General features: G+C 71.0%; 107 protein-coding genes and 1 pseudogene. 68 read left to right on the forward strand and 40 right to left on the reverse strand.

Annotation, left to right across the window (positions count from 1 at the left end):
• Positions 1-178 precede the first annotated feature (178 nt).
• The 3 genes from ACRYCC_RS10595 to ACRYCC_RS10605 form a co-directional block, all read right to left on the reverse strand.
• Entirely contained in the window at positions 179-523 is a 345-nt protein-coding gene (locus ACRYCC_RS10595; protein WP_433810761.1) for a DUF1801 domain-containing protein, read from the reverse strand.
• A gap of 94 nt (positions 524-617) precedes the next feature.
• On the reverse strand, positions 618-1,166 hold the full coding sequence (locus tag ACRYCC_RS10600; RefSeq protein ID WP_433810763.1) for a dihydrofolate reductase family protein: 549 nt from the start codon (positions 1,164-1,166) through the stop codon (positions 618-620).
• Positions 1,167-1,220: 54 nt separating this feature from the next.
• Positions 1,221-1,745, reverse strand: a complete 525-nt coding sequence (locus ACRYCC_RS10605; protein WP_433810765.1) for a cupin domain-containing protein — start codon at positions 1,743-1,745, stop codon at positions 1,221-1,223.
• An 82-nt stretch (positions 1,746-1,827) separates the two neighbouring features.
• On the opposite strand from ACRYCC_RS10605, the gene ACRYCC_RS10610 reads away from it, so the two are divergent.
• Complete coding sequence (locus ACRYCC_RS10610) at positions 1,828-2,412, forward strand: MarR family winged helix-turn-helix transcriptional regulator (RefSeq protein ID WP_433810767.1); 585 nt, start codon at positions 1,828-1,830, stop codon at positions 2,410-2,412.
• 233 nt (positions 2,413-2,645) lie between these two features.
• Here ACRYCC_RS10610 and ACRYCC_RS10615 read toward each other — a convergent pair whose 3' ends face one another.
• Positions 2,646-3,215, reverse strand: coding sequence for a TetR/AcrR family transcriptional regulator (locus ACRYCC_RS10615; RefSeq protein ID WP_433810768.1), 570 nt, complete (start codon positions 3,213-3,215; stop codon positions 2,646-2,648).
• Between the two features lie 231 nt (positions 3,216-3,446).
• Between ACRYCC_RS10615 and ACRYCC_RS10620 the strand changes: the two genes are divergently transcribed.
• Both ACRYCC_RS10620 and ACRYCC_RS10625 read left to right on the forward strand, forming a co-directional pair.
• Positions 3,447-4,361, forward strand: coding sequence for an alcohol dehydrogenase catalytic domain-containing protein (locus ACRYCC_RS10620; protein ID WP_433810770.1), 915 nt, complete (start codon positions 3,447-3,449; stop codon positions 4,359-4,361).
• A gap of 45 nt (positions 4,362-4,406) precedes the next feature.
• Positions 4,407-5,462, forward strand: coding sequence for an aldo/keto reductase (locus tag ACRYCC_RS10625; RefSeq protein ID WP_433810772.1), 1,056 nt, complete (start codon positions 4,407-4,409; stop codon positions 5,460-5,462).
• A 50-nt stretch (positions 5,463-5,512) separates the two neighbouring features.
• On the opposite strand, the gene ACRYCC_RS10630 is transcribed toward ACRYCC_RS10625, so the two are convergent.
• Together ACRYCC_RS10630 and ACRYCC_RS10635 are read right to left on the reverse strand one after the other, a co-directional pair.
• The gene (locus ACRYCC_RS10630) at positions 5,513-5,692 is read right to left on the reverse strand and encodes a hypothetical protein (RefSeq protein WP_433810774.1); all 180 of its coding nucleotides are present in this window, start codon (positions 5,690-5,692) and stop codon (positions 5,513-5,515) included.
• A gap of 19 nt (positions 5,693-5,711) precedes the next feature.
• Positions 5,712-7,229 carry a M28 family peptidase gene (locus ACRYCC_RS10635; RefSeq protein WP_433810776.1) on the reverse strand — a complete coding sequence of 506 codons (1,518 nt, stop codon included), beginning with the start codon at positions 7,227-7,229 and terminating at the stop codon, positions 5,712-5,714.
• 387 nt (positions 7,230-7,616) lie between these two features.
• Between ACRYCC_RS10635 and ACRYCC_RS10640 the strand changes: the two genes are divergently transcribed.
• A complete protein-coding gene (locus ACRYCC_RS10640; RefSeq protein ID WP_433810778.1) occupies positions 7,617-8,012 on the forward strand; it encodes a hypothetical protein in 396 nt (131 codons plus the stop codon).
• Between the two features lie 339 nt (positions 8,013-8,351).
• Here the strand turns inward: ACRYCC_RS10640 and ACRYCC_RS10645 are convergent, their stop codons facing one another.
• On the reverse strand, positions 8,352-9,392 hold the full coding sequence (locus ACRYCC_RS10645) for a cation diffusion facilitator family transporter (RefSeq protein ID WP_433810780.1): 1,041 nt from the start codon (positions 9,390-9,392) through the stop codon (positions 8,352-8,354).
• Positions 9,393-9,749: 357 nt separating this feature from the next.
• On the opposite strand from ACRYCC_RS10645, the gene ACRYCC_RS10650 reads away from it, so the two are divergent.
• Both ACRYCC_RS10650 and ACRYCC_RS10655 read left to right on the forward strand, forming a co-directional pair.
• Positions 9,750-10,367 (forward strand): DivIVA domain-containing protein, encoded by a 618-nt coding sequence (locus ACRYCC_RS10650; protein ID WP_433810782.1) that lies wholly within the window; start codon positions 9,750-9,752, stop codon positions 10,365-10,367.
• A 70-nt stretch (positions 10,368-10,437) separates the two neighbouring features.
• The gene (locus ACRYCC_RS10655) at positions 10,438-11,346 is read left to right on the forward strand and encodes a hypothetical protein (protein WP_433810783.1); all 909 of its coding nucleotides are present in this window, start codon (positions 10,438-10,440) and stop codon (positions 11,344-11,346) included.
• Between the two features lie 15 nt (positions 11,347-11,361).
• Here the strand turns inward: ACRYCC_RS10655 and ACRYCC_RS10660 are convergent, their stop codons facing one another.
• The 3 genes from ACRYCC_RS10660 to ACRYCC_RS10670 all read right to left on the reverse strand — a co-directional run bounded on the left by ACRYCC_RS10660 (position 11,362) and on the right by ACRYCC_RS10670 (position 12,721).
• Positions 11,362-11,793 (reverse strand): ArsR/SmtB family transcription factor, encoded by a 432-nt coding sequence (locus ACRYCC_RS10660; protein ID WP_433810785.1) that lies wholly within the window; start codon positions 11,791-11,793, stop codon positions 11,362-11,364.
• A 122-nt stretch (positions 11,794-11,915) separates the two neighbouring features.
• Positions 11,916-12,368 (reverse strand): MerR family transcriptional regulator, encoded by a 453-nt coding sequence (locus ACRYCC_RS10665; protein WP_433810787.1) that lies wholly within the window; start codon positions 12,366-12,368, stop codon positions 11,916-11,918.
• On the reverse strand, positions 12,365-12,721 hold the full coding sequence (locus ACRYCC_RS10670) for a hypothetical protein (RefSeq protein WP_433810789.1): 357 nt from the start codon (positions 12,719-12,721) through the stop codon (positions 12,365-12,367). The genes ACRYCC_RS10665 and ACRYCC_RS10670 overlap by 4 nt, the downstream gene beginning before the upstream one ends.
• Before the next feature lie 113 nt (positions 12,722-12,834).
• Here ACRYCC_RS10670 and ACRYCC_RS10675 point away from each other — a divergent pair, with 113 nt between their 5' ends.
• Together ACRYCC_RS10675 and ACRYCC_RS10680 are read left to right on the forward strand one after the other, a co-directional pair.
• A complete protein-coding gene (locus tag ACRYCC_RS10675; protein WP_433810791.1) occupies positions 12,835-13,197 on the forward strand; it encodes an ArsR/SmtB family transcription factor in 363 nt (120 codons plus the stop codon).
• Positions 13,194-13,916, forward strand: coding sequence for a cation efflux transmembrane domain-containing protein (locus ACRYCC_RS10680; RefSeq protein WP_433810793.1), 723 nt, complete (start codon positions 13,194-13,196; stop codon positions 13,914-13,916). The genes ACRYCC_RS10675 and ACRYCC_RS10680 overlap by 4 nt, the downstream gene beginning before the upstream one ends.
• Positions 13,917-14,030: 114 nt before the next feature.
• On the opposite strand, the gene ACRYCC_RS10685 is transcribed toward ACRYCC_RS10680, so the two are convergent.
• The 3 genes from ACRYCC_RS10685 to ACRYCC_RS10695 all read right to left on the reverse strand — a co-directional run bounded on the left by ACRYCC_RS10685 (position 14,031) and on the right by ACRYCC_RS10695 (position 20,037).
• On the reverse strand, positions 14,031-16,262 hold the full coding sequence (locus ACRYCC_RS10685) for a hypothetical protein (protein ID WP_433810795.1): 2,232 nt from the start codon (positions 16,260-16,262) through the stop codon (positions 14,031-14,033).
• A gap of 2 nt (positions 16,263-16,264) precedes the next feature.
• Positions 16,265-18,967 carry a hypothetical protein gene (locus tag ACRYCC_RS10690; protein WP_433810797.1) on the reverse strand — a complete coding sequence of 901 codons (2,703 nt, stop codon included), beginning with the start codon at positions 18,965-18,967 and terminating at the stop codon, positions 16,265-16,267.
• A gap of 209 nt (positions 18,968-19,176) precedes the next feature.
• Complete coding sequence (locus ACRYCC_RS10695) at positions 19,177-20,037, reverse strand: dihydrodipicolinate synthase family protein (protein WP_433810799.1); 861 nt, start codon at positions 20,035-20,037, stop codon at positions 19,177-19,179.
• Positions 20,038-20,159: 122 nt separating this feature from the next.
• On the opposite strand from ACRYCC_RS10695, the pseudogene ACRYCC_RS10700 reads away from it, so the two are divergent.
• Positions 20,160-21,049, forward strand: a pseudogene (locus ACRYCC_RS10700) (LysR substrate-binding domain-containing protein).
• A 717-nt stretch (positions 21,050-21,766) separates the two neighbouring features.
• On the opposite strand, the gene ACRYCC_RS10705 reads toward ACRYCC_RS10700, so the two are convergent.
• The 4 genes from ACRYCC_RS10705 to ACRYCC_RS10720 form a co-directional block, all read right to left on the reverse strand.
• A complete protein-coding gene (locus ACRYCC_RS10705; RefSeq protein ID WP_433810800.1) occupies positions 21,767-22,054 on the reverse strand; it encodes a hypothetical protein in 288 nt (95 codons plus the stop codon).
• An 83-nt stretch (positions 22,055-22,137) separates the two neighbouring features.
• Positions 22,138-23,349 carry an amidohydrolase family protein gene (locus ACRYCC_RS10710; RefSeq protein WP_433810802.1) on the reverse strand — a complete coding sequence of 404 codons (1,212 nt, stop codon included), beginning with the start codon at positions 23,347-23,349 and terminating at the stop codon, positions 22,138-22,140.
• A 410-nt stretch (positions 23,350-23,759) separates the two neighbouring features.
• The gene (locus tag ACRYCC_RS10715) at positions 23,760-24,365 is read right to left on the reverse strand and encodes a TetR family transcriptional regulator (RefSeq protein WP_433810804.1); all 606 of its coding nucleotides are present in this window, start codon (positions 24,363-24,365) and stop codon (positions 23,760-23,762) included.
• Between the two features lie 163 nt (positions 24,366-24,528).
• Entirely contained in the window at positions 24,529-25,284 is a 756-nt protein-coding gene (locus tag ACRYCC_RS10720) for an SDR family NAD(P)-dependent oxidoreductase (protein WP_433810806.1), read from the reverse strand.
• 471 nt (positions 25,285-25,755) lie between these two features.
• Between ACRYCC_RS10720 and ACRYCC_RS10725 the strand changes: the two genes are divergently transcribed.
• The 12 genes from ACRYCC_RS10725 (at position 25,756) to ACRYCC_RS10780 (ending at position 38,826) form a co-directional block, all read left to right on the forward strand.
• Positions 25,756-26,619, forward strand: coding sequence for an amidohydrolase family protein (locus ACRYCC_RS10725; protein ID WP_433810808.1), 864 nt, complete (start codon positions 25,756-25,758; stop codon positions 26,617-26,619).
• A 9-nt stretch (positions 26,620-26,628) separates the two neighbouring features.
• Positions 26,629-28,794 (forward strand): acyl-CoA dehydrogenase family protein, encoded by a 2,166-nt coding sequence (locus ACRYCC_RS10730; protein ID WP_433810810.1) that lies wholly within the window; start codon positions 26,629-26,631, stop codon positions 28,792-28,794.
• Positions 28,795-28,970: 176 nt separating this feature from the next.
• Entirely contained in the window at positions 28,971-29,735 is a 765-nt protein-coding gene (locus tag ACRYCC_RS10735; protein ID WP_433810812.1) for an ABC transporter ATP-binding protein, read from the forward strand.
• Positions 29,732-30,442: an ABC transporter ATP-binding protein gene (locus tag ACRYCC_RS10740; protein WP_433810814.1), complete on the forward strand. Its 711-nt coding sequence runs from the start codon at positions 29,732-29,734 to the stop codon at positions 30,440-30,442. Before ACRYCC_RS10735 ends, ACRYCC_RS10740 begins: the two co-directional genes overlap by 4 nt.
• Positions 30,443-30,444: 2 nt before the next feature.
• Complete coding sequence (locus ACRYCC_RS10745) at positions 30,445-31,338, forward strand: branched-chain amino acid ABC transporter permease (protein ID WP_433810816.1); 894 nt, start codon at positions 30,445-30,447, stop codon at positions 31,336-31,338.
• Entirely contained in the window at positions 31,335-32,360 is a 1,026-nt protein-coding gene (locus ACRYCC_RS10750) for a branched-chain amino acid ABC transporter permease (RefSeq protein ID WP_433810818.1), read from the forward strand. Before ACRYCC_RS10745 ends, ACRYCC_RS10750 begins: the two co-directional genes overlap by 4 nt.
• 9 nt (positions 32,361-32,369) lie before the next feature.
• The gene (locus tag ACRYCC_RS10755) at positions 32,370-33,686 is read left to right on the forward strand and encodes an ABC transporter substrate-binding protein (protein WP_433810820.1); all 1,317 of its coding nucleotides are present in this window, start codon (positions 32,370-32,372) and stop codon (positions 33,684-33,686) included.
• A gap of 56 nt (positions 33,687-33,742) precedes the next feature.
• Positions 33,743-34,276, forward strand: coding sequence for a DoxX family protein (locus ACRYCC_RS10760; RefSeq protein ID WP_433810822.1), 534 nt, complete (start codon positions 33,743-33,745; stop codon positions 34,274-34,276).
• Positions 34,273-35,106, forward strand: coding sequence for a VOC family protein (locus tag ACRYCC_RS10765; protein ID WP_433810824.1), 834 nt, complete (start codon positions 34,273-34,275; stop codon positions 35,104-35,106). The genes ACRYCC_RS10760 and ACRYCC_RS10765 overlap by 4 nt, the downstream gene beginning before the upstream one ends.
• Positions 35,103-36,296, forward strand: coding sequence for an amidohydrolase family protein (locus ACRYCC_RS10770; protein WP_433810826.1), 1,194 nt, complete (start codon positions 35,103-35,105; stop codon positions 36,294-36,296). Before ACRYCC_RS10765 ends, ACRYCC_RS10770 begins: the two co-directional genes overlap by 4 nt.
• A gap of 60 nt (positions 36,297-36,356) precedes the next feature.
• Complete coding sequence (locus tag ACRYCC_RS10775; protein ID WP_433810828.1) at positions 36,357-38,069, forward strand: class I adenylate-forming enzyme family protein; 1,713 nt, start codon at positions 36,357-36,359, stop codon at positions 38,067-38,069.
• Positions 38,070-38,280: 211 nt separating this feature from the next.
• Positions 38,281-38,826, forward strand: coding sequence for a DUF4760 domain-containing protein (locus tag ACRYCC_RS10780; protein ID WP_433810830.1), 546 nt, complete (start codon positions 38,281-38,283; stop codon positions 38,824-38,826).
• On the opposite strand, the gene ACRYCC_RS10785 is transcribed toward ACRYCC_RS10780, so the two are convergent.
• The gene (locus tag ACRYCC_RS10785) at positions 38,740-40,233 is read right to left on the reverse strand and encodes an MFS transporter (RefSeq protein WP_433810832.1); all 1,494 of its coding nucleotides are present in this window, start codon (positions 40,231-40,233) and stop codon (positions 38,740-38,742) included. The two genes, ACRYCC_RS10780 and ACRYCC_RS10785, sit on opposite strands and share 87 nt — an antisense overlap.
• Before the next feature lie 135 nt (positions 40,234-40,368).
• Between ACRYCC_RS10785 and ACRYCC_RS10790 the strand changes: the two genes are divergently transcribed.
• The 3 genes from ACRYCC_RS10790 (at position 40,369) to ACRYCC_RS10800 (ending at position 43,579) form a co-directional block, all read left to right on the forward strand.
• Positions 40,369-41,352, forward strand: a complete 984-nt coding sequence (locus ACRYCC_RS10790) for a sigma-70 family RNA polymerase sigma factor (protein WP_433810834.1) — start codon at positions 40,369-40,371, stop codon at positions 41,350-41,352.
• Between the two features lie 140 nt (positions 41,353-41,492).
• Positions 41,493-42,005, forward strand: a complete 513-nt coding sequence (locus ACRYCC_RS10795) for a hypothetical protein (protein ID WP_433810836.1) — start codon at positions 41,493-41,495, stop codon at positions 42,003-42,005.
• Between the two features lie 311 nt (positions 42,006-42,316).
• Positions 42,317-43,579, forward strand: coding sequence for a pyridoxal phosphate-dependent aminotransferase (locus ACRYCC_RS10800; protein ID WP_433810838.1), 1,263 nt, complete (start codon positions 42,317-42,319; stop codon positions 43,577-43,579).
• Positions 43,580-43,704: 125 nt separating this feature from the next.
• On the opposite strand, the gene ACRYCC_RS10805 is transcribed toward ACRYCC_RS10800, so the two are convergent.
• Entirely contained in the window at positions 43,705-44,781 is a 1,077-nt protein-coding gene (locus ACRYCC_RS10805; RefSeq protein WP_433810840.1) for an ATP-dependent DNA ligase, read from the reverse strand.
• 105 nt (positions 44,782-44,886) lie between these two features.
• Positions 44,887-45,369: a hypothetical protein gene (locus tag ACRYCC_RS10810; RefSeq protein WP_433810842.1), complete on the reverse strand. Its 483-nt coding sequence runs from the start codon at positions 45,367-45,369 to the stop codon at positions 44,887-44,889.
• Between the two features lie 437 nt (positions 45,370-45,806).
• Between ACRYCC_RS10810 and ACRYCC_RS10815 the strand changes: the two genes are divergently transcribed.
• From ACRYCC_RS10815 to ACRYCC_RS10825, 3 genes are all read left to right on the forward strand, one after another.
• The gene (locus tag ACRYCC_RS10815) at positions 45,807-46,388 is read left to right on the forward strand and encodes a TMEM165/GDT1 family protein (protein WP_433810844.1); all 582 of its coding nucleotides are present in this window, start codon (positions 45,807-45,809) and stop codon (positions 46,386-46,388) included.
• A gap of 347 nt (positions 46,389-46,735) precedes the next feature.
• The gene (locus ACRYCC_RS10820) at positions 46,736-48,358 is read left to right on the forward strand and encodes a PP2C family protein-serine/threonine phosphatase (RefSeq protein WP_433810846.1); all 1,623 of its coding nucleotides are present in this window, start codon (positions 46,736-46,738) and stop codon (positions 48,356-48,358) included.
• Positions 48,359-48,653: 295 nt separating this feature from the next.
• On the forward strand, positions 48,654-49,691 hold the full coding sequence (locus ACRYCC_RS10825) for an alpha/beta fold hydrolase (protein ID WP_433810848.1): 1,038 nt from the start codon (positions 48,654-48,656) through the stop codon (positions 49,689-49,691).
• A 77-nt stretch (positions 49,692-49,768) separates the two neighbouring features.
• Here the strand turns inward: ACRYCC_RS10825 and ACRYCC_RS10830 are convergent, their stop codons facing one another.
• Positions 49,769-50,416, reverse strand: coding sequence for a TetR/AcrR family transcriptional regulator (locus ACRYCC_RS10830; protein ID WP_433810850.1), 648 nt, complete (start codon positions 50,414-50,416; stop codon positions 49,769-49,771).
• 55 nt (positions 50,417-50,471) lie between these two features.
• On the opposite strand from ACRYCC_RS10830, the gene ACRYCC_RS10835 reads away from it, so the two are divergent.
• Together ACRYCC_RS10835 and ACRYCC_RS10840 are read left to right on the forward strand one after the other, a co-directional pair.
• Positions 50,472-51,314 carry an alpha/beta fold hydrolase gene (locus ACRYCC_RS10835; protein ID WP_433810852.1) on the forward strand — a complete coding sequence of 281 codons (843 nt, stop codon included), beginning with the start codon at positions 50,472-50,474 and terminating at the stop codon, positions 51,312-51,314.
• A gap of 108 nt (positions 51,315-51,422) precedes the next feature.
• The gene (locus ACRYCC_RS10840; RefSeq protein ID WP_433810854.1) at positions 51,423-52,178 is read left to right on the forward strand and encodes an SDR family NAD(P)-dependent oxidoreductase; all 756 of its coding nucleotides are present in this window, start codon (positions 51,423-51,425) and stop codon (positions 52,176-52,178) included.
• A 72-nt stretch (positions 52,179-52,250) separates the two neighbouring features.
• On the opposite strand, the gene ACRYCC_RS10845 is transcribed toward ACRYCC_RS10840, so the two are convergent.
• From ACRYCC_RS10845 to ACRYCC_RS10865, 5 genes are all read right to left on the reverse strand, one after another.
• Positions 52,251-53,396, reverse strand: a complete 1,146-nt coding sequence (locus ACRYCC_RS10845; protein WP_433810856.1) for an NDMA-dependent alcohol dehydrogenase — start codon at positions 53,394-53,396, stop codon at positions 52,251-52,253.
• A gap of 161 nt (positions 53,397-53,557) precedes the next feature.
• Positions 53,558-54,580: a Gfo/Idh/MocA family protein gene (locus ACRYCC_RS10850; RefSeq protein ID WP_433810857.1), complete on the reverse strand. Its 1,023-nt coding sequence runs from the start codon at positions 54,578-54,580 to the stop codon at positions 53,558-53,560.
• A gap of 169 nt (positions 54,581-54,749) precedes the next feature.
• A complete protein-coding gene (locus tag ACRYCC_RS10855; RefSeq protein ID WP_433810859.1) occupies positions 54,750-54,995 on the reverse strand; it encodes a hypothetical protein in 246 nt (81 codons plus the stop codon).
• 153 nt (positions 54,996-55,148) lie between these two features.
• Positions 55,149-55,727: a hypothetical protein gene (locus ACRYCC_RS10860; RefSeq protein ID WP_433810860.1), complete on the reverse strand. Its 579-nt coding sequence runs from the start codon at positions 55,725-55,727 to the stop codon at positions 55,149-55,151.
• 87 nt (positions 55,728-55,814) lie between these two features.
• A complete protein-coding gene (locus tag ACRYCC_RS10865; RefSeq protein ID WP_433810862.1) occupies positions 55,815-56,717 on the reverse strand; it encodes a helix-turn-helix transcriptional regulator in 903 nt (300 codons plus the stop codon).
• Between the two features lie 233 nt (positions 56,718-56,950).
• On the opposite strand from ACRYCC_RS10865, the gene ACRYCC_RS10870 reads away from it, so the two are divergent.
• Positions 56,951-57,412, forward strand: coding sequence for a cupin domain-containing protein (locus ACRYCC_RS10870; protein WP_433810864.1), 462 nt, complete (start codon positions 56,951-56,953; stop codon positions 57,410-57,412).
• A 252-nt stretch (positions 57,413-57,664) separates the two neighbouring features.
• Positions 57,665-58,054 carry a peptidase inhibitor family I36 protein gene (locus ACRYCC_RS10875; protein ID WP_433810866.1) on the forward strand — a complete coding sequence of 130 codons (390 nt, stop codon included), beginning with the start codon at positions 57,665-57,667 and terminating at the stop codon, positions 58,052-58,054.
• 80 nt (positions 58,055-58,134) lie between these two features.
• Here the strand turns inward: ACRYCC_RS10875 and ACRYCC_RS10880 are convergent, their stop codons facing one another.
• Positions 58,135-59,052: a metal-dependent hydrolase gene (locus ACRYCC_RS10880; RefSeq protein ID WP_433810868.1), complete on the reverse strand. Its 918-nt coding sequence runs from the start codon at positions 59,050-59,052 to the stop codon at positions 58,135-58,137.
• Positions 59,053-59,763: 711 nt separating this feature from the next.
• Here ACRYCC_RS10880 and ACRYCC_RS10885 point away from each other — a divergent pair.
• The 3 genes from ACRYCC_RS10885 to ACRYCC_RS10895 are packed head-to-tail and all read left to right on the forward strand — an operon-like array spanning position 59,764 to position 62,837.
• Positions 59,764-60,255, forward strand: a complete 492-nt coding sequence (locus ACRYCC_RS10885; protein ID WP_433810870.1) for a VOC family protein — start codon at positions 59,764-59,766, stop codon at positions 60,253-60,255.
• Between the two features lie 60 nt (positions 60,256-60,315).
• Positions 60,316-62,010, forward strand: coding sequence for an FAD-dependent monooxygenase (locus ACRYCC_RS10890; RefSeq protein WP_433810872.1), 1,695 nt, complete (start codon positions 60,316-60,318; stop codon positions 62,008-62,010).
• Positions 62,007-62,837 (forward strand): fumarylacetoacetate hydrolase family protein, encoded by an 831-nt coding sequence (locus ACRYCC_RS10895; protein ID WP_433810874.1) that lies wholly within the window; start codon positions 62,007-62,009, stop codon positions 62,835-62,837. The genes ACRYCC_RS10890 and ACRYCC_RS10895 overlap by 4 nt, the downstream gene beginning before the upstream one ends.
• A 45-nt stretch (positions 62,838-62,882) precedes the next feature.
• Here ACRYCC_RS10895 and ACRYCC_RS10900 read toward each other — a convergent pair whose 3' ends face one another.
• The gene (locus ACRYCC_RS10900; protein ID WP_433810876.1) at positions 62,883-63,671 is read right to left on the reverse strand and encodes an IclR family transcriptional regulator; all 789 of its coding nucleotides are present in this window, start codon (positions 63,669-63,671) and stop codon (positions 62,883-62,885) included.
• Positions 63,672-63,845: 174 nt separating this feature from the next.
• On the opposite strand from ACRYCC_RS10900, the gene ACRYCC_RS10905 reads away from it, so the two are divergent.
• From ACRYCC_RS10905 to ACRYCC_RS10975, 15 genes are all read left to right on the forward strand, one after another.
• Positions 63,846-64,730, forward strand: a complete 885-nt coding sequence (locus ACRYCC_RS10905; protein ID WP_433810878.1) for a polysaccharide deacetylase family protein — start codon at positions 63,846-63,848, stop codon at positions 64,728-64,730.
• Positions 64,727-65,938, forward strand: coding sequence for a cytochrome P450 (locus ACRYCC_RS10910; RefSeq protein WP_433810880.1), 1,212 nt, complete (start codon positions 64,727-64,729; stop codon positions 65,936-65,938). The genes ACRYCC_RS10905 and ACRYCC_RS10910 overlap by 4 nt, the downstream gene beginning before the upstream one ends.
• Positions 65,935-67,101, forward strand: coding sequence for a flavin reductase (locus ACRYCC_RS10915; RefSeq protein WP_433810883.1), 1,167 nt, complete (start codon positions 65,935-65,937; stop codon positions 67,099-67,101). The genes ACRYCC_RS10910 and ACRYCC_RS10915 overlap by 4 nt, the downstream gene beginning before the upstream one ends.
• 594 nt (positions 67,102-67,695) lie before the next feature.
• Positions 67,696-68,511, forward strand: coding sequence for a transporter substrate-binding domain-containing protein (locus ACRYCC_RS10920; protein WP_433810885.1), 816 nt, complete (start codon positions 67,696-67,698; stop codon positions 68,509-68,511).
• 35 nt (positions 68,512-68,546) lie between these two features.
• Complete coding sequence (locus ACRYCC_RS10925; protein WP_433810887.1) at positions 68,547-69,830, forward strand: M20 family metallopeptidase; 1,284 nt, start codon at positions 68,547-68,549, stop codon at positions 69,828-69,830.
• Complete coding sequence (locus tag ACRYCC_RS10930; protein ID WP_433810889.1) at positions 69,823-70,602, forward strand: SDR family NAD(P)-dependent oxidoreductase; 780 nt, start codon at positions 69,823-69,825, stop codon at positions 70,600-70,602. Before ACRYCC_RS10925 ends, ACRYCC_RS10930 begins: the two co-directional genes overlap by 8 nt.
• A 21-nt stretch (positions 70,603-70,623) precedes the next feature.
• Entirely contained in the window at positions 70,624-71,625 is a 1,002-nt protein-coding gene (locus ACRYCC_RS10935) for an amidohydrolase family protein (protein WP_433810891.1), read from the forward strand.
• 1 nt (position 71,626) lies between these two features.
• A complete protein-coding gene (locus tag ACRYCC_RS10940) occupies positions 71,627-72,682 on the forward strand; it encodes a ketopantoate reductase family protein (protein WP_433810893.1) in 1,056 nt (351 codons plus the stop codon).
• 15 nt (positions 72,683-72,697) lie between these two features.
• Positions 72,698-73,666 (forward strand): amino acid ABC transporter permease, encoded by a 969-nt coding sequence (locus tag ACRYCC_RS10945; protein WP_433810895.1) that lies wholly within the window; start codon positions 72,698-72,700, stop codon positions 73,664-73,666.
• 8 nt (positions 73,667-73,674) lie between these two features.
• Positions 73,675-74,448: an amino acid ABC transporter ATP-binding protein gene (locus ACRYCC_RS10950; protein ID WP_433812140.1), complete on the forward strand. Its 774-nt coding sequence runs from the start codon at positions 73,675-73,677 to the stop codon at positions 74,446-74,448.
• Positions 74,449-74,531: 83 nt separating this feature from the next.
• Positions 74,532-75,725 (forward strand): LLM class flavin-dependent oxidoreductase, encoded by a 1,194-nt coding sequence (locus ACRYCC_RS10955; protein ID WP_433810897.1) that lies wholly within the window; start codon positions 74,532-74,534, stop codon positions 75,723-75,725.
• Complete coding sequence (locus ACRYCC_RS10960) at positions 75,722-76,957, forward strand: dipeptidase (RefSeq protein ID WP_433810899.1); 1,236 nt, start codon at positions 75,722-75,724, stop codon at positions 76,955-76,957. The genes ACRYCC_RS10955 and ACRYCC_RS10960 overlap by 4 nt, the downstream gene beginning before the upstream one ends.
• A 126-nt stretch (positions 76,958-77,083) precedes the next feature.
• Positions 77,084-77,599, forward strand: a complete 516-nt coding sequence (locus tag ACRYCC_RS10965) for a MarR family winged helix-turn-helix transcriptional regulator (RefSeq protein WP_433810901.1) — start codon at positions 77,084-77,086, stop codon at positions 77,597-77,599.
• Entirely contained in the window at positions 77,596-78,261 is a 666-nt protein-coding gene (locus tag ACRYCC_RS10970; protein WP_433810903.1) for an NADPH-dependent F420 reductase, read from the forward strand. Before ACRYCC_RS10965 ends, ACRYCC_RS10970 begins: the two co-directional genes overlap by 4 nt.
• A 48-nt stretch (positions 78,262-78,309) precedes the next feature.
• Positions 78,310-79,368: an LLM class flavin-dependent oxidoreductase gene (locus tag ACRYCC_RS10975; RefSeq protein WP_433810905.1), complete on the forward strand. Its 1,059-nt coding sequence runs from the start codon at positions 78,310-78,312 to the stop codon at positions 79,366-79,368.
• Here ACRYCC_RS10975 and ACRYCC_RS10980 read toward each other — a convergent pair.
• Positions 79,337-80,062 carry a TetR/AcrR family transcriptional regulator C-terminal domain-containing protein gene (locus ACRYCC_RS10980; protein ID WP_433810906.1) on the reverse strand — a complete coding sequence of 242 codons (726 nt, stop codon included), beginning with the start codon at positions 80,060-80,062 and terminating at the stop codon, positions 79,337-79,339. The genes ACRYCC_RS10975 and ACRYCC_RS10980 overlap by 32 nt on opposite strands.
• 123 nt (positions 80,063-80,185) lie before the next feature.
• Here ACRYCC_RS10980 and ACRYCC_RS10985 point away from each other — a divergent pair, with 123 nt between their 5' ends.
• From ACRYCC_RS10985 to ACRYCC_RS11005, 5 genes are all read left to right on the forward strand, one after another.
• A complete protein-coding gene (locus tag ACRYCC_RS10985) occupies positions 80,186-81,196 on the forward strand; it encodes an ATP-binding cassette domain-containing protein (RefSeq protein WP_433810908.1) in 1,011 nt (336 codons plus the stop codon).
• A complete protein-coding gene (locus ACRYCC_RS10990; protein ID WP_433810910.1) occupies positions 81,193-81,984 on the forward strand; it encodes an ABC transporter permease in 792 nt (263 codons plus the stop codon). The genes ACRYCC_RS10985 and ACRYCC_RS10990 overlap by 4 nt, the downstream gene beginning before the upstream one ends.
• 112 nt (positions 81,985-82,096) lie before the next feature.
• Positions 82,097-82,621: a PadR family transcriptional regulator gene (locus tag ACRYCC_RS10995; protein WP_433810912.1), complete on the forward strand. Its 525-nt coding sequence runs from the start codon at positions 82,097-82,099 to the stop codon at positions 82,619-82,621.
• Positions 82,618-83,340: an ABC transporter ATP-binding protein gene (locus ACRYCC_RS11000; protein WP_433810914.1), complete on the forward strand. Its 723-nt coding sequence runs from the start codon at positions 82,618-82,620 to the stop codon at positions 83,338-83,340. The genes ACRYCC_RS10995 and ACRYCC_RS11000 overlap by 4 nt, the downstream gene beginning before the upstream one ends.
• Positions 83,337-85,622, forward strand: coding sequence for an FtsX-like permease family protein (locus tag ACRYCC_RS11005; protein WP_433810916.1), 2,286 nt, complete (start codon positions 83,337-83,339; stop codon positions 85,620-85,622). The genes ACRYCC_RS11000 and ACRYCC_RS11005 overlap by 4 nt, the downstream gene beginning before the upstream one ends.
• Before the next feature lie 54 nt (positions 85,623-85,676).
• Here ACRYCC_RS11005 and ACRYCC_RS11010 read toward each other — a convergent pair whose 3' ends face one another.
• Both ACRYCC_RS11010 and ACRYCC_RS11015 read right to left on the reverse strand, forming a co-directional pair.
• Positions 85,677-87,779 carry a hypothetical protein gene (locus tag ACRYCC_RS11010; protein WP_433810918.1) on the reverse strand — a complete coding sequence of 701 codons (2,103 nt, stop codon included), beginning with the start codon at positions 87,777-87,779 and terminating at the stop codon, positions 85,677-85,679.
• A gap of 643 nt (positions 87,780-88,422) precedes the next feature.
• Positions 88,423-88,698: a hypothetical protein gene (locus ACRYCC_RS11015; protein ID WP_433810920.1), complete on the reverse strand. Its 276-nt coding sequence runs from the start codon at positions 88,696-88,698 to the stop codon at positions 88,423-88,425.
• 294 nt (positions 88,699-88,992) lie between these two features.
• Here ACRYCC_RS11015 and ACRYCC_RS11020 point away from each other — a divergent pair, with 294 nt between their 5' ends.
• From ACRYCC_RS11020 to ACRYCC_RS11040, 5 genes are all read left to right on the forward strand, one after another.
• Positions 88,993-89,247, forward strand: a complete 255-nt coding sequence (locus ACRYCC_RS11020) for a hypothetical protein (RefSeq protein WP_433810922.1) — start codon at positions 88,993-88,995, stop codon at positions 89,245-89,247.
• Between the two features lie 186 nt (positions 89,248-89,433).
• Positions 89,434-90,957: a hypothetical protein gene (locus tag ACRYCC_RS11025; RefSeq protein WP_433810924.1), complete on the forward strand. Its 1,524-nt coding sequence runs from the start codon at positions 89,434-89,436 to the stop codon at positions 90,955-90,957.
• A 448-nt stretch (positions 90,958-91,405) separates the two neighbouring features.
• A complete protein-coding gene (locus ACRYCC_RS11030; RefSeq protein ID WP_433810926.1) occupies positions 91,406-91,876 on the forward strand; it encodes a hypothetical protein in 471 nt (156 codons plus the stop codon).
• On the forward strand, positions 91,873-92,730 hold the full coding sequence (locus ACRYCC_RS11035; protein WP_433810928.1) for an AAA family ATPase: 858 nt from the start codon (positions 91,873-91,875) through the stop codon (positions 92,728-92,730). The genes ACRYCC_RS11030 and ACRYCC_RS11035 overlap by 4 nt, the downstream gene beginning before the upstream one ends.
• The gene (locus ACRYCC_RS11040; RefSeq protein ID WP_433810929.1) at positions 92,727-93,260 is read left to right on the forward strand and encodes a hypothetical protein; all 534 of its coding nucleotides are present in this window, start codon (positions 92,727-92,729) and stop codon (positions 93,258-93,260) included. The genes ACRYCC_RS11035 and ACRYCC_RS11040 overlap by 4 nt, the downstream gene beginning before the upstream one ends.
• Positions 93,261-93,309: 49 nt before the next feature.
• Here ACRYCC_RS11040 and ACRYCC_RS11045 read toward each other — a convergent pair whose 3' ends face one another.
• The 6 genes from ACRYCC_RS11045 to ACRYCC_RS11070 all read right to left on the reverse strand — a co-directional run bounded on the left by ACRYCC_RS11045 (position 93,310) and on the right by ACRYCC_RS11070 (position 98,462).
• A complete protein-coding gene (locus ACRYCC_RS11045) occupies positions 93,310-93,741 on the reverse strand; it encodes a hypothetical protein (protein WP_433810931.1) in 432 nt (143 codons plus the stop codon).
• Between the two features lie 103 nt (positions 93,742-93,844).
• Entirely contained in the window at positions 93,845-94,732 is an 888-nt protein-coding gene (locus ACRYCC_RS11050; RefSeq protein ID WP_433810933.1) for a class II glutamine amidotransferase, read from the reverse strand.
• Between the two features lie 73 nt (positions 94,733-94,805).
• Positions 94,806-95,156, reverse strand: coding sequence for an STAS domain-containing protein (locus tag ACRYCC_RS11055; protein ID WP_433810935.1), 351 nt, complete (start codon positions 95,154-95,156; stop codon positions 94,806-94,808).
• Positions 95,153-96,406 carry a PP2C family protein-serine/threonine phosphatase gene (locus tag ACRYCC_RS11060; protein WP_433810937.1) on the reverse strand — a complete coding sequence of 418 codons (1,254 nt, stop codon included), beginning with the start codon at positions 96,404-96,406 and terminating at the stop codon, positions 95,153-95,155. The genes ACRYCC_RS11055 and ACRYCC_RS11060 overlap by 4 nt, the downstream gene beginning before the upstream one ends.
• On the reverse strand, positions 96,406-97,218 hold the full coding sequence (locus ACRYCC_RS11065; protein ID WP_433810939.1) for an alpha/beta fold hydrolase: 813 nt from the start codon (positions 97,216-97,218) through the stop codon (positions 96,406-96,408). The genes ACRYCC_RS11060 and ACRYCC_RS11065 overlap by 1 nt, the downstream gene beginning before the upstream one ends.
• A 74-nt stretch (positions 97,219-97,292) precedes the next feature.
• Positions 97,293-98,462, reverse strand: coding sequence for a glycosyltransferase (locus ACRYCC_RS11070; RefSeq protein ID WP_433810941.1), 1,170 nt, complete (start codon positions 98,460-98,462; stop codon positions 97,293-97,295).
• A 325-nt stretch (positions 98,463-98,787) separates the two neighbouring features.
• Between ACRYCC_RS11070 and ACRYCC_RS11075 the strand changes: the two genes are divergently transcribed.
• The 5 genes from ACRYCC_RS11075 to ACRYCC_RS11095 all read left to right on the forward strand — a co-directional run bounded on the left by ACRYCC_RS11075 (position 98,788) and on the right by ACRYCC_RS11095 (position 105,175).
• Complete coding sequence (locus ACRYCC_RS11075; protein ID WP_433810943.1) at positions 98,788-100,512, forward strand: GTPase family protein; 1,725 nt, start codon at positions 98,788-98,790, stop codon at positions 100,510-100,512.
• On the forward strand, positions 100,509-102,104 hold the full coding sequence (locus tag ACRYCC_RS11080; RefSeq protein WP_433810945.1) for a GTPase: 1,596 nt from the start codon (positions 100,509-100,511) through the stop codon (positions 102,102-102,104). The genes ACRYCC_RS11075 and ACRYCC_RS11080 overlap by 4 nt, the downstream gene beginning before the upstream one ends.
• A 194-nt stretch (positions 102,105-102,298) precedes the next feature.
• On the forward strand, positions 102,299-103,117 hold the full coding sequence (locus ACRYCC_RS11085) for a GVDTG sorting domain-containing protein (RefSeq protein WP_433810947.1): 819 nt from the start codon (positions 102,299-102,301) through the stop codon (positions 103,115-103,117).
• A gap of 2 nt (positions 103,118-103,119) precedes the next feature.
• Positions 103,120-103,785, forward strand: coding sequence for a class F sortase (locus ACRYCC_RS11090; RefSeq protein WP_433810949.1), 666 nt, complete (start codon positions 103,120-103,122; stop codon positions 103,783-103,785).
• An 88-nt stretch (positions 103,786-103,873) separates the two neighbouring features.
• The gene (locus ACRYCC_RS11095; protein ID WP_433810951.1) at positions 103,874-105,175 is read left to right on the forward strand and encodes an acyltransferase family protein; all 1,302 of its coding nucleotides are present in this window, start codon (positions 103,874-103,876) and stop codon (positions 105,173-105,175) included.
• A 69-nt stretch (positions 105,176-105,244) separates the two neighbouring features.
• On the opposite strand, the gene ACRYCC_RS11100 is transcribed toward ACRYCC_RS11095, so the two are convergent.
• Complete coding sequence (locus ACRYCC_RS11100; protein WP_433810953.1) at positions 105,245-105,622, reverse strand: hypothetical protein; 378 nt, start codon at positions 105,620-105,622, stop codon at positions 105,245-105,247.
• An 87-nt stretch (positions 105,623-105,709) separates the two neighbouring features.
• Positions 105,710-106,276: a histidine phosphatase family protein gene (locus ACRYCC_RS11105; RefSeq protein ID WP_433810955.1), complete on the reverse strand. Its 567-nt coding sequence runs from the start codon at positions 106,274-106,276 to the stop codon at positions 105,710-105,712.
• A 242-nt stretch (positions 106,277-106,518) separates the two neighbouring features.
• Between ACRYCC_RS11105 and ACRYCC_RS11110 the strand changes: the two genes are divergently transcribed.
• Positions 106,519-106,740, forward strand: a complete 222-nt coding sequence (locus tag ACRYCC_RS11110) for a CbtB domain-containing protein (RefSeq protein WP_433810957.1) — start codon at positions 106,519-106,521, stop codon at positions 106,738-106,740.
• 20 nt (positions 106,741-106,760) lie between these two features.
• A complete protein-coding gene (locus ACRYCC_RS11115; protein WP_433810959.1) occupies positions 106,761-107,498 on the forward strand; it encodes a CbtA family protein in 738 nt (245 codons plus the stop codon).
• Between the two features lie 30 nt (positions 107,499-107,528).
• Here ACRYCC_RS11115 and ACRYCC_RS11120 read toward each other — a convergent pair whose 3' ends face one another.
• Positions 107,529-108,980: an AMP-binding protein gene (locus ACRYCC_RS11120; protein WP_433810961.1), complete on the reverse strand. Its 1,452-nt coding sequence runs from the start codon at positions 108,978-108,980 to the stop codon at positions 107,529-107,531.
• Between the two features lie 277 nt (positions 108,981-109,257).
• Between ACRYCC_RS11120 and ACRYCC_RS11125 the strand changes: the two genes are divergently transcribed.
• Positions 109,258-110,592 (forward strand): sensor histidine kinase, encoded by a 1,335-nt coding sequence (locus tag ACRYCC_RS11125; RefSeq protein WP_433810963.1) that lies wholly within the window; start codon positions 109,258-109,260, stop codon positions 110,590-110,592.
• A 45-nt stretch (positions 110,593-110,637) separates the two neighbouring features.
• Entirely contained in the window at positions 110,638-111,900 is a 1,263-nt protein-coding gene (locus tag ACRYCC_RS11130) for an aldehyde dehydrogenase family protein (RefSeq protein ID WP_433810965.1), read from the forward strand.
• Positions 111,901-111,921 lie beyond the last annotated feature (21 nt).

Consider the following 111,921-nt stretch of genomic DNA (forward strand, 5'->3'; position numbering starts at 1 on the left):
AGACTCGGGGCGTCCCTCTTGCCCGGTGGCGGCGAGTGGGGACTGTTGTAGGGCTGCGGGGACATCGTCTGCGTACAGCAGGATCGTGAGCGACTCGGTGGCCCGGGAGCAGCAGACACGGCCGCCGCCTGCGCTCGCGGTGCCAGGACCAGACCCTGCACGGCACGCACCCTGGCAGCTACAGGGCGGTCGCCGTCTCTTTCAGGATGCTGGCGAGTGCACCGTAGTCGACGGTCTGCCCTTCTCTGATGTCGACGGCTTTGCGGTCACCGTTGCCCAAGGCCCGAAGAAATCCCTTGACCTCCGGAATTCCCGCCGCGTTGAACACCATGAACGAGATCTTGTCCTTGCCCACCGCGATGACGGCCGCGAAGTGCCCGTTCTTGAGGTAGTGCGGCTTGCCGTACTGGAGCCGCTCCTCGACATCGGGAATGGTCTGGCCGACCATCGTACGTAGTTTCTCGCACACCTCGATCTGCCAGGGCTGTGCCTTGTTGATGTACTGGGTGACCTCGTCATTCATGGTGTTCTCCTTCACGTCGTTGCCGAAAATGATGGTCTATCCAGACCGTTGAACGTCGACCAGTCGGGTGTCGTCAGGACACGGCCGGCTCGTCTCAGGGGTGCGTGGGGCGGTAGGTCAGGACGACGACGCCCGATGTGAATGTGGTGCTGTCGACGAGTTCGACGGTGCTGGCGCTGTCGGGGCGGAAGAGGGTCTCGCCGCCGCCTTTGATGACGGGGTAGATCCAGACCTTGTACTCGTCCAGGAGCCCGTGCTCGGCCAGATCGTCGGTGAGTCGGCCATTGCCCCAGATGAGGATGTCCCTGCCGTCTTCGGATTTCAGCGCGGTCACGGTTTCGACGAGCTTGTCGCCCGGGATGAGGTGGGAGTTGTCCCACGCGGCCGGCTTTTCGAGGGTGGAGGACACGGCGTACTTGGCGATGCTGTTGACGTGGTCGGCGTAGGGGTTGCCGCCCATGGCCGGCCATGCCTGGGCCATGCCTTCGTAGGTGACGCGGCCGAGCAGAAGCGCGTCGCAGCCGAGCGTGAGGTTCAGGGCGTACGCCATGGCGTCCTCGCTGTTGTGCTGCATGGACCACAGGTGCGGGTTGTCGATGAAGCCGTCGAGGGTGGCGTAGGTCGAAGCGATGATCTTTCGCATGATGTCTCCCTAGGAGTGGGTGCAACCAGGTGCCGGAAAAGGGTGGGGGTGCGGTCAGGCGGCTGCGCGAGTCCGGCGCCAGGGGGTGCTGTCGACGAAGTGGGTGTCGAAGCGGTCTTGGACCGCCAGCAGATCCTGGGGGTCGGCGTGGCCGTGGCGGATGCGTTCCAGCAGGCGGAAGTAGGCGAACCGCTCCACGCCCGGGGTGATCACGATCAGCACGTCGGCGCCTGACCCGGGAGCGGCCGCGAAGGCGTGGACGGTGTGCGGCGGGACCACGAGGGTGTCGCCGGCCGCGACCTCCACCACCTCCTCGCCCGCCAGGACCTGCAGCCGTCCGTCCAGGACGAAGAACAACTCGGCCGAGCCGCGGTGATAGTGCGGGGTCGCGCCGTCCCTGCCTCGCCCCAAGGTGGTGCGACTGGTTCCCAGCAGGCCACCGGTGGCCGACGCGTCGGCCAGTAGCGCGATGGTGTCCGACCCGGCGCCGAGGAGCTCGGCGTCCTGCCGGCGTATCACCAGGGGACTGAAACCGGGCTGCTCGTCCGGGGGCGTCCCCGGCGGGTGTGTTTCGCTCATGCCGGAGATGATTACACGTCTGATAGTACGGCGTCAAACTATACGGTGGTACTTGTATCTGACCTCGAACTACAATGAGGGCATGAGCGCCGCAGACACGCACGACCACACCCCTGCTTCCACCTCACCCGGCACTGCTGCCGGCACGCGCGTGAACAATCCGGCCGCCGCCCCGGACGCGGTGGACGTGGTGGTCGCCGCCTGGCAGCGGGAACGCCCGGACCTGGACCTGGCCGCGATCGCGGTAGTCGGCCGGCTGGGCCGCGTGAACCTGCTCCTTGGCCCCGCCCAGGAGCAGGTGTTCACCGAGTTCGACCTGCAACGCGGCGAGTTCGACGTCCTGGCAGCGCTGCGCCGCTCAGGCGCCCCGTACACCCTCAGCCCCTCGCGCCTGTCCGACCAGCTGATGCTCTCCCGAGCAGGGATGACCAACCGGCTGGACCGGCTGGAATCCGCCGGAATGATCGAACGCTCCCTGGACCGCACCGACCGGCGCAGCTTCCAGATCCGCCTCACCGAACAGGGCTACGCCACCGTCGACGCCGCCATGACGAAGCACACCGCCAACGTCACCACCCTGCTGGCCGGCCTCACGCCCCAAGAACTGACCGCCCTGGACGCCCTGGCGCGCAAACTCCTGCACCACCTGACCGCCCCTGCTCGATGAAGTCCCGCAACGGCCTCCTCCGCCTGGCGCGCCGCGACTTCGGCCCTCCCGGCCCTGGGTCTGATCGGTCCAGATCGGCGATCGTGTCCGGCGGCAGTGCCTCGGCCACCGCCTCACGCACCCCCGGTGCGATGCCGTTGCGCGCGTTCAAGACTGTTCGCGGGGCGGGTCAACGTGTGTTGCGCCGCAGCGCGTTTGGACGCCGATAAGCCACGCGCGCAAGCCTGTCGCCGCTACCGGTGCGCCGCCAGTCCGTACATCGCCGTGGAGAGCAGGCGTTCCATCAGGTCGGAGGGGCCGCCCGGCTGCTGCGCCGCCCAGGCCAGGCCGAGGGCGAGCGCGATCACCTCGTAGACGGTGATGTCGGCGCGTACCTGCCCGGCCTCCTGCGCGCGTTCCAGCAGCCGTGCGCCGGAGGCCCGCATGGCGGCGCAGGAGACGTGCAGTTCGGAGCTCTCCTCGGCCAGTGCCGCCATGATCGATTGCGGTAGTCCCTGATAGGTGCGGGTGCCGGCGGCCAGGTCGTTCAGCCACGTCAGCAGCGCCTCGTGCGGCGTGTGCGACGGCGAGTCGAGCAGTTGCTCGGCGTGCTCGCGCATCGTGTCGAAGTTGCTGTTGAGGGTGGCTTCGAGCAGGGCCTCGCGGGTGGGGAAGTGCCGGTAGAGCGTGCCGATCCCCACTCCCGCCTGCCGAGCGACATCGCGCAGGGACGCATCCGTTCCGTCGGTGGCGAACGCCTCGCGGGCCGCGGCCAGGAGCCGTTCCCGGTTGCGTAGTACGTCGGCTCGGGATGTGCCGGCCACCTGCGTCTCCTCACGGTTTGACCTACGGAGCGGCGCTCCGTATTCTCCGAAGGGCAGCTACGGAGCGGTGCTCCGCCCTGTTGACCAGCATACCCATCGAGCTGAGAGCTTCCGGGCTTCGGCACCTGGCTGTCAAGAGAAGCTGCGGCAGAGGCGACTGCAGCACGCCGGCCGGAGAGCGGGCCGGACCGTACGGCCGAAATGAGCACACACGAGAAAGAGGTCACTGATATGCGCGCGATCGTCCCCGCCCATCCCGGGGCGGACGATGAGGTGGAAGTGGTGGATCTGCCCGATCCGCAGCCCGCGGCGGGGCAGATCCGCATCAGGATGGCCGGAGCCGCGATCAACGCGGCCGATCTTCACATCATCGATGCCTCGCACGGTGAGGCCAGGGCAGGGCGTCAGGCGCCGCGCCTCGGCCTGGGGCTGGACGTGGCGGGTGTCGTCGACATGGTGGGGCCCGGTGTCCGCGGCTTCGCCGTGGGCACGCAGGTCGCGGCGCTCACCTTCCCGCACGCTCCGCACGCCGCCGCGGGCACGGCCGCCGAGTACGTGATCGTCCCGGCCGCCGACGCGGCGCCGGTCCCGGACGGGGTCGAGCTACTGGACGCGGCCACCGTTCCGCTCAATTCGCTGACCGCCGCGCAGTTGCTCGCCCTGCTCGGCCCGTCCCAGGGCCGGCGGCTGCTGGTCACCGGCGCCGCGGGCGGGGTCGGCGGTTACGCGGTGGCTCTGGCCGCACACGGCGGCTGGAAGGTCACCGGACTCGCCCGCGCGGCCGACGACGCCTTCCTGACCAGGGCCGGAGCCGCGGAGACGCGCACGACCCTCGACGGGGCGGGCGACTTCGACGCGGTGCTGGACACCGCCCTGCTGAACGAGACGGCCCTGCGGCCGGTCCGCGACCACGGAGCCTACGTGGGGGTCTTCCCCGGCCTCGAACCCGCCTCCGAACGCGGCATCACCGTCACCTCTGCGGTGGTGGTCCCCGACGGCACCCTCCTACGCGAAACGCTCGCGCTGACCGCCCGGGGAGTCCTGGAACCGCGCCGGGCCGGCACGGTGCCCCTGGGGGAGGCCGCGCACGCCTACCGCACCTTCCGCGCCGGCGGACACCGCGGCCGATGGGTGCTCACCCGGTAGTCGGCGACTCAGTACGCCGATCGTTTTGCTTCAAGGGAGAATGCCATGCAACACACGACCTTCGGCCGCACGACCGGCCTCCGGGTCTCCGAGGTGGCACTCGGTACGGCCACCTTCGGCACCCGCGCCGCCACGGGAACCGAGCCCGCCGAGGCCCGCCGCGTCCTCGACCGCTTCGCGGACGCCGGCGGCACCTTCATCGACACCGCCGAGAGCTACCAGGCCGGCCAGTCCGAGGAGATCCTCGGCGAGTTGCTGACCGGGCGGCGTTCACGATTCTCGCTGGCCACGAAGTTCACCCACGGGGTCGGCGGGGACGCGGGTGTCATGGGCACCGGCAACAGCCGCAAGAACATGGTGCGGGGCGTCGAGGACAGCCTCCGGCGGCTGCGGACCGACCACATCGACCTGCTGTGGGTGCACCTTCCCGACACCGTCACCCCGGTGGAGGAGATCGTTCGCGGATTGGACGACCTCACGCGCCAAGGCAAGATCCTCTACGCGGGCCTGTCCAACTTTCCCGCCTGGCGCACCGCCCGCGCCGTCACCCTCGCCGAACTGCGCGGGCTGGCGCCCGTCATCGGAGTCCAGTTCGAGTACAGCCTGGTGGAGCGCACCGCCGACCGCGAGATCCTGCCCATGGCCGAGGCCCTCGGGCTCGGCGGGGCGCTGTGGTCACCGCTGGGCGGTGGGCTGCTCACCGGCAAGTACCGCACCGGCAGTGCGGGACGGCTGACCGACTGGGGACGCATAGTCCACACCGAGGACAGCCGGCAGAAGACCGCCGTGGTCGATGCCGTGCTGGCCATCGCGAAGGAGACCGGTGCCAGCCCCGCACACGTCGCCGTCGCGTGGGTCCGCGAGCGCGCCGCGCGCGCCGCGACACCGCTCGTCCCGGTGATCGGACCGCGCACCCTGCCCCAACTGGAGGACTACATCAGTGCTCTCGACGTCCGGCTGGACGCCGAGCAGTACCGTCGCCTCGACGAGGTCAGCCGCGTTGCCCTGGGCCAGCCGCACGACGTGGTCGCCTCCGCGCGCCCCGTGGCCCTCGGCGGCGACGCCGCGCGCTTCAACACCCCGATCCTGCCCGTCGCCTGAGCCCGCCCGCTCGCCGCTGGCCTGGTCGCCCGGCTTGTGGCAGGTCTGCGTTAGGGGATCGTGGCCGGCACCGTGCCGCAGCCGGGGCTCGGTTCGCCCAGGACCCAGTGCTGGTCCGGGGTGCCCGGGTCGGGGGTCATCGGCCTGTTGGCGGGCTTCGTGCAGAGCTGGTACTTGACCACCGAGAGGACGAGCGTGAGGGGCGTGCCCGGTCCGGGCGCGCCCCTCACGGTGTGTCGGCCGGGCCGGTCAGCGGGCCCAGAAGTGGCCGAGGCGGTCGGGCCGGGTGGCCTTGGCCTTGGTGGTGGCGCGGTTCTTGGCGAGTTCGTTGCCGTTGACGGTCAGGGTGCTGTAGGCGAACATCTCGGTCGCGAACGCGGTGGCGTCGATCATGTGGTCGAAGCCGGTGAGGTCGACGTTGTCGTAGCGGTCACAGGCCTGGTGGTAGCAGGGGTCGTACGGCTGGCCCGCGGTGCCGCCGTACCTCTGGGCCTGCTCGGCCGTCTTGATGCCTTCGGCGCCGGTGAAGATGCCGCCGGCGGGGATGCCGACCAGGATGAAGGCGTTGTAGTCCGACCGGCCGTCGAACGCGGTGGGATCGGTGGGCAGGCCACGGCCGGCGAAGTAGTCGTTGAAGGTCTTCTCGATGGCACCGGAACCGGCCGGGCCGGGCACGTTGTTGTTGCCGCTGCTGTTGTCACCGTCGTAGACGAAGTTGACGTAGTTCGGCGAGCCGAGCATGTCGAAGTCGAGCATGAGGGCGATCTTGGCCTGGTCGGCGGGGGCCAGGTGGTCGACGTAGTACTGGGAGCCGATGAGCCCTTCCTCCTCGGCGCCCCAGAACGCGAACCGGACCTTGTTGTGGATCTTGCTGCCGAGTTTGTTGATCTGCTGGGCCATGGTCAGCAGGGTCGGGGTGCCGCTTCCGTCGTCGTTGATGCCGGGTCCGGCCTCGACGCTGTCGTTGTGGGCTCCGACCACGACCACGTTGTCGGCGCGGCCGCGCTCGGTGTCGGCGATGACGTTGGCCGCCTGCTTGACCTGGTTGCGGGTGTCGGTCTTGATGTGCAGCGTGACGCCACCGTTCTGGGCCTGCTGTGCGAGGCTGACACCGATGGCGTTGGTCGGGCCGACGACCGGGATGGAGTACGGGTTGGTCAGCGTCCCGCCGACGGGTCCTTGGACGTCGGGCCGCTGGTAGATCACCACGGCGCTGGCGCCGGCGGCGACCGCGTTGTCGGCCTTCTCGGAGAAGAAGCAGCCGCCGCGCTGGATCAGCGCGATGTTGCCCGCGGGAAACCCGGTGAAGTCCGAGGCCTCGCAGCCGCTGCCGAGGCCCGCGCTGGCGAGGTCGACGGCGGTGGCGGCGGCGGTCACGTCACCGGCGCCCGAGTACTGCAGGGTGGCGAAGTCGGTGGTCGGGGTGAACGTCTTCGGGGTCGGAGCCGTCTCGGCGAAGACCGGGTCGGACAGTTCCTCCCAGTAGTTGATGTCGAAGGTCTGTACCGTCGGGGTGTAGCCGGCGCGCTTGAGCTGGTCGGCGATGTATTTGATCGTGATCTGGTTGCCCGGCAGACCCGCCAGGCGGTTGCCGCCGTTGGCGTCAGCGATCTTCTGCAGATTCAGCTGATGGTGACGGACATCTTTGAGCGTGACCAGCTTGGGCAGTTTGGGCTGGGGTGCACTGGCTTGGGCGGTGGCCAGCGGGGTCACCGCGACCGCGACTGTGAGCGTTGCCAGGATTGAGAGCGCACGTTTGCGCACCATTCGACCCTCCGGGGGTGGGAAGACTACGAATGGTGCGAAGCATGACCAGTTTAGTGCTGAAGTCATCAATAGATGACAAGGCGTTACGGCCAACCGTGGCCGACTCTGGAGAGACCCTTGCGCGCCAATGCTCAATGAGTGTCTGCAGGGCTTGGGCGGGCTCATCGGCCATCGGGGTGACCGCTCGGCCCGCGGCTGAATCGTGCGGTTCCCGGGTCCGTCATGCGCTCACTTGGCCGCTGCTGACCTGGACCTTTCTGGATAATTCGGGGTGGCGAGACGGTCTGTTCCCGCTGCCCTCGCAGCGCATTTCGTAGTCGGGGAATTACATTAAGCGTTGTGCGGGTGGGTGTAGGTGTTGTTCTGTCCGGCCTCCGAGGTGTTCGGGTGCTGGGCAGAGCGGCCGTGGTCGTGATCGTGGCCGTCCACCTGGCGTTGTGCGCCGCGCATGCGTCCGCCTCGTGCGCCGCCCCGGGAGCCGGCAGCCCCGCCGTGGGGGCGGTGGTCGCCGGTCTCGCGCAACACCACGACCCCACCACCGGAACCTTCCGGCTGCCGCACGGCAGCCGCCTGGAGCTGTCCGGCGGCGACGCCGCGGAGGTCGGGCACGTGTGCGTGAAGACGGCGGTCGAGCCTCGTGACGACGCCGGTGGTGTGCCCGCCTCCGCCGGGCCGCCGGTTCCGCCGTCCTGCGCACCGGTGGCCGCCGCCGGCTGCTGTTGCGGGCCTGCGCGGGTGGCCGCTGAAGCGAGCCCGGCCCGCTGCCTGATCCTGCGTTGCTGACAGAGCCCGCCGTAGCGGGGAGCCCGGCGGCCGGATAAGACCGTCTGCCGCCCGTCCCGTCGCGGCGCCCGGTTCGTGCCCGCCGCCCGGTTCGTGCCGTCGCCCCGGTCCAGGGCCGGCCGCCCTCGCAGAACCACGATGTTCGCCGAAGCCGTCACCGCCGCATGCGCATGCCCGTGCCCGGTCCGGCGCCGGGGGCGCGCGGCTGGGGGTGCCGCATCTGCCGCGGCTTGAGATCGCCCAGATCCCGAGCAGGGCTTCTGCCGGCTCGTGGCCTCCTGCCGGGTGCCTCGAGGCCTGGGGCAGGGCATGCCGGTTCGTCCCAGGTGAGGTCAGGGGTCAGTGCCAGCCGCTGAGGGAGGGGTGATGTTCGAACGACGTGGGCGCCGACAACGACGTGGTGCGCTTGGCGGCGGCGCCGTGGTGGACGGGCCCGTGGGGGTCCTCGCAGTGGTCTTCGGTGGCGTAGACGGTGCGGAGTTCGAGGGGGGCGTGGTCGACCTGCAGGGTGGTGTGGGTGATGCCGTGATCGACGTGGAGCATTCGCTCGGCGGCGGCTCGCACGGTGTGGCAGTCGGCTTCGGGGACGACCAGGATGTGCGCGGACAGGGTGGCGTAGCCGGAGGTGATCTGCCAGATGTGCAGGTCGTGGACCTGCACGACCTGGTCCAGGGCGGCGGTCTTGGCGCCGATGTGGTCGGGGTCGAGTTCCACGGGTGCGGCTTGCAACAGGACGCGGCCGGTGGCGCGGGCCAGGCCCCAGCCGGCTCTGAGCATGAGCACCGCGACGGCCAGGGCGGCGATCGCGTCGGCGCGGCCCCAGCCGGTGAGCCAGATGACCAGACCGGCGATCGTGGTGGCGACGAAGGCGAACAGGTCGTTGAGGATGTGCTGGTAGGCGCCCTCGACGTTGAGGCTGGTGCGGTTGGCCTTGGACAGCAGCCAGGTGGCGGCGAGGTTGACGAGGATGCCGGCCAGGCCGGTGGCGAGGACGTACAAACCCTCGACCTCGGGGGGTTCGATCAGCCGCCGGACTCCCTCGTAGCCGAACCAGGCGCCCAGCAGCAGCAGGGTGATGCCGTTGAACTGCGCGGACAGAATCTCGGCGCGTTTGAGGCCGTAGGTGTATCCGCCCCGGGGAGGGCAGGCGGCGAGCCGCATCGCCATCAGGGCGAGCACGATGGAGGCGGCGTCGGTGAGCATGTGCCCGGCGTCGGAGATGAGCGCGAGCGAGCGGGCGATGAATCCGATGACGACCTCGGCCGCCATGAAGCCCACGATCAGCACCAGCGCCCCGCTGAGATACCGCCGGTCCGCCCCCGCCGAGACCCCGTGCCCATGTCCGTGCCCATGTCCGTGTCCGTGATTGTGATCGGTCATCGGTGCCTTCTGCCCCTTCGGCATCGCGTTGCGCGGCCTGGTCGGCCGGGGCCCGCCACGGGATGTAGTGGCCTCTGTATATATGAGCGCATGATCTGATGTTTAAACGTTCAGTAAACGGCTAACTACCTTGTGTGAACATCGGGCCGGCGGTGAGGCCGGGCTCGTCCCGCCGGCTTCCGGCCGGCCGCGCTCCAGGCTGGCCCCGGCTTGGCGCCTGTGCCGCCCGGGGCGGCGGTCGATGCCGGTGGCGCGGGCCTGACCCGCCTCCTGGCCGGCGGCCGTCCCTGACGGTGGCGGGCCGGCACACCCATCCCCATTCGTACCGGACAACGACAGCAAGGCCGGTGAGCAGACATGAATGACGGACACGGACACGGGCACGGACAGCCTGAGCAGGAGCATCCCGGCGCGGCCGCGATGACGTCGGCGGTGCCGTACGCGGTGCGGCGCTTCGCCCATGGCCACGGTATGGGGTGGTTGAGCCCGGCCGAGGTGCGCGGCCAGGTGTTCACCACCGTCCGCCTCCGCGAGGGATACGAGATGGGGGAGGTCGACACCTTCCTGGACAAGGTCGAAGCGACCCTCGATGCGGTGCTCGCCGACAACCAGGACCTGCGCAGCCAGCTGTCCCTGGCCGAACAGGCCGTCGCACAGGCGGCCGCGCGGGCCGCGAAGGCCCCTGCGCCGAACGGTGACGCCGGCCGCATCGTCGCGTTCGCCCAGCAGGCAGCCGATCAAGCGATCATCGCCGCCCAGCAGGAGGCGGCCGGCATCCTGGCGCGGGCACGCGAGCGCGCCGAAGTCATGGTCCGGCAGTCGCTCGACCAGGGTGCCCGGATGAGGGAGAGCCTGGAGACCCAGGCACGTCAGTTGCAGGGCCTGCTGCGTGAACTGGACGCCGGTGACGAGGCGTCGCCGGCCACCCCGGCGCCGCCCTTCCACGGTACCGACCACCTCAACGGCGACCGCTGAACCCAGCCGGCAACTGCCTCAGCCCGCGCGGGCGGCAGGTGGCAGATGGAGACCGACAGGAAGGGCAGCAATGCTGATCATGCAGATGCTCACGGGACCGATTCTGGATCAGGGGCGAACTCCTGGCTCGGAGGCGTGGTTCGCGGTGGGGCTGGTCACGGTCTCGACCTTGTCGGGAGCGTGGCTGGCCCGCCGCGACTCCGGACGCGCCGTGGTCTGGCTGGCGATCGCCGCCGCCATGATGATGGTGATGGCCCTGACCGACCTGCTGCCCGATGCCTACCAGGACGCGGTCGAAGACGGAGTTCCCCTCTGGGCGCTCGGCCTCTCGGTCGCGACCGGTTTCCTGGTCATCACCTACTTCACCCGCAAGGGCTGTGCCTGTCCCTCCGACACCGTCGCCCGGACCGCACGGCACGCGCCCGGCCGGCACCGCCGTCTCAAACGAGCGGTCGACGCCGCGATGTTCGGCGGGATGGGAACCGCCGCCGCGCTGACCACGCACCGGGCCATCGAGGGTGCCACCCTGGCCCTGACCGGCTCGGTCGTGGTGGTCCTCGCGCTGATGGTGCACTCGGCCAGCGAAGGGCTCGCCCTGGCCGCACTGCTGGACATGGCCGAGCAACGCCTGGCCCCCTGGCTGGTGGTCTCGTGCGTCAGCCCCGCGGTCGGCGTCCTGGCCGCCACCCTCAGTCCGCTGCCCGAACGCCTCATCCCGCTGCTGCTCGGTACGGTGGCCGGAGTGCTGGCGCGTATCGCGGTGGTCGGCATGAAACTCGCCGCCCGGCAGCAAGGAGGACTCCAGCGCCGGCACATGGTCATCGCCGTGAGCGCCGCCATCGTGCTGGGCGCGCTCATCACCACGGCACGCACCACGCAGGGCGAGGCCGCGTGCCCGCACAGCGAGTGCGCCGGCTCTGCCATGAGGGCGTTGGCTGATCGGACGGCGAGGACGCATCCCCTCATGCAGCCGGCGTGACGCCGTCCGGGACGGTCATCCGTCGCTCTCCGGGGTCAGGTCGTGTTCGGGGTGGGCGGCCGCGGGGGCGTGGCCGATGTGGGTGAGCGCGACGTCCAGCAGCATCCGCACGTGGGCGTCCGCGAGCCGGTAGTAGGCCATCCGCCCGGTCCGGCGCACGTGCACCACCCGGTGGGCGCGCAGCAGCCGGAGATGATGGGAGACCGCCGACTCGCTGGAGCGGGCGACCGCGGCGAGATCGCACACGCACATCTCGCCCTCCAGCATCGCGACCAGCACCCGCAGCCTGCCCGGATCGGCGAGCAGGGCGAACACGTCCGCCAGCTCGGCGACGTCACCCTCGGCGGGCATCGCCGCGGCGACCACCGTGACCCGGTCGCGATCCACGATCCGGACGCTGCAGTCCTCCAAGCCCACGACTCTTTGATCATCTGAGCTATTGTTCATATATCAAGACTAGCGGGGGCGGCCTCCATCCGGCCGGCCCTTGGTGATACCTGCCCGACGTGCGCCGCATCCCGGGCCCGCACCGCCGCCGGCGCGACCGCGCGAGCCCGGCCAGGAGGCCCTCATGGGCGGGCTCCGTTCTGCGGGTCGGTATCGGGATGGGCGAGCTCGGCGAAGGGCAGTGGACAGCACGGCCGGCCCGCGCAAGCGATCAGGTCGTCACAGCCCGCCGCGACGGCGGCCTGCAGGGTCGCCTGGATCACCTCCAGGTCGTCGATCCGCCGCCGTACCTCCGCGAGCTTTGCGACGGCCCGCTCCTGCAGTCTCGCCGGCCGCCGGCCGTGGTGGTGGGCCGTGGTCTCCAGCAGATCGGCGACCTCCTCCAAGGTGAACCCCAGCCGCTGCGCGGTCTTGATCACCCGCAGGATCGTGATCGTCCGCGGTGGATACAACCGGTGTCCGCCCAGGGTCCGATCCGGTGCTGCCAGCAGGCCCCGGCGCTCGTAGTACCGCAGGGTCTGCACGTTCACCCCGGCCGCCTCGGCGACCTGCCCGCTGCGCAACCCCCCGCTCATCGCGCACCGCCGACGGTGTTCAGGGCGCGGGCGGTCAATTCGTTCAGGACCTCGGTGTGCTGGTCCGGTACACCGATTTCCAAGGACAACGCGCCGCCTGTCGCCGTGAGGACGAAGGTGAAGAAGGAGCAGCAGCCCGTCTCGGCCGCTGCGAGTTCCGCCGTCCGTCCGGCCGTCTCCGGGGAGGCCCTGAGGTCCATGCGCACCCGGCCCGGCGCGAGGCGCTCCACGCCCGTCACCGCCTCGGCGAACAGCGCGTCGAATTCCGCCACCCGTAGCGGCCGCTCGGCGGTGGGCAACGTGCACGCCGCCGGCTCCCACGCTCCGCCCGGCTCTGGCTCGATTTCCTCCATAGCCCGACGGTAAGCCTGTACCGAGGTACCGGATACAACTCCAATCCGCCCCTCTTTTACGAATCACATGGCTCCGATAACATCACGGTATGGCGATTGATTCTGATTGTGGAATGACTTCGTTGGACGGGCTGGCGCCCGCGGCGGCGTTGTTCCACTCGCTGGCCGATCCGGTTCGGCTGTCGATCGTGCAACGGCTGGCCGGGGGAGAGGCGCGGGTGGTGGACCTGACCCGCGAGCTGGGGCTGGCTCAGTCGACGGTGTCCAAGCATCTGGGGTGCCTGCGCGGCTGCAGGCTGGTGGACTACCGGGCGCAGGGCCGCCAGTCGTTCTACTTCATCGCCGCTCCCGAGCTGCTGGATCTGTTGCGTTCGGCGGAGGGTCTGCTGGAGGCGACCGGCCGCGCCGTCGCGTTGTGCCCCACCTACGGCATCGGCACGACCACGGCCGCTCCGGTTCCGGAGGCGAACGCGTGACGGCGTTGCCGCTGGAGCCGTCCGCGCAGCGGCGCGGCGTGCTGGCGCGGCGCGTGCGGCTGCTGGTGGCGGCCACCATCACCTACAACCTCATCGAAGCCGCCGTGGCCCTCAGCGCGGGCACGGTCGCCTCGTCCGGAGCGCTGGTGGCGTTCGGGCTGGACTCGATGATCGAGGTCGCTTCGGCGGCCGCGGTCGCCTGGCAGTTCTCCGCCCGCGACCCTGCCGTGGTCGAAGGCCGCGAGAAGACCGCGCTGCGGATCATCGCCTTGTCGTTCTTCGCGCTGGCCGGCTACGTCACCGCGGAGGCCGTACGAGCCTTACTCGGTGCCGGCGAGGCGGAGCATTCGGCGCCCGGGCTGGTGCTGGCCGGGCTCAGCCTGGCGATCATGCCTGGGCTGTCGTACGCCCAGCGCCGCGCCGGCCGTGAGCTCGGGTCGGCCAGCGCGGTCGCCGACTCCAGGCAGACGCTGCTGTGCACCTACCTGTCGGCGGTGCTGCTGGTGGGCTTGGCGGTCAACAGCCTGCTGGGATGGGCGTGGGCCGATCCGATCGCCGCGCTGGTCATCGCCGCCGTGGCCGTCAAAGAGGGCCGTGAGGCCTGGCGCGGGGACGCCTGCTGCGCCCTGCCTGCCGCACCCACCCGCGACGTGGCCGGTAGGGCCGCCGGGACGCCCGCCTGCACGGCGTGCGCGCCCGGCTGTGACTGCTGTTCCTGACCCCCGCGGCACTCTTCTCACGCCCAGGGGCGTCGTGGTGGGCCGGACTCGCCCTCACCACCTGGCGGCTGCCCGACGACCGGGGAATGACCGCCTCGCCGGATCCGATGTGCACTACCCGGCGGCCTCGCCTTCGTCGGTGGCGGGGACCGGCATGTCTCTGGGGTCCATGCAGTTACGCGGGCCCAAGGTGTCCGTGGCGAGTTGCCGGGTCCAGACGGGCAGCAGGGAGACGCCGGTCGGGCCGTTCCGGCCGCGTTGCCACCAGGTGCGCCAGTGCTCGCCGTCCTTGATCCCGTTGAAGTCCTCCGCGGCCCTGGGCGCCTCCCTGAGGCCCGCCATTTTCGCCCAGAAGGTGTCGTCCTCATCGCGTGCGACGGCCAGTTCGTAGAGCCTGTCGAGCAGGTTCTCGTCGTCCACCTGCCAGACGTAGTCGCCCTTCCCGGCGGGCCGGCCGCCGCTGAGGACCTCGAAGTGCCAGTGGTCGGCATGCACCTTCATCTCGAGCGTGCCGCCGAGGGCGGCGGGCCGGTCCACCGTCAGTTGCGCGGCGAGATGCGCGGTCGCTTCGGCGACCAGGCCCCGGTCGCCGTACAGGTACTGAGTGATTCCGGTCAGCGTGAGCGCCTGTACGAGAATCCAGCCCGCGAGACGGTCGATTCCCGTGAGGCATTCCGGCCGCTTGGAGTTGCCGGGGACCTCCCTGTCGGAGAGGGGGAAGTTGCGCTCGTCGCGCGCCTTGATGTTGGGTACCTTCCCGTTCGGCACCCAGCCCAGACCGACATCCGCGTCCACGCTGGTCCCCTGCCGGTGGGCGGAATGCGGGGGGTGTGCTCCGCCCCAGCGGTTGTTGGAGGCGTTGATCCAGAACCGCATTCCCGCCTGGTTGACCAGGGCGACCGCGGTGGCCAGCGGCGGCCACACCGAGGGCAGGATCCAGAAGATCTCCCGGTTGGGCTCGCGTGGCAGGTCGCACTCGAAGATCTCGGGGACGACGAACTCGACGTCGCCGTCGTCGGTGGTCACCGGGAATCTCCAGGAGCCGCCCGGAGAGAAGGACTGGGGGATCCGGACCCGGCCGCCACCCTGGTCCGCGGCGAGCTCGGCGAGCCTGAAGTGAGCCTGCTGTGTCCGGTCCGCCAGCCGTACCGCCAACTCGGAGAACGCCGCGACCAGCCTGGCGTCGGCGGGGTTCTTCGGGTCGGCCAGCGGGCCCAGCGCCTCCCAGAGCCGCTCGGCGGGGTATCTCTTCAGCTCCGCCGCGCTGGCCGTGAGCCGGGGCAGCAGGCTCTCCACCGCACAGGTGCCGTGGAAGCGGTCGTAGAGGCAGTTGATCGGGACGAGCGCCAGCGCCAGCATGCCGTACGCCGCCCCGAGCAGCGCCTGGCTGAGCGGCCCGCCGGGCAGCGCGGCCTCCAGCACGGCGAGATAGCCCCCGGCGGTGTCGGCGATCTCGCCGATGAACAGGTTGGCGGATTTCACCTGCCCCCGGGGGAAGACGACGGCCGCCCCGGGGCTCGCGGCGGCCTGGCCGCGTACCCGATCCAGCCGGGCGGCCTCGCCTGCGGTGAGCGGGCCCTGCACCCGCAGTCCCGGCGCGGCGGGTTCCGACTGTACGAATGCCTGTACGGTGGCGCGGCGCCGGAGGTATTTCTGTAACTCCCGTTCGTACGCGCGGCGTTGAGCCGGATTCTGGTTCGCCGGGGGCTGGGGCGGATCGAGCCAGGTCCGAGCGAGGTCGTCGTCGCGGAGAGCCTCGAGCCGCGCCGCCTCCGGGGGCACCCGCGGGCTCCCGGGGCGTGCTCCGGGTACGAACGGCCGCACGTCCAGGAGCCGGTCCAGCCACGACCTGTAGTCCGCGGCGGTCAGCAGCGGGTCCAGCGACCCCGAGACATATTCGCAGGCCTTCGACCGGCTGAGGGAGCCCTGGGTATCGATGGCAGGATCCGGGGCGTTCTCCCCCTTCCTGACCAAGGGTGACAGGGTCACCAGCCGCGACGTCACAGCCGCCGCGTGCTTCAGGTCGGCGCGGGCCAGAGCCTGACGAAGCCTCAACCGGTCCTCGGGGGAGGCCTCCAGCCGGTCGGCCAGCGCGAGCACCATCGCCGGGAACTCCTGCGCGAGCCACCGGTCCCAGGTCTCGACGGCGGGCACGGGCCGGCGTCGCCCGCCGCGGCTCGCGACGTTGGCCGCGTAGGCGCGGCGTTGTGCGTCCGTGGGACAGATATTCGGCTTGTCGGCCTTCGTCCTGCGTTCCCGCGTCCAGTCGGCCCCCGCGAGCCGGAAAAGTTCTTCAAGGCCCTGCGGGAGCGCTTCGGCCCGTGGCCGAGGGATCCTGAAGGCCATCGTCAGCGTCCCGACGGGTCGCCGAAGACGACGACCGTGCGTTCCAGGTCGTCCTTGGCAGCGAGGGAACGGGCCAGCTCCGCTCGCGCCAGCTCGTCCTCCTGGAGAGCCGCCGAGGTGCGCAGATCGGAAGTGAGGGCCGCGGTGCGGTACTCGTCGGTCGCCCCGCAGGTGCTCAACGACGGCTCGACGTGGACCCCGTCGGTGGGCAGCAGCTCGGACCACTCGTCCAGGACGAGGAACTTGCCGCGCTGCCGTTCCCAGTCGTGCTCCCAGTCCGCCGCCCCGGCGGGGGTGGCGAGCGACGGGCCGATCGCGGTGATCGCCGTGTAGTCGGGCAGGGGGTAGGGGAGCTGACCGAGCTGCTGGTCCCGCCAGGCGATGAAGTCGGCGACACAGGGGACGTTCCCCTTCCCCGCTAGCAACTGGACGGCGTCCTTCTCACGGCCGCGCCGGATGGGCAGGTAGACCCGGGCCTTCGAGGCGACGAGCAGATCATCGATGATGAGATCGCTCTGGGTGTCGCCCGGCAGGGTGAGCAGCAGCCTGCGCAGGTCCTCCCGGCGCTGGTATCCGGCCGACGTCAGCCACCAGGGCAGATACTGGATCACCGCCTCGTTCCAGTCGAAGCACTGCCGGATCTGCTCCAGCAGATCGCAGGGCGGATCGGTCTTCTTGGCCCGGACGCCCGCGAGCAGCGTCTGCTCGAACAACTGCCGGAAGACCAGATCCCTGGCCCCGGCGCGCACCTCCTCCAGAATCCGCATGACCCGGTCGGCGGAGAAGGAATCCCTGACCTTCTGCCTGGCCGCCTCGAGCGCGGCCGTCACGTCGTCGGTGAAGGAACTGTCCGGCGCGTATCTCCAGGTGAACCTCACCGACGCCGTTGAGGAGAGGCCCATGACTCCGCCGGGCAGGATGAAGTGGACCCGGTGCCGCTGCTCTCCGGTGGAGCCGACCACGGGGCCGCTCGTGTTGACGAACGCCCAGCTCCCGCCCGCGCTCGCGAACCGGCTCGGGTCCACGTCCACCACGGCGGCGCCCTGCCTGAGCCGGAAGCCGGTGATGTCCAGGCTCCAGCCGGTGAGCAGCGTGCCCGTGGGCAGTTCCGTCGTGAACTCCACCTCAGCGGTGATGCCCCGCGTGGGGTTGTCGAGGTCGAAGTCCTGTATCTGCTGCCCGGCGGCCGGGATCTCCGGGACCGTGCCCGCCGGGGCCACCGGATCCAGCTTGGCGAGCTCCTCCAGGAGCTCCTGCCGCAGGTGAGCGCCCGGGTCGTCGACGCACAGAGAGACACAGAGCTTGGCGTCATGGCGTTCCAGGATCACCCGGTACTTCTGGTAGAGCTTGAAGAACGTCAGGGTGAGGGCCCGGCTCGGGTTGGCGTTGCGGAGCACCCTCCGCGAGCCGAACTCCTCCAGGGCGTCGGTTCCGACCCGGAAGGTGGTCTTGTGCTCCTGCCGGGCCTTGGACGCGGCGCGGCGCGTGGTCTGCCGGGTGTTCTGGGTCTGGGTGCTCGTGGTCTTCGTATGGCTGTCCTGCGCGTTCAGCCCGCCACCGATGTCGACGTTGATCAGGCCGAAGAGGTCGACGCCCACCGACGCGCTGAGATTCCCGCCCGAGGAACTGGTGGTCGAGTCGGCGTCCTGCTGGGTCAGGCCGGTGGACCAGGTGCTGTTGAACTCCAGCTCCTGCTCCATCGTCTGGTCGACGATCTCCTCGAAGGCGGCACTGCGCTTGGTCTCGCTGCGCTGGGTCAGCGTCACCTCCTCGCCTGGCGCGAGCGAGAGCGCGTAGACCTGGTCGCCCGCGGCGAGACCGCTCGGCCGCAGCCGCAGCCGGTCGTAGAACAGGATGCCCAGCCAGCCGATGTCCAGATAGCGCTCGACGCCCTTGGTGATCGCGGACGGTGCGCCGGTCGACGTCGTCACCAGGCCCTGGCTGCCCGCGAACACCCGGGCCACGTCATCGGGCGTGACCGCGGCCGAGGCGGTCGCCACCTGCCAGCCGGCGATCTCGGGGCCGGGAAGCCGCTCGATCCCTGCTCGGTCGGCCGCCGCCTTCGGTCCTGCGGGCAGGTACACCTCGGAGTAGGTCTCGGCCACGATCTGCCGCGCGGCCTCCAGATCCACCGGATCGCCCGGATGCAGACCCTTCTCGAACTCGGCGCCGCGCTCGGCGAGCCGCTCGGCGAACTTCTGCCCCAGCGCCTCGGGCTCATCCGGCAGGTCGCCCAGCGCGGACGCGAGCAGTATCGCGGTCGCCTTGCTCTTGACCGTCGGCGCCCACCACGAGCACAGCAGCGGGGTGAAGGCCCGGCTGGCGACGAAGCGGTCCGGGTGGCTCGCCACGAAACGGTCGCGCTGTTGCTCGAGACCCGCGAGACACCCCGCCGGTGACTTCGGCGGCGCGCACGGGCCGGACCCGAGCGTCACCGACGTGCAGTCCGCCGCGTCGCAGTCGTCGTCGACAGCCCGCGCCGTCACGCTGATCCGGCAGCCGTAGGGGAACCGGGACTCCTCCAGCGTGAAGACGTGTTTCCACGTCCCGTCCTTGACCTGCGCCGGCTCGGCCGCCACTGGGGGATCGGTCAGTTCGACGGCGACCTGCGAGATGCCTGCCGCCTTCCCCTGAACCGTCACCCGGACGACGGCGGCCCCGGCCGAGTCCCCCTCGAACCGGTACAGAACCTTCGTGATCTTCACGCTGCATGGATCATTCGTCATCGTCGCCGCTCACACCCCGTGATCGGTCGCCCGGCTCGTCGCCGGTCAATGACTCAGTCATCCGTGCGTGCCGCCGAACTGTCAATGTTCGGGAAGGGCCGCGCTCCCCTGAAAATCCCGAAATGGGCAACCCGCAAAACGAGCCCGCCTTCCCTCCGGTTCGCCGGAGGCGTGCCGGCCGGCGACCGTCATGTCGCGCAGCCCGATGCCTGGTCGGCGAGCCGCCTGAGGGTCTGGTCGATGGTGTCCTGACCGGCGGGCAGCAGCGGCAGCCGTACGTCCGGCGTGGGGATGCGGCCCTGCGCGTGCAGGACGCCCTTGATCACGGTGGGGTTGGGTTCGGCGAACGCGGCGGCGGACAGGGCGGACAGGCGGTGCCCGAGGTCCCGGGCCCGCGGGAGGTCCCCGCTGAGCCAGGCGGCCGCCAGCTTGGTGAACCGCCCGGTGGCCAGGTGGGCGGAGGCCAGGATGCCGCCGGTGGCGCCGAGCGCGAGGAGCGGTGAGACGAACAGGTCGTCCCCGGCCAGGACGGCGAAGTCCGGTGGAAGGTCGCCGAGCAGGTCCACCGCGTGCGGGTCGATGCCGCCGGCCGCGTACTTGACTCCCACGATTCCGGGCAGCCGGCCCAACGCGCGCAGGCAGGCCGCGTCGAGTGACCGCCCGGTGCGGTACGGGACGTGGTAGACGATCAACGGTACGGGGCTGGTGGCCGCCAGGTGAGAGAAGTGCGCCAGCACGCCGGAGTGCGTCGGCCGGGTGAAGTACGGCACGGGGACCAGCGCGGCCGTCACGTCCGGCCACGCCGCGAGCTGCGCGAGGGCGGTCGCGCTGCGCCGGGTGTCGTTGCCGCCCGCGCCGACGATCAGGGTCGCGGCACGCTCGCGGCAGACCCGGGCGCACACGTCGACGACCGCGCGCCGCTCGGTCTCGTCGAGGGTGGCGGCCTCGGCGGTCGTGCCCAGCGCGACGATCCCGGTGGCGCCCTCGGCCAGAACGTCGTGAGCGAGCTGCTCCAGGGCGTCTGCCGCGAGCCGCCCGTCAGCGGTCAACGGTGTGATCAGCGGACGTGTATCCCGCGGAGGGCGGTGTCCATGGTCATGGTCACCAGCGTGCGCGAGCCGCCTTGTGCGGGTCCAGTTCGCCTTTGTGGCTTCGAGCATAAGCTGAGCCGATGCTCGACGTGCGTCGTCTCCGCCTGCTGCGCGAACTCGCCCTGCGGGGCACCATCGCCGCCGTCGCCCAGGCGCTGTCCTTCAGCCCCTCGGCGGTCTCCCAGCAACTGGCCGTCCTGGAACGCGAGGCGGGCGTGCCGCTGCTGGAACGGACCGGGCGACGGGTGCGGCTGACCCCCGCCGGGCAGAACCTGGCCGGTCACGCCGAGGCGGTCCTGCAACGCCTGGAACAGGCCGCGGGCGAGCTGGTCGACGCTCGCCACGGCCTGGCCGGCCCGCTGCGCATCGGTACCTTCCCGACAGCGGCGCGGGCGATCCTCCCGGCCGCCCTGACCGCCCTCGCCCGCGAGCACCCCGGCCTGGAGCCGATGGTCTCGGAGATCGATCCGGCCGGCGTCGCCGACGCGCTGCGCGCCGGCGACCTGGACCTCGCGCTGATGCACGACTACGACTTCGTACCTCGGCCGGCCGAGCCGGGGCTGGCCACCCGGCCGCTGTGCAGCGAGTCGGTGTATCTGGCGTCGGCCGGCCCGATGGACGGCCGGGCGATCACCGGCTGCGCGGACATGCCCTGGATCACCGCGATCCCGGGCACGGCCTGCCACGCGATGACCATCCGGGCCTGTCAGGCCGCCGGTTTCACCCACGCGTCCGGCACCACGTCGACGAGTTCGCCACCGTGCTGGCCCTGGTCGCCGCCGGACAGGGAGTCGCGCTGATCCCGCAGCTCGGCGCGGTGAACCCGCCACCCGGCGTGGTGCTGACCCGGCTGCCGATCCGCAGGCGGACCATGACCGCCCACCGCGCCGGAGCCGACGCGCACCCCGCCGTCGCCACCGTCACCGCGGCCCTGCGCGCCGCCGTCCCCGCCGAGCTCGAAACCCCGTGACCACCTCGTCGTCAGCTCTACCCGGTGAGTGGCGCGTCCGCTCGTGGTGGAGAACCTGCACTAGGGCGGGTACCAGGCAGGTCGCTTCTTCCCGGGCGACTTCGCCGTACCGCTCGGTCAGATGATCGTCGTCCTCGTCGGAGTGCCGGTACTGGCGGTCGTCGCCGCGGTCGTCTCGCTGCACCGGGTGCAGATGACTCCGCTCGGGATCAGCAGGCGCGCACCCCTGCGGCCGCCCAAGGCATGGCGGGCGCTGCCGGTGACGGTCGGCATCGTGGGGCTCGTCGTTACGGCGATCGGCCTTCGCGACCGCCCCGAACTCACCCAGAGCAGCGCAGCCGCCTGGGTCCTCACCGGCCTCGTTCTGTGCACCCTGGTGGGCGCCATCGTCATCGGACCGTGGGCGTGTGCGCTGGTCGGCCGGGTTCTGGCACGGTACAGCCGGCGCGCCACCACCCTGCTGGCGGCGCGGCGCGGCGCGGCGCATCACGGCCGATCCACGCGCCACCTACCGTGCGGTCAGCGGTGTCGCGCTGGCCGTGTTCGTCGCCACGCTCTTCGCCGGCCCGATAAGAGCGGACACGACCAGGAACGACCTGCCGTTCGACGCCCGGCGCCGTCCGCTTCGAGTAGACGCCGAGGGCCGCGGCCGGGGGATGGGCGGCGGGACAGGGCTCGATCACGGGTGCCGCGCCACGACGCGTTCCCCGTCCACCGTCATCGGCGGCCTCCGGTCCAGTCGGAGACGAGGGCGGCCCAGCGTTCGGAGATGGTGCGGTCGAGGGCCGCGGCGTCCTCGGCGCTGAGTCCCGGGCGGTCGTCGCCGGTGATGGCGGGCAGGAGGGCGAGCAGGTCGTCCTCGCCGAGGCCGAGGGCTCGTAGCGCGGGGGCGTCGTGTTCGAGGTCGAGGGTGTCGGGGAGGTCGGAGGCCGCGATGAGGACGGCGGTGTCCTCTTCGCCTTCCTCCATGAGCAGGTTGACCAGGCTCAGCTTGCCGAGTCTCACGGCCGGGCGCCTTTCGTCGGGACCGCCCGGAACGGGCGGGGTAGTGCGGGGGCGGCGCGCCGTCCCCGCCCGTGGGTGCGGGGTCAGACGGGGCGGCGGGTGGCCAGTTCCCATCCGTTGGTGCGCATGACGGTTTCGCATTCCTCCGCGGTGTAGTCGAAGTTCTGCAGGTCCTTGATGTAGGAGCTGGGGTCGGCGAGGCCCTCGACGTGGGGGTAGTCCGAGCCCATGAGGATGTGCCCGGCGCCCAGGAGCTCCAGCAGGCTGCGCAGTTCGTCCTCGTAGAACGGCGAGACCCACACATGCCGCTTGAAGGTCTCGCGGGGGTCCTCGGGGTACAGGTGGGGAACCTGGCCGTAGGACTTCGACAGCTTCTCGAACAGGTGGAAGACCCAGGCGGAGCCGATCTCGATGGAGGCGATGCGCAGGTTGGGGAAGCGGTGGAACAGGCCGAGGGCCAGGTGACTGGCGACCGTGTCCTGCATGGGGTCCGGCGAGACCAGGCCGCGGAAGGCGTTCGCGCGGAACGCCTCGGTGAAGTCGGACTCGCCCCACTCGTGGAGGAACTTTGTGTAGTGGGTCTCGCCACCGTGGTAAAGCACGGTGATGCCGGAGTCGTTGGCGAGTTGCCAGAAGGCGTCGAACATCGGGTCGCCCGGAGCGCGGGGGCCGGTCTTGGTGACGACGGGGCCCGGGATCATGATGACGAAGCGGGCGTCGTGCTCCAGCGCCCATTCGAGTTCGCGCGCGGCGTTGTCGGGGTCGGCGAGGGTGATGTAGGGGGCACTGAAGATGCGGTCGCGGTAGGCGAAGCCCCAGTCCTCCTCCATCCATCGGTTGAAGGCGCGGAACGCCGCGGTGAGCGCGGGGATGTCGTGGGAGAGGGCGACCTCCATGCCGACGCCGAGGGTGGGCAGCATGATGCAGGCGTCCATGCCCTGCTCGTCCATGAGGGCCAGGCGGGCGTCGCGGTCGCGGTACTCGGGGCGGGAGGCGATCGGCTCGAGTTCGCCGAACAGCTGCCGGACGTCGGAGGACTTGGGGTTGCGGCCGCGGAAGTACTCGTCCATCGCGCCGGGCTTGGCGATCGGGTCGAACGTCGGCTTCGGGATGAACTTGTTGACCTTGCCCGCGACGAGCAGACGTGTCCGGCCGCCGATCTCCGCCCACTGCATGGTCCGCTTCCGGAACTCGGGCTCGATGTGCCGGGTGAAGGCGTCGGTGGCCTCGTAGTAGTGGTTGTCGCAGTCGAAGAAGCGGAACGAGAGGTCGTGTGCCACGGGGTTGCCCTTCATCGAGAACAGGGTCGGACCGCCTGCGCGGCCGTGAGCCGGCCACTGGGGTTGCTCCAAAATTAGAACAACGTTTCTCATTTCGCAAGACCGCGTGACGGGTTTCCTGTCGTTCATCGTGGGGTGCGTCGAGTCTCGGGCGCGGATCGCGAAGGGGAGGGGCGGTCGATCACCCGGCCTTGCCGCTGTGTCGAACCCGCAAAGTACCTGCTAGAAGGCACTTTCAGTGAGCTGGGTCAGCGGAGGGGTCGGGTGTGCGCCGGCACCAGGGTCGTTTCCATGCCGGGACGGGCCACGACCTCCGAACCCGGGGAGTGGCGCGCGCGCCGCGGGAAGCGGGTTATAGAACGGAGTTCTTTTCTGTCCAGGCAGATGCGACCTGCCAGGACCGGAGTGGTCCTGCGAGGGGGAGGTCAGTCGGTCTCGCCCAGCACCAGGCGGACGACCTCCTCGAGGTTTCGCCGTGCCTCCACGATGGTGACCCTGCCGGTCGTCCACGCGACCAGGCCCGCGCCCAGCGTCGAGGAGATCGCGATACGGGCCGGTCGGACGATGTCCTCGTCGAGCCCCGCCATCAGGGCGTCCATCACCCGCTGGTTCTCCTCGCCGATCTGGACCAGGGTCTCGCTGACGTAGGGATCCGGGCATGCCTCCAGCTGGACCGCGAGCCGTGCGAAGTTCGGGTTGTGCTGGAACGCCCGCATCTCGCGCAGGACGAATTCGAGTACCCGCTCGTAGGTGGGCTGCCGTCCGACTCGGCCCAGATCGCCCATGACCTTCTCGGTCAGCCGACCCTGCCAGTCCTTCCACGCCTCGGCGAGCAGATGCTCCTTCGAGGTGAAGTAACGGTAGATGGTGCCGAGGGCCACGCCCGAGCGCTCGGCGACCTCGCGCATCTGCAGGTTCTCGGGCCCGGTCTCCGAGACGATCTCGATCACCGCCCTGGTGAGCCTGTCGCGCCGGGCTCGCTGATTGGCGGTCATCGAGCCGATCGGCGTGCGGAAGAAGTCTTGGCTCACGCGGCGATTCTATGGCAACTAAGTTTCATGTTTCCGCGTCCACAAGCGGGAACGCCGACGTGAGGGCGGGTGAGCGGGGGGCCGGCGGGCCCCTCGGAGTTGAGAATGCCGTTCACAAGTGTCCTTTCGCCGGGGTTCGTGCACGGGGAGCGATCCGCGCAGGTCAGGCGGACATTCCTCCGTCGACGACCAGTTCGGCCCCCGTGATGTACCCGGCGCCGGGGCCGCAGAGGAACACGATCGCATCGGCGAGCTCGGACGGCTCCCCGACCCGTCCGACCGGGACCAGCCCGTCGCCGCCGTCTTCGTGGGCGGTGCGGAGCGTTTCGGTCATGTCGGTGTGGAACAGGCCGGGCACCGCCGTGTTGACCCGGACGCCGGCCGGGGCCAGCTCCGCCGCCCAGGTGCGGGCCAGCGCGAGCAACGCGGCCTTCGCGGTGCCGTAGGCGCCCTGCATCGGCGCGGCGCGCCGCCCGCCCACCGAGGAGACGAACACCACGGATCCGTGCGCGGAGCGCAGCAACCAGGGCGCCGCGGCCTTGACGGTGTGGAAGGCGCCGTCCAGGTTCACGCCCATGATCTTGCGCCAGCGGTCGACGGGCGTGTCGGCCAGGGGCAGGAACGGATTGGCCACCCCGGCGTTGGCCACGACGATGTCCAGGCCGCCGAGCCGCCCGGCCGCGGTGTCGACCGCCTCTCGGCAGGACTCCCAGTCGCTGACGTCCGCGGGGACGACCGGGCACCGGACGCCCATCGCCTCGATCCTGCCCGCCGTCATGGCGGCCTCGCCGGCCTTCTTCCGGTACAGGAGCGCCACGTCCGCGCCGGCCCCGGCCAGGGCGAGCGCGGTGGCCGCGCCGAGTCCGCGGGAGGCGCCCGTCACCAGGGCGCGGCGTCCGGCGAGGGGAAGAGAGGGCATGTGTGCTCCTTGGGTGATCCGGGCACCGGAGCCGCCGGGCCGCACTGAGGGCGTAGTTCTGAAACTGAGTTTCATTCGGTGGTCGTGGCCCGGTGGCCCTTCCGGCGTGCCGGCCTGGCCCGATGGCATCTGTCGCGGGGCCGCCGTAGCCGGTGGGTGCAGGGAAATAAAAACACGATTCTCCTCATACCGCCAGACTTCTTGACTCCTGGTCACCGGATGGCGCGAGGCCGGAGTGACTTTTCGCCTCCGACACGGGCATTGACCCCTTACGAGGCAGGGCCTGGAGCGTCTCGGCCCTGCCGTGAGCCGGATTTCTGTGCTTGACATCACAGAAACCGCGTTTCAGAATCTGAGCGCACCGCGGCAAGTCGGGGTTGCCGCGAACGACATGATCCGGCCGCCGTTCCCTACGTCACGTTCCCCGGGTCCTTCCAGGGGCCCGTCCGTCTCCAGCCTGAGGAGCCCCTCATGACGTTCCCTGCCGGCACCCCGGTCATCGACACGATGATCGCCTTCCCTGAGGACGGATTCGACCGCTACGACTTCATCCGCAAGCAGACCAAGGACATCTCCTCCAAGGAGGAGATGGAGTTCCCGGCCGAGTACATGTTCAAGGAGGTGCCGAAGGACCTGCCCACCGACGACCCGATCAGCGTGACGCTGCGCGAGATGGACACGTACGGCATCGAGCGCGGCCTGATCGGGGTCGAGGACGAGGTGTCCCAGCTCGCGCTGAAGCGGTTCCCCGACCGGTTCATCGCCTCGGGCAGCGTCGACCCGAACGAGGGCATGGACGGCGTGCGGCGGATGGTCCGCGAGTACGAGGAGTTCGGCATCCGCGCGGTCGGCGCCTTCCCCGCGGGCACCTTTCCCCAGGTCCCGATCAACGACAAGAAGATGTACCCGATCTACGCCAAGTGCGTGGAGCTGGACATCCCGATCTTCGTCTGCTCCGGGGTCCCCGGCCCGCGCCTGCGGATGGCCCCGCAGCACGTCGAGCTGATCGACGAGGTCATGTTCGACTTCCCCGAGCTGGTGTTCGTCACCCGGCACGGATGCGAGCCGTGGACGGACCTGGCGGTCAAGCTGATGCTCAAGTGGCCGAACCTGTACTACTCCACCAGCGCGTTCGCGCCGAAGTACTACCCGAAGGCGATCGTGGACTACGCGAACAGCCGGGGCGCCGACAAGATCATTTACGGTGGCTACTTCCCCATGGGCCTGTCCCTGGAGCGGATCTTCTCCGACATGCCGCACGTACCGTTCCGCGACCACGTCTGGCCGAAGTTCCTGCACGAGAACGCCCGCCGCGTCCTCAAGCTCGACCAGTAGGGGAGCGACATGGCCATCGGATTCACCGAAGAGCAGACCGACCTCGCCGATTCGGTCGCCGGCTTCGTCGCCCGGCATGCTCCGCGCGCCGCCACGCGTGCCGACCTCGACCGGATCGCCGCCGGCGGGCGTCCCCCGGGCTGGGAGGCGCTCGCCGGGCAGGGACTGCTCTCCCTGCACCTGCCCGAAGAACACGGCGGGGCGGGCGCCGGCGCCGTCGAACTGGCGATCGTGGTGGAGGAGACCGCCCGCGGCCTGCTGCCCGGCCCGTTCCTGCCCACCGTGCTGACCAGCGCCCTGCTCACCTGGTACGCCGACGGCCCGGCCGGCAAGGAGACCCTGCACCGGTTCGCGGAGGGGGCCACCGGCGCCTGCGCGCTGTCGGCCGAGGGTCTCACGGCCCGGGCGGCCGACGACGGCTACGTGGTCACCGGCACCACCGGCCATGTCCTGGCGCCGCAGGGCGCCGACCTGCTGCTGATCGGCGCGCGGTCCGGCGACGGCGAGGTCTGGTTCGTCCTGGACGCCACCGCCGGCCTCGCGGTGGAACCGGTCACGGGGGTGGACCGCACCCGCGGCCTCGGCCGGATCACCCTGCGAGAACACCACGTTCCGTCCGGGCGGGTCGTCGCGCTCGACACGCCCCGGGTCAGGAACCTGGCGGCCGTCCTGTTCGCCGCCGAGGCGGTGGGCCTGGTCCGCTGGTGCCTGGAGACCGGTCTGGAGTACGTCAAGACGCGCGAGCAGTTCGGCCGCCCGGTCGGGTCGTTCCAGGCCGTCAAGCACAAGTGCGCCCGGATGTTCGTCGAACTGGAGACCATGGCCGCGGCGGCCTGGGACGCCGGGCGCGCCGTCGGCGGCCCGGACCACCAGCTCGCCCTGGCCGCCGCCGCGGCGGCGGTGTGCACGGCGGAGGCCCGCAGGCTCGGTCTGGAGACCATCACCCTGTTCGGTGGGATCGGATACACCTGGGAGCACGACGCCCACCTGTACTGGCGGCGGGCGATGAGCCTCGACGCGCTGATCGGCCCGGCCACCCGGTGGCACCGGGCGCTCGGTGACCTGGCGCTGACCGGGGAGCGGGACTTCACCGTCCGGCTGGACGACGAGGACCCCGCCTACCGCGACCGGATCGCCCGGCTGATCGCCGACGCCGCCGCAGTCGGCGAGCCCGCCCGAAGGAGGCTGCTGGCCGAGACCGGGCTGGTCGCCCCGCACTACCCCGCCCCGTACGGAATGGACGCGAGCCCGGCCGAACAGCTCGTCATCGCCCAGGAGTACGAGCGGGCCGGGATGGAACAGCCGAGTCTCGTGATCGGTGACTGGGCGCTGCCCACCGTGCTGGCACACGGTACGCCCGCGCAGATCGAGGAGTTCGTGCCCGCCACGCTGCGCGGCGACCTCGTCTGGTGCCAGCTGTTCTCCGAGCCCGGCGCGGGCTCGGACCTGGCCTCGCTGACCACCCGCGCGGTGAGGTCCGACGGCGGCTGGCGGCTCACCGGCCAGAAGGTCTGGACCTCCAGTGCCCATGAGGCCGACTGGGGCATCTGCCTGGCCCGCACCGACGGCGACGCTCCCAAGCACAAGGGCCTGTCCTACTTTCTGGTCGACATGCGGGCGGACGGCGTCGACATCCGGCCGCTGCGCGAGGCCAACGGCGGCTATCTGTTCAACGAGGTGTTCCTGAACGAGGTCTTCGTCCCCGACGCGCATCTGGTGGGGGAGCCCGGCCAGGGCTGGACGCTGGCGCGCACCACGCTCGGCAACGAGCGGGTGAGCATGGGCGGCATGCGGCTCACCTCGCTCGACCTGCCGGCCCTGGCGCGGGCGGCGGACCGATCCGGTGACGAGGCCGCCCTGAGCGAACTCGGCGCCCTCACCGCCAGGAGCCAGGCCATCGCCGCGCTCGGCCTGCGCGCGACCCTGCGCTCGGTGTCCGGGCTGCGACCGGGCGCGGAGGCCAGCGTCACCAAGGTCGCCGCGGGCTGGCAGGTCACCGCGATCGCCGAGGCGGCGCTGCGCTGGTCCGGGCCGGCCGCGGCGGCCGAGGACGGCTCCGCCGGCGCCGTCGTGCACTCCTACTTGTCCGTCCCTCCCCAGCTCATCGGGGGCGGGACGGTCGAGATCCAGCTGAACGTGATCTCCGAACGCATCCTCGGACTGCCCCGGGGCTGACCCCCTCACCACCCTCCTGCTCGCCCGGTAGTGCCGAGGCGCTCTGCCCGCACGCCCCGACCACCCCACCGAACGCCTCGGGACGCCGAAGGAGACACCGTGCCCATCGCCACCCTCCGCCCACCCCGTCAGGGATCCGGCCGCCTGGCCCCCTGCGCGCACCCGAGAGGGCAAGGATGCCGAAACTGATCGTCGAGGAGCTGGAACTGCGTTTCGGCGGGGTCCGCGCGCTGGACCGGCTGTCGTTCGAGGTCGACGAGGGGCAGCTGTGCGCCCTGGTCGGCCCGAACGGCGCGGGGAAGTCCAGTGTCTTCAACTGCGTCACCGGCCTCTACCGGGCCTCCGGCGGAAGGGTCCTGTTCGACGGGCGGGATCTGCTGCCGCTTCCCGCCCATGCCGTGGCGGCCGCCGGAGTGGCCCGCACCTTCCAGAACCTGGCCCTGTTCCCGCGTTTGTCCGTGCTGGAGAACGTCCTGCTCGGCGGCCACCTGAACGAGCGGCCCGGTGCCTGGGCGTGCGCACTGCACCTGCCCCGCCACCGCCGCGCCGAGAGGACGCTGCGCGCACAGGCCCACGACGTCCTCGACCGGCTCGGCCTCGCGGACCTGGCGGGACGGCTCGCCTCGGGACTGCCCTACGGCACGCTCAAGCGGATCGAACTGGCGCGGGCGCTGATGGCCCGGCCGAAGCTGCTGTTGCTGGACGAGCCCGCGGCCGGGCTGCCCCACGGTGAGGTCGCCGAGCTGGGCGCCCTGATCGCGGGGATCAGCGCCGACCTCGGTCTGTCGGTCGTGCTCGTGGAACACCACATGGGCATGGTCATGTCGATCTCGCAGAAGGTCGTCGTCCTCAATCTGGGCCGCCGGATCTGCGAGGGCACCCCCGCCGAGGTCTCCCGCGATCCCGACGTGATCGCGGCCTACCTGGGCACCGCCGCATGAGCCCGCTGCTGGAGGTGGCCGGCCTCACCGCCGGATACGGCTCGCTGACCGTGCTGCGCGAGGTGTCCTTCACGGTCGGGGCCGGTGAGATCGTCGTCGTGCTCGGCGCGAACGGTGCGGGCAAGACCACCACGTTGCGCGCGCTGAGCGGCCTCATCCCCGCACGGGGCCGAATCGTCCTGGACGGCACCGACCTCGCCGGGCGTCGCGCCGACGCCCGGGCCCGGCTCGGGCTCGGTCACGCGCCGGAGGGCCGGGGCACCTTCACCGACCTCACGGTCGAGGAGAACCTGCGGCTCGGCGGCCTGCACCGCCCCGCCAAGGAGATCCCCGCCGCGCTCGACACGGCGTTCGCGATGTTCCCTCAGCTCGCGGCGCTGCGGCACCAGGCGGCCGGCCGGATGAGCGGAGGCGAGCAGCAGATGCTCACCGTCGCCCGGGCGCTGATGGCCCGGCCGCGGCTGCTCCTGCTCGACGAGCCGTCGATGGGCCTGGCCCCGCAGATCACCGCGGAGCTGTTCGCCGAACTGGCCCGCATCAACGCGGAACTGGGCACCGCGATGCTCATCGTCGAGCAGAACGCCGCCGTCGCCCTGACCATCGCCGGCCGCGGTCACGTCCTGGAGTCCGGCCGCATCGTCCTCTCCGGCACCGGCTCCGAACTGTCCGGCGACGACTCCGTCCGCCGCGCCTACCTGGGGGTATGACCATGGCCCTCCTTGTCCAGCGCCTCATCGACGGCATCGGCAACGGCATGCTCTACGGCTCCGTGGCCCTCGCCCTCGTCCTCATCTACCGCGCCACCGGCATGGTCAACTTCGCCCAGGGCGAGATGGCCATGTTCTGCACCTTCGTCACCTGGAAGCTCGCCGATCCCGACTCCGGACTGGGCCTGCCGATCATCGTCGGGATCATCGGCGGCGTCGTGTTCGGGTTCCTGTTCGGCGCCGGACTGGAACGGATCGTGATCCGGCCGTTCGAGTCCGCCGACCACCTCCGGCAGATGATCGTGACGCTCGGCCTGTTCCTGGCCCTGAACTCGCTGGCCGCCTACATTTTCACCGCCGACACCCAGCGCCTGGCCTCGCCGTTCCCCGACGACACCCTGAGCTTCGGCGGGGTCTCCGTCTCCACCCGCGAGATCGGGGTGGTCGTCGTCCTGCTGGTCATGGCGGCGCTGCTGCGCGAGCTGTTCAACCGGACCCGGCTGGGCCTGGCGATGCGCGGCGCGGCGATGAACCCCGAGTCGAGCCGGCTGCTCGGCATCGACGTCAGCCGGATGCTGATGATCGGCTGGGGGTTGTCGGCCGCGATCGGCGCCCTGGCCGGCGCCCTGGTCGCCCCGCAGATCTTCGTCAGCCCCGGCATGATGCAGACCCTGCTGCTCTACGGATTCGCCGCGGCCGTCGTCGGCGGGTTCGACAGCGCCCCCGGTGCCCTGGTCGGCGGCGTCCTGGTGGGTCTCGTCCAGGCCCTGGCCAGCGGCTACGTCTCGTTCATCGGCACGCAGCTCCAGCTCACCACGGCCTTCGTCCTCATCCTCGCGGTCCTGCTCGTCCGACCGCAGGGCCTGTTCGGAAGGGTTTCGGTGGAGCGGGTATGAACGGCAGAACCGCGCGTGCGGCCTGGGCGCTCCTGGCCTGCGCCCTCCTCCTGGCCCCGTTCTTCGTGGCGGCGTCCCAGGTCTCGGCGCTCCAGCGGGTCGTGTACCTGGCCGTCGCCGTCATGAGCCTGAACGTCCTGACCGGCTTCAACGGGCAGGCGTCCATCGGTCACAGCGCCTTCATGGGCATGGCCGCCTACATCACGGCGCTGACCGTCCAGAACGCGGGCTGGTCCTACTGGGCGGCCCTTCCGGTGTCGATCCTGGCGTCGGCCCTGGTCGGAGGGCTCGCGGGCATCCCGGCGCTGCGCATCAAGGGCATGAACCTCGCGCTGGTCACCCTCGGGCTCGCCATGGTCTTCCCGCAGATCCCGGTGAGGTTCACCGATCAGACCGGCGGGACCCAGGGGCTGACCGTCGACAACGGCCTCGCGGCCCCCGAAGCGCTCGGGATCTCCGACGTCGCCTGGCGGTACTGGGTGCTCCTCGTCCTGGCCGGAGCCGCCTTCTGGCTGGTGCGCAACACCCGGGCGAGCCGCATCGGCCGCTCGATCATCGCGATCCGGGACCAGCCGCTCGCCGCGCACACCTCGGGCGTCAACGTCCGCCTCACCAAGATCATGGTGTTCGCGGCGAGCGCGGGCATGGCGGCCCTCGCGGGCTGGATGTTCACCGTCAGCAACCAGTTCGTCAGCCCCGGCGACTTCTCCGTGCTGGTCTCGATCAACCTGCTGCTCGGCATGGCCGTGGGCGGCTCCGGGACCCTCGCCGGGCCGATCTTCGGCGCCCTGTTCCTCTCCTACGTCCCGGACCTCGCGGCAGACACGGGCGTCGACCCGCTGCTGACCCCGGTCGTCTACGGCCTCGTCCTCATCCTGCTCACCTACTTCCTGCCCGGCGGGGCCGCGGGTGCGCTCGCCGCCCTGGCCGCCCGGATCCACCGCCCCGGTGCCTCGCGACCGCCCGCCTCGTCCGTGCCCGACGGCGAGGAAGACCTGGTCCCCTCCATCCCCTCGTCCTAGGAGAACCCCATGAGACCCCCCACCAGAACACTGCTCTTCCCGGCCCTGCTCGGCCTCGCCGGACTTCTGGCGACCGCCTGCGGAGGCGGAGCGGTCAGCGACTCCTCCGACGCGGCCACCGGCGGTGCGAACGCCCTGACGAAGAACTGCCCGGCCAACGCCACGACAGGCATCACCGACACCACCATCAAGCTGGGGATCAGCCAGCCGCTGTCCGGGCCGCTCGTCGCCGTCGGCGCGCAGCTGTACGGCCTCCAGGCCTACTTCCGTCACCTCAACGAGCAGGGCGGGCTCAAGGGGCCCGACGGCAAGCTCCGCAAGGTGGAGCTGGTCGCCAAGGACGACGCGTACACGGCCACCAAGGCCAAGGCCAACGTCGACCAGCTCGTCAACGACGACAAGGTCTTCGCCCTGATCGGGCAGTTCGGCACCGCGGGCAACCTCGCGGCCCGGCCGCTCATCGCCCAGCAGTGCGTGCCGTCGCTGTTCGCGACGACCGGTGCGCCCGAGCTCGCCAACCCCAAGTACCCGTGGGCGGTCGCCGGCTCGATCAGTTACGCCGTCGAGGCCCGCATCCTCGGCCAGTACCTGAAGAAGACCTCGCCCAACGCCACGGTCGCCGTCCTCCAGCAGGACGATGATCTCGGCCGCGCCTATGTGCAGGGCTTCAAGCAGGGCATCGAGGGCTCCAACATCAAGATCGTCAAGACCGTGACGTTCGAGTCCACCGACCCCGATGTCAACAACCAGATCACCACGCTCGCCGCGACCAAGGCCGACGTCTTCTTCGACATCGCCATCGGCCTCAGCGCACTTCAGTCGATCAACCATGTCGCGGCGTCGGGATGGAAGCCGCAGATCTTCCAGGCGGCCCAGGTCGGCAGCGCGCTGCTGACCAAGCTCCAGCCCGGCGCCGGCGACGGCCTGATCATCGGCAGCCCGAGCCTCGACCTCGCCAACCCCGCCAACCAGACGGGCGAGGAGTACCAGCTCTTCCTCAAGTGGTTCCGGGCGACCCCCGGCACCGAGAAGGTCGACCCGACCAGCGCCTCGCAGGGCTGGTGGCAGGGCCGCCTGTTCGAGTGGGTCGTCCAGCACGCGGCCAAGATGGACCGGCCCTCGATCATGGAGGCGACCCGCAACCTCGACTACACCGGCCCGTCCTTCATGCTCCCCGGCATCAAGACGACCATCACCCCGAAGGACGCCAACCTCATCGAGGGCATGCGGCTGCAGCGGTTCAACCGCGCCAAGGGCCTGCTGGAGCCCTTCGGCGACGTCATCGACATCGACGGCACGGTCGCCTACCAGCCCGTGACGGGCTGACCGCCGGGGCCGGGGCATCCCCGGCCCCACCCGTCCCGTCACCCGAAGGAGAACCCTTGATCGAGACCGATCTCGCCGCGCTCCTGCTGCGCGCGACGCTCGGCGTCACAATGCTCGCGCACGGCTGGAACCACGCCTTCGGCGGCGGACGCCTGCCCGGCACCGCCCGCTGGTTCGAGTCCATCGGCATCCGGCCCGGCCGCGTCCACGCCGTGTTCGCCACGGTGGCCGAACTGGCCGCGGGGGCACTGCTGCTGGCCGGCCTGCTCACCACGCCGGCCGCCGCCCTGGTCCTCGGCACGATGCTCGTCGCGCTGGTGGCCAACCACCTGCGCAACGGATTCTTCATCTTCCGCCCCGGCGAGGGCTACGAGTACGTACTGATGATCTCGGTGGTCGCGTGTGCGCTCGCCGCGCTCGGACCCGGCCGAGTCTCCCTCGACCACGTACTGGGCGCCGGAGAGATCGGCGGGCATTCCACCGCCGGGTGGACCGGCCTGCTCGCGGCCCTCGGCGCCGGGGCCGGGGGAGCGGCGCTGCTCCTGATCACCTCCTGGCGGCCCGGTCCGCGTGGGGCGGAGCCGTCATGACCGCCTTCGCCTTCGACCATGTCGCCATCGCCGTACGCCGCTGGGACGTCGCGGGGCCCGTCCTGGCCGGGGTGCTCGGCGGGCGCTGGGGCCACGGCGCGCACCTTCCGCACATGAGCGTCTGCCAGGTGCACTACGGCAACGACACCCGCGTCGAACTGCTCGCCCCGGGAACGTCTCCGGACTCGTTCGTCCGCACCTTTCTCGACCGCGGTCAGGGCGCCAGCCGCCCCCATCATCTGACGTTCCGGGTCTCCGACATCGGCAAGACCCTCGCCGCCGCCTCCGCCCACGGTGTCGAACCCGTCCTGGTCGACCTGAGCCACGAGCTACGCAAGGAGGCGTTCCTGCACCCCAGGGACACCGGCCTGGGCTTCCTGGTGCAGTTCGTCGAGTCGTCGCTGGACATGGCGGAGATCGCCGCGCTCTCCGACGTCCCCGCACCGTGGGACGACCCCGCGGACGGGCCGCCGGCCCGGCTGGACTGCGTCCTGGCCGAGGTACCGGACCTCACCACCCAGCGGACGGTCCTCGCGGACATCCTGGGCGGCACGGAAGAGGACCTGCCGACGCCCTCGGGACGCCGGGCGGCCAGGTTCACCTGGGCGGAGGGCGCGGACGTGGTCCTCGTCGAGGAACCCGGCCTGCCACGCGCCCGGCACGGCGTCCGCTCCCTGGGCGTCACCACCGACAGGCCACTTCCCTTCGCCACGGCTCCGGCCGGCGGCGGCCACGTCGAGACCTCCGTGATCCCCGAGCTGGGCCTGTCCCTGATGACCCGGCCCGCCCCCGCCACCGGCAGTCCCCGATCGCCCAGGAGTGCGAGATGACCGAGCTTCCCTTCACCTTCTTCGACTGCGACAACCATTACTACGAGGCGCTCGACGCCTTCACCCGTCATGCCGAACCGGAGCACGCCAAGCGGACCATGCAGTGGGTCCGGCTCGACGGCAGGACCCGGCTGACGGTCGGCGGACGGCTCAACCGGTTCATCCCGAACCCGACCTTCGACCCGATCGCCAGGCCCGGCGCGATGGACGAGTACTTCCGCGGCCGCAACCCCAAGTCCGCCGGCGTCCGGGAGCTGTTCGGCGAACTCGAACCGATCGCCTCCCGCCCCGAGTACCGCGACCGAGACGCCCGCCTGGCCCTCATGGACGAACAGGGCATGCAGGGCACCCTGATGCTCCCCACCCTCGGCGTGGGCATGGAGCAGGCCCTGATCCACGACCTCCCCGCGCTCACCTCAGCCTTCCGCTCGTTCAATCGCTGGCTGGAGGACGACTGGGGCTACGCCTACCAGGAACGGATCTTCGCCGCGCCGTACATCACGCTCGTCGACGTCGGCAACGCCGTCGCCGAGCTCACCCGCGCCCTGGAGCGCGACGCCCGGTTCGTCGTCATGGTGGGCGGCCCGGTGATGACCGCGGAGGGCGGCAAGTCTCCGGCGGACCCCTGCTTCGACCCGTTCTGGCGGCTCGCCGCCGAGTCGGGGATCACCGTCGCCTACCACTCGGGCGAGACGCACTACTCCAGCTACCTGGCCGACTGGGGCGAGAAGCCCTACATCGAGGCGTTCAAGGCCTCCGCCTCCTTCGCGGCCCTGTCGTCGGCCAACGCCCTGCAGGACACCTTCGCGAGCATGCTCTCGCTCCGGTTGTTCACGCGGTTCCCCCGGCTGCGGATCGCCTCGATCGAGTCCGGCTCGTCCTGGGTCCTGCACCTGTTCGAGAAGCTCGGCAAGCTCTGGGGCCAGGCTCCGTTCATGTTCCCCGAGGACCCGCGCGAGACGTTCCGCGAGCACGTCTGGGTGGCGCCGTTCTACGAGGACGACCTCGGCGCGCTCAAGGACCTGATCGGCGTCGACCGCATCCTCATGGGCTCGGACTACCCCCACGTCGAGGGACTCGCCGACCCGGCCACGTACATCAAGGACCTCGAGAACTTCCATTACACGCTCGAGGAGAGCGAGAAGGTCATGCGCGTCAACGGCTGGGAACTGGCGACCCGACTCGCCTGAGCAGGCCGTACGCCCCCCGTCGCCCCCGTCGTACCATCGGCTCCAGCACAGAGGAAGAAGATGTCCCCTTCGGTAGTGGAAACGTACCGGGAGATCGTCGCGTCGCTCACCGCCGCGGGAGGTCCCTTCGAGATGGAGACGCGCCTGCTCTGCGGGCGCGCCGTCCGTGCCTTCCGCCAGGCGCCGCGGAGCCTGGAGGACCATTTCGCCGAGGCGGCCGAGGCCTTCCCCGACGAGGTCCTGCTGGTCCAGGAGGGCCGCGAACACACCTACGGTCAGGTGTTCCGGCTCGCCCGCCGTCTGGCCGGCTCCCTGCAGGACGACTTCGGCGTACGGGCCGGAGACCGGGTCGGGGTGGTGATGCGCAACCGGCTGGAGTACTTCGTCGCCCTGTTCGCGGCGGCCCGCATCGGCGCCGTCGCCGTGCTGTTCAACGGCAGGGGAGCGCCGGCCGAGCTGCGCACCGCGACCGAGGACGTGCCCTGCACGGTGATCGTCGCCGATGACGCTCGCGCGGCCCGGCTGCGGGACGGCGGCTGCCGGATCCCGCTCGTCGTCACCTGCGACCCCGGGGCCGTCTCACCGGAGGGAGCGGCCGACTTCGCCGAGCTGATCGCCGCGGGACGGCGCGAGGCGGACGCGATACCGGCCGAGTTCGAGGATCCGGCCTGGATCCTGTTCACCTCCGGCACCTCGGGGCGGGCCAAGGGGGCCGTCCTCACCCAGGCGAACGTGTGCAACATGCTCAAGAACCTGGATCTTCTGCGCGCCTCCGGCCTGGAGTACACGGCCAGGAAGCACGGGGTGCCGGTCGCCGTCCTGCTCCAGCACGCGCCGCCGATGTCGGTGTTCCTCGTCTACCCGATGTTCCATGTGTCCGGGCTGACCGCCATGGCCTCGGCCCTGATGTCCGGCGGGCGGATGGTGGCGGTGCGCCGGTGGAACTCCGCCGAGGCGGCACGGCTCATCGCCGAGCACAAGGTCACCAGCCTGTCCGGGCCTCCGCTGGTCGTCCAGGACCTGCTGGAGCTGCCCGGCGCGTCCGCGCTGCTCGCGACCGTCACGCAGGCCGGGGTCGGCGGGCAGGCGACGCCTCCCAACCTGCCGCAGCGCATGCGCGAGGTCATGCCCCAGGCCGGGCAGGGCGGCGGCTGGGGCATGACGGAGGCCGTCGGAGGGGTGTGCAGTGCCTCCGGAGACGGGGCGGACGTCCACCCCGTTTCGGCGGGGTGGACGTCCCCGCTCATGGACGTGCGCACCGTCGACCCGCTCGGCAAGGTCCTCCCGCAGGGGGAGACCGGCGAGCTCCAGCTCCGCGGTGTCCTGATCATGCAGGGCTACTTCGGGCGCCCCGAGGCGACCGCCGAGGCCTTCGACGGAGACTGGTACCGGACCGGTGACGTCGGCCGGGTCGACGCCGACGGTTTCATCTACATCGTCGACCGCCTCACCGACATGGTCATCAGCGGCGGCGAGAACATCTACTGCGCGGAAGTGGAGAACGCGCTGGTCGCCTCCGACCAGTTCGCCGAGGTCGCCATGTTCGGCGTCCCCGACGCCCGGCTGGGCGAGCGTACGGTGGCGGCCGTGACCCTGCGCGAGGGCACCGACCTCACCGCGGAGGACATCAAGGCCCTCGCCGCCTCCACCCTGGCCGACTACAAGGTCCCCACCGAAATAGTCTTCGATCTGGGGCCTTTTCCCCGCACTGCCACTGGCAAGATCGAGAAGCGCAAACTGCGTTCCGCGTATCTCGCGGCCCTCTGTAAATGACCTGTCGCCCTCAGGGCGGCCAGGTCAGGGCCTGACCGACGATTACGTCGGCCAGGCCCTGACCGTTCGCCGACCGATGTCATCGACTTCATCAACTCACGATGAATGGGAAACGGCGTGACCGTTTTTCGGTTCTGGCGCCTGAGCTCGGAACTACCGCGTGGGCTGCTTGCGTCCTACAAGGGCGAGTAGATCGAAGGGCAGCCTGTTGATGATCTTTAATGTCGTCGCCACCGTCTTGTCCCTCGCGGCGTTCCTCAGCTCCACTTACATCGCCTTGGAACATCGCGTACTGCAGAAGCGGGCCAACTTCATTCCCGCCTACATGCAGGTGCTCGACGAATTCCGGACCATGGAGTTCCACGACAACTACCGATACGTGACGACCCGGCTGCGGGTCGAGCACGACCCGCAGCTGGGAATCTCGGGGCTGCCGGAAGAGGCACGACGCGCCGTCTACGACATCGCCTATTTCTACCAAGGCGTGGGGATGTTGCGTCTCCAGCAGGTCCTCGACGACGAGACCCTCCCCACCATGCGGGTCAGGACGATCAGAGTCTGGGAGGCGGTCGCTCCTTATGTTGAACGCGAACGCGAGCTGCAGGGCCTCGGTGAAATCCACCTCTTGCGGATCCTGGAAGAATTCGCCAAGAAGGCGAGAGAACAGCCATCAGCTCTGGCCGGTGGGCTGCTGACGCGCCGGCGGTTCGTCAAAATCCAGAATCGCCTCGGCAGGGCCGACGCCGGTGAACGATGATCTCGAGCCCCGGGGCACGGACGGCACCGGTGCCGTCCGGGCCATCCGGTTCGGTCCGGGAACGAACAGGCCGGCGAGTGCACCGGCCAGCGACAGCGCGCCGCTGGTGGCGATGGCGGGCGCGAACCCGTCGGAGAAGGTCCGCGCGGTGCCGTAACCGCCCTTGGTGGTGAACACCGCTGCGAGGATCGCCACACCGAACACCGCGGCGAACTGCCGCAGCGTGTTGAAGACGCCGGAGGCCTTGCCGATCTCTTGTGGCGCGACGGCGTTGATGACCGAGGTCTGCGCGGCGGGCATCGCCATGCTGACTCCGGCGCCCGCGAGGACCATGGGGGCGATCAGCTGCGGGTATGCCGCCGACGGCTCCGCGATGAGCCCGATCCACCCCATCCCGGCGGCCTGCAGGGCCAGCCCGGCGACCGTGAGGGTACGGGCCCCGACCCGGTTCACCAGCGCCCCCGCGACAGGTGCCACCACGGTCACCGTCGCCGTCCATGGCATGAGGTGGAGCCCGGCCGCCATCGGCCCGTCGCCCAAGCCCGTCTGGAGGAACTGGGCCATGAAGAACAACGAGCCGTAGAGCGACGCGTACATGAAGAGCGCGGCCGCGTTGCCCGCGGAGAAGCCGCGCGAGCGCAGCAGCCGCATCGGCACCATCGGCTGCCGGACGCGGTGTTCCCAGGCGACGAACCCCGCCAGCAGTACCGCCCCGGCCACCAGCGCACCGTCCACCTCGGGCGCGTCCCAGCCGGTGCTGCCGGCGCGAATCAGGCCCCAGACCAGCCCGAGCGCACCGCCGGTCACCAGCACGACGCCGCCGAGGTCGAGGGAGGTCCCGGCGCCGCGGCTCTCCGGGATGCGCCGGAGCACCAGCGGCATGACGGCCAGGCCGAACGGCACGTTGAGCCAGAAGATCCACTGCCAGGCCAGCCCCTGGGTGACGATCCCGCCGACCACCGGTCCGGCCACCACCGCCAGCCCGGTGAGCCCGGCGAAGATCCCCAAGGCCTTGGCGCGCCGCTCGGGTGGGAACCCGTTGCTCAGCAGCGCCATCGCCAGCGGCATCACCAGCGCCGCCCCGCAGCCCTGGACGGCGCGGGCGACGATCAGCCAGCCGATGCCAGGGGCCACCGCGCACGCCGCCGAGGCCGCCGTGAACAGCCCCAGCCCGCCCACGAACATCCGCCTGCGCCCGAACCGGTCGCCGAGCGCGGCCCCGGTCATCAGCAGTACGGCGAAACTCAGGCTGTAGGCGTTCACCGTCCATTCGAGCTGTTCCATGGTGGCGGACAGGTCCTGCCGGATGCTGGTCAACGCGGTCGCCACCACCGTCGCGTCCAGCGCGACCATCAGCGACGCCGTCGCGGTCAGGCCGAGCAGCCAGCCGCTTGTCCTCTGTGCCATGCGCGTCCCTCGGGTCCTCGGGTGAACGTGTTTCACCGGTCACCTGTACAAACCGGCGGGGCTGCGAGAATTCAGCGGGCGGAGGCCGACGACTTCGGCCGCCGCTTCCGGTCAGTACATGGGGAGGTACGTCCTATGAAGACCGATGAGAGAAACACCGGGGCCGAGGAGTTCGCGCGGCTGACCGATCCGTTCCGGCGCGAACTGCTGGCCTACGGCTACCGCATGCTCGGTTCCGTTCACGATGCCGAGGACCTGGTCCAGGAGGTCTATCTGCGCGCGTGGCGCTCGTACGCCGCCTTCGAGGGCCGGGCGACGCTGCGGACCTGGCTGTACCGGATAGCGACCAACGCCTGCCTGAACGCCCTGGAGCACAGCAGTCGCCGGGTGCTGCCCTCCGGTCTCGCCCCGCCGTCCGACGGTCCGACGCCGCCCGGCGTGCGCGCCCCCGAGGTGACCTGGCTGGAGCCCTTCTCCGAGAGGCTGATCGGCCGCGTGCCGGAGGACCCGGCCGCGATCGTGGCCTCGCGGGCCGGCCTGCGGCTGGCACTGATCGCCGCGCTGCAGTACCTGCCGGGCAGGCAGCGGGCCGTGGTGATCCTGCGCGACGTGCTGGCCTGGCCGGCGACCGAGGTCGCCGAGCTGCTCGGGATGACCAGCGCCGGGGTGAACAGCACGCTGCTGCGCGCCCGCTCCCGCCTGGAACGCCTCGTCCCCGTCAGCGACGAGATCACCGAGCCGGACGAACCGGCGCAGCGCGAGCTCCTCGACCGGTTCGCCAAGGCCTTCGAGGCCGTCGACATCCCCGCGATCACCCGGCTGCTGACCGAGCAGGCGGCCTGGGAGATGCCGCCCGCCCCCCACTGGTTCAGCGGCCGGGACGCCATCGGCCGGCTGCTCACCGCACGGCTGTCTTCCGGCCCCGGCGGAAACCGGCTCGTACCCACCCGGGCGAACGGCCAGCCCGCCTTCGGAATGTACCTACGCCGTGAGGACGGCGTCCTGCGCGCGCACTCCATCCAGGTGCTCACCGTCACCCGCTCGGGCATCGCCCACATCTCGAGCTTCCTCGACGAGACCTTGTTCGACTACTTCGGCCTTCCGCCCGTCCACCCGTGAACGCGCGCATCCGAGCCGGCTCGGCACCGGCCCTCTCTTCCCGCGGTGGCCCGCCGTGGCATGCCCATGGAACGCCGTGGAACGTGCTGGAACGCCGTGGAACGCCTTGTGGGTGAGGCGCCCGTCATCGATGAGGGCGCATGGGACACGAGGAGACCACCTTGTCCGCCAACACCAGATCTCGCAACATCACCAAGGGCCGTAGCGTGCTCCTGGCCGTGGCGGGGCTCGCAGCGAGCCTCACCGCCGCCTTGACGCTCGGTCCGGTGGCCGCCAACGGTGCCACGATCGACCGGATGGCCGCCCAGGGCGACCTCACGGGAGGCAGCCTGGCATGTGTCGGCCCGTTCGCGGCCGGTGCCAAGGACATCGTCGCCGGCAGCGGCTCGGCCTTCGAGATCAACGAGTCCGGCGTCCCCGTCGGTGTCGCCGTCGACTGGCAGCTACGGCGCGGTGACGCGAACACCGATTTCTTCGCCGACGCCGACATCGTCCAGACCGCGCACTCGGACTTCTTCAGCACCTCCGTCCAGCCCGGTAGCAAGTTCCTGCCGGGCAACTTCTGGGTGTGCGTGAGCTCGGGCTTCTCCACCACGAACGCTCCTGCCCGCGTCCGCTACAAGATGTTCCTGGGCAACGGCCTCCCGGCGTGAACCGACCGGGGGCGTAGCCGTACCAGCGGGTTCGGCGAAGGCGAATCGCCCATCCGGCATCCGGGTGAAAATCGAAGAGCAACAGAGCAAGGGCGCGGTCGCCACCCCGGCCGCGCCCTTCCCGTGCCCCGGTATGACGGCCTGGATCGACCGAGGCGGCCCGGCGACCAGGGGAGAAGCCACATGATCTCGAACGGCTGAACCACCCTGGCCCGCCTGTGCGTACTGCCCACCGGCCCCACTCGTTCGGTGCTGCGACGTGACCCTGCAACGGATCGCGGCGTCGACCCACCCCGGAGGAGCATCTCCCCGTGTCAATCGATCTGGGTCTGCTACGGAAGGGCGCGCATAGTCCTTCCTATTTCGCGCTCACCCGCGAGTCCGGCCAGCACGTCGATCTGGCCGACTTCTGCATCCCGTGCAACCCGTACTTTCCCACTCCCGGAATGTTCGCGCACCTGGGAAGCAGGCTGGAGACGATCCTCAAGTACTACCCGAGCGACGCGGACACCATCACGGCCGAGCTGTGCACCACCCTTTCACTCAACCCGCAGACCGTGGCCATGGGCAACGGGTCCACCGAGTTGATCACCTGGATCGACCATCTGCTGGTCCGGGAGAGCCTCGCCACGCCGATCCCCACCTTCGGCCGCTGGACCGACCAGCCGCTGGAGACCGGCAAGCGCCTGGACATGGTCCCGCTGCCCGAGCACCGGGACTTCGCCCTCGACATGGACTACTTCGTCAACTTCGTCAGGCATCGGGGCTCCCGGGTGGCGGTGATCTGCAATCCGAACAACCCGGACGGCGGATACATCCCGCGGAACGAGGTGATCCGGTTGCTCGACAGACTGATCGACCTGGACCTGGTGGTCGTGGACGAGTCGTTCATCGACTTCGTGGACGTCGAGCAGCGCCCCAGCGTGGCCGACGAAGCCGCCATCCGTCCCAACGTGATCGTGCTCAAGAGCCTCGGAAAGAACTTCGGACTGCACGGCGTCCGCTTCGGCTATCTGGTCGCCAACCCGGCGATCGCCGGGAAGATCCGGAAGGCGTTGCCCAAGTGGAATCTCAACTCGTTCGCTGAGATCGTCGTCTTCCTGCTCAAACAACACCAGGATGAGTACCGCGAGAGCCTGAAACTGCTCGCACGTGACCGGGCGTCCATGTCCCAGCAGCTCACCTCGCTACCCGGGCTGAAGGTCTACCCGTCGCAGGGCAACTTCGTGCTGGTGAAGCTGCCGGCCGGAAAGGACGGCGTGCAGCTCCGCGACTACCTGATCAAGGAGCACGGGGTGTTCATCCGGGAATGCGGGAACAAGCTGGGCAGCAGCAGCCAGTTCCTGCGCCTGGTGGTGCGGCCACGTGAGGACGTCCAGCGACTGCTGACCGGGCTGGGCGCCTTCCTGTACGCCACGGAAAGGCCACAGCCCCTCTACGCCGTCAGCAGCCAATGGGATCGGCGGAGCATCGATGACCCGCCGACCTCCAGCTTCCCCCGGATCGCGGCCCCGGCCGCCTCGTACTCCGGCTCCGCGCCCGTCGGCTACTACCCGGCGGCCGGCATGTCGTAGTCTCCCGGCCTTGGGCGGCGTCGGCGTTCTTCGTCTGCGCCGTCGCGGCCTGCGCCCTCATCGATCGCCTGGACCACCGGGCCCGCCCATCGCCGTGAGACCTGGGTCAGGGATAGGGGGTGGGGTCAGGTGGCCGTGGTGGTCAGCACGTCGGCGAGGTCGAAGTTGACCGGTTCCTCGAGCTGGGCGTAGGTGCAGGAGGCCGGGTCGCGGTCGGGGCGCCAGCGGACGAACTGGGCGGTGTGGCGGAACCGGGTGCCCTGCATGTGGTCGTAGCGCACCTCCACGACCCGCTGGGGCTTCAGCGGCACGAACGACAGGTCCCGGCCGGTGTTCCACCTGCTGGCCTCGGCCTTACGGGGGGTACGGGTGCCGGCGTCCTGCGCCGCCGTGTTCCAGGGATGCCCCTCCAGCGAGGTGACCAGCGGCTGGAGTTCGGTGAACAGCTCCTTGCGCCGGTCCATGGTGAAGGCTCCGACGACTCCGACGCTGGCGAGGTCACCGGAGTCGGTGTAGAGGCCCAGGAGCAGGGACCCGATCGTCTCCGGGCCGCTCTTGTGCACCCGGTAGCCGGCGACGACGCAGTCGGCGGTCCGCTCATGCTTGATCTTGAGCATGGTCCGCTTGCCCGGCTCGTAGGCCCCGTCGAGGGGCTTGGCGACCAGGCCGTCCAGGCCCGCGCCTTCGAACCGCCCGAACCAGTCCGCCGCCACCTGGTGGTCGGTGGTCGCCGCCGTCAGGTGGACCGGCGACCCCGCACCCGCGAGAGCCTGCTCGAGCGCGGCGCGGCGCTGGGAGAACGGGCGGCCGGTGTGGTCGGTGTCGTCGAGGGCGAGCAGGTCGAAGGCCACGAAATGCGCCGGGATCTGCTCGGCGAGCAGGTTGATCCGGCTCTCGGCGGGGTGGATGCGCTGCAGCAAGGCCTCGAAGTCCAGGCGGGTGCCGTCGGGGTCGGGGATGATGATCTCGCCGTCGATCACGCACCGGTCCGGCAGGTGGGTGGTGAAGGCTTGGAGGAGTTCGGGGAAGTAGCGGGTCATCGGCTGCTCGTTGCGGCTACCGATCTCGATCTCGCCACCGTCCCGGAAGATGATCGCCCGGAAACCGTCCCACTTGGGTTCGAAGCTGTAGGGGCCGGTGGGGATCTTCTTGACCGGTTTCGCCAGCATCGGCGCGACCGGTGGAGCGACCGGAAGGTTCATCGCCTCATTGTCCCCCCTGCACCGGCCCGCAGGAGGGCGAGCCTGGGTGCGGCACGCGAGCCGAATCGGGTCGCCGCCCGCACCCAGGCCGGGTCTTCCGGCGAATCAGATGATCTCGATCTCGATCTGCCGGAGGTTCTGGTCGAGGAAGTGGTTGCGGGCCACGGCGTGGCGCCGCTCACCGTCGGAGAAGAACAGGGTCGCCTGGGCGTTGAACTTCCACGTGTCACGCCCGTCCGGCTCGATGCGCACCACCAGCTGGCCGCCCTTCATGGACGCCCAGGTCGCGGGGCTGGTCAGGCGCAGGCCGTAGGGGCCGTCGTCCTCGTCGTCGTCCCACGTGTCGCTGCCGAAGTGCTCGTCCAGGGTGGCGACCTCGATGCCGCGGTTGTCGCGCACCGTGGTGAACACCTTGGTGTTGTGGTCCTTGTCGTCGTTGTTGGTGTGGTAGATCACGTCGACTGCGGTCAGCGTCACGTCTTCGGAGGACACGTTCGCCGCCTGCGCCTCGGTCATCCCGGTGCCGGATACCGCGAGGCCCAGCGTCAGTAGCGCGCCGAGCAACGTCCTGCCTGCATTGCGTCTCATGGGGGGTCCCTCGTCTCGTCAACATCCGGGGGTCAGAACAAACCGCTCATGTCGGGCGGTTTCGTTCTGACTACAGTCTGTCATCATTCGACTATATAGAGCAACAGAACTCCGCGGGATAAGGGTGCGTTTTCCGCCCAGGGCCCGCTCCGGCGGGTCAGGGCCACCACCCGCGGCGGCCGGACCAGGTCCGGCGGCTACACTGGGCGACGCGAAGGGGAGTAGTCCCGAAATACCGGCTGGTCGACATGCTGGACGTAAATGTCCCGGCCACCGGGTCGCCGCACACCGTGCGGGGACGGACGAGACCTTCGGCCATGGCATGACCAGGCCCGCACCACGTGCGGGCGGCTCCGTCGTGCCGGGCCGAGTGGTTCTTCCCGTCGCCCGCCTGGGGGAGTGGAGCACGCGGCCCGGCCCCAGCAGAAAGCACCGCGATGACTCTCGACCCCCTGGCGATCATCACGGCCTTCGGGCTGATCTTCCTGGCCGAGCTCCCCGACAAGACGATGTTCGCCTCGCTGGCCATGGGCACCCGCATGCGCCCGCTGTACGTGTGGTTCGGCACCTCGACCGCCTTCATCGTGCACGTGGCCATCGCGGTCGGCGCGGGCAGCCTGATCGGGCTGCTGCCGAACCTCGCGGTGAAGCTCGTCTCCGCCGCCCTGTTCGCCTTCGGCGCCTTCGTCCTGCTGCGCAACGGAGCCGACGGCGACACGGACGAGAGCGGCCGGGCCGTCACCGGCTTCTGGCCCGTCTACACCACCGCCTTCATGGCCGTCTTCATCAGCGAGTGGGGTGACCTCACACAGATCACCACCGCCAACCTGGCCGCCACCGACGGCGCCCTGTCCACCGCGATCGGCTCGGCCGCGGCCCTGGTGTCGGTCTCGGCCCTGGCGCTGTTGGTGGGCCGTTTCATCGCCAAGCGGGTCCCGCTGAAGACCGTGCAGATCATCGGCGGCCTGTGCATGGCGGGGCTGGCCGTCTGGACGCTCATCGAGGCGTTCACCGGCTGACCCCGGCTGGGTGCTTCGCCCGATCCACCGCTACGTCGTCGAGGAGCCGGCGGAGACGCGGGCGCGGAAAAGTGCCGGCGGCCGCCATTGATCGGCGCCGTGGCGCCGCTGTGACGTGCTCGATGACCGAATCGGTGCATGCCTGACAGTGTTCACTTCCTCGCTTATTGTAGTCGCAATGGAGGAGACGCTGCTGGGCGCGACGCCCGTGGAGCATCATCTCGAGGTGATCGTGGTTGCCGTCTTCGGAGGTGTCGCTGCCCGTGGTGATGTCGGAATTCATGGCCAATGGTGCTGGATGGTTTCGTTCGGACACAGCGGCGTCATGGGCGGAATCGGCAGCGCTCTTGCTCGATCGGGAAGGGCACGTCAGGCACTGGGGCGTCGCGGCACAGCGTTTCTTCGGTTACTCGGCCGTGCAGGCGGCGGGTCGCCACTTCGGTGAGCTGCTGCTGCACGGAGCAGACGGAGAACATCGTGGCAGTATCACCTGGGCCCTGACGGAGGTGGCGGCGGGCCGGTGCTGGAGCGGTGTCCTGCCGGTCGAACGCGCCGACGGCCGGGTCCATGACGCCATGTTCTGCTGGGAGCCGTTACGGGGTGCCTGGGCGGACGGTTCGGCAATGGTCACCGCGATCCGGATGCCCGACCCGCGGAGCGCCGACGACCGGGCCGCCGACGACTTCGAGCGCCTGGCCCTGCTCAACGCGGTGAGCACGCGGATCGGGACCACCCTGCACCTGGGCCAGACCGCACGCGACTTCATGGACGTGACGATCCCCAGATTCGCCGACTTCGCCGGCATCTACGTCCTGGAGCGCCTGCTTCGCGAAGAGGCGCTGCCCGACCCCGCACCCACTGGATCGGTCGAGGTACGCCGGCTCGCGCTCGGCCTGGCGGTCCTGCACACCGATGCCCAGGATTGGGTCGACGCCTTCCCCGCCGACGAGGTCGTCGTGTACCGGGCGGTGTCCCCGTTCGCCCGCTGCATGAGCGGCGGCGAGCCCGTCCTGCTCAGGGCCGCCGAAATGGACGCCCAGGACATCGCACGGATCAGGGGTGTGCTCCGTGACGAGGGCGCGTATCTGCTGGAGCAGGCGTCGATGCTGGCCATGCCGTTGAAGGCCCGCGGCACGCTTCTGGGTTTCGTGGCCTTCACCCGCAGGTCGGACCGGCGCCCCTTCCATGACCACGACGTGGCCACGGCCGAGGATCTGGCCGCGCAGGCGGCGATCTGCATCGACAACGCCCGCCTGTACGACCGGGAACGCCGCACCGCCCAGGCCCTGCAGGAGAACCTGATCCCCAAGAAGCTCACGGTCCCGCTGGGCTGGGAGATCGCCCATCGCAACCTGCCCGCCAGCCGGACGACCCAGGTGGGCGGCGACTGGTTCGACGTGATCGCTCTCTCCGAGACCCGGGTGGGCCTGGTCATCGGCGACGCGATGGGCCACGACGCCGTGGCCGCCGCCGCCATGGGCCGGCTGCGCACCGCCGTCCGTGCGCTGGCCGGCCTCGACCTGCCACCCGCCGAACTCCTGCGGCGGCTCGACCAGGTCACCCACGACACCGATCCGGATCAGTGCGCCACGTGCATCTACGCCGTCTGCGACCTCACCGATCGTTCCTGCGCGATCTCCCGCGCCGGCCATGTGCCGCCGATCCTGTTCCAGGCCGACGGCAGCACCACCGTGCTCGACCTGCCGCCTGGCCTGCCGCTCGGGGTCGGCCAGGCCACCTTCGAGACCACCCGGGTGCGGATCCCGGACGGCAGCACGCTCGTGCTCTACACCGACGGCCTCGTCGAGAGCCGCGACCACGACATCGACACCGGCATCACCGCCCTGCGCACCGCCCTCGACCGACCTCGCGCCGCACTCGAGGCCATCTGCGACACCGTCACCACCGCACTGCCCAACCGCCACGACGACGTCAGCCTGCTCCTCACCCGCCTGCCCTCCCCACGCTGACCGGCGCAGCGTGGGCAGGAGCGCCGACGGGCAGCGACGCCGCGCCGTCCGAGGCCGGAGCCGGCCGGACGGAATCAGCGCACCGAGCGGACAGGCCGAACACGTATGCCGGCATGACGACGCCGCGGATGCCGACAATTCATCCGTAGCGGTCGTGGCATGCCCGAGGAAGATGAGGGGACTCAGGGTTTCCCCGTGGGTATATAAGCAAGAGAAAGTCCACTCGATACGGCGTCCGTGAGAAACGAGACGGAAGGAGAAGCGTTCGTCAAAGCCTGCGCGGAGGTGGTCGGCAATGGTTCCCATGGTGTCTTCCTTTAACGTCGTCTCCCAGCTCGGCGGAGCCGTTATTCGGAAAGGCGCACAGGCCGCGGCCCGAGCGCGCAGCTGGGTGGAGGTGATCGTGCCGGACCACGCCTCCCTCGCCGGATCCGACGGCCCGGTGCGACGGCGGCAGGGCCCGGCACGGCGAGTCTCGTTCGTGCGAGGGCTGGTGGCGGGTTCACGGGCGGTGAAGGTCGCGTACGAGCGGCAGGGGTCGGGGGAGCCGGTCGTTCTCCTGCACGGCATCGGGCTTCATCGGCGCTCATGGGATGCGGTGGTGCCGTTCCTGACCGCAGAGCGCGAGGTGATAGCGCTGGATCTGCCTGGGTTCGGCCAGTCGCCGGATCTGCCTGAGTCGTTATCGCATGATCTGCCGACCGTGGTCGCGGCGCTGGAGAAGGTGTTCGCCGCGCTCGGTCTGGAACGGCCGCACGTGGTTGGCCATTCGTTGGGCGGGCTGATCGCCTTGCGGCTCGCTCAGGCGGGCTGCGCGCGCAGTGTGACCGCGATCGCCCCGGCGGGCTTCTGGAACGAGGCCGAGCGGCGGTACACGTTCGCCATGCTGGCCGCGGCTCGCAATGGCGCCCGGCTGTTGCCGGAGACGGTCCTGCTGCGGCTGAGCAGGACGGCCATGGGGCGGGCGGCGCTGGCCGGCATGCTCTACGGCGACCCCGACTCGTGCCCGCCGGAGGCCGTGACCGTGGCCCTGCGGGCGATGCGCGACGCGGCGGGCTTCATGGCGACCCTGCGGGCCGGACGGGTTCCCGGCCTTTTCTCCGGCGATATCCCGGACGTGCCCGTGACCATCGTGTGGGGCACCAAGGACCGGCTCCTGCCCGGACACCAGGCGGCGCGGGTCAAGGCGGAGATTCCGCAGGCGCGGCTGGTGCAACTCCCCGGCTGCGGACATGTGCCCCTCTACGATGCGCCTGACCTGATCGCTCGGATAGTTCTCACGACGACCGAATCAGGGGCGGTGGTGCCGGCGGTCGCCAGGGGAAAGCGGTAAGGGGGCGATCCGTCGCGTGGGACCAGAGGCCCGGGCACGGCCGGTGCTGAGCGTTGCCGGCGGCCCGGTCCCGACGATCATCCCCTGGGTTTCGCCGGCCGGCCGGCGGCCGTCGATCCCGGTGTGCGCTGCCGCCCGGCCGGTGCCGTCGTGGCGGGGGTGCAGGGCAGGGACGCGACGTAGGCCGCCAGTGTGCGGCCGGCGGCGAGGAACGGCTCGGTGGAGCGCAGCCCGCGGGCCAGGATGAAGGCTCCTTCGATCGCCGTGAGCACGGCGAACGTCAGGCTGCGCGCGTCGGTGTCGGACAGCCCGCGCCCGGTGAAGTAGCGGCTGCCCTCCTCCGCCCAGCTCCGCATGACCTCGGCGGCGACCTCCCGTAGCAGGGGTTCGGTGTCGGCGACCTCGCCGGTGACGGTGCCGACCGGGCACATGTTCGCCCAGCCGGTGTCGCGCATGTCCGCGGCGGCCGCGGCGAAGGCCGCCTCGATCCCGGTCGCGAGATCGTCGTGGTCGTCGAGCAGCAACGGGAGCAGCTGGATGTAGGCGGCCCCCGTCTGCCGCAGCGCGGCCGCCGCGATCTCGCGCTTGCCGCCCCTGAAATGGTGGTAGAGCGAGCCGGTCGGAGCTCCGGCGGCCCGAGCGAGCTGGTTCATCCCCGTGGCGGCGTATCCCTGTGTCCGCAGCAGCTCCGCCATCGCCAGCACGATCCTCTGGTCGGTTCCCATGCGGCCATGATAGAACGGTCTTTCTAGAGAGACCGTTCTAGTCGGGGAGGTCGCCGTGCGGAACGTCGAGGTGGAGGGAGGCGTTCTGGAGTACGACGAGGTCGGGTCGGGTCCACCGGTCGTCCTGCTCCACGGGCTGCTGATGGACCACACGGTCTGGGACCGCGTGCTGCCGCTCCTACCGGAGGGGTTCAGGTACGTGCGGCCCGTCCTGCCGCTGGGAGCCCATCGCCGGCCGATGAAGCCGGGCACCGATCTCACGCTGCGCGGACAGGTCGGCCTGGTCGCCGGCTTCCTCGACGCACTCGCCCTGGAGGACGTCACTCTGGTGCACAGCGATTGGGGCGGGGCGTTGTTCCTCACCGCCTACGGCCTGGACCGGCGCGTCGCCCGGCAGGTGATCCTCCCGTGCGAGGCGTTCGGCAACTTCCCTCCCGGCCTGCCCGGCAAGATGGTGGCGCTCGCCGCCCGGCTGCCCGGCGGGCTCCGGCTCGCCGCCCGCCAGCTGCGCGTCGGCCGGCTCCGCCGGTTGCCCATGCTGTTCGGGCAGATGGCGCGTCGGCCGCTGCCGGACGACCTGGTCCGCCGCTGGACCGAGCCGCTCCTGCGCGATCCCGGCATCCGGCGCGATCTGTTCGCCTATTGCCGTGGGCCGTTCGACCGGGAGGAGCTTGTCCGTGCCACCGAGGCGCTGACCCGGTTCACCGGGGAGGCGCTCGTGCTCTGGTCACCCGACAACCGGGTGATGCCGCCCGAACACGGCCGCCGCCTGGCCGAGCTACTGCCCGCGGGGCGGTACGCCGAAGTGCCCGGTGCCTACGTCCTGTCGATGCTGGACGAACCCGAGACCGTGGCGGAGGAGATCGGCCGGTTCCTCACCGAGCCATCCGCACGGTGAACCCGGCGCCTCGACGTCCACGACCGGCCCCCGGCCACGATCCCCGCGGCCGAAGCCGGCGGGCGGCCGGTTGTCACTTGAGCCCTCCCGTACTGCAGGCTGGGGTACATGACGAACCCACTGGACGGAACCGTCGCGCTGGTCACCGGCGCGAGCAGCGGAATCGGCGAGGCGACCGCGAAGGAGCTCGGCCGGCTCGGAGCCCGGGTCGCGTTGGTCGCGCGCCGCAAGGACCGCCTCCAGGCGCTGGCCGCCGACATCGGCGAACGCGCCCTGGTCATCGAGGCCGACATCACCTCCCGGGAGGAGGCGGTGGGCGCCGTCGAGCGCACCGTGGCCGAGCTGGGCAGGCTCGACACCGTGGTGAACAACGCGGGCGTGATGCTGCTGGGCCCGGCGGTCGGCGCGCCGCTGGAGGAGTGGGAGCGGATGGTCGACATCAACGTCAAGGGGCTGCTCTACGTGGCCCACGCCGCCCTCCCGCACCTGCTCCGGGCGGCCGAGGACTCTCCGCGCCGGGTGGCGGACCTGGTCAACATCAGCTCGGTGGCGGGCCGGGTCGCCAGGATGGGCAGCGGGGTCTACAACCTCACGAAGTTCGGGGTCACGGCGCTGAGCGAGTCACTGCGGCAGGAGGTCGCCCAGCGGCACGTGCGGGTGTCGGTGGTCGAGCCGGGCGCCGTCGCGACCGAGCTCACGACCCATCTGCGCCCGGAGATCCTGGAGGCCTCGCGGGCCCGCTTCGAGGGAGTCGAGCCGCTGCAGTCCGCCGACGTCGCGGACGCGATCGCGTACATCATCACCCGGCCACGCCACATCGCGCTCAACGAGGTGCTGATCCGTCCCACCAACCAGGCCGGCTGACCCACGGCCACCAGGCCACCCCGGCCGGGGTGGGGTCTCGTCCCGCCCCGGCCCTGCGTCCCGGTGTCCGGCTCAGTACTTGATCATGCCGCGGATGTTGGCGCCGTCGCGCATGTCCTGGTAGCCCTTGTTGACCTCGTCGAGGGTGTAGGTGTTGGTCACCAGTTCGTCGAGCTTGAGCTTGCCCTCGTCGTAGAGGCGCAGCAGCCGGGGGATGTCGCGGCGGGGGTTGGCGTTGCCGAAGATGCAGCCGACCAGTTCCTTGCGCTGCATCGCCAGGTCGAAGAGGTTGAGCTTCACGTCCTCCTGGCTGATCGGCGCCACCGCGGTGACGACGGCGCGGCCGCCCTTGGCGACCAGCGACATCATCGGGGCGATGAGGTCGCCGGTGGCGACGCCGGTGGTCAGGATCGCCTTCTCGGCGTTGGCACCCCAGGTAATCTCCGCGACCTTGGCGACCGCCTCCTCGATCGACGCCGAGGTGTGCGTGGCACCGAAGGTCCCGGCCTTGTCCCGCTTCCACTCGACCGGGTCGACGGCGACGACGTGGCGGGCGCCGGCCATGGCCGCACCCTGGACGGCGTTCATGCCGATGCCGCCCAGCCCGATCACGACGACGGTCTCTCCCGGCTGGACGTCGGCGGCGTTGACGGCCGCTCCCCATCCGGTGGTGACGCCGCAGCCGACGAGGGCGGCCTTGTCGAGCGGAATCCACTCGTCGATCTTCACGCAGCTCGCCTCGTTGACGACGGTGTACGGCGAGAACGTGCCGGTGCAGCACATGATCCCGAGGTCCTTGCCGCTCTTGGAGTGGTGCCGGGACGTGAAGTCGCCGATCTGGCGGCCGGCGAGAAGGACCGCGCCGAGGTCGCACACGTGCTGGCGGCCCATGGCGCACGACGGGCAGCGGCCGCAGGCCGGGACGAACGACAGCACGATGTGGTCGCCCGGCTGCAGGGTCGTGACGCCCGGGCCGACCTCGACGACCTCGCCGGCGCCCTCGTGCCCGCCGATGACGGGGAACTGCTCGAGCTCCAGCAGCGCGGCGATCTCCGGGTCGAGGACCATGTCACCCGTGACGAGGTGCTCGTCGGAGTGGCACAGCCCCGACGCCGCGAGCTTCACCTTGACCTCCCCCGCCTTGGGATCGTCGAGTTCGATGTCCTCGATACTCCAGTCGGTACGGGGTTCCCACAGGATCGCCGCTCGAGTCTGCACTGGTGCTCCTTCGGGTTTTCCGAACGTTCTAGCTCTTGATACTAGAACCTGATTCGGAAATCCACTGGTTGCGGCGAATCGGTCGACGGCTAGGCCGGGCGGCCGTGCAGGACAGCCCGCACGGCTGCTTCCAGGAGGGACGCAAGGGGGACGGGATCGGTTCAGAGGGCGACGGTGCGGCCGGTCGCCGCGCTTTCGCGGGCGGCGTCGAGCACCTCGATGTTGCGGACGACGTCCCATGGGTCGACGGGCACGGGGGCCGCGGCGCGGACCGCGGCGGCGAACGCGGGGTAGTAGGTGTCCCAGCGGCCCCGCTCGGCCGGTACGGGCTCACCTTCAGCCCCCCGGTAGAGCCGGCCCCAGCGCGACTCGGGCTCGGTACCCCAGCGATCGCCTTCGGTGGCCGGTGTACGGCCGGCGATCAGCTCGTCCTCCTGGCCGTCGATCCCGTCGATGACGAACGCACCGGTGGTGCCGGTGACCCGCAATCGTGGCCCGGGGGCGGCCTGCACCCAGCTGCCCCACAGATGGGACTCGACGCCGCCCTCGTGGTGCAGGGCGACGAAGACGTCGTCGTCGAGGTCGTGGCGGCCGCGCATCTCCGCGTACACCCTGCGCACCGGGCCGAAGAGTAGTAGCGCCTGGTCGACGAGGTGCGCGCCGAAGTCGCGCAGGGTCCCCCCGCCCGCGGCGGGCGGCCCCGGCTCGGGCGAGAACCGCTCGAACCGCGACTCGAAGCGGGTCACCTCGCCCAGCGCGCCGGTGTCGATGAGCCGGCGGACGGTCAGCAGGTCGGAGTCCCAGCGCCGGTTCTGGTAGACGCTGAGCGGCACCCCGGCCTGCTCGGCCGCCTCGACCGCGCCGCGGGCCGAAGGGGCGTCCAACGCGAACGGTTTGTCCACCACCACGGCCAGGCCGAGCGAGATCGCCTCGAGGGCCAGCGCGATGTGGGTGTCGGCCGGAGTGGAGATCGCGACGGCCTGCGCACCCGCCGCCGCAAGGGCCGCCAGCGAGTCGTACGCCGGTACGCCCGGCCGGTCGGCGGCCAGCTCCGCGCGCCGGTCCGGCGACCGGGTCACCACGCCGACGAAGTCGATGCCGGGCGCCGACGCCAGCAGCGGAGCATGAAAATAGCGGCCGCCGAAACCATAGCCGACCAGTCCGAACCGCACAGGGCCCTCCATCTTGGGAAACATACGCCTGATGACCGAACGTATCGGAGTCCACGGCGGCGGATTCACCGAGGTCGGGCGCGGGCGAGCACGCCGGCGGCGCAAACCGGAATCGGCCGGCCACGGTCCCGTCAGGGGCGAAGGCGCACAGGTCGCGGCCCTGTGCCGGGCGGCATGACCTCTAGAGCTCGCCGAGCTCGCCCAGTGGCTTCTTCCAGTAGTCCGTGTCCGGAACGGAGCGGCCGGGGTCGATGACGATGTGCATGATCTCGGTGAAGGTCTTGAACGCCTCGTCGTCGCCGACGCGTATCTCCATGCGGTTCATGCGCCGGTACCAGTACCGCTGCTCGTCCTCGATCCGGGGGAGGAGCTGTTCGCGGCTGAGGGTGCGGGCTTCCTCGATGGTGAGTCGCTCGAAGCGGGCCATGGGCCGATTGTTCCATCCGGCCCTCGGGGTGAGCAGGTGATGGTGATGTGGGCGATGCCGGAGGTCTTCCCGCGCAGGGTGCAGGTGCCTTGCGGGGGATAGGCGCGTCGTGTCGACGCCGGGGCCGGGCGAGAACTCCCCCGGGCCCGCGGCTCAGCAGGCCGCGGTGAAGTCGGCCTTGGCGGCGCGGCGCATGGCGAAGCGCACCGGCTGGGCCGGCTGGTGGTCGCTGCGGCTGACGCCGTCGGCGTCGATGACCAGGATCGTGGCCGAGACGCTGATCTGGTCGCCGCCCGGCCAGGTGCCGTCGAACCAGCGCAGGTACCGGCCGCCGGTCTCGCCGGGGGAGACGCTCAGCCGGAAGCCGCGTGCGTGGCGGTCGTGCACCCTGCCGGTCAGCTCGTAGGTCATGGGCCGTGCGCCCGCGCACACCCGCACGGCGCCGTCGATCGGGGAGCAGTTCGGGCATCGCCCGGTCCGTGGCTCCGAGCGAATGTGGAGCACCACACTCCGTTGATCACCCGGTGCGAACGCCACCTGGCCCTGCCAGTATCCGGTCAGCGTCGGCCGGCCGGTCAGCGAGATCGCCCACGGATTCAGCAGCGCGTGCGCGACGTACGGCACCCCGATAACGACGGCGGCCAGGGCGGCGGCCACGAGCAGCCACAGGAGGCGCCGCCCGCGCTTGCGGGGCCTGGCGGTGCGCGAAGCCTCACCGGAGGGAAGTCGCACGGTCGTCACACCTTCCTCGTTCTGGTCTCCGAGCCGAGCCGGGCACCGCCCGTCCGGGGCCGGCGGCGGTGCCGCCCGTCGAACTCGTCATTGTTGACGCCTCTTCCGGCTCGTCGGTTCACCGGCCACCGCCGAACCCGGCCGGCCGAGCAGCGAGGTGACCCGTCGTAGGTCATCCGGGCTTGCGGGTACCTGCAGGACCATGAGCAGGTCCGGGTGCTCGACCGGGCGTAGCTGGAACATCTCCAGGTCGAGCCGGCCGATCCCGGGGTGATCGATCTTGATCGTCGCGGGTCTGAAGTCGCGGACGGGGTACTCCGCCCACCACTCCCGGAACTCCGGGCTGGCCTCGGTCAGCGCCGCCACCAGCGTCGCGAACCGCGGGTCGTCCGGCCGCCGCCCGACGGCGGCTCGGAACTGGCTGAGCACGGCACGCGCGGCCGGTTCCCAGCGGACCATGCGGGCACGGCTCTCCGCGTCGGTGAACATCATCCACAGGAGATTGCGCCGGTCGGCGGGGAGCCTCGCGGGGTCATGCCGGAGACGAGCGTAGGGCGTGTTCCACACCAGGTAGTCGAGGTGCACGTCATAGATGGAGGCGATGCTGGGGGCGGCCGCGTCGACCAGCCGCTGCAGCCGGGGAAGTACGTCGTCGACGCGGGTCTCGCCCGCGGTGGTGGCGAGACCGGCCAGGCCGCGGAGGTGCCGGTGCTGGTCCGGGTCGAGCAGGAGTGCCCGGGCCAGCGCATCGATCACCTGTTCCGACGCCGAGATGTTCCGGCCCTGTTCCAGCCAGGTGTACCAGGTGACGCCGACACCCGAGAGCCGGGCGACCTCTTCACGCCGCAGGCCGGGAGTCCGGCGAAGGCCGGGTCGGAGGTCCTCCGGCAGTCCCACGTCGGCCGGCCGCAGCCGTGCCCGCTGAGCGCGGAGAAAGGCGGCCAGCTCGGTACGGCGCGTGGACTGCGGGGTCTCGTGGCCATTCGTCACGCCGATTCGACTCCCGGGCGGAATGGGCGGCTGACAGGCCGAAGCTAGCAGTATCGGTACCAGGACCGGCCGGGCATGTCCACCTACCCTGATGATCGTAGCCATTCGGCCGGGCCTGACCCGGCTGGAGATCTGGTCGCGCACGACAGGCTGAAGACCCTGGGCGCAGAGAGCGGGCGGATATGACCGACGGACTGCTGCTACCGCCTGGTGGCGGCCGCAGGATCCAGACCATGACCCTGAAGGCGGGCGCCGAGCAGTCGAAGATCTGGTCGGCGTTCGAGGCCGAGGTCGCGCCGGGGTTCGACGTCGGGGCGCACCTGCATCAGCAGGCCGAGGAGGTGTTCTACGTGCTCGAAGGCGAACTCGACCTGCTCGCCTTCCAGCCGACCGCCACGGCCGGCGGCGACTGGCGCAGCTGGGAGTCGGAGACCGGCGCCACGGTGTTCCGGGGCGGCCCGGGAAGCTTCATGTTCGTGCCCGCCGGATGCCCGCATGCCTTCTTCAACCCGGGATCGGCGGCCGCCCGGATGCTCTTCCTCGTGTCCCCGGCCGGCCATGAGCTGTACCTGCAGGAACTCACCGACCTGCTGGCCGCCTCCGGGCCACCCGACCAGGCCGAGATCGCGGCGCTCCGGGCCCGGCACGACATCCAGCAGCTCACTCCGCTCACCATCCACCCGCCGGGAGCGTGAGCGGGTCCTGGTCCGGCCGCGCCGCGGCGAGAGCCTGCGGGGGCCGGCGCGCAGGCCCCCCGCAGCCCGCTCGGAGACCCCGGCGCGAGCACGTCCGTCGTCACCGGTGAGCGCGTGGGGGGTTCGCAAAGAACGGCGTCGTGACCGGCAAAGATGTGGCGGGTCCCGGGGTGGCGTCTCGTGGTTCCAGGTAGGTCTGGTCGCTGAGCTGGGGGCCGTTCTCCCTGCCGGAACATGGAAAGGATGTGTCCAGTGAACCTGTCGCGTTCCATCGCGGTCGCAGCCGCTCTGGCGTGGGTGCCAGGCGTTCTCGCGGCGGTACCGGCGGAAGCCGCGACCTGCCCGACCGGGGTGCTGTGCGTCTACCCGCAGAGCAACTTCCGAGGCACGGTCACCAGATACACGCCGCGAGATCTGATCGACGGATACCGCTCGGGAGACGGGTCGAGGCCGTTCACCGCCATCGTCGGCTCCGGGTCGGCGCAGAACAGGATCGGTTTCACCGTCACGTTCGCCACTCGCGAGTCCAAAGTCTGCATCACCCGCCCCTGCCCGCAGTACGCCGCCTCCGAATCGGTCCCGAACGGCGCCGACCGGCCGGTCTTCAACAGACGGCACGACCTCGTTCGGCGAGGGCTCTGAGCTCGAACGCCTGACACCCGTTGAAGCTCCTGGCCGTGCGGAGCCGACCGAGACTCCGCGCGACCAGGAGCTTCCGTGTTTCACCGCCGCGCTGCCGTGGCGGCGGGGGAGGTGGCCAGGTAGTCGAGGGCCTGCTGGGTGGAGGCCACCCGTGAGGGGTGGTGCGCGGGCCGCAGGTAGACCAGTGACTGCCTGGCGAACATCCGGAAGACGGCCGGAAGGTGTCCCCGCCGGACCGATCGCAGGTAGGAGACGAACACGCGGGGGAAGGTGACCTTGCCGTGGACGGTGGGGTCCTGGCGCATCAGTTCCATCGCGCCCGGCCAGGTGCCGTAGGCCATCAGGGCCAGGGAGAACACGTAGGCCGCGACCCGCATCGGGTACTTCCCGCCGAGATGCCGGTAGACGTCGAAGACGACCGAGCGGTGCTCGACCTCCTCGGCGCCGTGCCAGCGCAGCATGTCCAGCATGGTCGGGTCGGTGCCGGCCCGCTCCAGACCCCTGTCGTCGATGATCCACTGGCCGAGTACGGCGGTGTAGTGCTCGATCGCGGCGACCATGGCGAGTTCGAACATCAGCAGGCGGCGCCGTTTGCGCGGTGGCATCGCCGCACGCCGGGCGGGCCGCTCGTCGTTGCGGCGTTCCGCTGCCTCGGTGAGCTTGCGGTGGTCGATGCCGTAGCCCTCCAGTAGCCGCTCGAGGACGCCCTGGTGGGCGCGGGCGTGGACCATCTCCTGACCGATGAAGCCCTTGACCTCGGTCAGCAGCCTCTCGTCGGTGATCTCCGGCTGGGCGTCCCTGACGCACTCGATGAACCAGCGCTCACCGGTCGGCAGCATCAGGTGGAAACAGTTGATCAGGTGGGTGGCGACCGGATCACCCGGGATCCAGTGCAGCGGGGTCTGCTCCCAGTCGAAGGAGACCCGGCGCGGTTTGATCAGCGGATGCCGCTCGTCGATACCGCGTGTCGCGCCATCCGGCGCGCTGATGCCGTCCATGACGGTTCCCTCTATTTGTTATGTGGTGCGCATGGCGGTTGAGGATTGGTGTTCCGGCGGCCTGATAACAGGCATCAGCCCCGCACTTTCTGGACCGCGAACGTCACACCCGCGTCGGGGCGGAGATGACGCTCACGGCCGGGCATTCCGCCGCCGCCGCGGCGGGCGGGGCGGCGGCGGTCGCCGTACCACCGGCGAGCAGTGCCAGTGCGACTCCCCGTCACCGTCGTGCCACGAGACATTTTGAAATACCGCCATTCACGGCTCCTTGCGCTCGGCATGGTCCGAAACCCTGGTCTCAGGTTTTATAGGCGGAAGGAGGCGGGCCCGCTGTAACGGCGGCAGAGCCGTTTTTCGCGGCGACTTGTCAACCCGGCACACTTCATTTGCGAAGGCGCAGGTGAACCCGCGGGGCGTGCCCGCGTGGCAATGCCGAATTCGCGTGAAACGGGCGGCGGTTCACCACCCGGCGTTCAGGGTGAAGGGCATCGGGGCGGCCGGATTCCGGTCCGCCCGGGGCCGGTGCCGGCTTCGAACCGGCTGCGCCCGAACCCAGGCGCGCCCGGCGGGGCGGCCGACCGGGCGGCTGTGCGCCGCCGCCCCGGAGGCAAGGCGCCGGTCAGGCTCGGGGGGTTGCACTCCCTGACTCGAAACTGTAACGTCCGATGTCCTGGAATATAAAACAGCATTCCTAACTATCAGGAGTCAGTCATGATCGTGTCGCTGGGGCACACCGGCTTCTGGGTCCGCGATCTGGAGCTCATGCGGGACTTCTACTCGCGGGTGCTCGGACTCGAGGTGACCGACGAGGACGAGACGCTGGGCATCGTGTTCTTCAGCTCCCGCCCGGCGGAGGAGCACCACGAGTTCGTGCTCCAGCGGGGGCGCACCGCGCCGGACGGCGTGCTGCTCACCCATCAGGTCTCCTGGCGTGTCGACAGCCTGGAGAGCCTGCGCGAGTTCCACCGCAGGTTCGAGGCGGAGGGCGTACGGGTCCAGCAGGAGGTGACCCACGGCAACGCCTTCGGGATCTACTTCTTCGATCCGGAGGGCAACCGCAACGAGGTGTACCTGCGGATCCCGCGTGAGGTCCGGCAGCCGTTCCGCAAGAGCATCGACTTCGGCCAGACCGCCGAGCAGATCTACGCCGAGGCGGAGCGGTTGCTCAACGACGGTGGCGAGGCGTATCAGCCGGTCTCGTAGTGGTGCGCGCGAGCACACGGTGGCGTGGTCTTCGGGGTGGTTCGGGGTGGAAGGAAATCGGTGAGTAGCAGCAGCGTGTCCGCGTCGGGCCGGGTGCTCATCGTCGGAGCCGGGCCGACCGGCCTGGCGGCGGCCAACCTGCTCGGCCAGGCGGGTGTTCCGGTGTCGCTGATCGAGCAGCACGCGACGACCAGCGACGAGGCCAAGGCGATCAGCCTGGACGACGAGTCGTTGCGCACCATGCAGGCCGCCGGGTGGGACGACAAGGTGGCCGAGGTGGTCACGCCGGGCACGGGCACCCGCTACTACGACCGCCGTGGCCGTCCGCTGCTGCACGCCAAGGGCCCGTTCCCGTTCCGCCTGGGGCATCCGTTCAAGAACGCCTTCGCCCAGCCCGACCTGGAACGCGTCCTGCTCGACGGCCTGGACCGGTTCCCGCACGTCGAGGTCGCCTTCGAAACCACCCTGATCGGGTTGCGGCCCGGCGCGGACCGGGTCGAGGCGACCATCGTCCGCAGGTCCGGCCGGGGCGGGCCGGACGGGGCGGCCGGCTCCGAAACGCTGCCGTTCGCCTACGTGCTCGGCTGCGACGGTGGCCGCAGCGCGGTCCGGGAGCTGCGGGGCATCACCATGTCGGGCCGCAACCACGAGGAGAAGTGGCTGGTGGTGGACACGCTCGGCGACCAGCGCGACGAGCGGTTCGCCATGCACTACGGCGATCCCGGGCGACCGCACGTCATCGTGCCCGGGCGGGGCAACCGCTGCCGGTACGAGTTCGCGCTGCGCCCGGACGAGGCCGACCTGGGCCAGGTGGTGGACTTCGAACTGATCCGGCGCCTGCTCGCCCCCTTCCGGGCGATCGAGCCGCACCATGTCGAGCGCGCGGTGGTCTACCGCTTCAACGCGCTGGTCGCCGACACCTGGGGGAGCGGACGGTGCTTCCTGCTCGGCGACGCCGCGCACATGATGCCGCCCTTCGCCGGACAGGGCCTGAACTCCGGCGTCCGCGACGCCGCGAACCTGTGCTGGAAGCTCGTCGCGGTCCTGTCGGGCACCGCCGGGCCCGCGCTCCTGGACAGCTACGAGGTGGAACGCAAGCCCCATGCCCTGGCGACGGTGCGGCTGTCGGAACGGCTGGGCACCGTCGTGATGACCCGCAATCGGTGGACCGCCCGCGCCCGGGACGCGGCCGTACGGCTGCTGAAGCTCTTCCCCGGGACTCGGGACTACCTGGAGGCGATGCGCTTCCGCCCGGTCGCCCGCTACCAGCAGGGTTTCGTGCACGTCACCGGCAGAGACGCGCAGCGCGACCTCGTCGGGGTGCAGCTCCCGCAGCCTCGCGTCTACACCGGCGACTACGAGCTGGTCCGGATGGACGACGCTCTCGGTCCCGGGTTCAGCCTGCTCGGCGTGGACGTGGCCGAAGCCGAGTGGGCCGGGCTGGACCCCAGGCTGGAGGGGCTGGCGCCGCGCCGGATCGAGGTGGCACTGGGCGATCGGATGCCGCGCGCCGCGCCGGGACGCCGGGCGTGCACCGACGCCGACGGGCGGCTGGAGGGCTTCTTCCGTGGGATGTCCGGTCACTTCGTGCTGGTCAGGCCGGACCGCTTCATCGCCGCCGTCTTCACGGCCGCGCAGTCGGGCCGGGTGATGGGGGAGCTGGCCCCGTTTCTCGACACCCGGTCCCGGGGGCTCGGCCTGATCGGGCATCCGCCGGAGCACACTTCGTCAGGGATAGAGGAGAACGTGACATGAGGCTCGCCACCATCCGTCTCGACGGCCGTACCGCCGCAGCCAGGATCGACGACGACATCGCCACGCTGCTGGACCACGCCGATGTCGGCGAGCTGCTCGCCGATCCGGACTGGCGGGCCCGCGCGGCCGGGCCGGGGCAGACCCGGACGGTGGCACCGGCCGACTACGCGACGCTGATCCCCCGGCCGGAGAAGATCATTTGCCTGGGGCTGAACTACCGGACCCACATCGCCGAGATGGGCCGGGACACCCCGCGGTATCCGACGTTGTTCGCCAAGTACTCCGGGGCGCTCATCGGCGGCCATGACGACATCGTGCTGCCGGTGGTCAGCCGGGACGTCGACTGGGAGGCGGAGCTCGGCGTCGTCATCGGCCGGCCGGGGCGGCACATCCGGCACGAGGACGCGCTGGCGCATGTCGCCGGCTACACCGTCGTCAACGACGTGACCGTACGCGACTACCAGCACCGCACCCGGGAGTTCCTGTCCGGCAAGACCTTCGAGCACACCACCCCGGTCGGCCCGGTGCTGGTGACGGCCGAGGAGTTCGGCGACGCCGAGCCGGATCTCGAGATGGTCTGCGCCGTCGACGGCGAGGTCATGCAGCGGGCGCGCACCAGCGACCTGCTGTTCGGCGTCCGCGACATCATCAGCTACGTCAGCGACATCATCACGCTGCGTCCGGGCGACCTCATCGCGACCGGGACGCCGGGGGGCGTGGGGGCGGGCCGCTCTCCCAAGGTGTTCCTCACCGAGGGCCAGGTGCTCACCACGAGCATCGAGCGCCTGGGCACCCAGCGCAACGTCTGCGTACCCGAGAAGGTCTGATCGGCGGGAAGGTCCGGCCACCGGCCGGAGGGCCCGGCCGGGAGGTCACATGTCCAGCCGGGCCAGCGCGCCGGAGATCTCCTCGGCCGCCGCCCGGACCTGGGAGATCAGCGTCTCCGCCCGCTCGTCGCTGACCCGGTGGGCGAGCGCCGCCACGCTCAGCCCGGCGGTGACCGTGCCGTCCGGGCCGAGGATCGGGCTGCCGATGCCCAGCACGTCGTCGTCCAGCTCGGCGTGGGTGACCGCGTAGCCGAGCTCGCGGATCTCCTTGAGGCGCTGCTTCAGCGGCTCCGAGTCGACGATCGTCGCCGGGGTGAAGCGGGTGAAGGGCGCGTCGTCGAGGATCTCGTTGAGCACCTTCGGCGCGAGCCAGGCCAGGATGCAGAACGCCGAGGCGCCGGCGTTGGGGGGGAGCACCTGCCCGCGTTCGTAGGAGATCCGGATGCGGGATCCGGGTGCCTCCTCGCGTTCCAGGCAGACGATCGCATGGCCGCTGAGCCGGGTCAGCAGGACCACCTCGCCGGTCTCGGTGGCGAGGCGCCGCATGATCGGCACGGCGAGCTGGGACAGCCCGATGCCCCGCCTGGCCAGCCGCGCCAGCTCGAAGACGCGCTGGCCGAGCCGGAAGCCGCCGGGCGCCTCCTCGATGAAGCCGGACGACCCCAGGCTCTGGATGTAGCGGTACGTCGTCGACCGCGCGACGCCGAGCTCCTCGGCGATCTCGGTGGCCGACAGCACCAGCCTGTCGTCGGTGAACAACAGCAGAATGTCCAGCGCGCGGTCCGCTGTGGAGTTCCGTTCGCGGTATCCGCTGTTCTTGGTCATCCCACCCATGGCACAGAGCATGGCACGGAATTCCACGCGACGGGTGACCGGGGTGCGCGGACCGCGGTCGGCGGCCGACCGTTCGTGATCGTTGACAGGAGAGTACCGCCGACCTAGGCTCTGTCTCGATTTGCAGTACAACTATCCTGATAAACGAGACTCATTGAAGCCATGGAGGGTGCGGTGTCCGAGATCATCCAGGGTCTCCGCCGGGTGCGCTGGCCCGACGGCAAGCGCCTGTGCGTCACGATCGGCGTCGCCTTCGAGGACTTCGAACGGCAGAGCCAGTACCACCAGGAGCGGGTACGGCCCGGACAGGTCGACCGGTTCTCGTTGTCCTACGCCGACTACGGGTGGCGGGTCGGGGTGTGGCGGCTGCTGGACTTCTTCGGCGCGCAGGGGGTCCCGGTGAGCTTCTCCTGCAACGGCCTGGCCGCCGAGCGGCATCCGCGGGTGCTGGCGGCGATGATCGACGGCGGCCACAGCGTGGTCGGTCACGGCTGGGCCAATGATCGTCTGCTCGCCGCCTTCGAGGACGAGGAGGCGGAGCGCGCGGAGATCCGGCGCACCCTCGACGCGATCGGCGAGGCCGCCGGCTCCCGGCCGGCCGGCTGGATCAGCCCGGGCAACATGGGCTCGGAGCGGACCCCGTCGCTGCTGGTGAGCGAGGGCGTGCGGTGGTGCGGAGACGACGCCAGTGACGACCTGCCCTACGTGCAGAACATCGGCGGCCGCCCCCTGGCGATCCTGCCGAAGGCGAACCTGGCGGCCAATGACCTGGTGCAGTGGATACTGCCGCAGAACTCCCCCTCGGTGTTCGCCGAGACGCTGCTCGACGCGGTGACCACCCTCGATCGCGAGGCGTCCGCGGACTCGGGCGGGTGGATCGACATGGTCCTGCACTGCCACATGGCCGGGCGCCCGGCGTTCCTGCCCACCCTGGCCCGGGTGATGGAGCGGCTCCGCGAGCTGGACGGCGTCTGGTGGGCCGCCAAGGACGACCTGGCCGAGGTGGCGCTCGCCCGGCCGATGACCCGCGACGACGACGTGAGGGGAGCCGCCCGATGAGCGGCGAGACCGTCTTCGACCCCCTGGACCTGGCACACCACCGCGACGCGGTGGCCCGGCTGAGCCGGGCCCGCGAAAGCTGCCCGGTGTCACGACCGCATCCGCACATGTACGTCGTCGCCGCGATGGCGGACGTGGAGCGGGTGCTGGTGGACCACACGACGTTCTCCGCGCGCAGCAACTTCCGGCTCGACCCGGTCAACGGCGCGAAGTTCGTCAAGACGGCCACCTCGATCACCTCGCTGGACCCGCCGGAGCACACGGAGGTACGCCGCCGGCTGCGGCACTGGTTCGCACCCCGCGCTCTCCGGCTGCTCGAGCCGCGGGTCGCCGAGCTGGCGGCGGCGCAGGTGGCCGCGCTGCCGGCCGGCTCCGTGGTGGACCTCCTGCCGCCGGTCAAGACGCTGGCCGGGCAGGTCGTCTACCACCTGATCGGCGCTCCGGAGGCCGACTGGCCCCGGCTGCAGGCCTGGACCGACGCGTTCCACCATCGGCTGCCCGCCCCCTTCGACGACATGCCGGAATACCTGGACATGGTGCGGTATCTGGAGAACCTGCTCGACGGGTACATGTCTGGGCGGACCGCCCCCGACCACTCGGTCATCGCGGGGCTGGCGGCGGACGCGGCGGCCGGGGAACTGCCGGTCTCCGAGGCGGTGACGCATGTCCGCCAGCTGATCCAGGCCGGTACCGAGACCACCAGCACACTGATCGTCAACCTGCTGTACGAGCTGCTGCGGGAGCCCGGTCGCTGGCAGCGGCTGTTGCGGGAGCCCGAGCTGGTGGACCGGGCCATCGAGGAGTCCCTGCGCCACGACCCGCCCATCCAGTACGTGATGCGGACGCCGCACGAGCCGACCACGGTCGGCGGCTGTCCCATCGAGCTGGACGAGCAGATCGTGGTGAGCCTCCAGTCGGCGAACCGGGACGAGGGCTTCTGGGGTCCGGACGCCGGCGTCTTCGATCTGGATCGGGAGCGCACCGGCGCCCATCTGGCCTTCGGCCGGGGATCGCACGCGTGCCTCGGTGCGCCGATCGCCCGGATCGAGGCGCGGTCGCTGGTGCGGGAACTGCTGCGGAGCCGTCCCGGCATCACCCTCGACCCGTCCTATGTGTACGAACAGGCCGATGAGCTGATGGTCCGGCGGCCCACCCGGCTGCTCGTCCAGATGCCGCGGGAGACACCGACGTCGGAGGAGTCGAGATGACCGAGACCGGAGCCGTCCTGGACGGCGCCACCTTCCGCAGCGTGCTGAGCCAGTACCCGACCGGTGTGTGCGCGATCACCGCCGTGGGGGCCGACGGAGGTCCGGTCGGCATGGCCGTCGGATCCTTCACCTCGGTGTCGCTCGATCCTCCGCTCGTCGCGTTCCTCGCCGACCGGTCCTCGACCACCCTGCCGAAGGTGCTGGCGGCGGGCCGGTTCTGCGTCAACGTGCTGAGCGACCGGCAGGAGCCGGTGTGCCGGGCGCTGGCCACCCGCGGCCCGGACAAGTTCCGCGACCTCGCCTGGACGCTGACCGGTGCGGGCCAGGTCCGGATCGACGGTGCCATCGCCTGGATCGACTGCGTCGTCGACACCGTCGTCGAGGCGGGCGATCACAAGATCGTCATTGGTGCCGTGCAGGCGCTGGAGAGCGCGCCGGCGGATCTGCCCCTGCTGTTCTTCCGTAGCGGGTACGGCAGGTTCTCCGCCGGCTCGCGGGTGATGGCCTCCGCGCCCGACCTCGTCGACCAGATCAGGCGGGCGGATCGGGCCCGGCCGAGCCTCGAACGGGTGGCGGACCGGTTGAGCCTGGAGTGCGTGGCGGTCGCCGGCGTCGACGGCGACGTCGTCCAGGTCGCCGGTGCCGGACGGCCGCGCTCGGGCGGCCCGCCGTCCCGGGTCGGGGTGCGGATGCCGTTCGCCGCCCCGATGGGCGCGATGTTCGTCGCCTGGGCGGACGAAGCGACCGCCGACCGGTGGCTGAGCGGCATCCCGGGGCCGCTCGGCGGCCGGCAGCGTGCCGCGTACCTGGAGGCGCTGCGGCGGCTGCGCGAGCGGGGATGGTCGGTGACGCTGCGGCAGCCGGCGATGGACACGGTGGACGACCTGCTCGACGCGCTGGCGGCCGGTGGCGGGGATGCCGACCTGGAGCGGCGGCTGCGGGAGCAGCATGCCCTGCTGGGCGGCCCGGCGGCCTACGACGTCACCGAGATCGACCCGGAGGCCGGGTACGAGGTGCGCAGCCTGGGCGTCCCGGCCTTCGACCATGACGGGAGCGTGTCGATGTACGCGGCGCTCTTCGGCTGGCCGGAGCGCGTCAGCGGGGCCCAGCTCCTCGACGCGCTGGAGGCCCTGCGTGAGGTCGCGGACGCGCTGAGCGCCTGAGCGAGCGGGCCGCTTCAACGTCCGGCGATCGGCGGATCCGGGCCGTGCGAGACGGGTACATGCCCCTTCTTCCCGTCTCCGGGACACCAGGGCCGCCGAGCACTGATCGTCCGTGCGTGGGCGGGCCCGTGAGACCTGCACGGACAGTCACATAATGTGATGAACGGTGGCGCGGCCCCCACCGCAGGAGCGGGCCGCCCGGAGCGCTGCGCCGGCACTGACATCCCGGCCGGCCCGGCCGGCGGCGGTCAGGCCCGCCCGCGGTGTCCACGCCCTCGGGGGGACCGCCTCGTCTCCCTCGTTCCCGCTGCTCACAGGGCCATCCGGGGCCATCGGCCGAACACCACATCGGAAATCTTCATGCGCTGTTGAGGCTGTTGACACCCTCGATGACCAGCGCCTATCTTTGTCCTACATAATCGGACTCTAGTCCTGATAAACAGGACAACAGAATCCTGGCGAGGAGTGTCTGTGAAAAGTTCACTGGGAATCCACCGTGGCTGGCTGAGCGTGGCCGCCGCTGTGGCGGTGCTCCTGAGTGGCTGTTCGAGTTCCGACGATTCGTCGTCGTCCGGATCGGCATCGAATGCGGCCGTGCCGCAGAGCTCGTCAACGGCGTCCCTGGATCAGTCACTGGTCGCCATGCTCCCGCCCGAGATGCGCGGGAAGACCTTCAAGGCGGCGGCGCTGTTCCAGCCGCCGTACCTGCTGCAGGACTCGTCCGGCAAGATCACCAGTGGGCTGGACATCGATCTGTTCAACGAGTTCGAGAAGCGGCTCGGCATCAAGTTCCAGCTCGTCGACACCAGCTTCGCCTCGATCCTGCCGGGCCTGCAGTCCGGGCGGTGGGACCTGTTCGGCGGCATGGGCGACTTCAAGGCGCGGCACGGCAGCGCGACCTTCGTCGACATCAACAAGGTGGCCTCGGGCGTGCTCGCGCCGGCGAAGTCCAAGAAGATCAGCTCGCTGACCGATCTCTGTGGCGGAAGCCTGGGGACGATCGCGGGCTCGATCGCGGGCGACATCGCGGCGAACGCCTCCAAGGCGTGCGCGGGTCTCGGCAAGCCCCCGATCAAGCTGAGCGTCCTGCCCGACAAGGCGGCGCTGGAGCTGGCGATGCTCTCCGGCCGCCTGGACGCCTACACCGACACCAACCTCGTCACGCAGTACACCGCCTCCGTGTCGTCGGGCAAGTTCGTGAGCTTCACGCTGATCCCGAACGCGATCAACGGTCCCGACAACATCACCGCGATCGCCCTGACCAAGGACAACAAGCTCGCGCCGGTGCTGGTGGCGACCCTGAAGAAGATGGTCACGGACGGTACCTACCAAAAGCTGTACGACAAGTACGGCGTCGGTGACCTCACCCTGCCGATCGACAAGATCAAGATCAACGGCGGCCTGAACTAGCGCGGGGATCGTGACGGAGACGGGTGGACCTGGCGATGAGTGCTGAACCGAGCGTGCGCGGGGCGGACGCGGCCACGTACCTTCTGATCGACCGGGAGGTCGCGCGGGTCGAGCCGCTGTTGCACGAGCTCGCCGCGGACCTGCACGCGGATCCCGAGACGGGCTTCGAGGAACACCGCTCGGTGCGGCGGATCGCCGGGCTGCTGCGGGCCGAGGGCCACGCGGTCCGGACGGGCACCTTCGATCTGCCCACCTCGTTCGTGGCCGGGACGGGGACCGGCCGCCCGCATTTCGCGCTGCTCGCCGAGTACGACTCGCTGCCGGGGCTCGGCCACGCCTGTGGCCACAACGTGATCGCCGCGATCTCGGTGGGCGCCTATCTGGCCGCGGCCCCGGTGGTCGAGCGGCTCGGCGGGCGGCTCTCCCTCATCGGCACCCCCGCCGAGGAGGGCGGCGGCGGCAAGGAGCTGATCCGGCGGCGCGGCGGGTTCGCGGACGTCGACGCCGCGATGCTGGTCCACCCGGAGGACAACGACACGATCTACTCGGCGACGAGCGGGCTGCGGCAGGTCAGGGTGGTCTACCGAGGCCGGCCGGCGCACGCGGCGGGCAGCCCCCACAAGGGGATCAACGCCCTGGACGCGATCGTCACCGCGTACCAGTCGCTGGCGCAGCTACGGCAGCACATCACGCGCACCCAGTCGGTGCACGGGATCATCACCAAGGGCGGCGACACTGCCAACGTGGTACCCAGCCTGACCGAGGGCGTGTTCCTGGTACGCGCCGCGGACCTCGCCGCGCTGGGCGAGCTGTCCACCCGGGTGGAGGCGATCTTCCAGGCGGCGGCGACCGCCACCGGGTGCGAGGTCGCCCTGGACTGGAGCGAGCGCATCCCGTACCTGCCGCTGAACGTCAACGAGACGCTCGGGGACAGGTACGGAGCGCACCTGGAGCGACTGGGGTACCCGATCCCCCCGCAGCCCAGGGCACTCCGCAGCACCCCGCCGTCCAGCGACGTCGGCAACATCAGCTACGAGGTGGCCACCGTCCAGCCCACCATCGCCATCGCGCCGCCCGGGGTCGCCAACCACACGGCGGAGTTCGCCGAGTACAGCGTCGGCGCCATGGCCCGGCGTGCCGTCGCGGTGGCGGCAGCCGCGCTGGCCGGCACGGTGGCCGACTTCCTCGCCTCACCCGGCCTGCGCGCCGCCGTGGGCGCGGAGCTGGCGACCGCCGCGTCGCCGGTCCCCGGCCTGGCCGGGCCGGGAGACGCCCCGGGGCCGGCCGCGCCCCACGACTCTGGAGACCCGCATGCCTGACCACGATCCGCGCAACGTCCTCGTCACGGGGGGAGCGGCCGGGATCGGCCTCGCCATCGCCCAGCGCTTCGCGCGCAAGGGCGCGAGCGTCGGCCTGCTCGACCGCAGCAGAGCACAGCTCGACGCGGCGCTCGCCGCTTTCCCGGCGGACGCCCGGGTGGACGCGCTGCACGCCGACATCGGCCGGCGAGACGAGGTGGAGGACGCCATCGCCACCTTCACCGGGCGCCGGGGATCCCTGGACGTCGCCGTCAGCAACGCCGGGGTCGCACCGAACCATCTCTTCCTGGAGATGGACGACGACCAGTGGCAGTCGGTGATCGGCACCAACCTGACCGGCGCCTTCGTGTTCATGCAGACCGCCGCGCGGGTGCTGGTCGGCCAGGGCCGGGGCGGCAAGATCTGCGCTATCTCCAGTGGAGCCCGGCAGTCGGCCCGGACCGGTGCCGCGGCGTACTGCGCCTCCAAGGCCGGGCTGGTGATGCTCGCCAAGGTGATGGCCCTGGAGCTCGGCCCGCACGGCATCAACGTCAACGTGGTCTCCCCCGGATTCATCGATCACGGGACCCGGCCGGGCCTGGGCGCGTTCACCAACGACGAGTACGTCGCGGCCATGAAGACGCTGGTGCCGCTGCCCCGGATGGGAGTCGCCGACGACATCGCGGCGGGCGTCGAGTACCTGTGCTCGCCGGACGCGGACTGGGTCACCGGAACGGTGCTCGACGTCGACGGCGGCAGCTCGACCGGCCGGGCGGCGCTGCCGCGCAACTGACGTGAGAGAGAGAACGCGACCATGACGAAGGACCACATGACGCCCGGCGCGATCGACGTCCATGTCCATTTCCTGCCGGACGCCTACCGGCGGGCCGCCATCGACGCCGGTTACCGGCTCGCCGACGGCCTGGCGCCGCCCGGCCTGCCGGAGTGGAGCGCGGAGCGGCACCTGGAGGTGATGGACGGGCTCGGTGTCGAGACGGCCGTGCTGTCGGTGTCCTCCCCGGGCGTCCTGCTCTATGACGAGCCGGCCCGGGTCGCCGAACTGGCCCGTATCGTCAACGACGAGGGCGCCGCGGTGGCCGCCGCGCACCCCGGCCGGTTCGGCTTCTTCGCGAGCCTTCCGCTGCCGGACGTCGAGGCCTCGCTGGAGGAGATCCGCCGCGCGTTCGACGAGCTCGGCGCGGACGGCGTCGTCCTGATGACCAACTACCGGGGCGTCTACCCCGGTGACCCGCGCCTGGCGCCGGTGTTCGCGGAGCTGTCCCGCCGGGAGGCCGTGGTGCTGTTGCACCCGACCTCGCCTGCGTGCGCCGTCGACGGGGTGATGGTGGGCTGGCAGCGCCCGATGATCGAGTTCTTCTTCGAGTCGACCCGTACCGTCACCGACCTGATCCTGACCCGGACGCTGAGCGACAACCCCGGCATCAGACTGATCGTGGCGCACGCCGGTGCCGCCCTGCCCGCGCTCGCCTCCCGGGTCGCCCGCAACGTGCACCGCCGCAACGCCGCCGCCGGCCCTGACGAGCGGCTGCCCGACTTCGACGAGTCGCTGGCGAATCTCTGGTACGACCTGGCCGGCAGCGTCTACCCGCATCAGGTGCCGGCGCTGCTGGGCATCGCCAGGCGGGACCACGTGCTGTATGGCAGCGACTGGCCGTTCACCGCCGCGGAGACGGCAGGCGAGCTGCGGCGGGACTTCGAGAAGGCGCCGGAGTTCACGGCGGAGGACCGGCAGGCGATCCTGCGCGGCAACGCGGCCGGGCTGCTGGCCCGTTTCGGCGCTCAGGCGGAGCACTGAGATGGGAGCCGAGCCGGGGTCGCCGGTGGTGATCGTCGGGGCCGGCGCCATCGGCGGGACCATCGCGCACGGGCTGGTCAAGGCCGGGCGGGACGTGGTGCTGGTGGACACCGACGCCGAGCACGTCGCCGCGATCAGGGAGCACGGCATCCGCGTCGAACGGCCCGACGGCACGCTGGACGTCTCGCCTCCCGTGACCGCGCTCATGCCGGACGAGTTCGCCGGTGAGCCGATCGGCCTGGCGCTGCTGGCCACCAAGTCCCAGCACACGGAGGCCGCCGCGGCCTGGCTCGCGGCCAGGCTGGCCGCGGACGGGATCGTGCTGTCCTGCCAGAACGGCGACACCCTGGAGGCCGCGGCCCGCCACCTCGGCGCCGGCCGGCTGCTGGCGGCCATGGTCGAGGTGGCCGCGGACGTCGTCGCCCCCGGGGTGATCCGGGACGGGGCGGCGGGCGGGCTGGCGATCGGCGAACCGGCCGGTGGCCCGACACCGCGGGTACACGCGGTGGCCGCGCTGCTCGACGCGTCGGTGCCGACCACGGTCTCGGCGAACGTCCGGGGCCTGCTGTGGGCCAAGCGGGGGATGGCGATGATGCTCACCGCGTCGGCGTTCGAGGACGCGCCCACCGCGCAGATCATCGATGCCCACCCGGAGGTGATGGCGGCGCTGGCCCGGGAGGTGCACGCGGTCGCCGTCGCCGGCGGGATCACGCCGGAGTCCTTCGACGGATACGACGCCGCGGCGTTCACGGCCGGCTCGGGCGAGGCGGCGCGGGCGGCGGTGGCGGCGCTGGCCGCCACCATCGCCACGTTCCGCAAGAAGCGCAGCGGGGTGTTCCGCGACCTCGTGGTGCGCCGCCGCCGCACCGAGGCCGGCCACGACCTGGCCGCGCTGCTGGGCGATGCCGGGCGGCTCGGCGTCGAGGTGCCGGCCTGCACGCTGCTGGCCAGGGTGCTCGGCGAACTCGAGGACGGCGAGCGCACGGTGGCCGCTCGCAACCTCGCGGAAATGCACGACGCGCTAGACCGACACTCCGCGCCGGACCCGGCGCGCTGACGAAAGAGGCGCCGCATGGCATCCGACATGCTGTCCACGAACATCACCCCGCCGGGGGACGCGCGGGCCTCGCCCCCGCCGCCCGACGGTGAGGACGAGATCCTGCCGATCGGCACCGCCCGCGGCTGGGGCCGGTGGGTGGTCACCCTCATCGTCGTCTTCCTGCTCGCCGAGCTGATCGTCTCCGTGACCCGCAACCCCCGGTTCGAGTGGCGGACGGTCGGGCACTACTTCGGGGCCTCGGCCATCCTGGACGGGCTGGGACTGAGCCTGCTGCTCACGGTCATCGTGACCGCTCTGGCGATCCCGCTGTCCCTGCTGGTGGCGGGCATGCGGCTGTCCTCGGTGCCGATCGCGCGCGCCGTCGCCTGGGCGTTCGTCTGGTTCTTCCGCAGCGTGCCGGCCCTGGTGCAGTTGCTGTTCTGGTTCAACCTCGCCGCGCTGTACCCCAAGCTCAGCATCGGGCTGCCCTTCCTCGGGCACTTCGCGTCGGCGGACGCCAACGAGGTGATCACGCCGATGGTCGCCGCCATCGTGGGGCTGACGCTGCACGAGGTGGCGTTCATGTCGGAGATCTTCCGAGCCGCGATCCTCTCCGTCTCCAAGGGACAGTCGGAGGCGGCCGCCGCCCTGGGGATGTCGCGAGGGCGTGCCTTCTGGCACGTCACGCTGCCGCAGGCGGTCCGGACCGCGATCCCGCCGGTCGCCGGGCAGGCGATCTCGCTGGTCAAGCTGACCGCGCTGGTGAGCTTCATCGGGCTGACCGACCTGCTGTACTCCGTGCAGCGGATCTACGCGGTCAACTTCAAGACGATCCCGCTGCTGCTCGTCGCCACCTGCTGGTACCTGATCGTCACCAGCATCATGTCGGTGGGCCAGTACTACCTGGAGCGCTATTTCGCCCGGGGCCACGGGCCGGCCCGGCAGCGGGGCAGGCAAGACCGGCGGCGGACGCCCGCCGCGACACTGGACGAAGGTGCGTGACCATGCCCATGCTGACCGCTCGTCAGATCGAGAAGTCCTACGGCGACTTGAAGGTGCTCAACGGGGTCGACCTGGACGTGGAGCGCGGCGAGGTGGTGTGCATCATCGGGCCGTCGGGCTCGGGCAAGAGCACCTTCCTGCGGTGCATCAACCACCTGGAGTCCATCGACCACGGCCGCATCACGCTGGACGGCGAGGTGATCGGGTACCGGCGCAGCGGCAACAGGATGATCGAGCTGTCCGACCGGCGGATCGCCCGCCAGCGCCAGGCCATCGGCATGGTCTTCCAGAGCTTCAACCTGTTCCCGCACAAGACCGTACTGGCCAACACCGCCCAGCCGCCGACGGTGCTCGGCAAGTGCGGCAAGGCCGAGGGCCGTGCCCGTGCGCTGGCGTTGCTGGAGCGGGTGGGCCTGTCCGACAAGGCCGACGCCTACCCGGCCCATCTGTCGGGCGGGCAACAGCAGCGGGTGGCGATCGCCCGGGCGCTGGCGATGGAGCCGAAGCTGCTGCTCTTCGACGAGCCGACCTCGGCGCTCGACCCGGAACTGGTGGGTGACGTGCTCGCCGTCATGAAGGACCTGGCCAACGACGGGCTGACCATGATCGTGGTCACCCACGAGATGGCCTTCGCCCGCGAGGTCGCCGACCGGGTCGTCTTCATGGGCGACGGGGTGGTCATCGAGCAGGGCTCGCCGCGACAGGTGCTCGAGAATCCGCGGCATGCCCGGACCCGGGCCTTTCTGCAGCGGGTGCAGGCGGCCGGCGGGCCGATCGACTAGCGGCGGCCGAAGAGCCGCTCGAAGACCCCCTCGAAGACGACCGATCGAAGAGACCGATCGAAAGACAAGGAAGAGCCCAGAGAATGACAGCCCTATCGCAGGGTCCCCGTACCCGCAAGGAACGGCGCCTGGACGACCGGTTCCGCTTCGGCCTGATGTGGTTCAATTCGCCGTCGCCGCACGTGACCTCCAAGGTCATGGCGGACCGCAATCCCGACGTGCTCGACGTGGACGTGCAGATCGAGTTGGCGCAGACGGCGGAGTCCATCGGGATGGACTTCCTGTTCTTCGCCGACGGCTACACCCACCACGGCGAGCACAGCGCCCGGGTGGGCCATGGCGAGCCGTGCCTGTTCTCGCCGGTGTGGGCGAGCGCGGTGATGGCGGCGACCAGGCACATCGGTGTGATCACGACGATGCACACCCGGTACCTGCCGCCCGCCGTCATCGCCCGGATCGGCGCGAACCTGGACGTGCTCAGCGGCGGCCGGTGGGGCTGGAACATCGTGCCGGGATCGAAGGCCTCCGAGGCGGCGCTGCTCGGCATCGAGGACGTCGAGGACCACGACGCCCGTTACGAGATGGCCGCCGAGGCGGTCGAGGCGGTGAAGGCGATCTGGGCCGCCGACGGCGCCGAGGTCGACTTCAAGGGCAGATATCACACCGTCCAGGGCACGCCGCGTGGCCCCGGACCGCTCCAGCGCCCGTGGCCCGCGCTGTTCAACGCCGGTGTGTCGCCGGCGGGCCAGAAGCTCATCGCCTCCACCTGCGACTACGCCTTCCTGTCGGTGTCGGAGGATCTGGCGAAGGTGAGCGCGCCGCTCGCCCAGCTCGGTGACGCGGTCGAGGCCGCGGGCCGTCCCCGCGACGCCGTGGTCGCGGCGGGCAGCATCGGGGTCGTCACCGCCGCGACGCACCGCGAGGCCGAGGAGAAGTTCGCGTTCATCCGGGAGTCGGTCGACATGGACGCGGCCCGGGCGTGGGCCGGTGCGTTCATGGGGCGCAGCCAGACCTACCAGGCGACCTACCAGGACACCGAGGCCGACGAGATCGCCCGGCGGGTGGGCGTCGCCGCCGGCAGCCGCGTGCTGGTGGGCACCCCTGAGGAGGTCGCCGAGCAGTTCATCGAGATCCATCGGATCACCGGGATGCGCGGCTTCATGGTGACGCCGCTGATGTGGTCGGTCGAGGAGCTGCGGCTGCTGGGCTCCGTGCTGCCGCACCTGGAACGCGCCGGCGTGTGGACCCCGCCGGCCCAGCGGGGGTGGTCGTGGTGACGGACGTCCAGTACAGCTCCTTCTCCTACCTCACGGCGGGGGAGGACTACGACGAGGTGGAACTGGCCCCGCAGGTGGGCCGTACGCCCCCGTACGACCTCGGGCTGACCGAGGAGCAGCAGGAGCGCACCCGTCGCCTCATGGCGGAGAACCTCATCATCAGCGTGCACGATCATCCGCACGTGTTCCCCGACGACATGGGCAGGCTGCGCGACTACGCGCGAGCGGGGCGCACCGCGCTCGGGTACGAGGGGTTGCGGCGGTCCGGGATGGACTGCGTCTTCGAGAACCTGGCCGGTCCGACCGGCTGCATCACCAGCGCGCACGGCTGGAAGTGGTCCGATGTGCTGTTCGACATCGGGATGCGGGTGTGCGACATCGACCACCAGTCCTACGTGGTGCTCGCCCGTACGGTGGCCGACATCCTCGAGGCCAAGCGCCAGGGGCGGATGGCACTGGTGCTCGGCATCGAGGCGGCCACCCCGATCGAGAACGAACTGGACCGGCTCGACCTGCTGTACGGCTTCGGGGTGCGCCAGGTCGGCATCGTCTACAACGACACGAACCTGCTCGGCTCCGGGCTGAAGGAGCTCCGTGACGGGGGGCTGAGCCGGTTCGGGCGGCGCGCGGTCAAGCGGATGAACGACCTGGGCATGTCCATCGACCTGTCGCACGCGGGCGACCGGACCAGCATCGAGGTCATCGAGGCGTCGGAGCGCCCGGTGATGATCACGCACGCGGGCGCCCGTGGCGTGTGGCCCTCCGAGCGGATGAAGCCCGACCACGTGCTGACGGCGCTCGCCGAGTCCGGCGGCCTGCTGGGCATCGAGGCCGCGCCGCACTCGACGGTCTCGCCCGCGCACCCCGAGCACTCCATCGACTCGGTGATGGACCACATGCTGTACTGCGTCGACCTGATGGGCATCGACGCGGTGACGTTCGGTCCGGACACCCTCTTCGGCGACCACGCCGGCCTGCACACCACGCTCGCCGGGGTGTTCGGCAAGGGCGGCCCGTCCGTCCCGCAGGCGGACCCGGACCCCGGCACCCGGGTGGGTGTCACGGACCCGGTGGCGAAGCACGTCGAGTACTGCGCCGGCCTGGAGAACCCGGGCGAGAACTTCTGGAACATCGTGGGCTGGCTGGTCAAGCACGGCTTCGCCGACGAGGACATCGCCAAGCTCTGCGGCGGCAACACGCTGCGCGTGCTGGAGCGAAGCTGGTGGGCGTAGTCCTGGTGCCGTCCGGCGATCCCCGGCCCGGGTCGCGCACCTCAGCCGCGGGGGGCGCTTGACGCGTCATATGTTGACACATCAACCATGTGCCTTATGATTGACGTGTCAATGAGATGAGGCGTCATGGCAGGTGAGACGGCCGCCGCCGCGGTGACGCGGCGGCGGATGACCACGGAGGAGCTCGCGATCTGGCGGTCGCTGCTGGACACGACCGCCGAGCTCCGGAGAATCCTCGGTGCGCAGTTGCAGCAGGAGTCGGATCTCTCCCCGGCCGACTACCAGGTGCTGCTGGCGTTGCACGAGGCGGACGGCAGGCGGCTGCGCTCCTCCGAGCTCGCGGCGAGCATCGACTGGGAGCGGAGCCGGCTGTCCCACCACCTCGGCCGGATGGAGCGGCGCGGCCTGATCCGGCGCGACGAGTGCGCCACTGACAGCCGCGGTGCCGAGGTCTCGTTCACGCAGGCCGGGGCGAACATGTTCCAGCGTGCGACCGGGCCCCATATGAGGGCCATCAAGAAACACTTCGCGGACGCTCTGACGCCCGAGCAGTTCGAGGCGCTCGCCGACGTCCTCCGGGCCCTGCGGCACCACCTCGGCGCGCAATCGGCTCCCGCCCGTAGCAGGGACGGTTCGTCGTGATCGGGGGAGCGCCGCCGCCCGTACGGTTGCCGTCGATCGCGGTCCTGGGCGCGGGGCACGTCGGTCCCGTCATCGCGCGGTTGGCGATCGCGGCCGGTTTCCGGGTGTCGATCGCGGCGTCGGGCGACCCGGCGGACATCGCGCTCATCACCGAGGTCCTGGCGCCGGGGGCCGAACCGCGGTGGGCGGCCGATGCCGTCGCGGACGCCGAGATCGTGGTGCTGGCGATCCCGCTCCACAGGTTCGCGACGTTCGACCCCGGTCTGGTGGCCGGCAGGCTCGTCGTCGACACGATGAACTACTGGCCGCCGGTCGACGGCGTCCAGGAGATGTTCGAGGATCGCCGGTACGGCAGCAGCGAGGTCGTGGCGCGCAGGCTGCCCAGGTCCACGATCGTCAAGACGTTCAACCACCTCGGCTACCACGAGCTCGAAGACGAGTGCCGGCCCGCCGGCTCGCCGCAACGCCGTGCGCTCGGGGTCGCGGGTGACGACCTGGGCGCGGTGGACGCCGTGGCGGACGTCGTCGAGCGCATCGGCTACGACGCCGTACGGCTGGGCGGCCTCGTCGCCGGCCGCCTCCTCGAACCCGGCGGCCCCGTCTTCGGGGTGTCGCTGCGCCGAGCCGAGTTCGAGGAGGCGGTGCGTGCCGAAGCCGCATGACGCGCCCTCGCTCAGCCTTTCCCGAACACTCCAGACAGGAAGCCCGACATGACATCGCAATCTTCGGACGCCGCGGGGTTCCCGCTCGTCCTCGGCCTCGACACCTTCGGCGATCTCACCGACGACCACGAGGGCCGCCCGCTCTCACATGCCCAGACGATCCGCAACGTCGTCGAGGAGGGCGTCCTCGCCGACCAGGTCGGGGTGGACTTCTTCGGCATCGGTGAACACCACACCGACGACTTCCCGATGCCGGCGGCCGACGTGGTGCTCAGCGCGATCGCCGCTCGCACGACCCGCATCCGGCTGGGGTCGGCGGTCACGGTACTGAGCTCGGACGACCCCGTCCGGGTGTTCCAGCGCTACTCCACCCTCGACGCCGTCTCCGGGGGGCGGGCGGAGGTGATCCTCGGGCGGGGTTCCAGCATCGACTCGTTCCCGCTGTTCGGGTACGACCTCGCCGACTACGAGAACCTCTTCGAAGAGAAGACGAACCTCTTCGCCGAACTCCTCAAGGGCGGGCCGGTCAGCTGGCAGGGCAAGACCCGCGCGTCGCTGCACGACCAGGACGTGGTGCCGCACACCGAGTCCGGCCCCTTCCCGGCGTGGATCGGCGTCGGCGGCAGCCCCCAGTCGGTCGTCCGCGCCGCGCAGTACGGGTTCTCGCTGATGCTCGCGATCATCGGCGGGTCGCCGGCGCGTTTCGCGCCCTTCTCCCAGCTCTACCAGCAGGCCCTCGGCCGGTTCGGACGAGGACCCCTGCCGGTCGGAGTGCACTCACCGGGGCATGTCGCCGTCACCGACGAAAAGGCCCGCGAGGAGTTCTGGCCGCGCTACCTGGAGGTCATCCGCCGGGTCAGCAAGACCCGGGGCTTCGCCGTCCCGAGCAAGGAGTCCTTCGCCCGCGAGATCGGGCCGCATGGGGCGCTCTACGTGGGGTCGCCGGAGACCGTCGCCCAGAAGATCGCCGCGAATCTCACCGTGCTCGGCGCGAACCGCTTCGACCTGAAGTACGGCATGGGAGGCCTCTCGCACGAGGCGCTCATGACCAACATCGAGCTCTACGGTACGCAGGTCATCCCGCGGGTCCGCGAACTCCTCGGGTGAGCGGGGGCTCGTGCGCCTCCCGGCGGGCGAGCCGGTCTTCGAGGCCGTTGAAGATGGTCTGGAGGCCGAACTCGAAGCTGTTGTCGGGCGCCTCCGCGTAGCCGGCGGCCGCCGTCGTCTCGAGGCGGGCGCGTAGCCGGGGGAACCGCTGCGCGATCTCGTTCGCCTGCGCGACGGTGTCCCGGATCAGTTCCTCGGCGTCTCCGCCCTCGCGGCTCAGCCGCCTGGTCAGCGAGGCCGTGGCCGACGCGCCGAGGGCGTTGCCGAGCACGAACGTGAAGACGGTGGCCATCGCCTGGTCCACCTCCTCGCCGGTGAATCCGGCCGCCTCGTAGACGGCGATGCTGTGGTCGTCGTGGCGCGCCTTGCCGGCACCGTAGAACAGGTGCGAGGAGAACGCCTGCACGAGCCAGGGGTGCGCGGTGAACATCGCGTAGAGGTCGTGGGCCATCGCGGTCGCCGCCGTCCGCCACCCGACCTCGCCGAGGTCGGGTAGCGCGACCTCGTGCCATACCTGGTCGCCGGCGAGCGTGACGAGATTGTCCTTGCTCTTGACGTGCCAGTAGACCGCCGTCGCGGCGGAGCCGAGCCGCTTGCCCAGGCTCCGCATGTTCAAGCCCTCCAGCCCTTCCGCGTCCAGCAGCTCGATGGCGGTCTGGACGATCTGCTCCCGGGTCAGCGTGTCGCGCGGCATGGACCCACGATAGGGCACGTCACGCGACTTGCACAATGTTCAAGAAAGCACTTGCACAACGTTCAAGTGCTCCCTAGAGTCTTGCCTTGAACGCAGTGCAAGTCGACACAGGGCAGGGGAGACATGGCGATCACCAAGGTGGCCGCGGCCATCACGGCCACCGGGCTACGCAAGTCCTACGGGGACCAGGTCGTGCTCGACGGCATCGACCTGAACATCCCGGAGGGGTCGGTCTTCTCGCTGCTGGGGCCGAATGGCGCCGGCAAGACCACCGCGGTCAAGATCTTGTCCACGCTCACCACGGCCGACGCCGGCACCGTGACGATCGCCGGGCATGACCTGGCCGGCGACCCGGACGGGGTCCGCGCCTCGATCGGGGTCACCGGCCAGTTCTCGGCGGTGGACATCTACCTCAACGCCGAGGAGAACCTGCGGCTGATGGCCGATCTGTGGCATCTGGACCGCCGCGTCGGCCGGCAGCGCTGTGCCGAGCTGATCGAGCAGTTCGATCTCGCCGAGGCCGCCAGGAAGCCGGTCGGCACCTATTCGGGCGGGATGAAGCGCCGGCTCGACCTCGCGATGACCTTGGTCGGCTCGCCGCGCATCATCTTCCTCGACGAGCCCACCACCGGCCTGGACCCCCGCGTCCGCCGCGCGACGTGGCAGATGATCCGCGACCGCGTCGCCGCCGGTGTCACGATCTTCCTCACGACGCAGTACCTCGAGGAGGCCGACCAGCTCGCCGACCGGATCGCGGTCCTCGACCACGGCGGGATCGTCGCCGAGGGCACCGCCGAGGAACTCAAGCGCCGCGTGCCCGGCGGCAGCATCGTCCTGGGCTTCGCCACCGTCGCCGCACTCGACGAGGCCGCCCGCACGCTGGGCGGGCCGGCCATCCGCGACGACGACGGCCTCGTGCTTCAGATCCCCAGCGACGGCAGCGCCCAGTCGGTGCAGGCGGTGCTCAACCGGCTGGACAGCCGGTCGATCCAGAACCTCTCGCTGCACACCCCCGACCTCGACGACGTCTTCCTCGCCCTGACCGGCCGGTCCGGCACCGGCACCGGCGACGACACCGACACCGACACCGACACCGAGCTCCACCTCGACACCGACAAGAAGGCCCAGGCATGAGCACCGCGACCTACGCCGTGTCCGACACGGTCACCCTGCTGCGACGCAACCTCAAGAACAACCTGCGCTACCCGACCACGGCGATCGCGATCGTCGGCATCCCCGTGCTGTTCCTGCTGCTGTTCGTCTACGTCTTCGGTGGCGCACTGGGCACCGCCGTCACCCCCATGGCCGACGGCAGCACCGCCTACGTCGACTACGTCCTGCCCGGCCTGCTCATCATGACCGCCGCCACCGGATCACTCGGCACCGCCACCTCGACCAGCGTCGACATGACCGAAGGCATCATCGCCCGGTTCCGCACCATGGCGATCTTCCGCCCGTCCATCCTGATCGCCCGCGTCATCTCCAGCGTGATCCAGACGCTGACCAGCATGGCCCTGGTCCTCGGCATCGCAGTGCTGATGGGCTTTTCGCCCACCGCCGGCTTCGGCGACTGGATCGCCGCGATCGGCCTGCTCGCGTTGACCAGCTTCGCGCTCACCTGGCTCGGTATCGCCTTCGGTCTCGCGGCCAAGACCCTGGACGCCGCCAGCAACGCTCCCTTCCCGCTGATCCTGCTGCCGTTCGTCGGCTCCGGGATCGTGCCCACCGACTCGATGCCGACCGCTGTGCGCTACTTCGCCGAGTACCAGCCCTTCACTCCCATCATCGAAACCCTCCGCGGGCTGCTCATGGGCACGCCCATCGGTGACAGCGGCATCCTCGCCGTCGCCTGGTGCGCCGGCATCACGGCCCTCGGCTTCTGTTGGGCGTTGAAGGCCTTCGCCCGCGACCGCACCCGCTGAGCGCACGCCACCACGGCCCGCGGCGACCAGGTCGCCGTGGGCCGTGCGTCGGCATGTCCGCGCCCGGCGCGAGTATTGACGCCGAGTATTCTCTCAGTGTAGACACTCGGTTATGACCGTTCCTCTTGCACTTCTCGGGCTGCTCGAACGAGAGCCGAGCCACGGCTATGACCTCAAACGCGACTACGACGCCTACTTCGGCCGGCACCGGCCGCTGCCGTTCTCACAGGTCTACGCGACCCTGAGCCGCCTGGCGCGCGACGGGAAGGTGCTGGTCGGGGAGCCCGAGCCGGGGGCGGGCCCCGATCGGAAGCGCTACGTCATCACCGACCTGGGGGCCACCGAGGTCGAGACCTGGCTGGCCGAGCCGGTCGAGGCCGAGCCGCACCTGCAGACGGTGCTGTTCACCAAGGTCGTGCTGGCGCTGATGCTGGACCGCGATGCCGAGGCGTACCTCGACGCCCAGCGTGCGGCGCACCTGCGGCGGATGCGGGAGCTGACCGAGATCAAGCGGACCGGCCCGCTGGTCGACAGGCTCCTCGCCGATCACGGCCTGTTCCATCTGGAGGCCGATCTCCGGTGGATCGAGCTGACCACGGCGAGGCTCGACGCGCTGGCGTCGCAGGTGCGGTCATGAGCGCGGCCGGAGCCTCCACCCGGCCGGGCACGGGGGAGTTCCTCGTCGAAGCGCGCGACGTCGTACGGTCGTTCGGCCAGACCCCCGCCCTGCGGGGAGCGAACCTGTCGGTGGCAGCCGGTGAGATCCTCGCCATCATGGGGCCGAGCGGCTCGGGCAAGTCGACCCTGCTGCACTGCCTGGCCGGGATCCTCGTGCCCGACAGCGGCGAGGTCCGGTTCGACGGCCGCCGGGTCGACGCCATGGGCGAGACCGCGCGCAGCGCCCTGCGCCGGGATCGCTTCGGGTTCGTCTTCCAGTTCGGCCAGCTCGTCCCCGAGCTGAGCGCGGAGGAGAACGTCGCCCTGCCGTTGCTGCTGGCCGGCACCCGCAGGGCGGGAGCGGTGGCGGAGGCCCGGGCGTGGTTCGGGCGGCTCGGCCTGGACGGTCTGGAAGGGCGCAGGTCCGGGGAGCTGTCGGGCGGGCAGGCCCAGCGCGTCGCGCTCGCCCGGGCCCTGGTCGCCCGGCCCGGCGTACTGTTCGCCGACGAGCCGACCGGGTCGCTCGACTCGCTCACCGGCGAGCACGTCATGGATCTGCTGGTCACCGCCGCCCGCGAGCAGGGCACCACCGTCCTGCTCGTGACCCATGAGCCGCGGGTCGCCGCGTACGCCGACCGCGAAGTCATCGTCCGCGACGGAACGGTCACCCCCACGTCCGTCGAGCGGGTCGCCTCGTGATCCGTCTCGGACTCCGCCTGACACTGGCCGGCGGCAGGGAGGCGGCCGGCCGTCTCACCCTCATCGCGGCAGCTGTGGCGCTGGGGGTCGGCATGCTGCTGGGCACCCTGGCGGCCATCAACGGCACCGACACCCAGAACGCCCGCAACGCCTGGCTCAACACCGGCGCGGTGGCGAGCCCGTCCGCGACCGCGTCGACGGCGGACCCGCTGTGGTGGCTGCTCCGGGCCGACAACTTCGACGGGAGGACCATCGGCCGGGTCGACGTCGCCGCGAGCGGGCCGCAGTCGCCGGTCCCGCCGGGCATCCCGCGGCTGCCCGGGCCCGGGCAGTTCTACGCCTCGCCCGCGCTCAGCGAGCTGATCCGATCCACTCCGGCGGCCGAGCTCGCCGCACGCTTTCCCGGACGTCAGGCAGGCACGATCGGCCCGGCGGCGCTCCCCGGCCCGGACTCCCTGATCATCATCATCGGCCACAGCCCCGACCAGCTCTCGAAGAACCGCGAGGCCGAGCGCGTCACCTCGATCACGGACGTCACCCCGAGCAGTTGTGCCGGTCCCGACTGCGGTGTCCGGGTCGGTATCGACGCCAACGGCATCGCCCTCGTCCTCTCCGTGGTGGCGGTCGCCCTGATCTTCCCGGTGCTCATCCTCATCGGGACGGCGACCCGGCTCTCGGCGGCCCGCCGTGAGCAGCGCTTCGCCGCGATGCGCCTGGTCGGCGCGACACCCCGGCAGATCTCGGTGATCTCGGCGGTCGAGTCGACCGTCGCCGCGGTCCTCGGCGTCGCCCTCGGCTTCGGCCTGTTCTTCCTGTTCCGCCCGGTGCTGGCGGCGGTCGACTTCACCGGCACGCGGTTCTTCACCGATGACCTGTCGCTCGGCCTGTCCGACGTCCTGTTCGTCGCCGCCGGGGTCCCGGCCGGGGCGGTGGTCGTGGCACGGATCGCGCTGCGCCGGGTGCAGATCTCCCCGCTCGGCGTCACCCGGCGGGTCACCCCCCGCCCGCCCCGCGTCTACCGGCTCCTCCCGCTGGCCGCGGGCCTCGGTGAACTCGCGTACTTCATCGGCCGGGTTCCGGAGAGCATCAGCGGCCAGATCGGGGCGTTCATCCCGGGGGCCCTGCTGGTCCTGGCCGGGATCGTCATCGCCGGGCCGTGGCTGACGATGGCCGGAGCCCGGGTCCTGGCCCGCCGCACCGGCCGGCCGGCCGCGCTCGTCGCCGGGCGCCGGCTCTCGGACGACCCGAGGGCGGGCTTCCGCGCGGTCAGCGGGCTCGTCCTCGCCCTCTGCGTCACCAGCGGCACCGTCGGGGTCATCACCGCGATGGCCGCCGAGCGCGGCCTCCCGAAGAGCGACGCGGCCATCGGCAACACGGTGATCGCCGACTTCGTCCACGGCCGCGCGGCCTCCGGGCAGCCGGTCGCGGTCGCGGCCCCGCCCCGGGACGCCGTCCAGGCCCAGCTGCACTCGATACCGGGCGTGCGCGGTGTGACGGTGATCCACACCAATCCGCTCGGCACCCCCGACCCGGCCTGGGGCGACCCTGACGAGTTCGGCCCGCCGCACCCGGCCGGCCTGGCATCGTGCGCGCAGCTCGCCACCACGCCGGCCTTCAGCGTGTGCCCGCCCGGGGCCGAGTCGGCATCGGTCGCACCGAATTTCGGCGGCTTCGGCTACGGACCCCCGAACAGCTGGCCCCGGGTCTGGCCTGCGGCGGCCATCTCCACCCGGCGGCTCCAGGACCTTCCGGTTCAGCAGGTCGTCGTGGCCACGGACGGGTCGAAGCAGGCGATCGAGCGGGCGCGGACCGTCCTCGCGAACGCCTATCCCGACGAGCTGATCCCCGACACCATCGCGGAGGAGCGCGCCTGGTCGTCACGGAACCTCGCCGAGTTCCAGCAACTGGCCAACGTGGTGATCCTGGTCAGTTTCCCCATCGCCGGCTGCAGTCTGGCGGTGAGCGTGGCCGGCGGCCTGAGCGACCGCAAACGGCCGTTCAGCCTGCTGCGCCTCACCGGCGTGCCCCTCGGCGTGCTGCGACGCGTCGTCCTGCTGGAGAGCGCGGTCCCGCTCCTCGCCGTGGCCCTGGTGGCGATCGGAACAGGCTTCCTGGCCGCCCAGCTGTTCCTGCAGGCACAGTTCGGCTACTCGCTCCGAGCGCCGGGACCCGCGTACTACCTCACCGTCCTCGGCGGGCTGGTCACGTCCTTGGGGATCATCGCCTCCACCCTGCCCCTGCTCAGGCGGATCACCGGGCCGGAGACGGCGCGCAACGAGTGAGCGGGCCCGGCGACGGCGCGGTCCGGACCGTACGCCGTCGCCCGGCCCGGCCCCTCAATCCGTGGGGAGGAGGTGGTACGCGGGCAGCGGGGAGAGGTTCCAGGCGTCCCGGACCTGCTGAATCGTGCTGCGGGCCAGGGCATCGGTCGGGCCGATCTCGCGCCGGGCCCGGGTCAGGGCGGCGAAGGAGCCGTCGAAGTCGGCGGACAGCGCTCGGTCGATGTCGGGCTGGGAGAGCTCCGCCGAGAAGACGCCGCACACGGTGTCGAGATGGAAGGCGTGGTTGGCGAGGGTGGCGGCCAGCCGCTCGCTTCCGGGGATCGACCCGGCCAGCCGGAGGGTGCGTTCGCCCAGCAGCCGGAGGCCGCCGTGGTGGGAGGCGACGGGTTCGTGGAACAGCTCCAGTAGTTCGGAGGAGCCTGCTTCGCCGGCACCCGCGGCGCCCGCGAGACGTGTCAGCTCCCGCTGCACGAGCATCGACGTGACGTCGGCGAGCGTCCTGGACCGGCCTGGCGTGACATGGGTGACCGCGGCGCGGGCCGTCCGGAGGAGGTCACGGGGGACACCGCCGGTCAGGCACGTGAACAGCGCGGCGAAGGGGGCCGGCAGGTTCACCACGCGCGAGCTGAGCAGGCGGATCGCGGTGTCCTGGTCGAGCGGCCCGACCCGGATCACCTCGTCGATCGCACTGTCGAAGGCGTCCCGGCCTCCCGCCGGGGCCAGGCCCGCGTCCCGGAGCGCCTCGTCGGAGACCGTGAGGACGAACAGGCAGTGGTTGACGTCGAAGACGGCCTTCAGCTCGCTCAGGAAGTCCCTCGCCTTGGTGGCCGGCTGGATACGGTCGAGCTCGTCGACGCCGATGACCAGGCGTCCGCCGCTCAGGTGCAGCCGACCGGCCACCTCGAGAAGGAACTCCCGGAGCTCGTGCACGATCTCCGGGTAGCTGAGCGGCTGCCGGGCACTGCTGGTGCCGCGCTTGCCCGACAGGGTGAGGCCCTTCCAGCCGCCGCCCCAGCCCCGCTCCTCGGTGCGGGTCTGCAGGTACCGGATCTGCTGCAGATGCCGCTGGGCCTTGCCGTGCAGCACCTCCGGCCCCGAGTCGCGGACCTCGTCGCAGACCCGCGCGAACAGGTGCAGCATGAACTCCCGGCGGTCGTGGACCACCGGCGCGTCCATGAGCACGCTGACGGTGCCCGGGCCGTCGGTGGCGCAGAACACCTTCAGCAGCTCGGACTTGCCGGCCCCGCGCGGGCCCGACAGCGCGATGCTGCCTCCGTCCATCGCCCTTCCGATCGTGACGAGGTCCCGTTCGGCCTGTGTCTCGATATGGCGCTCGGTGCCCCGTACCCAGCGCAGGCCGGGCGCGTCCTGGATGCTGATGCTCAGCGTGGTCGTGTACCGCCGCGCCTGCCGTGCCCCGATCTCCTCGCGCAACCCGGCCAGGACGTTGTGCTCGAGCGTCTCCCGCCAGGCGGCGGCCAACTGCCGGACGCCCGACCGGCTGACCTCGAGGTCGTCGAGCAGGATGATGGCCTCCGCGCAGGCCGTGAAGAGCACCGTCGCGCCGGCGAAGACCCACCAGCCCCACAGGTAGCCGTCGTCGAACGAGCGCGACGGCGCGTGGTGGTCGTACATCCAGACGAGGTCCTGGGTGTAGAAGGCCAGGAGTCCGGCCGGCGCCGCGGCGATCGTCAGCGCCAGCACCCCGTCGAGGATGTTCCCCGCGCGGACCAGCGCCAACTCCTCCGCGAGGGAGACGCCCATCGCGGCGGCCCAGATGACGACCGCGACCAGCACCGCGCCGCTCAGCCCGTAACCCGCGGCGTTGGAGAAGACCACCTCGCGATGCCCCTTGAGGGCGTGTTCGAGCTCGACGGCCCACCCGAACACCGCCGCCGTACCGAGCCAGCCGAACAGGGCGAGGACGTAGGCCGGTGGCATCAGTGGCCAGAACCTCGTCTTGGCCGCCACGCTGCGATAACGCGACTCGCTGGACTCCGCGGAACTGAGGATGGCCGCTCGCTCCGGGGAGTCGGGCGCGCTGAGCGAGCGGCTCAGCTGGGCCTTGTCCTCCTCCGGTACGCCGTCCAGCTCCGCGGAACCGAGCGCGGCCCGGAGCGCCTCCTGGAAGACCTGTTCACGGTTGAGACCCGGCATGACGGACACCTCCGCGCCCAAGGATGACCTGTATCGGCCGAACCCACCACGGGGTTGCCCAAGGAGATCGAACCGCCGCCTCGTCGTGCTCCGGTTCGCTCGCCCGGTTGACAGATCACTTGCGGCTGGGCGCCCGGCTCAACCCCGGGTGGGACGACGCGGTGGAGCCGGGCTGGGCAGCCTCGCGGTGACCTGGTGGTCCGGCCCGGTCGACAAGGCCGCCGCCCGTGAGTTCCCGCGAATGGGGGCGCTGCTGTTCGACGCACGCGGCCATCGACGGCCTCACGGCGAATCGCTCGAGCGACGGCCCCATCCGGGTGAGGGTGAATGCGCCTCCGGTGCCCTGCTCCTGTCCAGCCACACCGTCGACGCCTCCGGCCGCTCGGTGGACGCCATCCCGCTGTCCCCGTCCTCCTGGCCCTGCGCGGTGGCCCGGGGAGGGTTGTCGGGGTGCCTGGCGGAGATGAAGCGGCTCGGCTACCGGCAGCGGATGGCCTACCACCCCGCCGGCCGTTTCTGGCCCTTCCAGTGGCTGGAGACCGGGATCTACACCGTCCTCGCCTCCGGCCTCACCGGCTTCTGCTTCGGTGGATGCGGCGACGCCTGTCCTGACCGGCTCCCACCTGGCCGGGGATGGGCCGGGTCAGGTCCGGCGGATCCACATCCGCCAGCCGAAGGCACCGATGTACTCGCACCTGAACTCCTTCCACGCACCGCCGAGGTAGCCCGTCGACCCGGCCCAGTTGCAGCCGGCCTCGGTCTCCCAGGTGCCCGCGGGATTGAGCGTCCACTCGCCCTCGTGGGCGGCGGCCCGGGTTTCGCTCCCGCCCCGCAACGGCTGGGCACTCGCGACGGCGGGGGAGTTCAGGGCGGCCCCTCCGAGCGCCAGTGCCGCGAACAGGATGATTGGTCTGCGCATTGACGGCCCCTCGCTGAGTCGGTGCCGGACGGCGACGCCGCCCGGCATCGGATAACTACGCCGGGTAATCATGAGATACCAGCGGTGGGTGCCGCCGCAAGGGGATTTCCTTACTCACCGTAACTGTATCCGGATGGGTACTCTCCGATGTCATGCCTTGAAAAGACCATGAATCGCAGGAAATGCTGAGGCCTGCGAGATCGGCGATCGTCACTTTCCGTAGTCATCGACCTGATCGGCTTGTCTCGTGCTCGATCGGCTCGCAAGCGAAACCCTCGTTACGAAAGGAGAGTCGTGCCCAGATACGTGTTCGCCTTGGCCGTGGTGATACCCGTCGTCCTGGCCCTGAGCGCTCCGGCCTCGGCTGCGACGGTCACCCCCGCCGCAATTTCGCAGGTCAGCTGTGGCAGCGCGAAGGGAGAGCCGGGGGGTGATTACTGCACGGAGCAGTTCTACTGCAGCAATCACACCCTGTGGCAGATCTGCTACAAGTGGCTCTACGGCGTGCCGACGAGATACGACAACGCGGTGGGCAGCTGCCAGAGCTGAGCGCTGACCCACCTCCGCGCTGACCCGGCACGGCGGTTCCGGACGGTGGTCTGGCATGGGCAGGCCACCGTCCTCGGGGTCACCATCTGAGGCTCCCCGGTCAGGGTGAGACCGTCGTTTTCGGACAAGGTAAACCAAAGGTAAAGAGCAGCCGTCCTCTGAGCGAATGATGATCAGAGGAGGAACATGCGGGTTCTGAGGCGGCTCCTTGGTACGGGGATCGCGCTGGCCACCGTCCTGTGCGCGACGGCCGGCCACGAGGGCGTGGCGGGCGCGGCTCCGGTGAAGCCGGCGAAGCCGGGAGACTTCAACGGCGACGGCTACGGCGACCTCGCCGTCGGCGCTCCCACGATGAAGATCTCCTCGATCCAGAGAGCCGGAGCGGTGGCCGTGACCTACGGCTCGCCGACCGGCCTCAAGACCGGCAAGCACCAGACGGTGAGCCAGTCCAGCGGCGGGGTGCCCGGCGGTGCCGAGGCGGGGGACCGGTTCGGCCAGGCCGTGGCCAGTGGTGACTTCGACGGCGACGGCCATGCCGACCTCGCCGTGGGCTCCCCCGGCGAGAAACTGGGCACGGTGGTGGACGCGGGATCCGTCACGATCATCTACGGTTCCGCGACCGGGCTGTCCGGCCGGGCCGTCGCCTTCGCGCTGGGCACCGCGGGAGTGCCCGGTGCGCAGGGCGCCGACCTCCACTTCGGCCGGTCGCTCGCGGCCGGGGACCTGAACGGCGACGGCTACCGCGACCTGGCCGTCGGCACGGGCAAGCAGGTCGTCGTGCTCTATGGGGGCGCGCACGGGATCACCAGCGCCGGGGCGACGCTGATCAAGACGCCACCCGGGGCCGACTTCCCCTCCCAGTCCGACCCGCTGCAGGTCTACGGCTTCGGCTCGACGCTGGCCATCACCGACACCGATCGCGACGGGTACGCGGACCTGATCGCGGGGGCGTGGCTCCGTAGCACGGAGGGCGACCCCGGCGACAACGCGTACGCGGGATCGGAGGTCTACCGGGGTTCGGCGTCCGGCGTCGCGACCACGCACGCCCAGGTGCTGGCGAATGCCGGCGGCGGACTCGCCGGAGGTGACATCAACGGCGACGGGTACGGTGACGTGCTGGCCGGGACGAGCGGTTCCAACATCCTCCCCGCGCCGGTCGCGACCGTGTTCCTGGGCTCGGCGACCGGCCTGCGCAAGGTGTGGACCTTCAACCAGAACACGGCCGGCGTCCCTGGCACGTTCGAGGACTTCGACGGCTTCGGAGCGGCGGTCTCCCTCGGCGACGTCAACGGCGACGGCAAGGCCGACGCCGCCGTCGCCGCACCGTTCGAGGGTCCCGGCAGTGCATGGGGCTACGGCAACGTGACGGTGCTGTTCGGCTCGTCCTCGGCCACCGGCCTGACCGCCACCGGCGCCAAGGCCTACTCCCAGGACACCTCGGGCGTCCCCGGCCACTCCGAGTACGGCGACATCTTCGGCTCGGCCGTACAGCTCACCGACCTCGACCGCGACGGGCGTGCGGAGCTCGCGGTCGGCGCTCCCGGCGAGAACGGCACCGGCACGGCGGACGACCGGAACGCCGACGGGGCGGTGGCGGTGCTGCGCGGCACTTCGGGCGGCCTGTCCACCAGCGGAGTCCTGTCCTTCGGGGCGGCCACTCTCGGAGGCACCACCCATCAGGCGTCGTTCGGCACCGGGCTGCTCCCCTGAGCCGCGCTCGCCGTTCCTCTGGCGCCCCGGTCCGGCGGGCGGCAGAGGCGGCAGAGGCGGCGGGGCAAATGCAATGTGAGGAGGTCCCCTTCGCCGAACCGGATACGAGGGCATTCATCCCGATTTGTTCGGGCTCAGAGAGATGGGTGCTTTTGTTACGAGATCATGGATTAAGTGACCTGCGATCTCAACGGCGCCGATGCCCGGGTGGCGCAGCCGTGGCGGTGATCCGGCCGCCCGCCGGCAAGACGGCACATATGCGCCCTGGATGATCGCGGTGCTGCCACGTCCCACGATCATCGTTTGCGTCTCGGCTGAACATTCGATTCGGCTCGCCGAAATGTGGATTGATAACGAAAGCGACTCTGCCGAAGAAGATATGAACCGTCTCGGTCCCGGCCGTATCTAACCCGATGTCCTTGTGAGTTCTGATGGGCAGGGGAACGGCATGGTTGAGATACTCCTCGGGGTGCTTTCACCGTTCATATCGACGGTGACGGAGGACTTCCTGGCTCGTCGGCGGGACGCGGTCCCGCTTTCGGAGTTGGAAGATCAGGTGATCCGGCTCGCCGCGGGGCAGCGGCACATGGAGGACGAGCTCGTACAGATCCGGCAGGCCGTGGTGGTGCTGACACGTTTCCTCGCCGAGTACGGCGCCGAGACCTTCAGCTACCGCGGGGAGCGGCTGGAGTTGGCGGGCGGGCTCGACGAACGACGTCAGGTCGTCGTCGGACAGGTCATCGAGAGCTTCGAGCAGGAGGTCACGGCCCAGGTCCAGGCCAGACGCCAGCGGTCGCGGCGGCGGCCCGAGCCCCGGGAGATCCCGGCGGGGCCGACGAGCGACCAGTTGAAGGGCTTCCTCGACGGGTTCGAAGAGGAGATCAGGCGGGCGCGGCTGGGGCAGGAGGACGTGGTTTGAACGAGGCGATTCTCCTTGACCGCTTCTTCCAGCGGGTCCACCTCCACCTCGTGGGCAGCTACAGCGAGTCCCCCCGGCGCCCGCTCATCCTCGGCATCTTCGGCCGGGCGGGCGACGGCAAGTCCCTCCAGCTGTCCACCTCCCTCGACCACTGCCACGTGCACGCCGTCCGGCTCAACGCCGCCGACCTGGAGAGCGGGCTGGCCGGGGAGCCCGGCAAGCACATCGCGCGGACCTACAGCGCGGCGTCGCTGGCCGTCGCGAAGGGCGTCCCCACCGCGCTGGTCGTCGACGACGTCGACACCACGGTCGGCGAGTGGGAGATGAACACCGGGACCGTCAACCACCAGCAGGTCCTCGCCGAGCTGATGCACCTGGCGGACCGGCCGGTGGATCCGGACCGCAACCGGCCCAAGCGGGTCCCGATCTTCGTGACGGGCAACAACCTGAACCGCCTCTACGCCCCGCTGCGGCGGCACGGGCGCATGGACGCCTTCCCGTGGCGGCCGGGCCCGGAGGAGGTCAGGACCGTCGTGCACGGCGTGTTCGCCGGGGTCGCGGACCAGCCGGCTCTCGACAAGCTGGCCGCCGAGTTCGTCGACGAGCCGCTGTCGTTCTTCGCCCAGGTGCGGCACCTGCTCGCCGAGGCGGAGATCGCGGGCAACCTGCACCACGTCGGCCTCGACATGCGGGCGTTCCTGCGCAGGCTCGGCCCGGGCCAGCGGGCGGCGCCCGCTCCGCGCAAGGTCGCCTACGAGGATCTGATCGCGACCGCCCGCCGGCTGAAGGCCGAGAGCTCCAACGCCCTGCACGACTTCCTGCAGCCCGACCCTTCGGTGAAGGAGATCAGATGAGTCCACGGACGTACACCCACACCTGGACCCTGACCCGGCTGGAGAGCATCCAGGACCAGTTCCGTTTCCTGCTGGAGCACGGCGGGATCTCGGAGGCGCACATCGAGAAGGTCGTCTACGGCATCCAGGAGAAGGCGATCAAGGCCGTGGGGCTCTACGCCACGGACTCCTCCGGCCTGCGCGTCATCGAGGTCGAGCTGAGCGTCGACTGGGACCAGAACGAGCAGCTCACACTGAGCAGCCCCACGATCCAGAGCGGCCTGTCCGGCTGGGACGGCCGCCAGACCGGCGAGGTCAAGATCGCGGGTCGCCGGTTCAGCGAGAAGGTCACGCAGTTCAACCTCGACGCAGGCCACTGGATCTCGCTGATCCCCCGCATCACCGGCGACTCAGCCCAGTACGACGACTGGTGCCGCCGCCTCAACCTCGGCGGCACCACTCCCAACTGGCGCGGCACCCCCCATGAGATCCCCGACACCCTCCTCGACCTCCCCGAGGTCAACATCAGGATGCGCATGGCCGGCGACTAGCTCCTGCCGTTCACCTGCCGCCTCGCATGGCCCGCCCCGCCGGGGCGGGTCATGCGTCTTTCCGGCCCGGCGACTCCGGCCCGGCAACGGACGCGAGCGATTCCGGGGCGTCGGGCGTCCCGGGGCAGCGGGGGCAGTGGTGGACCATCGTGGTGACCAGGTCCGGGCGCAGGACGCACGGGTAGACGTGGCCGGGATCGTGCAGGACGGTGTACGGGCCGGGACACGCCGGGCGGTCGCATTCGAGGTATCCGTCCCCGTGCGAGACGACCGTCGCCCAGCAGCGGTCCGGCTGGTCGGAGCGGCCGGCGAGCAGGCGGTAGGCATCGTCGAGTGCCCTGATGGCGGCCAGCTCGGCGGGTGCCATGCGCGACGGCGACTCCACCGGCTCGTCACCGCCCAGGGCCGGCGGTGTCATTCCCGCGACGACCCGGCCGGGTCGCCGGCGTTGCCCGGCCTTACCGCTGGTTCGTTCGTGCACACAACCTCCACTGGCTTCGTTCGGCTTCACCCTGAGTGCTTCACCCTGAGTAAGGGACGGTACTCGCCGCCGCCGCGCGACGGGCCGCGGACGCCCCCGCTGCCTACGTCGCACCGCGTCCGGTCACCGGTGCCTGGGAGGCCGCGGCACGGGCGCCGAGCTCGGCCAGGGCGATCGGGTGGCTGGGCGGCCGGTCGATGATCAGTGTGGACTCGGTCCGCAGGTCGGGGCGGACGTGCAGGAGCTCGCCGGGCTGGAGCGGGCGCCAGCCGGGGTCTTCGTCCATGCGCTCACTGGCGATCACGACGGTGGGCTGTCCGAGCAGGTCACCGCAGCGGACCCGCACCGTACCGGCGGCGCTGGCGTGTTCGAGATGCCGGCAGCCGCTCGGGCCGCCCGGCCGGCGTTCGAGGACGAGCAGGTCATGGGTGTCGGGGTAGCGCAGCGCCCACAGTTCGTCAGGGGTGGTGAGGATCAGGTTGAGCGCGTACAGGGGCAGGTTCGCGGCGACCCAGCGTGCGGCGGCGGTGATCCCGGCGCTGATGTCGCCTCCGGACTCGTCGATGTGCTTGGTGACGAGGGCGAAGAACCGCTCGGAGTCGGTGTCGCCTCTGACGAGGGCCCGGTAGTCGCCGAGCTCCGCTTCGAGCCGGTCCAGGTCGGAGATGATCCCGTTGTGCGCCAGCAGCCTGCCGTGCTGGGCGAAGGGGTGGGTGTTCCGGATGTCCAGCCCGCCGGTGGAGGCATAGCGGATGTGGGCCAGGAAGGTGGTCGAGACCACCTGCTTGGCCTCGCAGGCGAACTGCGCGTCCTCGTACGCCGCGATCGGCCGCTTGTCGACGTGCGGGGTGCCGTCCGGGTCGAAGGTGCCGAGACCGGTGCCGTCGGGTTCGCGGCGGCTCTGCATGCTGAGACTGTCGGACGCGTCGAGCAGCCAGAACGTGGCGCGCACCCGGTTCGGCGCGCCCGAAAGGCCGAATAACCGGCACATCTCGTACCTCCACTGGTCTTCGAGCCGGTCAGATGAGCGATTACCTCGTCACCCTATGCGACCGGCCTGTCGATCATTGTGGGGAGTGGGCCTCGGCTGCCGCCTGGATGGTCGGGTAGGTGACGAGAACCCGGTCGAGACCGACGATGTGCAGGATCCGGGCGACCCGGTCGGGGACGCCGGTCAGCGCGATGTCCGCGCCGGCGGCCAGGGCGTGGTTGCGGGCGGCGATGAAGGTGGCGATGCCGCTGGAGTCGCAGAACGTCAGCCCCGACAGGTCGATGATGAGCTGCTGGCCGGAGGTGACGGTGATGGCCGCCAGCGCCTCACGTGCCTCCGGGGCGGTGTGGTAGTCCAGCTCTCCCGCGAGTGCGAGCAGGGCGCCGGTACGGATGCCGCGGGTGACGACGGTCAGGTCGGTCACGACGGCTCGTCGGCGCGAAGGGGGGCGCTGAGCGCCAGGACCGCGGCGTCGTCGTCCAGGCCGTCGCCGAAGCCGTCGAGCAGGTCGATCACCGCGGCGATGGCCGCGGTGGCGGTGGTGGGGGCCAGACGTGCGGCGAACTCGTGCAGGGCTTCTTCTCCATAACGGCCGTCGGCGGTATCGGTGTGCGCCTCTGTCAGCCCGTCGGTGTACAGCAACAGGGTGTCACCTGGCGACAGGCGGATCGTGGTGGCCGTGAAGGGCGCGTCCTCCATGACGCCGACGAGGAGGCCGCCGGGGGTGGGTAGGTAGTCCGCGGTTGCGTCGGCGCGCATCAGCAGGGCGGCGGGGTGGCCGCCACTGGCGAGCGTGATGGTGAAGCCGTCACCGTCGGGGACGAGGACACCGAAGATCACGGTGCAGTAGCGCGGATCGTCGCCGTGGTATTCCTGGTGCAGCGCCGTGTTCAGCGTGTTCAGCACAGCGACGGGATCGGCGGCGGGCCCGTAGACCGCGGCGGCGCGCAGGGTGTAGCGGATCAACGAGGTCACGGTGGCGGCCGCCGCGCCCTTGCCGCACACGTCACCGAGGAAGAAGGCCCACCGGTCTCCGCTGACGGGGAACAGGTCGTAGAAGTCGCCACCGACCTGGTCCAGGGACGCGATGTGGTAGTGCGCGAGGGCCTCCAGGCCCGGCACCACCGGGAGCGCCGGGGGGAGCAGGCTGCGCTGCAGGGTGGTGACCAGGCGCTGGAGGCGTTCGCGTTCGAGTTCGGCCTCCTGGCGGGCGCGCAGCAGCTCGCGCTCGTAGGCGCGGCGGTCGGAGGCGTCGAAGATCGTGGTGCGGATCAGCAGGGGCTCACCGGTGGCACTGGTCTTGACCGTGGAGGTGACCAGCACGGGCAGCCGGGTGCCGTCCGCGGTCTGCAGTTCCAGGGCCACGCCGCCGATCTGCCCCTGCATGCTCAGCAGGGGCGCGAAGTGCGTCTCGTGGTAGAGCCGGCCGCCGACGGTCAGCAGATCGGGGAAGGAGCGGTGCCCGACCACCTCGTCGCGGGTGTAGCCGAGCCAGCTCAGCAAGGTGGCGTTGATCTTGGCGATCTGGCCGTTCAGCAGCGTGGACAGGTAACCGCAGGGTGCGTTCTCGTACAGATCCTCGGCGCTGTCCTCCAGCAGCGACGAGAAGAGCGCCCCGTCGTGGCCGCCGCCGTGCTCGGACCCGTCAGAGTCCGAGTCGTGCTGGGTGCTCATCACCGCCGGTCGCCGATGAAGGCGGCGATCGCCTCGGTGGTGGCCTCGGGGGCGCTCAGCTGCGGGCAGTGACCGGTCGCGTCCAGGGTGATCAGACGGCTGCCGGGGATCTGGGCGTGCACGAACGCGCCCACCTCGGGGGGCGCGATCACGTCCCGGGAGCAGTCGAGCACCAGGGTCGGCACCGTGACCCCGGCCAGATCGGCTCGGTGGTCGGACAGGAACGTCGTCCGGGCGAACGCCCGCGCGATCCGGGGATCGGTCCGGCAGAAGCTGTTGGTCAGCTCCTCGCCCAGCTCGGGGCGCTCCGGATTGCCCATGATGACCGGTGCCATCGCTGCCGACCAGCCCAGGTAGTTGCTGTCCAGCGACTCCAGCAACTCCTCGATGTCGGCCCGGCTGAACCCGCCCCGGTAGCCCTCGTCGTCGACGTAACAGGGGGAGGGAACGAGCAGGACCAGCTTGGCGAACCGCTCCGGCTCCCGGACCGCCGCCAGTACGCCGATCATCGCGCTGACCGAATGCCCCACGAACACGACCTCGGTGAGGTCCAGTTCCCGGCAGATGCGCAGGACGTCGTCGGCGTAACCGTCCAGGGTCGCGTAGCGGTCGGCGCGCCAGGCCGACAGATCCGACCGCCCGGCGCCGACGTGGTCGAACGAGACCACCCGGAAGTCCCGGGCCAGCGCCGGAGCCACCAGCCGCCACATGTTCTGATCGCAGCCGAAGCCGTGGGCCAGCATGACCACCGGCCCGTCCGCACGGCCGGTCACCACCACGTGGTTCCTGCCGCCCACATCCACGACACCCATGGCGCCTCATCCTTCCACCCCTGACTCGACGACATGGGATGTATTGTCACGATCACCCCAGTTCGTACGGGCGGTCACGAGGCACCTGCCGACCTGTGGCGGTCCGGCCGATCGAGCAGCCGTACGAGGGCCCGGGTGGCGTGCCGGTCCGGGCGGTCCGTGGCGATGCGGGCGGCGGCCCGCCGCGCCGCCGTGCGGAAGCGGCCCTCCCGCAGCAGCAGCGTGAGGGCCGTGCGGATCTGGGTGGGCGGGGAGTCGGCCGGCAGCGTGATCCCCGCGCCGAGGCCGGCGATGCGGGCGGCGTTGACGTGCTGGTCGCGGCCGAGGGGAAGCAGCAACTGGGGGACGCCGTGCGCCAGGGCGCGCAGGCCGGTGCCCAGGCCGGCATGGCCGATCAGGACATCACAGTGCGGAAGGACCTGGTCGTGATCGGCGAACGCGACGGGGGTCACGTTGGCCGGAACCTCCATGGCGCCCGCGCTCATCGCGGGCCCGAGCGTGAGGAGCGCCTCGACGCCGGTTTCGGCCACCGCATCGCAGACCGCCCGCACCAGCCGGGTCTGGCCGGCCATGACGGTCGTGCTGAAGCTGATCAACACGTGCGGCCGGGCCCGTGCTCGCTCCCCGTCCGGGCGCGGGCCGGTGCGGACGCCCAGCGGGCCGGCGTGCACCACATGAGGGGGAAGGCCGGCCTCGGCGTCGAGCCATCGCGGTGCCGTCACCAGCACCAGGTCCGGCGCCTCCCACGCCTCGACGGGCCCGGCCACCGGGCCCAGGCCCAGCGTTCTCCTGGTCGCGTTCAGCCGCGGCAGGTCCGTCGTCCCCCCGTCCCCGGTCCTGGCCATGGGCCCGCGGGCGGTCCCGTACAGGAAGTGCACGACGGACACCGTGGGGGTGCCGCTCGCCTCGCCGGCGGCGAGGGCCGCGGGAAGCATGCAGTCCGCGACCAGCACGTCAGGCCCCGTGGCGGCCAGTGCCTCGTGTACGTCCGCGGCGATCTCCGCACCCGCGATGGTGGCCAGGACCCCCTCGGCCTGTGCCTCGAAGGGCACGTCGACCCGCGGATCGGGGCCACGCCGATAGTCGATGACCTGGAAGCCCGCCGCCCGCACCGCCGGCCTCGTCGCCGCCGAGACCAGGACCCGTACCCGGCATCCCGCACCGGCGAGCAGGGCGGCGACCGACAGCAACGGCGGGAGATTGCCGCCCCCGCCCCAGGTGGCCACGAGCACCTCACCACGCATGCCGCCTCCTCTGCGCGCCCGCCGCGCTCTCGACCCGTGCGCGGGCGGCGGCCGGCGCGATCAGAGGAACTGGCGCACGGCCGCGGCTGTCGAAGGGGGAGTTCCTCTCGCTCGAAGGCCCCATCAATGATGCCCGTCGGCGGGGAGGTGCGCTCGGGCGCCGACGCCGGAATGCGCCTCGGCCGCGTGCCCGGACGCCCGGGACGGGTGCGAAGTGCCGACACGGGACGGCATTGAGGACAATGCGGTGCTAACCGTACGATCCGGCACAAAAATTGTCGGTGTCCTGGCGTTGCGGATGCGTGTCTGAGGGAAGGTCGGGCGTATGTCCGATGGCCTGTCGGCGGCGCTGCTGGAGTTGCGGCGTCAGCTCGACCACGATCTGTTCCCGCTGGCGATCGGCGACGTCGCGGCCGACCGGCGCGCGCTCAAGGAGCTCACCGGCCAGCTCGACGACTACCTGCTGCCGCGGCTGGCCGCCATCGACGCGCCGCTGCTCGCCGTGGTGGGCGGCTCGACCGGCGCGGGCAAGTCCACGCTCGTCAACTCGCTGGCCGGGGCGGACGTGACCGAGGCGGGCGTCCTGCGCCCGACCACGCTCGCGCCCACCCTGGTCACCCATCCGGACGACACCGACTGGTTCGTCGCCACGCACGTGCTGCCCGGCCTGCCCAGGGTCACCGGCCGGGGACGCGGCGAGCCCGGCACGCTGAAGGTCGTCACGACCACCGCGGTCCCCCCGGGGCTGGCCCTGCTCGACGCGCCCGACATCGACTCGATCGTCACCGCCAACCGCGAGCTGGCCGCCCAGCTGCTGGCCGCCGCGGACCTGTGGCTCTTCGTCACCACCGCCTCCCGGTACGCCGACGAGGTGCCCTGGGGGTTCCTGCGCACCGCCCGGGAGCGCAGCACCGCCTTGGCGATCATCCTCCAGCGGATGCCGCCGGACGCGCGCGAGCCGGTCAGCCGGGACCTGACCCGGCTGCTCGGCGAGAACGGCCTGGCCGGGACCCCGCTGTTCGTCGTGCCCGAGCTGGCGCTGCCCGCGGAGAGCACCCGGCTGCCCGCGGACTCGGTGCAGCCGGTCAAGCAGTGGCTGGCGGGGCTGTCGGCGGACGCCCAGGCCAGGTCCGAGGTCGTCCGGCGGACGCTGTCGGGCGCGCTGGACAGCCTCGCCGTACGGGTGCCCGCGCTGGCCGACGCGGCCGACCGGCAGCGGCTGGGCGCCGACGAGCTGCGGGCGCTGGTCGACAAGAGCTACGGGTCCGGGATGGCCGCGTTCGACGAGGGCATGCGCGACGGCACGCTGCTGCGCGGTGAGGTGCTGGCGCGCTGGCAGGACTTCATCGGGACCGGCGACCTCATGCGGTCCCTGGAATCGCGCATCGGCTGGCTCAGGGACCGCATCACCGCCGCCTTCAGCGGCCGCCCGCCGACCGACAAGGAGCTGCGCACGGCGCTGGAGAGCGGCGTCGAGTCGCTCATCCGGGCCGTCGCCGACGGGGCGGCCGAGCGGTCGGTGGAGGCATGGCTGGCCACCCCGGCAGGCCGGGACCTGCTCGAACGCGCGGGAGTCGCGACGTCGGGCCGGCTCGGGCGCGCGTCGCCGGAGCTGCGGTCGCGCGCCGAGGTCGCCGTGCGCGACTGGCAGGGGTACGTCCTGGAACTGGTCAGGACGGAGGGCGCCGACCGGCGCGGCGTCGCCCGGGCGACCTCGTTCGGCGTCAACGGGCTCGGGCTGCTGCTCATGATCGGCGTCTTCGCCTCCACGGGAGGGCTCACCGGCATCGAGATCGGTATCGCGGGGGGCACCAGCGTGCTCAGCCAGAAGCTGCTCGAGGCGGTCTTCGGCGACCAGGCCGTCCGCAAGCTCACCGACAACGCCCGCGCCGACCTGCGCCGCCGGGTGCACGAACTGCTGGACGAGGAAGAGGGCCGGTTCACGTCCCTCCTGGACGGCCTGACCGGCCCGGATCCGGGTGCGCTGCGCGCCGTCGCGGACGCCGTGCACGCGCACCGGCTGGAGCTGCCGGAGGGAGAGGCACGGTGAAGGTGCTGCGACGTAAGAGCGCCGTGTCGCTCGACGAGCGGCTGACGGCGCTCGGGGCGGCCGCCGGGCTGGCCGAAGGACGGCTCGACGAGACGGCCGTCGCACGGGCGCGGGCGGTCGTCGAGCGGGCCGGCGCGCGCGCCGCGCTGTCGGTCGACCACACGGTCTGCGCGCTGGCCGGGGCCACGGGCAGCGGGAAGTCGTCGCTGTTCAACGCCATGTCCGGGACGACGCTCGCCGCGGTCGGCGTGACCCGGCCGACGACGTCCGCCGCGCAGGCCGCGCGCTGGGAGCCCGAGGGGTCCGGGCCGTTGCTCGACTGGCTGGACGTGCCGAGACGGCACACCGTCGACGGCGACGCCGACCTCTCCGGGCTGGTGCTGCTCGACCTGCCCGACCACGACTCGATCGAGATGACGCACCGGCTGGAGGTGGACCGGCTCGTCGGAGTGGTCGATCTGCTGGTATGGGTGCTCGATCCCCAGAAGTACGCCGACGCCGCCGTGCACGAGCGGTACCTGCGTCCGCTCGCGCGGCACAAGGACGTCATGGTCGTGGTGCTCAACCAGGTCGACCGGCTGCCGGAGAAGGCGGTCGAGAGGTGCCTGGACGACCTGCGGGGCCTGCTCGCGGAGGACGGGCTCGGCGGGGTGCCGGTGGTGGGGGTGTCGGCCCGGACCGGGTCGGGCCTGCCGGAGCTGCGGAAGCTGCTGGTCGACCGGGTCTCGCGGCGGCAGCTCTGGGCGGCGCGGCTCGCCGCCGACGCGAGCGCGGCGGCCGACGGGCTGGCCGAGTCGGCCAACGTGGCGGCGGCGGAGCAGGGAAAGCCGGTGGACCGCCTCGCCGAGCCGCTCACGGCCGCGCTGGCGCTGGCCGCCGGGGTGCCCACCGTGGTGGCCGCGGTCGCCAAGTCGCACCGGCACCGGGCGGTGGCGGCCACCGGATGGCCGGTCACGCGCTGGCTGCGCCGGCTCCGGCCCGACCCGCTGCGCCGGCTCCGCATCGGCGGCGGTACGGGGCGGACCTCGCTGCCGGTGGCCTCGGCCGTTCAGCGGTCCGGGCTGGAGGTCGCGGTGCGCGACGTCGGTTCCGGAGCCGCCGACGGGCTGCCCGAGCCCTGGGCCCGCGCCGTCCGGGAGGCGGCGCGCGCCCAGAACGACCAGCTCGCGGACGCCCTCGACCAGGCGGTGGCGTCCACCTCGCTGGGCGCGGCCCGGCGACCCCGGTGGTGGTCCGCGGTCGGGATGCTCCAGTGGCTGATCTTCGCCGCGATGGCGGCCGGCGGCCTCTGGCTGTTCGCCCTCTTCCTCGTGGGCTACCTCCAGCTCCCCGAGCTGCCGACTCCCAGGCTCGGCGAGTTCCCCTGGCCCACCGTGCTCTTCCTCGGCGGTGCCCTCACGGGGGTCCTGGTGGCCTTTCTCGCGCGGGGCGCCGCCTGGCTGGGCGGCCGCCGCCGGGCGCGGAAGGCGGCCAAGGTCCTCCGCTCGGCGGTCGCCGACGTGGGCACCCGCCTCGTCCTCACCCCGGCCGAGGCCGAACGCGCCCGCTTCGCCGATTTCACCGGCCACCTCACCACGGCCCGCACCGTCTGACCCCGGGCCGCCCGTCCGCACGAGACGCGCACCGCCCGGTGGCCGCATGAGGCCACCGGGTCTCCGCTTCCGCAGTACTCGCTCGTACCTGTCCTCGCGTCCTATCTCTGAGGTCCCTATCCGCCTCATGAGGGACGCGTGGGCTTCCTCATGAGCGATACGGGGGCGACTTGATCTTCAATGTGAGGAGCAGCATGCGTATCGCACGCCTTGCGGGCGCGACGGCGGCCGCCGGTGCGGTCGTGCTGGCCGGCGCCACGCCGGTCTTCGCCACCGCGCCGGTACCCAGCGTCACCCCGAACACCATCCAGGTCGAAGGAGGCTTCACCGCCACCCTGACCGGCTGCGACGCCGAGGAGGCCTCCATCGAGACCGACCTGCTGGAGGGCCCGTCGGAGGCACTCGACAAGAAGGCCACGGCGGGCACGTTCAGCAAGACCTTCGCCGGTACGGAGAAGACCGCCGAGCCGGGCAGCCACGCCGTGAAGTTCACCTGCGGCGAGACCCCGGCCGGCTCCGTGAACATCACCGTCGTGGCGAAGCCGCCGAAGCCGCCGAAGCCCGTGTTCGCCGCCGACATCACGCCCAACCCGTTCCGTGCCGGTGACAGGCTGACGCTCAGGACCAGCGGCTGCCCCACGGTCCCGACCGTCGACGACGTGGACGGGCTGTTCACCGGCCCGCTCGTGCTCAAGAAGGCCGGCGGGCTGCGGCACAGCGGCAGTGCCGTCACCAAGGCGACCCTGCCGCGGGACAAGGTCTTCCGCGTCATCGTGAGCTGCGAGAACGTCGGCAAGTTCACCTTCACCGTCCGGCCCGGCAAGAAGACCGCCAAGCACTCCGGCGGGCAGACCGGTGTCGTCCCGGTCGGCGGCATCGACACCGGCGACGGCAGCAGCCTGCGCACCGGTGGCTCCGCCGTCCTGCCGCTGACGGCGGGCGGCCTGGCCGTGGTCGTCGCGGGCGCCTCCGTGCTGGCGTACCGCCGCCGGAAGGCATCCGAGGGCGCCTGAGGATGAGGATCGCGCACCGCACGGGACACCGGCCGGCACGCCTGGCGGCCGGTGTCCTGCTGATCGCCGGTCTCGGCGTGGCGGGCTGTGGCGACGGCGCGGGCTCCGCCGGCCCCTCGCGACCGGTGCCGGGCACCGCGCGGGCTCCGTCCACGGCGACGCCCACGGCGGCCGCCACGGCACCGGGCGCGAGGCCGCAGGCACTGAGCCGCTCGCAGCCGGTCCGGCTCGTCATCCCGAAGATCGGAGTGCGGGCGCCGGTCTCGACGCTGGGCCTCAAGAGCGACGGTTCCATCGAGGAGCCGCCGCTGTCCCAGCCCGGCCTGACCGGCTGGTACCGGCTGGGTCCGACACCGGGCGAGCTGGGGCCCGCCGTGATCGCGGGACACGTGGACGCACACGGCGGTCCGGCCGTGTTCGCCCGGCTCGGCCGGTTGCGCGAGGGCGACCGGGCCGAGGTCACCCGCAAGGACGGGTCGGTCGCGACGTTCCGGATCGACACCATCGAACGGGTGCCCAAGAACGCGTTCCCCAGCCGGAAGGTGTACGGCGACATCGGCTTCCCCGGGCTACGGCTCATCACCTGCGGCGGAAGCTTCAACCGGAAGACCGGCCACTACGTCGACAACGTCATCGCCTACGGAAGCCTGATCTCCACCCGGGCCTAGGACCGGTCCGCGCGCCGGTGCGCCTACTCAGGCCCGGTCGAGTATGCGCACTCATGTCCCCGGCGGCGCGGGCGGCCACGATCGCAGGATGAACAGCGCCACCGAACTGGCCGCCCGTACCCCGGCGAGCCGCGACCGCTACGTCGACTTCCTGCGGGGGTTCTCGCTGGGAGTCGTCATCGTCGGGCACTGGCTGATGGCCGTGCTCCTCGTCGGCCCGGGCGGGCAGGTCACCCCCGCCAACCTGCTGGCGATCATGCCGTGGGCACAGCCGTTGACCTGGCTGTTCCAGGTGATGCCGCTGTTCTTCTTCGTCGGCGGGTTCTCCCATGCCACCGCGCTGCGCCGGGGACCGTCGTACGGGGAGTTCGTCCGGGCCCGGGCGTCCCGGCTGCTGATCCCCACGGCGGTCTTCGCCGCGGTGTGGCTGGGCGTGGCGGTGGCCGTGGAGCTGGCCGGCCGGGACACCGGGCTGCTCACCTACGCCACCCGGACGGTCGCCCAGCCGCTGTGGTTCGTCGGGGTCTACCTCGCCGTGGTCGCGTTCGCTCCGCTCATGCTCCGCCTGCACCGGGCGTACGGCATGGTGGTCCCGGCCGGGCTGGCCGCGGGGGCCGTCGCCGTGGACGTGGCCCGGTTCCAGGGCGGGCTCGGTCAGATCGGCTATCTCAACCTGCTGCTGGTCTGGCTCGCGGTGCACCAGCTCGGTTTCCACTACGCCGACGGCCGGCTCGGCCGGCGGGCCGCCGCGGGCATGACCGCCGTGGGCCTGGCCGCCGTGCTGGCGCTCACCGTCCGCGGGCCGTACCCGATCTCCATGGTGGGGATGCCGGGGGAGCGGATCTCCAACATGTCACCGCCGACCCTGGCACTGCTCGCGCACGCCGTATGGCTGATCGGGCTGGCGCTGCTGGTCCGTGACGCGATCAGCCGCGGCCTGGCCCGGCCGCGGGTGTGGGCCGGGGTGATCGCGGCGAACGGCCTGGCGATGACGGCGTTCCTGTGGCATCTCACCGCGCTGTTCCTGGCCGCGGCCGCGCAGCTCGCCCTCGGCCTGGCGCAGCCGCCGGTGGGCAGCGCCGCGTGGTGGCTGCTGCGGCCGGTCTGGCTCGGGCTGCTCGCGCTGGTCACCGCGGGTCTGGTCACGGTGTTCCGCCGCGCGGACCGCACCCGTGCGCTCGGTGGGCGGGCGTACGGCCCGGCGCGTTCGGCGGTCGGGATGGTGCTCTGCCTCGTGGCGATCCTCGGCTTCTCGGCCGTGGGGTTCGGCGGGCCGCTGGCCGGGCGGACCGGGCACCTGCTGATGCTTCCCGTGACCCCCGTGTCGTGTGCCCTCATGCTGGCCGCCGGAGCGGTCCTGCTCGGGCTGACCACACGGCGGGTCCGCTGAGCACCCGCCGCACGAACTGCCCGGGAGTGAGGCCGGTGGTCGTCGCCGCGTTCAGCACGAGGGAGAACCTCAGCCGTCCTCGCCGTCGCGGTGCGGCGGCCGGGCCTGGTCGAGCAGCGCCCGTACCAGCTCGGGGTCCGGTGCCGCCGACGGGCGCCGCTCCAGCAGGGCCTGCGCGTAGGCGTCGTCGTAGCCGGCCAGGATGAACAGATCCATCACCGTCGACCGGTCGCCGTCGGGGACCAGGCCGATCAATGCCATCGCTCCGGCGTCCGGCGGCCGTAGCAGCCGCCGGTCGCGGTCATCGACGCGCCGCGGATCGAAGCCGAGTTCGGCCGCCGCCAGCAACCGCCTGGCCAGTTGCAGATCACCATCGGCCAGCTCAACGAAGTACAGCACCTCTTCCGCGGCGGCGGACGCGTCAGTGGTACCCCCGGTCGTATTCATGAGCGGGATCTACCCAGGTCAGGACCCTCTTCATGCCACCCTCGCCCACATCCGCCTGGCGGCCCTGGACCACGTGCGGACCGGCGGTCAGACGGACGCCAGCAGTTGCCAGCGGCCACCGTGCCCGGTGAGCCGGACCTTGGCCAAGGGGGGTACGTCGACGCGCCAGTACGAGGCCGCGGGCGCGTCCAGGACATGCAGGACCGCCGCCCGGATGACGGCGGCGTGGGTCACCGCGCTCGCCCTCCCCACGTGGTGGAGGCGGCCGGCGAGCCAGCCGGCGGTACGGTCGATCAGCTCGAGCACCGACTCCCCGCCGTGGGGGGCCGCGGCCGGATCGCTCATCCAGGCACCGACCGCGCCGGGCTCGGCAGCGTGGACGTCGGCCAGTGGCCGGCCGCGCCAGCGGCCGAAATCGCAGTCGCGAAGGCCGGGGTCGGGCTGGGCGCTCAGTCCCAGCGCCGCCGCGGTCTGCACCGCGGCCGGGGCCGGGCTGCACCAGGCCATGGTCCCTGCCGCCGTGCCGGCGAGGGCCGCGGCGGCCGTGGCCGCTTCGCGCAGGCCCCGTTCGGACAGCGGTTCGCCGGCCGGGAACACCGCCCCCGGCGTCGCGGCGGTGGCGCCATGGCAGAAGAGCGTCAGCCGGACGGTCATCGGTTCGGCGCGGGGTCGAGGGGCAGCGGGGTGATGACGATCGTCTCCTTCGGGCGGATTGACGTGCGGTGCCACGCCGTCGTACGGTCCAGGCGACAATCGTGACAATACGGAGAAGCCAGCGAAAATCTGGCACGGCCGCGCCACTGTGAGCAGACCCCTCGCCGGATCTGTGAGTCAGACCCCGTGCTGTCACGGCCACCACCGATCGGGACGCGTGCAATCCCGAAGGAGGCCCTGCCGTGGCTCATGCCGCCGTTCCCCCCACGTCCCAGTCCCAGCCGCTGCCCATCCGGATACCGCTGCGCGAGATCCTCCCCTGGGCCGTCTTCGCCGGGTTGCTGGCGCTGATCCTGCTGTACTTCGTCGGTGCCGAACAGGGTGCCACCTCTCTGCTGTCCGGCGGCAACGTGCACGAGTTCCTGCACGACGGCCGGCACCTGCTCGGCTTCCCCTGCCACTGAACGGCCGGGGACTCCACAGCATGACCATGAGAACGCTGCTGGTCCGCGGCATGCTCGCCGGACTGGCCGCCGCCGTGCTCGCGCTGGCCTTCGCCTGGGTCTTCGGTGAACCCCAGGTCGAGGGCGGCATCGCCTTCGAGCACCACCAGGCCGCCCTCGCGGGGGCCGTCCACGAACACGAACTGCTGTCCCGCACCGCGCAGAAGACCGCGGGCCTGGCGGTCGGCGTCCTGGTGTTCGGCGTGGCGCTGGGCGGCCTGTACGCCCTGGCGTTCGCCGTCGCCTACGGCCGCATCGGCCGCTTCAGTGCCCGTGCCACCGCGGCGCTGGTCGCGGCCGGCGGGTTCGTCGCCGTGGAGCTGGTGCCTTTCCTGAAATATCCCGCCAACCCACCTGGTGCCAACGATCCCGACACCATCGGCACCCGCACCACCCTGTACTTCGCGATGATCACTATCGCGATCGTCGTCTCGATCGCCGCCGTCCAGACCGGGAGGCGGCTGGCACCGCGGCTGGGAAACTGGAACGCCACCCTGGCGGCGGCCGGGCTGTTCGCCGTCCTGGTCGCCGTGGCCTACCTGGTGCTGCCGTCGGTCGAGGAGACGCCGGCGGCATTCCCGGCCGGGGTGCTGTGGCGGTTCCGCCTCGCCTCCCTCGGCATCCAGACGGTCCTGTGGACCACCCTGGGCCTGGGCTTCGGGGCGCTCACCCAGCGCGCTCTCACCCCCGGGCGGGAGCCGGTGGCGGCACCGACCTGACCCAGGTCGACGCGCGACCCCGGCGCCCGCTCAGCGGGGGACGTGGCGATGGTCCAGCCGCTCCGCACGGAGTGCGGAGCGGCGGATCTTGCCGGCGTCGTCGCGGAGCGGCCGGGTGACCCGTTCGAAGGTGCGGGGGAGTTTGTAGCCGGCCAGCCGCTCCCGGAGGTGGGCGAGCAGCTCGGTGTCGGAGACGGGGCCGCGGATCTGGATGATGGCGTGCGGTACGGAGCCCAGGTCGTCGTCGGGCAGCCCGATGACGGCCGCGGAGCCGATCGCGGGGTGCTCCTCGAGGGCTCCCTCGATCTCGGCCGGATAGACGTTGGAGCCACCGACCAGGATCATGTCGGTCTCCCGGTCGGTGAGGTAGAGGTAACCGTCGGCGTCGAGGTGGCCGAGGTCGCCGAGGGATTCCCAGCCGGCGTCGTTCGCGGTGGTCGCCCCGATATAGGTGTAGGTCGGCCCGGAACCCGGGCGCATCCATACCCGGCCCGGCTCGCCGGGCCCCAGCGTCCGGCCGGCGTCGTCGCGGATCTGGATCTCGCCGGTGATCGGGCGGCCGACCGAGCCGGGGTGGGCGAGCCATTCGGTGCCGCTGATCAGGGTGGCGGCCTGGGCTTCGGTGCCGGCGTACAGCTCCCAGATCCGCTCCGGTCCGAGCCAGTCGATCCAGGCCTGTTTGAGCCACGGTGCGATGGGCGCCCCGAGGTGGAACACGATGCGCACCGAGGACAGGTCCGCCGAGCCGCGCTGAGCCTCGGGCAGCCGCCAGATGCGGTGCATCATGGTCGGTACCGCGTAGATCCAGTCCACCCGGTGCCGCTCGGCCAGCCGCAGCACCTCGGCCTCGTCGAAGCGCCGCATCAGTACGACGTGGTCGCCGAAGAGCAGGGCGGAGGCCAGCCCCATGAAGGGGGCGTTGTGGGTCAGCGGCGCCGACAGCAGGGCGACCCGGTCCTTCTCCATCTGGGCGGCGAGCCCGTACAGGCAGGCCTGCTCCAGGGTGCCGGGGGCGGTGGTGGCGATCAGTTTGGGTTTGCCGGTGCTGCCGCCGGAGGCGAGGATCTTCCACGGCCGCGGGACGACCGGCGGCGGCGCCGTGGCGGGCCGGCCGGAGAGGTCGTCGGCGGGGGACAGGCCCTCTCCTTCCTCCGAGATGACGATCTTCGGTTCGGCCAGGGCGAGGACGGCGTCCCGCTCGGCGGCGGGCATCCGGGCGGCGACGGGCAGGGGGGTGCCGCCGGCCTTCCAGGTGCCCAGCGCCGCCACCACGAAGTCGATGCCGTTGGGCAGCACGATCGCGACCCGGTCGCCGACGCCGACCTGGCGTTCGAGCAGGGCCCAGGCGAACCGGTTGGCCCGTTCTTCCAGCTCACGGCGGGTCAGCGTGACCGATTCGCAGGTCAGGGCGGGACGATCGGGCTGCTCGGCCGCGAGCCCGGCCAGCGCCGCACCGATGGGAGTGCCGAGCTCTTGGGTCATGGAGATTCCTCCCGGGCGGCCTTCTCCCCGAGGCTAGGTCATCGGCCAAATGCCACGGCGTCCCGGCCCGGACACCGCTTCGAAGGCGGCCGTACGGCCAATCCCCCTGCGACGGCCGCGCCGGCCTGGAGGATCACCTCCAGCTTTTCCGGCTATATCGGGAAAGTAGATCTTTGCTCCGTCTTGGGTGTGCTGTGCCCTGGTAACGGAGCACATGACTTAAGAGGGAGGAATACCCTCACTCGGGGGTTTAGGTGTGAACTGGGCTGGATCTTCGATGCGTGCCCGTCTGACCGTGGCCGGCAGCGCGATCGCGGCACTGGTGTGCGTCGGGGTCAGTGCGCTCTTCATCGTCATGCTCGGCAACAGGGAGGCCGAGCAGGCCGCCCTGCGCGCCGCCGGAGCGACGGAGGGGGTGCTGTCCCTGATCAGGCAGGGACCGCTGCCGCCGGTGCTGCCGGGCGGTCAGGACGAGGCGATCCAGGTACTGGACGAACGTGGCCGCGTCATCGCGGCGACTCCGCCACTGGTCGGCAAGCCGCCGATGGCCACCTTCCGCCCGATCGGCGGTGAACCGCGCACCACCAGGACCCTGTGCCCGCCTGCCGGTCTGCGGGGCTGCAGGCATGTCCTGGCGGCAGACGTCACGCGCCGGCCGGAGGGCACGTTGCGGATCTACGCGGCCGCTCCGATGAACTTCTGGTACGGCAACCGTACGCTGCTGAACCTGGTCGTCGGCGCGTCGATGCTGATGACCGCGCTCATGGCCGTGTGGACCTTCCGCTCGGTCGCCAGGACCCTGGCTCCGGTGGACGCCATCGCCGCCGAACTGGCGGAGATCACCGCCACCGACCTCCACCGCCGCGTTCCGGTGCCCGCGCACCAGGACGAGATCAGGTTCATGGCGGAGACGGTCAACGGCACCCTGGACCGCCTTCAGGGGACCTACGAGCAGCTGCGGCGCTTCACCTCCGACGCCTCCCACGAGCTGCGCAGCCCGATCACCGCCATCCGGACCCGGCTCGAGGAGGCTCTGCTCTATCCGGACGACACCGACTGGCCACAGATGACCACGGCCGTGCTGACCAGCGTGGAACGGTTGCAGGTGCTCATGACCGACCTGCTGACCCTGGCCAGGCTGGACGCCGACGCGGCCCTCGACCGCCGGCCCACGGACCTCGCCCGGCTGGTCACCGCCGAGCTGGACCGCCGCACGCACCGGGTGCCGGTCCACACGGATCTCCAGGAGGGGGTCGTCACCGACTGCGACCGGCCGCGCCTCACCAGGCTGCTGAGCAACCTGCTCGACAACGCCGACCGTCACGCCACCTCGCAGATCACCGTGGTCGTGCGGAACGACGGCCCGGCGGCGGTCGTGGAGATCGCCGACGACGGCCCCGGCATCCCCGCCGAGCTCCGCGAGTCGGTCTTCGGCCGTTTCACCCGGCTGGACACCGCACGCAGCCGCGACGCCGGGGGCACCGGCCTGGGCCTGCCGATCGCCAGGCAGCTCGCACAGGCACACGGTGGCTGCCTGACCATCGAGGACAGCCCGCGCGGAGCCCGTTTCGTCCTGCGTATGCCCAGATACGAGGGTCCCCCGGCACGATGACCGCCGGTCGGGACGCCCGCCGTCCCGGGGCGTTACCGTGAGAGCGTGACAGACATCCTCGCCCAGGTCGCGGCCGCCGCCGGGCAGGCCCGTGCCGCCGCGGACCAGCTCGCCGCGGCCGACGACACGGCCGTCAACGCCGCGCTGCTGGGCATGGCCGACCTGATGCGCACCGCCGGACCGGCCCTGCTCGACGCCAACACCGCCGATCTCGCCCAGGGCGCGGAAACCGGCATGCCGGCCGCTCTGCTGGACCGGCTCCGCCTGGACGAGACCCGCCTGCGGGCCATGGCCGACCAGCTGCGGACACTGGCCGGCGTCCCCTTCCCGCCGGCGCGCCGGACGGTGCGCACCCTGCCCGGCGGCCACCGGGTGCAGGAATGGCGCCGCCCCGTCGGAGTGATCGGCGCCAACTACGAGGCCCGCCCCAACGTGACCGTCGACGTCGCCTCGCAACTGATCAAGTCGCGTAACGCGGGTGTCCTGCGCACCGGCGCCGCGGCCCTGCGCAGCGCCGAAGCCCTCCTCGACCACGTCGTCACCCCCGCCCTGTCCCGGGCACACCTGGACCCCCACGCCATCGCGTTGGTCCGGACGCCCGACCGGGAGGGCGCACAGGCCCTGGTCTCCCTGCCCGGCCTCGTCCCGCTGGTGATCCTGCGCGGCAGCGGGGAGAGCACCTGCCGGCTCGACCGGCTCGCCGCGAGCCACGGCGTACGCACCCTGGCGCACGCCGACGGCGGAGGCGTGCTCTACGTCGACCGGGACGCCGACCTCGCGACCGCGCTCGCACTCATCGAGGAGGGCCTCGACCGGCTCGGTGTCTGCAACCGCCTGAACCTCCTGCTGATCTGCCGGGAGGTCCGTGACCGGATGCTCCCCGAGATCGAGCGGCACCTGGAGAAGCTCGGCATCACGCCGGCCCTGCCACCGCACGACCGTCCCCGCGGGACCGAGTGGGCGCTCGTCGCCGGCGAGGAGGCCACCGTCACGGTCGACGTCGTCGCGGACGCCGCCGAGGCGGCCCGCGTCGCCAACGAGGAGACCTCGGGCCTGGCCGCCACCATCGTCACCGAGGACCCGCGCACCGCGGACGCCTTCATGGGCGCTTATCGGGGCACGGGCGTGCTGTGGAACGCCACCACGCGGCTGATCGACGGCCAGCGGCTCCTGGGAGTCCCCGAGACCGGCATCAACATCGGCGACGCGCCCGGCCCCAGGGGCCCGGTCACGTTCATGGACCTTTACGTACGCCAGTTCGCCGTGCTGCCCCCGGCCGGGCCGGAGGCCGGGTCGCTATCCCCCTGACGGGGCCGCGGTCACGTATCG

Source organism: Actinomadura scrupuli (assembly GCF_050971785.1).
Taxonomy (GTDB): domain Bacteria; phylum Actinomycetota; class Actinomycetes; order Streptosporangiales; family Streptosporangiaceae; genus Actinomadura_E; species Actinomadura_E scrupuli.

Bases quoted from the DNA above. Each gene is read 5' to 3' on its own strand.
- ACRYCC_RS11085 (WP_433810947.1), top strand. From the start codon at position 102,299: ATGCGTATCGCACGCCTTGCGGGCGCGACGGCGGCCGCCGGTGCGGTC.
- ACRYCC_RS10915 (WP_433810883.1), top strand. From the start codon at position 65,935: ATGACCGAGACCGGAGCCGTCCTGGACGGCGCCACCTTCCGCAGCGTG.
- ACRYCC_RS10780 (WP_433810830.1), top strand. From the start codon at position 38,281: ATGATCTTTAATGTCGTCGCCACCGTCTTGTCCCTCGCGGCGTTCCTC.
- ACRYCC_RS10900 (WP_433810876.1), bottom strand. From the start codon at position 63,671: ATGGGTGGGATGACCAAGAACAGCGGATACCGCGAACGGAACTCCACA.
- ACRYCC_RS10650 (WP_433810782.1), top strand. From the start codon at position 9,750: ATGAATGACGGACACGGACACGGGCACGGACAGCCTGAGCAGGAGCAT.
- ACRYCC_RS11050 (WP_433810933.1), bottom strand. From the start codon at position 94,732: ATGTGCCGGTTATTCGGCCTTTCGGGCGCGCCGAACCGGGTGCGCGCC.
- ACRYCC_RS11105 (WP_433810955.1), bottom strand. From the start codon at position 106,276: ATGACCGTCCGGCTGACGCTCTTCTGCCATGGCGCCACCGCCGCGACG.
- ACRYCC_RS10665 (WP_433810787.1), bottom strand. From the start codon at position 12,368: ATGAGCGGGGGGTTGCGCAGCGGGCAGGTCGCCGAGGCGGCCGGGGTG.
- ACRYCC_RS10855 (WP_433810859.1), bottom strand. From the start codon at position 54,995: ATGGCCCGCTTCGAGCGACTCACCATCGAGGAAGCCCGCACCCTCAGC.
- ACRYCC_RS11115 (WP_433810959.1), top strand. From the start codon at position 106,761: ATGACCATGAGAACGCTGCTGGTCCGCGGCATGCTCGCCGGACTGGCC.
- ACRYCC_RS11090 (WP_433810949.1), top strand. From the start codon at position 103,120: ATGAGGATCGCGCACCGCACGGGACACCGGCCGGCACGCCTGGCGGCC.
- ACRYCC_RS10600 (WP_433810763.1), bottom strand. From the start codon at position 1,166: ATGCGAAAGATCATCGCTTCGACCTACGCCACCCTCGACGGCTTCATC.
- ACRYCC_RS10765 (WP_433810824.1), top strand. From the start codon at position 34,273: ATGACCGCCTTCGCCTTCGACCATGTCGCCATCGCCGTACGCCGCTGG.
- ACRYCC_RS10955 (WP_433810897.1), top strand. From the start codon at position 74,532: ATGACAGCCCTATCGCAGGGTCCCCGTACCCGCAAGGAACGGCGCCTG.
- ACRYCC_RS10850 (WP_433810857.1), bottom strand. From the start codon at position 54,580: ATGGAGGGCCCTGTGCGGTTCGGACTGGTCGGCTATGGTTTCGGCGGC.
- ACRYCC_RS11095 (WP_433810951.1), top strand. From the start codon at position 103,874: ATGAACAGCGCCACCGAACTGGCCGCCCGTACCCCGGCGAGCCGCGAC.
- ACRYCC_RS11060 (WP_433810937.1), bottom strand. From the start codon at position 96,406: ATGAGCACCCAGCACGACTCGGACTCTGACGGGTCCGAGCACGGCGGC.
- ACRYCC_RS10815 (WP_433810844.1), top strand. From the start codon at position 45,807: ATGACTCTCGACCCCCTGGCGATCATCACGGCCTTCGGGCTGATCTTC.
- ACRYCC_RS10675 (WP_433810791.1), top strand. From the start codon at position 12,835: ATGACTTCGTTGGACGGGCTGGCGCCCGCGGCGGCGTTGTTCCACTCG.
- ACRYCC_RS10710 (WP_433810802.1), bottom strand. From the start codon at position 23,349: ATGAAGGGCAACCCCGTGGCACACGACCTCTCGTTCCGCTTCTTCGAC.
- ACRYCC_RS10975 (WP_433810905.1), top strand. From the start codon at position 78,310: ATGACATCGCAATCTTCGGACGCCGCGGGGTTCCCGCTCGTCCTCGGC.
- ACRYCC_RS10660 (WP_433810785.1), bottom strand. From the start codon at position 11,793: ATGAACAATAGCTCAGATGATCAAAGAGTCGTGGGCTTGGAGGACTGC.
- ACRYCC_RS10775 (WP_433810828.1), top strand. From the start codon at position 36,357: ATGTCCCCTTCGGTAGTGGAAACGTACCGGGAGATCGTCGCGTCGCTC.
- ACRYCC_RS10870 (WP_433810864.1), top strand. From the start codon at position 56,951: ATGACCCTGAAGGCGGGCGCCGAGCAGTCGAAGATCTGGTCGGCGTTC.
- ACRYCC_RS10985 (WP_433810908.1), top strand. From the start codon at position 80,186: ATGGCGATCACCAAGGTGGCCGCGGCCATCACGGCCACCGGGCTACGC.
- ACRYCC_RS10910 (WP_433810880.1), top strand. From the start codon at position 64,727: ATGAGCGGCGAGACCGTCTTCGACCCCCTGGACCTGGCACACCACCGC.
- ACRYCC_RS10945 (WP_433810895.1), top strand. From the start codon at position 72,698: ATGGCATCCGACATGCTGTCCACGAACATCACCCCGCCGGGGGACGCG.
- ACRYCC_RS10785 (WP_433810832.1), bottom strand. From the start codon at position 40,233: ATGGCACAGAGGACAAGCGGCTGGCTGCTCGGCCTGACCGCGACGGCG.
- ACRYCC_RS10795 (WP_433810836.1), top strand. From the start codon at position 41,493: ATGGGACACGAGGAGACCACCTTGTCCGCCAACACCAGATCTCGCAAC.
- ACRYCC_RS10885 (WP_433810870.1), top strand. From the start codon at position 59,764: ATGATCGTGTCGCTGGGGCACACCGGCTTCTGGGTCCGCGATCTGGAG.
- ACRYCC_RS10720 (WP_433810806.1), bottom strand. From the start codon at position 25,284: ATGCCCTCTCTTCCCCTCGCCGGACGCCGCGCCCTGGTGACGGGCGCC.
- ACRYCC_RS10750 (WP_433810818.1), top strand. From the start codon at position 31,335: ATGAACGGCAGAACCGCGCGTGCGGCCTGGGCGCTCCTGGCCTGCGCC.
- ACRYCC_RS11000 (WP_433810914.1), top strand. From the start codon at position 82,618: ATGAGCGCGGCCGGAGCCTCCACCCGGCCGGGCACGGGGGAGTTCCTC.
- ACRYCC_RS10725 (WP_433810808.1), top strand. From the start codon at position 25,756: ATGACGTTCCCTGCCGGCACCCCGGTCATCGACACGATGATCGCCTTC.
- ACRYCC_RS10965 (WP_433810901.1), top strand. From the start codon at position 77,084: ATGGCAGGTGAGACGGCCGCCGCCGCGGTGACGCGGCGGCGGATGACC.
- ACRYCC_RS10670 (WP_433810789.1), bottom strand. From the start codon at position 12,721: ATGGAGGAAATCGAGCCAGAGCCGGGCGGAGCGTGGGAGCCGGCGGCG.
- ACRYCC_RS11075 (WP_433810943.1), top strand. From the start codon at position 98,788: ATGTCCGATGGCCTGTCGGCGGCGCTGCTGGAGTTGCGGCGTCAGCTC.
- ACRYCC_RS10770 (WP_433810826.1), top strand. From the start codon at position 35,103: ATGACCGAGCTTCCCTTCACCTTCTTCGACTGCGACAACCATTACTAC.
- ACRYCC_RS10840 (WP_433810854.1), top strand. From the start codon at position 51,423: ATGACGAACCCACTGGACGGAACCGTCGCGCTGGTCACCGGCGCGAGC.
- ACRYCC_RS10635 (WP_433810776.1), bottom strand. From the start codon at position 7,229: ATGGTGCGCAAACGTGCGCTCTCAATCCTGGCAACGCTCACAGTCGCG.
- ACRYCC_RS10625 (WP_433810772.1), top strand. From the start codon at position 4,407: ATGCAACACACGACCTTCGGCCGCACGACCGGCCTCCGGGTCTCCGAG.
- ACRYCC_RS10895 (WP_433810874.1), top strand. From the start codon at position 62,007: ATGAGGCTCGCCACCATCCGTCTCGACGGCCGTACCGCCGCAGCCAGG.
- ACRYCC_RS10685 (WP_433810795.1), bottom strand. From the start codon at position 16,262: ATGGCCTTCAGGATCCCTCGGCCACGGGCCGAAGCGCTCCCGCAGGGC.
- ACRYCC_RS10730 (WP_433810810.1), top strand. From the start codon at position 26,629: ATGGCCATCGGATTCACCGAAGAGCAGACCGACCTCGCCGATTCGGTC.
- ACRYCC_RS10605 (WP_433810765.1), bottom strand. From the start codon at position 1,745: ATGAGCGAAACACACCCGCCGGGGACGCCCCCGGACGAGCAGCCCGGT.
- ACRYCC_RS10655 (WP_433810783.1), top strand. From the start codon at position 10,438: ATGCTGATCATGCAGATGCTCACGGGACCGATTCTGGATCAGGGGCGA.
- ACRYCC_RS10755 (WP_433810820.1), top strand. From the start codon at position 32,370: ATGAGACCCCCCACCAGAACACTGCTCTTCCCGGCCCTGCTCGGCCTC.
- ACRYCC_RS10790 (WP_433810834.1), top strand. From the start codon at position 40,369: ATGAAGACCGATGAGAGAAACACCGGGGCCGAGGAGTTCGCGCGGCTG.
- ACRYCC_RS10980 (WP_433810906.1), bottom strand. From the start codon at position 80,062: ATGCCGCGCGACACGCTGACCCGGGAGCAGATCGTCCAGACCGCCATC.
- ACRYCC_RS11065 (WP_433810939.1), bottom strand. From the start codon at position 97,218: ATGGGTGTCGTGGATGTGGGCGGCAGGAACCACGTGGTGGTGACCGGC.
- ACRYCC_RS10830 (WP_433810850.1), bottom strand. From the start codon at position 50,416: ATGGGAACCGACCAGAGGATCGTGCTGGCGATGGCGGAGCTGCTGCGG.
- ACRYCC_RS10745 (WP_433810816.1), top strand. From the start codon at position 30,445: ATGGCCCTCCTTGTCCAGCGCCTCATCGACGGCATCGGCAACGGCATG.
- ACRYCC_RS10925 (WP_433810887.1), top strand. From the start codon at position 68,547: ATGAGTGCTGAACCGAGCGTGCGCGGGGCGGACGCGGCCACGTACCTT.
- ACRYCC_RS10805 (WP_433810840.1), bottom strand. From the start codon at position 44,781: ATGAACCTTCCGGTCGCTCCACCGGTCGCGCCGATGCTGGCGAAACCG.
- ACRYCC_RS10810 (WP_433810842.1), bottom strand. From the start codon at position 45,369: ATGAGACGCAATGCAGGCAGGACGTTGCTCGGCGCGCTACTGACGCTG.
- ACRYCC_RS11120 (WP_433810961.1), bottom strand. From the start codon at position 108,980: ATGACCCAAGAGCTCGGCACTCCCATCGGTGCGGCGCTGGCCGGGCTC.
- ACRYCC_RS10735 (WP_433810812.1), top strand. From the start codon at position 28,971: ATGCCGAAACTGATCGTCGAGGAGCTGGAACTGCGTTTCGGCGGGGTC.
- ACRYCC_RS10930 (WP_433810889.1), top strand. From the start codon at position 69,823: ATGCCTGACCACGATCCGCGCAACGTCCTCGTCACGGGGGGAGCGGCC.
- ACRYCC_RS11010 (WP_433810918.1), bottom strand. From the start codon at position 87,779: ATGCCGGGTCTCAACCGTGAACAGGTCTTCCAGGAGGCGCTCCGGGCC.
- ACRYCC_RS10935 (WP_433810891.1), top strand. From the start codon at position 70,624: ATGACGAAGGACCACATGACGCCCGGCGCGATCGACGTCCATGTCCAT.
- ACRYCC_RS10950 (WP_433812140.1), top strand. From the start codon at position 73,675: ATGCTGACCGCTCGTCAGATCGAGAAGTCCTACGGCGACTTGAAGGTG.
- ACRYCC_RS11030 (WP_433810926.1), top strand. From the start codon at position 91,406: ATGGTTGAGATACTCCTCGGGGTGCTTTCACCGTTCATATCGACGGTG.
- ACRYCC_RS11070 (WP_433810941.1), bottom strand. From the start codon at position 98,462: ATGCGTGGTGAGGTGCTCGTGGCCACCTGGGGCGGGGGCGGCAATCTC.
- ACRYCC_RS10990 (WP_433810910.1), top strand. From the start codon at position 81,193: ATGAGCACCGCGACCTACGCCGTGTCCGACACGGTCACCCTGCTGCGA.
- ACRYCC_RS10825 (WP_433810848.1), top strand. From the start codon at position 48,654: ATGGTTCCCATGGTGTCTTCCTTTAACGTCGTCTCCCAGCTCGGCGGA.
- ACRYCC_RS11040 (WP_433810929.1), top strand. From the start codon at position 92,727: ATGAGTCCACGGACGTACACCCACACCTGGACCCTGACCCGGCTGGAG.
- ACRYCC_RS10595 (WP_433810761.1), bottom strand. From the start codon at position 523: ATGAATGACGAGGTCACCCAGTACATCAACAAGGCACAGCCCTGGCAG.
- ACRYCC_RS11125 (WP_433810963.1), top strand. From the start codon at position 109,258: ATGCGTGCCCGTCTGACCGTGGCCGGCAGCGCGATCGCGGCACTGGTG.
- ACRYCC_RS10610 (WP_433810767.1), top strand. From the start codon at position 1,828: ATGAGCGCCGCAGACACGCACGACCACACCCCTGCTTCCACCTCACCC.
- ACRYCC_RS11100 (WP_433810953.1), bottom strand. From the start codon at position 105,622: ATGAATACGACCGGGGGTACCACTGACGCGTCCGCCGCCGCGGAAGAG.
- ACRYCC_RS10740 (WP_433810814.1), top strand. From the start codon at position 29,732: ATGAGCCCGCTGCTGGAGGTGGCCGGCCTCACCGCCGGATACGGCTCG.
- ACRYCC_RS11015 (WP_433810920.1), bottom strand. From the start codon at position 88,698: ATGCGCAGACCAATCATCCTGTTCGCGGCACTGGCGCTCGGAGGGGCC.
- ACRYCC_RS10645 (WP_433810780.1), bottom strand. From the start codon at position 9,392: ATGACCGATCACAATCACGGACACGGACATGGGCACGGACATGGGCAC.
- ACRYCC_RS10940 (WP_433810893.1), top strand. From the start codon at position 71,627: ATGGGAGCCGAGCCGGGGTCGCCGGTGGTGATCGTCGGGGCCGGCGCC.
- ACRYCC_RS10620 (WP_433810770.1), top strand. From the start codon at position 3,447: ATGCGCGCGATCGTCCCCGCCCATCCCGGGGCGGACGATGAGGTGGAA.
- ACRYCC_RS11025 (WP_433810924.1), top strand. From the start codon at position 89,434: ATGCGGGTTCTGAGGCGGCTCCTTGGTACGGGGATCGCGCTGGCCACC.
- ACRYCC_RS10995 (WP_433810912.1), top strand. From the start codon at position 82,097: ATGACCGTTCCTCTTGCACTTCTCGGGCTGCTCGAACGAGAGCCGAGC.
- ACRYCC_RS10880 (WP_433810868.1), bottom strand. From the start codon at position 59,052: ATGGACGGCATCAGCGCGCCGGATGGCGCGACACGCGGTATCGACGAG.